The 115,343-nt window shown below is 36.5% G+C and carries 106 protein-coding genes (1 of these 106 running past the window's edge); 57 read left to right on the forward strand and 49 right to left on the reverse strand.

The genetic code is table 11. The features are described from left to right. A partial coding sequence (locus tag BXY82_RS15445) for a T9SS type A sorting domain-containing protein (protein ID WP_166643286.1) occupies nt 1-1,641 on the forward strand: 1,641 nt, incomplete at its 5' end. A 54-nt stretch (nt 1,642-1,695) separates the two neighbouring features. Here BXY82_RS15445 and BXY82_RS09390 read toward each other — a convergent pair. Then, complete coding sequence (locus tag BXY82_RS09390) at nt 1,696-2,340, reverse strand: alpha/beta hydrolase (protein WP_133757937.1); 645 nt, start codon at nt 2,338-2,340, stop codon at nt 1,696-1,698. 153 nt (nt 2,341-2,493) lie between these two features. Here BXY82_RS09390 and BXY82_RS09395 point away from each other — a divergent pair, with 153 nt between their 5' ends. The 8 genes from BXY82_RS09395 to BXY82_RS09430 all read left to right on the forward strand — a co-directional run bounded on the left by BXY82_RS09395 (nt 2,494) and on the right by BXY82_RS09430 (nt 9,934). Continuing rightward, nucleotides 2,494-2,919, forward strand: coding sequence for a PaaI family thioesterase (locus BXY82_RS09395; protein ID WP_133757938.1), 426 nt, complete (start codon nt 2,494-2,496; stop codon nt 2,917-2,919). A 1-nt stretch (nt 2,920) separates the two neighbouring features. Continuing rightward, nucleotides 2,921-4,060, forward strand: a complete 1,140-nt coding sequence (locus tag BXY82_RS09400; RefSeq protein WP_133757939.1) for a chorismate-binding protein — start codon at nt 2,921-2,923, stop codon at nt 4,058-4,060. A gap of 167 nt (nt 4,061-4,227) precedes the next feature. After that, on the forward strand, nt 4,228-5,985 hold the full coding sequence (gene menD / locus BXY82_RS09405) for a 2-succinyl-5-enolpyruvyl-6-hydroxy-3-cyclohexene-1-carboxylate synthase (protein WP_133757940.1): 1,758 nt from the start codon (nt 4,228-4,230) through the stop codon (nt 5,983-5,985). Between the two features lie 88 nt (nt 5,986-6,073). Then, on the forward strand, nt 6,074-6,415 hold the full coding sequence (locus BXY82_RS09410; protein WP_133757941.1) for a DUF2853 family protein: 342 nt from the start codon (nt 6,074-6,076) through the stop codon (nt 6,413-6,415). A gap of 100 nt (nt 6,416-6,515) precedes the next feature. Continuing rightward, nucleotides 6,516-7,346, forward strand: coding sequence for a CvfB family protein (locus BXY82_RS09415; protein ID WP_133757942.1), 831 nt, complete (start codon nt 6,516-6,518; stop codon nt 7,344-7,346). A 21-nt stretch (nt 7,347-7,367) separates the two neighbouring features. Continuing rightward, nucleotides 7,368-8,207, forward strand: a complete 840-nt coding sequence (locus BXY82_RS09420) for a 1,4-dihydroxy-2-naphthoyl-CoA synthase (RefSeq protein WP_133757943.1) — start codon at nt 7,368-7,370, stop codon at nt 8,205-8,207. An 18-nt stretch (nt 8,208-8,225) separates the two neighbouring features. Beyond that, nucleotides 8,226-9,128: a 1,4-dihydroxy-2-naphthoate octaprenyltransferase gene (menA, locus tag BXY82_RS09425; protein ID WP_133757944.1), complete on the forward strand. Its 903-nt coding sequence runs from the start codon at nt 8,226-8,228 to the stop codon at nt 9,126-9,128. Nucleotides 9,129-9,256: 128 nt separating this feature from the next. Beyond that, a complete protein-coding gene (locus tag BXY82_RS09430; RefSeq protein WP_133757945.1) occupies nt 9,257-9,934 on the forward strand; it encodes a metal-dependent hydrolase in 678 nt (225 codons plus the stop codon). A gap of 46 nt (nt 9,935-9,980) precedes the next feature. Here BXY82_RS09430 and BXY82_RS09435 read toward each other — a convergent pair whose 3' ends face one another. Further along, nucleotides 9,981-10,772 carry an SDR family oxidoreductase gene (locus BXY82_RS09435; RefSeq protein WP_133757946.1) on the reverse strand — a complete coding sequence of 264 codons (792 nt, stop codon included), beginning with the start codon at nt 10,770-10,772 and terminating at the stop codon, nt 9,981-9,983. Between the two features lie 65 nt (nt 10,773-10,837). Continuing rightward, nucleotides 10,838-11,779 carry a sterol desaturase family protein gene (locus BXY82_RS09440; RefSeq protein ID WP_133757947.1) on the reverse strand — a complete coding sequence of 314 codons (942 nt, stop codon included), beginning with the start codon at nt 11,777-11,779 and terminating at the stop codon, nt 10,838-10,840. A gap of 145 nt (nt 11,780-11,924) precedes the next feature. On the opposite strand from BXY82_RS09440, the gene BXY82_RS09445 reads away from it, so the two are divergent. The 3 genes from BXY82_RS09445 (at nt 11,925) to BXY82_RS09455 (ending at nt 15,124) form a co-directional block, all read left to right on the forward strand. Next, the gene (locus tag BXY82_RS09445) at nt 11,925-12,959 is read left to right on the forward strand and encodes an o-succinylbenzoate synthase (protein WP_133757948.1); all 1,035 of its coding nucleotides are present in this window, start codon (nt 11,925-11,927) and stop codon (nt 12,957-12,959) included. Nucleotides 12,960-12,965: 6 nt separating this feature from the next. Continuing rightward, entirely contained in the window at nt 12,966-13,952 is a 987-nt protein-coding gene (locus BXY82_RS09450) for a CPBP family intramembrane glutamic endopeptidase (RefSeq protein WP_133757949.1), read from the forward strand. 101 nt (nt 13,953-14,053) lie between these two features. Continuing rightward, nucleotides 14,054-15,124: an AMP-binding protein gene (locus BXY82_RS09455; protein WP_133757950.1), complete on the forward strand. Its 1,071-nt coding sequence runs from the start codon at nt 14,054-14,056 to the stop codon at nt 15,122-15,124. A gap of 113 nt (nt 15,125-15,237) precedes the next feature. Here BXY82_RS09455 and BXY82_RS09460 read toward each other — a convergent pair whose 3' ends face one another. From BXY82_RS09460 to BXY82_RS09470, 3 genes are read right to left on the reverse strand one after another with little or no spacing between them, the layout of a single operon-like run. Beyond that, nucleotides 15,238-16,128, reverse strand: coding sequence for a hypothetical protein (locus BXY82_RS09460; RefSeq protein WP_133757951.1), 891 nt, complete (start codon nt 16,126-16,128; stop codon nt 15,238-15,240). Between the two features lie 41 nt (nt 16,129-16,169). Then, nucleotides 16,170-17,459 carry an MFS transporter gene (locus tag BXY82_RS09465; protein WP_133757952.1) on the reverse strand — a complete coding sequence of 430 codons (1,290 nt, stop codon included), beginning with the start codon at nt 17,457-17,459 and terminating at the stop codon, nt 16,170-16,172. Beyond that, complete coding sequence (locus BXY82_RS09470; RefSeq protein WP_133757953.1) at nt 17,459-19,087, reverse strand: acyl-CoA carboxylase subunit beta; 1,629 nt, start codon at nt 19,085-19,087, stop codon at nt 17,459-17,461. The genes BXY82_RS09465 and BXY82_RS09470 overlap by 1 nt, the downstream gene beginning before the upstream one ends. 167 nt (nt 19,088-19,254) lie before the next feature. Between BXY82_RS09470 and BXY82_RS09475 the strand changes: the two genes are divergently transcribed. The 3 genes from BXY82_RS09475 to BXY82_RS09485 are packed head-to-tail and all read left to right on the forward strand — an operon-like array spanning nt 19,255 to nt 20,655. Further along, nucleotides 19,255-19,611 carry a DoxX family protein gene (locus BXY82_RS09475; protein ID WP_133757954.1) on the forward strand — a complete coding sequence of 119 codons (357 nt, stop codon included), beginning with the start codon at nt 19,255-19,257 and terminating at the stop codon, nt 19,609-19,611. A 1-nt stretch (nt 19,612) separates the two neighbouring features. Continuing rightward, nucleotides 19,613-20,176 (forward strand): NADPH-dependent FMN reductase, encoded by a 564-nt coding sequence (locus tag BXY82_RS09480; RefSeq protein WP_133757955.1) that lies wholly within the window; start codon nt 19,613-19,615, stop codon nt 20,174-20,176. A 41-nt stretch (nt 20,177-20,217) separates the two neighbouring features. Further along, nucleotides 20,218-20,655, forward strand: a complete 438-nt coding sequence (locus BXY82_RS09485; RefSeq protein ID WP_133757956.1) for a MarR family winged helix-turn-helix transcriptional regulator — start codon at nt 20,218-20,220, stop codon at nt 20,653-20,655. 66 nt (nt 20,656-20,721) lie between these two features. Here the strand turns inward: BXY82_RS09485 and BXY82_RS09490 are convergent, their stop codons facing one another. Continuing rightward, nucleotides 20,722-21,906, reverse strand: a complete 1,185-nt coding sequence (locus BXY82_RS09490) for an MFS transporter (RefSeq protein WP_133757957.1) — start codon at nt 21,904-21,906, stop codon at nt 20,722-20,724. 307 nt (nt 21,907-22,213) lie between these two features. Between BXY82_RS09490 and BXY82_RS09495 the strand changes: the two genes are divergently transcribed. Beyond that, on the forward strand, nt 22,214-22,396 hold the full coding sequence (locus tag BXY82_RS09495; protein WP_066435655.1) for a CAL67264 family membrane protein: 183 nt from the start codon (nt 22,214-22,216) through the stop codon (nt 22,394-22,396). 96 nt (nt 22,397-22,492) lie between these two features. Further along, nucleotides 22,493-24,184, forward strand: a complete 1,692-nt coding sequence (gene ettA, locus BXY82_RS09500; RefSeq protein ID WP_133757958.1) for an energy-dependent translational throttle protein EttA — start codon at nt 22,493-22,495, stop codon at nt 24,182-24,184. Nucleotides 24,185-24,261: 77 nt separating this feature from the next. Here the strand turns inward: ettA and BXY82_RS09505 are convergent, their stop codons facing one another. Further along, complete coding sequence (locus BXY82_RS09505) at nt 24,262-24,495, reverse strand: hypothetical protein (RefSeq protein ID WP_133757959.1); 234 nt, start codon at nt 24,493-24,495, stop codon at nt 24,262-24,264. A gap of 127 nt (nt 24,496-24,622) precedes the next feature. Next, the gene (locus tag BXY82_RS09510; RefSeq protein WP_133757960.1) at nt 24,623-25,408 is read right to left on the reverse strand and encodes an MBL fold metallo-hydrolase; all 786 of its coding nucleotides are present in this window, start codon (nt 25,406-25,408) and stop codon (nt 24,623-24,625) included. 175 nt (nt 25,409-25,583) lie between these two features. Between BXY82_RS09510 and BXY82_RS09515 the strand changes: the two genes are divergently transcribed. The 8 genes from BXY82_RS09515 to BXY82_RS09555 all read left to right on the forward strand — a co-directional run bounded on the left by BXY82_RS09515 (nt 25,584) and on the right by BXY82_RS09555 (nt 35,317). Next, nucleotides 25,584-26,927, forward strand: coding sequence for a coiled-coil domain-containing protein (locus BXY82_RS09515; protein ID WP_133757961.1), 1,344 nt, complete (start codon nt 25,584-25,586; stop codon nt 26,925-26,927). Nucleotides 26,928-27,119: 192 nt separating this feature from the next. Further along, entirely contained in the window at nt 27,120-28,172 is a 1,053-nt protein-coding gene (locus BXY82_RS09520; protein WP_133757962.1) for a hypothetical protein, read from the forward strand. Between the two features lie 248 nt (nt 28,173-28,420). Further along, entirely contained in the window at nt 28,421-28,786 is a 366-nt protein-coding gene (locus tag BXY82_RS09530; RefSeq protein ID WP_133757964.1) for a four helix bundle protein, read from the forward strand. Nucleotides 28,787-28,843: 57 nt separating this feature from the next. Then, the gene (locus BXY82_RS09535) at nt 28,844-30,802 is read left to right on the forward strand and encodes an AAA family ATPase (protein ID WP_133757965.1); all 1,959 of its coding nucleotides are present in this window, start codon (nt 28,844-28,846) and stop codon (nt 30,800-30,802) included. Between the two features lie 32 nt (nt 30,803-30,834). Beyond that, nucleotides 30,835-31,434 carry an NUDIX domain-containing protein gene (locus BXY82_RS09540; protein WP_133757966.1) on the forward strand — a complete coding sequence of 200 codons (600 nt, stop codon included), beginning with the start codon at nt 30,835-30,837 and terminating at the stop codon, nt 31,432-31,434. A 72-nt stretch (nt 31,435-31,506) separates the two neighbouring features. Then, nucleotides 31,507-32,742 carry a DUF6638 family protein gene (locus BXY82_RS09545; RefSeq protein ID WP_133757967.1) on the forward strand — a complete coding sequence of 412 codons (1,236 nt, stop codon included), beginning with the start codon at nt 31,507-31,509 and terminating at the stop codon, nt 32,740-32,742. Nucleotides 32,743-33,134: 392 nt separating this feature from the next. Beyond that, complete coding sequence (locus BXY82_RS09550) at nt 33,135-33,533, forward strand: hypothetical protein (protein WP_243835772.1); 399 nt, start codon at nt 33,135-33,137, stop codon at nt 33,531-33,533. A gap of 86 nt (nt 33,534-33,619) precedes the next feature. Continuing rightward, the gene (locus tag BXY82_RS09555; protein ID WP_133757969.1) at nt 33,620-35,317 is read left to right on the forward strand and encodes a hypothetical protein; all 1,698 of its coding nucleotides are present in this window, start codon (nt 33,620-33,622) and stop codon (nt 35,315-35,317) included. Nucleotides 35,318-35,492: 175 nt separating this feature from the next. On the opposite strand, the gene BXY82_RS09560 is transcribed toward BXY82_RS09555, so the two are convergent. Continuing rightward, complete coding sequence (locus BXY82_RS09560) at nt 35,493-36,968, reverse strand: helix-turn-helix domain-containing protein (RefSeq protein WP_133757970.1); 1,476 nt, start codon at nt 36,966-36,968, stop codon at nt 35,493-35,495. 120 nt (nt 36,969-37,088) lie between these two features. On the opposite strand from BXY82_RS09560, the gene aceB reads away from it, so the two are divergent. After that, a complete protein-coding gene (gene aceB, locus BXY82_RS09565) occupies nt 37,089-38,687 on the forward strand; it encodes a malate synthase A (protein WP_133757971.1) in 1,599 nt (532 codons plus the stop codon). Between the two features lie 83 nt (nt 38,688-38,770). Continuing rightward, on the forward strand, nt 38,771-40,402 hold the full coding sequence (locus BXY82_RS09570; protein WP_133757972.1) for an isocitrate lyase: 1,632 nt from the start codon (nt 38,771-38,773) through the stop codon (nt 40,400-40,402). 90 nt (nt 40,403-40,492) lie between these two features. Here BXY82_RS09570 and BXY82_RS09575 read toward each other — a convergent pair whose 3' ends face one another. Genes BXY82_RS09575 through BXY82_RS09585 form a run of 3 tightly spaced genes read right to left on the reverse strand, consistent with a single transcriptional unit; the run spans nt 40,493 to nt 42,274 of the window. After that, nucleotides 40,493-40,963 carry a GNAT family N-acetyltransferase gene (locus BXY82_RS09575; RefSeq protein WP_133757973.1) on the reverse strand — a complete coding sequence of 157 codons (471 nt, stop codon included), beginning with the start codon at nt 40,961-40,963 and terminating at the stop codon, nt 40,493-40,495. Further along, entirely contained in the window at nt 40,963-41,256 is a 294-nt protein-coding gene (locus BXY82_RS09580; RefSeq protein WP_133757974.1) for a hypothetical protein, read from the reverse strand. The genes BXY82_RS09575 and BXY82_RS09580 overlap by 1 nt, the downstream gene beginning before the upstream one ends. Beyond that, nucleotides 41,243-42,274, reverse strand: a complete 1,032-nt coding sequence (locus tag BXY82_RS09585; RefSeq protein WP_133757975.1) for a formimidoylglutamase — start codon at nt 42,272-42,274, stop codon at nt 41,243-41,245. Before BXY82_RS09585 ends, BXY82_RS09580 begins: the two co-directional genes overlap by 14 nt. A gap of 115 nt (nt 42,275-42,389) precedes the next feature. On the opposite strand from BXY82_RS09585, the gene BXY82_RS09590 reads away from it, so the two are divergent. Continuing rightward, nucleotides 42,390-43,283, forward strand: a complete 894-nt coding sequence (locus BXY82_RS09590) for a chromosome partitioning protein ParA (protein ID WP_133757976.1) — start codon at nt 42,390-42,392, stop codon at nt 43,281-43,283. 93 nt (nt 43,284-43,376) lie between these two features. Here the strand turns inward: BXY82_RS09590 and hutI are convergent, their stop codons facing one another. Continuing rightward, nucleotides 43,377-44,621: an imidazolonepropionase gene (hutI, locus tag BXY82_RS09595; RefSeq protein WP_133757977.1), complete on the reverse strand. Its 1,245-nt coding sequence runs from the start codon at nt 44,619-44,621 to the stop codon at nt 43,377-43,379. A 124-nt stretch (nt 44,622-44,745) separates the two neighbouring features. Further along, entirely contained in the window at nt 44,746-46,143 is a 1,398-nt protein-coding gene (fumC, locus tag BXY82_RS09600) for a class II fumarate hydratase (RefSeq protein ID WP_133757978.1), read from the reverse strand. Between the two features lie 271 nt (nt 46,144-46,414). Here fumC and BXY82_RS09605 point away from each other — a divergent pair, with 271 nt between their 5' ends. The 3 genes from BXY82_RS09605 (at nt 46,415) to BXY82_RS09615 (ending at nt 48,016) form a co-directional block, all read left to right on the forward strand. Then, nucleotides 46,415-46,810, forward strand: a complete 396-nt coding sequence (locus tag BXY82_RS09605) for a VOC family protein (protein ID WP_133757979.1) — start codon at nt 46,415-46,417, stop codon at nt 46,808-46,810. A gap of 281 nt (nt 46,811-47,091) precedes the next feature. Further along, nucleotides 47,092-47,733 (forward strand): peroxiredoxin, encoded by a 642-nt coding sequence (locus BXY82_RS09610; RefSeq protein WP_133757980.1) that lies wholly within the window; start codon nt 47,092-47,094, stop codon nt 47,731-47,733. Between the two features lie 94 nt (nt 47,734-47,827). Continuing rightward, nucleotides 47,828-48,016 carry a hypothetical protein gene (locus tag BXY82_RS09615; protein ID WP_133757981.1) on the forward strand — a complete coding sequence of 63 codons (189 nt, stop codon included), beginning with the start codon at nt 47,828-47,830 and terminating at the stop codon, nt 48,014-48,016. Between the two features lie 71 nt (nt 48,017-48,087). Here BXY82_RS09615 and BXY82_RS09620 read toward each other — a convergent pair whose 3' ends face one another. The 6 genes from BXY82_RS09620 to prfB all read right to left on the reverse strand — a co-directional run bounded on the left by BXY82_RS09620 (nt 48,088) and on the right by prfB (nt 53,614). Further along, nucleotides 48,088-50,544 (reverse strand): TonB-dependent receptor domain-containing protein, encoded by a 2,457-nt coding sequence (locus BXY82_RS09620; RefSeq protein ID WP_133757982.1) that lies wholly within the window; start codon nt 50,542-50,544, stop codon nt 48,088-48,090. A 6-nt stretch (nt 50,545-50,550) separates the two neighbouring features. Continuing rightward, nucleotides 50,551-50,970: a hypothetical protein gene (locus tag BXY82_RS09625; RefSeq protein WP_133757983.1), complete on the reverse strand. Its 420-nt coding sequence runs from the start codon at nt 50,968-50,970 to the stop codon at nt 50,551-50,553. 82 nt (nt 50,971-51,052) lie between these two features. Beyond that, nucleotides 51,053-51,394, reverse strand: coding sequence for an arsenate reductase (glutaredoxin) (arsC, locus tag BXY82_RS09630; RefSeq protein WP_133757984.1), 342 nt, complete (start codon nt 51,392-51,394; stop codon nt 51,053-51,055). A gap of 75 nt (nt 51,395-51,469) precedes the next feature. After that, complete coding sequence (locus BXY82_RS09635; RefSeq protein WP_133757985.1) at nt 51,470-52,087, reverse strand: HAD family hydrolase; 618 nt, start codon at nt 52,085-52,087, stop codon at nt 51,470-51,472. After that, on the reverse strand, nt 52,088-52,474 hold the full coding sequence (locus tag BXY82_RS09640; protein ID WP_208293692.1) for a hypothetical protein: 387 nt from the start codon (nt 52,472-52,474) through the stop codon (nt 52,088-52,090). Nucleotides 52,475-52,503: 29 nt separating this feature from the next. Next, nucleotides 52,504-53,614, reverse strand: a protein-coding gene (gene prfB / locus BXY82_RS09645; protein WP_133757986.1) for a peptide chain release factor 2 whose coding sequence is annotated in 2 segments (ribosomal slippage) — nt 52,504-53,550 and nt 53,552-53,614 — 1,110 coding nt in all. Because the reading frame shifts where the segments join, the coding sequence is not laid out codon by codon here. A 109-nt stretch (nt 53,615-53,723) separates the two neighbouring features. Here prfB and BXY82_RS09650 point away from each other — a divergent pair. The 3 genes from BXY82_RS09650 to BXY82_RS09660 all read left to right on the forward strand — a co-directional run bounded on the left by BXY82_RS09650 (nt 53,724) and on the right by BXY82_RS09660 (nt 58,379). Further along, entirely contained in the window at nt 53,724-56,138 is a 2,415-nt protein-coding gene (locus BXY82_RS09650) for a zinc-dependent metalloprotease (protein WP_133757987.1), read from the forward strand. A 5-nt stretch (nt 56,139-56,143) separates the two neighbouring features. Further along, on the forward strand, nt 56,144-57,163 hold the full coding sequence (locus BXY82_RS09655; RefSeq protein ID WP_133757988.1) for a threonine aldolase family protein: 1,020 nt from the start codon (nt 56,144-56,146) through the stop codon (nt 57,161-57,163). Between the two features lie 157 nt (nt 57,164-57,320). Continuing rightward, nucleotides 57,321-58,379, forward strand: coding sequence for a glycosyltransferase (locus BXY82_RS09660; RefSeq protein WP_133757989.1), 1,059 nt, complete (start codon nt 57,321-57,323; stop codon nt 58,377-58,379). A gap of 63 nt (nt 58,380-58,442) precedes the next feature. Here BXY82_RS09660 and BXY82_RS09665 read toward each other — a convergent pair whose 3' ends face one another. Further along, nucleotides 58,443-58,766 carry a YbaB/EbfC family nucleoid-associated protein gene (locus tag BXY82_RS09665; protein ID WP_133757990.1) on the reverse strand — a complete coding sequence of 108 codons (324 nt, stop codon included), beginning with the start codon at nt 58,764-58,766 and terminating at the stop codon, nt 58,443-58,445. 208 nt (nt 58,767-58,974) lie between these two features. On the opposite strand from BXY82_RS09665, the gene BXY82_RS09670 reads away from it, so the two are divergent. The 3 genes from BXY82_RS09670 (at nt 58,975) to BXY82_RS09680 (ending at nt 63,726) form a co-directional block, all read left to right on the forward strand. Then, a complete protein-coding gene (locus tag BXY82_RS09670; protein WP_133757991.1) occupies nt 58,975-61,035 on the forward strand; it encodes a S9 family peptidase in 2,061 nt (686 codons plus the stop codon). Between the two features lie 165 nt (nt 61,036-61,200). Next, nucleotides 61,201-62,241, forward strand: a complete 1,041-nt coding sequence (locus BXY82_RS09675; RefSeq protein ID WP_133757992.1) for a PLP-dependent cysteine synthase family protein — start codon at nt 61,201-61,203, stop codon at nt 62,239-62,241. A 225-nt stretch (nt 62,242-62,466) separates the two neighbouring features. Next, nucleotides 62,467-63,726 carry an aminotransferase class I/II-fold pyridoxal phosphate-dependent enzyme gene (locus tag BXY82_RS09680; RefSeq protein ID WP_133757993.1) on the forward strand — a complete coding sequence of 420 codons (1,260 nt, stop codon included), beginning with the start codon at nt 62,467-62,469 and terminating at the stop codon, nt 63,724-63,726. A gap of 119 nt (nt 63,727-63,845) precedes the next feature. Here BXY82_RS09680 and BXY82_RS09685 read toward each other — a convergent pair whose 3' ends face one another. Both BXY82_RS09685 and BXY82_RS09690 read right to left on the reverse strand, forming a co-directional pair. Continuing rightward, entirely contained in the window at nt 63,846-64,967 is a 1,122-nt protein-coding gene (locus BXY82_RS09685) for a GNAT family N-acetyltransferase (protein ID WP_133757994.1), read from the reverse strand. 6 nt (nt 64,968-64,973) lie between these two features. Further along, a complete protein-coding gene (locus tag BXY82_RS09690) occupies nt 64,974-65,945 on the reverse strand; it encodes a transporter (protein WP_133757995.1) in 972 nt (323 codons plus the stop codon). Nucleotides 65,946-66,152: 207 nt separating this feature from the next. Between BXY82_RS09690 and BXY82_RS09695 the strand changes: the two genes are divergently transcribed. From BXY82_RS09695 to BXY82_RS09710, 4 genes are all read left to right on the forward strand, one after another. Continuing rightward, on the forward strand, nt 66,153-66,428 hold the full coding sequence (locus BXY82_RS09695; protein WP_133757996.1) for a DUF4834 family protein: 276 nt from the start codon (nt 66,153-66,155) through the stop codon (nt 66,426-66,428). A 30-nt stretch (nt 66,429-66,458) separates the two neighbouring features. Continuing rightward, nucleotides 66,459-68,891, forward strand: coding sequence for a YfhO family protein (locus tag BXY82_RS09700; protein ID WP_133757997.1), 2,433 nt, complete (start codon nt 66,459-66,461; stop codon nt 68,889-68,891). 68 nt (nt 68,892-68,959) lie between these two features. Next, on the forward strand, nt 68,960-70,237 hold the full coding sequence (locus BXY82_RS09705; RefSeq protein ID WP_133757998.1) for a glycosyltransferase: 1,278 nt from the start codon (nt 68,960-68,962) through the stop codon (nt 70,235-70,237). 47 nt (nt 70,238-70,284) lie between these two features. After that, nucleotides 70,285-71,742 (forward strand): oligosaccharide flippase family protein, encoded by a 1,458-nt coding sequence (locus BXY82_RS09710; RefSeq protein WP_133757999.1) that lies wholly within the window; start codon nt 70,285-70,287, stop codon nt 71,740-71,742. A gap of 168 nt (nt 71,743-71,910) precedes the next feature. Here BXY82_RS09710 and BXY82_RS09715 read toward each other — a convergent pair whose 3' ends face one another. Both BXY82_RS09715 and BXY82_RS09720 read right to left on the reverse strand, forming a co-directional pair. Continuing rightward, a complete protein-coding gene (locus tag BXY82_RS09715; protein ID WP_133758000.1) occupies nt 71,911-73,185 on the reverse strand; it encodes a hypothetical protein in 1,275 nt (424 codons plus the stop codon). Between the two features lie 246 nt (nt 73,186-73,431). Next, complete coding sequence (locus tag BXY82_RS09720; protein WP_133758001.1) at nt 73,432-74,355, reverse strand: helix-turn-helix domain-containing protein; 924 nt, start codon at nt 74,353-74,355, stop codon at nt 73,432-73,434. A gap of 591 nt (nt 74,356-74,946) precedes the next feature. Between BXY82_RS09720 and BXY82_RS09725 the strand changes: the two genes are divergently transcribed. Then, complete coding sequence (locus BXY82_RS09725; protein ID WP_133758002.1) at nt 74,947-75,942, forward strand: sterol desaturase family protein; 996 nt, start codon at nt 74,947-74,949, stop codon at nt 75,940-75,942. A 138-nt stretch (nt 75,943-76,080) separates the two neighbouring features. Then, nucleotides 76,081-77,130, forward strand: a complete 1,050-nt coding sequence (locus tag BXY82_RS09730) for a DUF3667 domain-containing protein (protein WP_133758003.1) — start codon at nt 76,081-76,083, stop codon at nt 77,128-77,130. Here the strand turns inward: BXY82_RS09730 and uvrA are convergent, their stop codons facing one another. Next, nucleotides 77,131-79,914, reverse strand: coding sequence for an excinuclease ABC subunit UvrA (gene uvrA, locus BXY82_RS09735; RefSeq protein WP_133758004.1), 2,784 nt, complete (start codon nt 79,912-79,914; stop codon nt 77,131-77,133). Between the two features lie 226 nt (nt 79,915-80,140). Between uvrA and BXY82_RS09740 the strand changes: the two genes are divergently transcribed. Continuing rightward, nucleotides 80,141-80,725: an RNA polymerase sigma factor gene (locus BXY82_RS09740; RefSeq protein WP_133758005.1), complete on the forward strand. Its 585-nt coding sequence runs from the start codon at nt 80,141-80,143 to the stop codon at nt 80,723-80,725. A gap of 280 nt (nt 80,726-81,005) precedes the next feature. Here BXY82_RS09740 and BXY82_RS09745 read toward each other — a convergent pair whose 3' ends face one another. Continuing rightward, complete coding sequence (locus tag BXY82_RS09745) at nt 81,006-81,677, reverse strand: endonuclease III domain-containing protein (RefSeq protein ID WP_133758006.1); 672 nt, start codon at nt 81,675-81,677, stop codon at nt 81,006-81,008. Between the two features lie 37 nt (nt 81,678-81,714). On the opposite strand from BXY82_RS09745, the gene bcp reads away from it, so the two are divergent. Then, nucleotides 81,715-82,167, forward strand: coding sequence for a thioredoxin-dependent thiol peroxidase (bcp, locus tag BXY82_RS09750; RefSeq protein WP_133758007.1), 453 nt, complete (start codon nt 81,715-81,717; stop codon nt 82,165-82,167). A gap of 58 nt (nt 82,168-82,225) precedes the next feature. On the opposite strand, the gene BXY82_RS09755 is transcribed toward bcp, so the two are convergent. Beyond that, on the reverse strand, nt 82,226-83,677 hold the full coding sequence (locus BXY82_RS09755) for a TonB-dependent receptor (protein ID WP_133758008.1): 1,452 nt from the start codon (nt 83,675-83,677) through the stop codon (nt 82,226-82,228). Nucleotides 83,678-83,766: 89 nt separating this feature from the next. Here BXY82_RS09755 and BXY82_RS09760 point away from each other — a divergent pair, with 89 nt between their 5' ends. Further along, complete coding sequence (locus BXY82_RS09760) at nt 83,767-84,528, forward strand: MBL fold metallo-hydrolase (protein WP_133758009.1); 762 nt, start codon at nt 83,767-83,769, stop codon at nt 84,526-84,528. Between the two features lie 5 nt (nt 84,529-84,533). Then, entirely contained in the window at nt 84,534-84,728 is a 195-nt protein-coding gene (locus BXY82_RS09765; protein WP_133758010.1) for a hypothetical protein, read from the forward strand. A 14-nt stretch (nt 84,729-84,742) separates the two neighbouring features. Here BXY82_RS09765 and BXY82_RS09770 read toward each other — a convergent pair whose 3' ends face one another. The 8 genes from BXY82_RS09770 to BXY82_RS09805 all read right to left on the reverse strand — a co-directional run bounded on the left by BXY82_RS09770 (nt 84,743) and on the right by BXY82_RS09805 (nt 93,775). After that, nucleotides 84,743-85,399 carry an alpha/beta hydrolase gene (locus BXY82_RS09770; RefSeq protein WP_133758011.1) on the reverse strand — a complete coding sequence of 219 codons (657 nt, stop codon included), beginning with the start codon at nt 85,397-85,399 and terminating at the stop codon, nt 84,743-84,745. Between the two features lie 2 nt (nt 85,400-85,401). Continuing rightward, the gene (locus BXY82_RS09775; RefSeq protein ID WP_133758012.1) at nt 85,402-85,728 is read right to left on the reverse strand and encodes a DUF4870 domain-containing protein; all 327 of its coding nucleotides are present in this window, start codon (nt 85,726-85,728) and stop codon (nt 85,402-85,404) included. Between the two features lies 1 nt (nt 85,729). Next, on the reverse strand, nt 85,730-86,983 hold the full coding sequence (locus BXY82_RS09780; RefSeq protein WP_133758013.1) for a dihydroorotase: 1,254 nt from the start codon (nt 86,981-86,983) through the stop codon (nt 85,730-85,732). Next, the gene (locus tag BXY82_RS09785) at nt 86,980-88,905 is read right to left on the reverse strand and encodes a BatA domain-containing protein (protein WP_133758014.1); all 1,926 of its coding nucleotides are present in this window, start codon (nt 88,903-88,905) and stop codon (nt 86,980-86,982) included. The genes BXY82_RS09780 and BXY82_RS09785 overlap by 4 nt, the downstream gene beginning before the upstream one ends. 107 nt (nt 88,906-89,012) lie before the next feature. Further along, on the reverse strand, nt 89,013-90,020 hold the full coding sequence (locus BXY82_RS09790; RefSeq protein ID WP_133758015.1) for a glycosyltransferase family 2 protein: 1,008 nt from the start codon (nt 90,018-90,020) through the stop codon (nt 89,013-89,015). A gap of 67 nt (nt 90,021-90,087) precedes the next feature. Next, nucleotides 90,088-91,569, reverse strand: a complete 1,482-nt coding sequence (locus tag BXY82_RS09795) for a S10 family peptidase (RefSeq protein ID WP_133758016.1) — start codon at nt 91,567-91,569, stop codon at nt 90,088-90,090. A gap of 193 nt (nt 91,570-91,762) precedes the next feature. Next, nucleotides 91,763-92,956 carry a sensor histidine kinase gene (locus tag BXY82_RS09800; protein ID WP_133758017.1) on the reverse strand — a complete coding sequence of 398 codons (1,194 nt, stop codon included), beginning with the start codon at nt 92,954-92,956 and terminating at the stop codon, nt 91,763-91,765. 45 nt (nt 92,957-93,001) lie between these two features. Beyond that, complete coding sequence (locus tag BXY82_RS09805) at nt 93,002-93,775, reverse strand: TIGR02757 family protein (protein WP_133758018.1); 774 nt, start codon at nt 93,773-93,775, stop codon at nt 93,002-93,004. Nucleotides 93,776-93,977: 202 nt separating this feature from the next. Here BXY82_RS09805 and BXY82_RS15450 point away from each other — a divergent pair, with 202 nt between their 5' ends. After that, nucleotides 93,978-94,124 carry a hypothetical protein gene (locus BXY82_RS15450; protein ID WP_166643287.1) on the forward strand — a complete coding sequence of 49 codons (147 nt, stop codon included), beginning with the start codon at nt 93,978-93,980 and terminating at the stop codon, nt 94,122-94,124. Next, entirely contained in the window at nt 94,108-94,290 is a 183-nt protein-coding gene (locus BXY82_RS09810) for a hypothetical protein (protein WP_133758019.1), read from the forward strand. Before BXY82_RS15450 ends, BXY82_RS09810 begins: the two co-directional genes overlap by 17 nt. Here the strand turns inward: BXY82_RS09810 and BXY82_RS09815 are convergent. Further along, nucleotides 94,287-94,946 carry an ABC transporter ATP-binding protein gene (locus tag BXY82_RS09815; protein ID WP_133758020.1) on the reverse strand — a complete coding sequence of 220 codons (660 nt, stop codon included), beginning with the start codon at nt 94,944-94,946 and terminating at the stop codon, nt 94,287-94,289. The two genes, BXY82_RS09810 and BXY82_RS09815, sit on opposite strands and share 4 nt — an antisense overlap. A 224-nt stretch (nt 94,947-95,170) precedes the next feature. Here BXY82_RS09815 and folE point away from each other — a divergent pair, with 224 nt between their 5' ends. Together folE and BXY82_RS09825 are read left to right on the forward strand one after the other, a co-directional pair. After that, on the forward strand, nt 95,171-95,767 hold the full coding sequence (gene folE, locus BXY82_RS09820) for a GTP cyclohydrolase I FolE (protein ID WP_133758021.1): 597 nt from the start codon (nt 95,171-95,173) through the stop codon (nt 95,765-95,767). A 52-nt stretch (nt 95,768-95,819) separates the two neighbouring features. Then, nucleotides 95,820-96,092 (forward strand): hypothetical protein, encoded by a 273-nt coding sequence (locus BXY82_RS09825; RefSeq protein ID WP_133758022.1) that lies wholly within the window; start codon nt 95,820-95,822, stop codon nt 96,090-96,092. Between the two features lie 36 nt (nt 96,093-96,128). Here the strand turns inward: BXY82_RS09825 and BXY82_RS09830 are convergent, their stop codons facing one another. From BXY82_RS09830 to BXY82_RS09865, 8 genes are all read right to left on the reverse strand, one after another. Then, nucleotides 96,129-98,381, reverse strand: a complete 2,253-nt coding sequence (locus tag BXY82_RS09830; protein ID WP_133758023.1) for a TonB-dependent receptor — start codon at nt 98,379-98,381, stop codon at nt 96,129-96,131. A 56-nt stretch (nt 98,382-98,437) separates the two neighbouring features. After that, nucleotides 98,438-98,776 carry a hypothetical protein gene (locus BXY82_RS09835; protein WP_243835773.1) on the reverse strand — a complete coding sequence of 113 codons (339 nt, stop codon included), beginning with the start codon at nt 98,774-98,776 and terminating at the stop codon, nt 98,438-98,440. After that, complete coding sequence (locus BXY82_RS09840; RefSeq protein WP_133758024.1) at nt 98,776-99,270, reverse strand: DUF6787 family protein; 495 nt, start codon at nt 99,268-99,270, stop codon at nt 98,776-98,778. Before BXY82_RS09840 ends, BXY82_RS09835 begins: the two co-directional genes overlap by 1 nt. Before the next feature lie 36 nt (nt 99,271-99,306). Further along, a complete protein-coding gene (locus tag BXY82_RS09845) occupies nt 99,307-99,795 on the reverse strand; it encodes a DUF6146 family protein (RefSeq protein WP_243835774.1) in 489 nt (162 codons plus the stop codon). Between the two features lie 60 nt (nt 99,796-99,855). After that, nucleotides 99,856-100,503 (reverse strand): DUF937 domain-containing protein, encoded by a 648-nt coding sequence (locus BXY82_RS09850; protein ID WP_133758025.1) that lies wholly within the window; start codon nt 100,501-100,503, stop codon nt 99,856-99,858. A 94-nt stretch (nt 100,504-100,597) separates the two neighbouring features. Continuing rightward, a complete protein-coding gene (locus BXY82_RS09855) occupies nt 100,598-101,560 on the reverse strand; it encodes a D-2-hydroxyacid dehydrogenase (RefSeq protein WP_133758026.1) in 963 nt (320 codons plus the stop codon). Nucleotides 101,561-101,646: 86 nt separating this feature from the next. Next, nucleotides 101,647-102,711 carry a 3-phosphoserine/phosphohydroxythreonine transaminase gene (serC, locus tag BXY82_RS09860; protein WP_133758027.1) on the reverse strand — a complete coding sequence of 355 codons (1,065 nt, stop codon included), beginning with the start codon at nt 102,709-102,711 and terminating at the stop codon, nt 101,647-101,649. A gap of 76 nt (nt 102,712-102,787) precedes the next feature. Continuing rightward, nucleotides 102,788-103,846 (reverse strand): acyl-CoA reductase, encoded by a 1,059-nt coding sequence (locus BXY82_RS09865; protein WP_133758028.1) that lies wholly within the window; start codon nt 103,844-103,846, stop codon nt 102,788-102,790. Between the two features lie 162 nt (nt 103,847-104,008). Between BXY82_RS09865 and BXY82_RS09870 the strand changes: the two genes are divergently transcribed. Continuing rightward, complete coding sequence (locus BXY82_RS09870; protein ID WP_133758029.1) at nt 104,009-104,362, forward strand: 4Fe-4S dicluster domain-containing protein; 354 nt, start codon at nt 104,009-104,011, stop codon at nt 104,360-104,362. Nucleotides 104,363-104,436: 74 nt separating this feature from the next. On the opposite strand, the gene BXY82_RS09875 is transcribed toward BXY82_RS09870, so the two are convergent. Beyond that, nucleotides 104,437-107,163, reverse strand: coding sequence for a TonB-dependent receptor (locus BXY82_RS09875; protein WP_133758030.1), 2,727 nt, complete (start codon nt 107,161-107,163; stop codon nt 104,437-104,439). A gap of 236 nt (nt 107,164-107,399) precedes the next feature. On the opposite strand from BXY82_RS09875, the gene ychF reads away from it, so the two are divergent. From ychF to BXY82_RS09895, 4 genes are all read left to right on the forward strand, one after another. Next, a complete protein-coding gene (ychF, locus tag BXY82_RS09880; RefSeq protein ID WP_133758031.1) occupies nt 107,400-108,494 on the forward strand; it encodes a redox-regulated ATPase YchF in 1,095 nt (364 codons plus the stop codon). A gap of 395 nt (nt 108,495-108,889) precedes the next feature. Next, nucleotides 108,890-110,755: a DNA topoisomerase IV subunit B gene (locus tag BXY82_RS09885; RefSeq protein ID WP_133758032.1), complete on the forward strand. Its 1,866-nt coding sequence runs from the start codon at nt 108,890-108,892 to the stop codon at nt 110,753-110,755. Then, nucleotides 110,745-111,227 carry a hypothetical protein gene (locus BXY82_RS09890; protein ID WP_133758033.1) on the forward strand — a complete coding sequence of 161 codons (483 nt, stop codon included), beginning with the start codon at nt 110,745-110,747 and terminating at the stop codon, nt 111,225-111,227. The genes BXY82_RS09885 and BXY82_RS09890 overlap by 11 nt, the downstream gene beginning before the upstream one ends. A gap of 11 nt (nt 111,228-111,238) precedes the next feature. After that, nucleotides 111,239-113,887: a DNA gyrase/topoisomerase IV subunit A gene (locus tag BXY82_RS09895; RefSeq protein WP_133758034.1), complete on the forward strand. Its 2,649-nt coding sequence runs from the start codon at nt 111,239-111,241 to the stop codon at nt 113,885-113,887. A gap of 158 nt (nt 113,888-114,045) precedes the next feature. Here BXY82_RS09895 and BXY82_RS09900 read toward each other — a convergent pair whose 3' ends face one another. Together BXY82_RS09900 and BXY82_RS09905 are read right to left on the reverse strand one after the other, a co-directional pair. Beyond that, nucleotides 114,046-114,435, reverse strand: coding sequence for a hypothetical protein (locus tag BXY82_RS09900; protein WP_133758035.1), 390 nt, complete (start codon nt 114,433-114,435; stop codon nt 114,046-114,048). A gap of 82 nt (nt 114,436-114,517) precedes the next feature. After that, nucleotides 114,518-114,895, reverse strand: coding sequence for a helix-turn-helix domain-containing protein (locus BXY82_RS09905; protein ID WP_133758036.1), 378 nt, complete (start codon nt 114,893-114,895; stop codon nt 114,518-114,520). 309 nt (nt 114,896-115,204) lie between these two features. Between BXY82_RS09905 and BXY82_RS09910 the strand changes: the two genes are divergently transcribed. After that, on the forward strand, nt 115,205-115,343 hold the 5' portion of the coding sequence (locus tag BXY82_RS09910; protein ID WP_243835775.1) for a M14 family metallopeptidase. It continues 1,022 nt past the right edge of the window; only the first 139 of its 1,161 coding nucleotides appear in the window; it begins with the start codon at nt 115,205-115,207; the stop codon falls past the right edge of the window.

Consider the following 115,343-nt stretch of genomic DNA (forward strand, 5'->3'; position numbering starts at 1 on the left):
ACCCTGCGTGTGACCGATAACGACAACGGTTGTTATATGGAGGACACCGTTACAGTGGGTCAGAATTCAGATAAGCCTACAGCAGACGCTGGGGCGGATGTGGAGCTCACCTGTACCACAACGAGTGTCATGCTTACGGGCGTTGGGGATTCCACCAATCCTGATGCCGACCTGGTATATTCATGGAGTGGTCCTAGCGGCTACAGTGCGAGTACGGCCCAGATCACGGTCTCTGTTGCCGGTGATTATACCTTGCGTGTAACCGATAACGACAATGGTTGCTATATGGAGGATACCGTCACGGTTGGAGAGGATAAAACGGTGCCTACAGCAGATGCTGGGGCAGATATGGAGTTGACATGTGCAACAACAACTGTTACCTTAACAGGTAATGGCTCATCCATTAAACCTGGCGCTATATTAGTTTACTCATGGACTGGTCCGGATGGATTTACTGCAGACATGGCAGAGATCATGGTATCTAAGATTGGTTTGTATAAACTAAGAGTGACAGATAGTCAAAATGGTTGTTATGATGAAGATAGCGTAGAAGTAACTGAAGATGTTACGCCTCCTACTGTAACTATGACCCCATTGGAACCAGTATGTATAGAGAATGGACCAGTTCAAATTATGGCAAGTCCATCAGGCGGAACATTTAGTGGCTCTGCTGCAATTAACGCTGACACAGGTTTATTTGATCCGATGATTGCTGGTAACGGTTTACATACAGTTACTTATACTTATATTGGTTTAAATGGCTGTGAAGGAAAGGCAACAATTGAATTATCAGTAATTACTTGTCAGGCTGAACCTGAATGCGACACTGTGTTTGCCTATAATAGTGAAACCTCCACTTGTTTCTCTGAAGTTTCAGAACTTAAAAACAACAATCGTTGGGGCTGGACAAATGAGATTACCGCACCCGGCACTTATAATTTCACCTTATATGGTGGTGCAGCACACTGCAATACCGAAAACGGTTATGAGTATGGTAATGCAAGAGTGGTTTATGCTGACAACGGCGATGTAACAGTTTATTATGAAATGACTGGAGGCAGCGTGTTAAATGAAGCTCATGTGTATATTGGATGTACACCTGTACCAATGGTTACGAAAGGTAAGAAAACCGAGGCTACTGTAGCACCAGGACAATACAACTTCAATCCTGACTTAGGTGGTGGTGTTCAAAACTATCAAGTAGGACCTGTAAATGTTTCTGGAGGTTCTTTCTATATTATTGTTCATGGAGTTGCTTGTACCTCAGGAGTTTTGGATGGTAATAATAATGGAATTGCATTTGATAATGAGGTTTCCGTTAGATGTGCAACGCCTAGTGCGGCATTTACAAAACCTGAGAGTTTGGAAAAATCGGGAGACATTGTCGTAGCGCCAAATCCATTTGTTGATAAAGTGGGCATTTCATATCGATACGATTATGATACAGATGTTTCAATTGAAATAAGAGACATTAGAGGTAGATTGATTGATTCGTACGAAAACAAATCTTATGTAACAGGCGAGAAAATGAAAATCGACTTCGATTTATCAAATGCCATTAAACATATGTTATTTGTAAAATTCACTACAAATAGAGGCGTTGAGATCAAGAAAGTAATTTCATCTGATGCCAAACGATAATAAGTTTAATCTTTAAAAATAAAAGCGACCATCTAAAAATGGTCGCTTTTTTATTTATACCAATGTATTTAAGAGTGTTTTGTTGACCATATGGCCACCTTCAAACGGAACAATCTGTAAATTACAATGTCCAAACAATTCAAAAGCTCTATTTTTTTCAGAAACTAAACGATCTTCATCTAAATACTCATCAGAAGTTCCATAGATTAAAGAGACTTTGGTGTCCGTTTTTAAAAATTGAAAATCTTTTGCAACAACTTCTTTAGGAATTCCCCCTGACATCATCACAATTTGAGCACAATTTAAGTGTCTTTTTGCTATGTAGCGTAAGGCTACTGATACGCCTTGAGAGTAGCCTAAAACAATTAAATTTGTCTCCTTGGGAATCGTTTCTGCGGCAAATATCGCATCAAAATAACGAAGAACATTTGCTGTTTCTTTAACGGTATTTTCCTTAGTTAGCCAACTCGCTCCAACATGTTTAAATTTCGGTGGCATATAATATTTACTTTGTGCTTGTGGGGCAATAAAGAAGTTTTTCTCAGCATCTAAATCTGTAAAATATTTTAAAAAATACCGACTCAAATAACCCATTCCATGGCAAACAAACCAAACATTCTGGGTTTTTTCTGAAAGGTTATTTAAGGTAGAATAAGTATTAGTGGTGTGGTAGGTGATGTCTTTTTCGTTGGAATTCATAGGACTTAAGGATCTATATGGTAAAGGTAAGAAGATCTACAAGATATTAGTACGATTCTAACTTCCTAAAAGTTTTAGAGATCTTGAAATAATATCTTCATCACATATTGTTTTGTACCTTTACGTTTTGTTATAAAAAATCTTAATTGACCTATGCAAATAACTAAAGAAGATGTATTGGCTAAAGCAAATGCGGCCAGTAAAAACACCCTAATGGAAACGCTTCAAATTGAAATGGTTGACTATGGCCCTGATTTTTTAGTCGCTAAAATGCCAGTCAATTCGCGGGTCTATCAGCCAGATGGTGTGCTTCATGGCGGTGCCACTGCAGCGTTGGCCGAAAGCGTTGGAAGTTTCGCTTCCCATATTTTTTTGGATACGGAACATTTATTTGTCCGCGGACTTGAAATTACCGCAAACCATCTAAAGTCTGTTAAAGACGGTTATGTTTGGGCTAAAGCTACTTTTATCCATAAAGGACGGACCACCCAGCTTTTAGATATCAGAATTACGGACGACCATGATAATTTAGTATCTATCTGTAGGTTGTCTACCATTAGTTTGCCTAAAAAAAAATAGCATGATTTTGAATCATTTTTTTGAGCAACTAAAGACACAATTCCATCAAAAACTGCCGTTTGTGGCTTATAAAAAACCTGAGACTTCCATCATTAAAGGGTGGCTTCAAAAAGATGATGCTATACATTACTGTACTGATTTTACTGAAAGTGGTTTTGTATTTGCCCCTTTTGATTCAAACCACAGCAGCTTTTTGATACCTTTTGGTAATGCTACACATATAACGCACAGTTTTGTTAAGTTAGACAATATGAAACTTTCCGACTACATTAGTAATTCAGATAGTAGTCAGAAAGATTTTCATATTAATCTTGTAAAAAAAGGAATTGATGCCATACAGCAAAACGCCTTTAAAAAAGTTGTACTGTCGCGGTGTGAGGTTGTAGAAACTAATGAACAAGATCCAATTTCTATTTTTGAAAAATTGCTCAACACCTATGCGACGGCTTTCGTGTATTGTTGGTATCATCCTGAGGTGGGACTGTGGTTGGGCGCTACCCCAGAAACTTTTTTGAACATCCGTGGCAATCGGCTGAAAACTATGGCGCTTGCCGGGACACAAGCTTATAAAGGATCAACGGATGTATTTTGGAAAGATAAAGAGCGTGAAGAACAGCAAATTGTTACTGATTTTATCGTAGATCAATTGCAGGAGGCAGTAGGAAATGGTAGTTCTCATTTACAGATGGAAGTGTCAGCACAACATACTATTAAAGCTGGTAATTTGTTACATTTAAAAACTGACATTATGCTGCAATTGGCACAAGCCGGAACTGGCCTAAAGCCTATTATAACTGCATTACACCCAACACCCGCGGTTTGCGGACTCCCCAAGGAAAAGGCCAAAACATTTATTATTGCACATGAAGGTTATTCGCGAGAATTTTATGCTGGATTTTTAGGCGAATTAAATCTAAAAGAAACCAAATCCAGAAACACAAATAGACGCAATGTTGAAAATAACGCCTACCGCGTGTCAAAAACCACTTCTGATTTATATGTGAATTTGAGGTGTATGCAATTCAAGAATAATAAGGTATATATGTATGTTGGTGGCGGTATCACTAAAGATTCCGACGCTGTATCTGAATGGGAAGAGACCGTGCAAAAATCTCAAATAATTAAGCGGGTTCTATTGTAATTTGATGCAGTATTTAAAATAAACCAGGTTCTTTTAGTACGGACCAATATTATACCCTAAAAAAGAGTTCTTCAGACTTTTATTAAATTTAATGCTTAATTTTTTCAACTCAAATAGGCGTATATAGCGGACCTATTTTTGTATTTTTGTGATAAGATTAGCTATGAATGAAATATCCTAAAATACCCCTTGCACAAACTGTAATCCAGCTTTGTAAAGCAAAAAACATCAAACATATTGTAATTTCTCCAGGAAGTAGAAACGCACCGCTGACTATTGGTTTTTCAAATGATCCTTTTTTTAAATGCTACAGTATTGTAGATGAGCGTTGCGCTGCTTTTTTTGCTTTGGGAATTGCGCAACAAATTAAATTACCGGTAGCGGTGGTTTGTACATCAGGTAGTGCTGTGCTCAATTATTATCCGGCGGTATCTGAAGCGTTTTATAGTGAAATACCATTAGTGGTCCTATCCGCAGATCGGCCTAAACACCTTCAAAACATAGGCGACGGACAAACCATCAACCAAAAAAACGTTTTTGAAAATCACATTCTTCATTCTGCAAATTTAAAGTTGGATTTAAAGGATGAACTCAATATTCCTGTTACTGAAGACATTCCAATTTTTAAGAATATTGAAGACAAGCTAGAACGTTTGTTGGGACTGCAAAAAGATATTCAAAAGCATAATGAGCAAGAGTTAAATGACGCACTAAATAAGGCTGTATTTAAAAAAGGTCCAGTACATATAAATGTGCCTTTTGATGAGCCATTATACGAGATGGTTGATGCTTTAAAAGTAGCGCCAAAAAACATTCCCATCGAGAAAGAGGAGCCTAAGATGGATACCTATATTTTGGATCAATGTTTAAATGATTGGCGGAAAGCAAAGCGTAAAATGGTGTTGGTAGGTGAGTTTGAGCCCAATCTAATAGAGCAAAAATGGCTGAATTTATTAGCCAAGGATGAGAGTGTGATTGTCCTTACGGAAACCACCTCCAATCTCGATCATGGAACGTTTATCACAAATATCGATAAGTTGATAGCGCCACTAAAGAAAGACGATTTCAAAAAATTACAACCCGAAATTCTCATCACTTTTGGTGGGATGATAGTTTCTAAGAAAATAAAAGCCTTTTTAAGGGAATATCAGCCTAAAGAACATTGGCATATCAGCGAAACCAGAGCCTACGATACCTTCTTCTGTTTGACACAACATATAAAAGAAACTCCAAATTATTTTTTAAGTGAGTTTTTGCCCAAAATAAAGGAAGTCAAGACCTCTTATAAAAACTATTGGACAGGGATTAAATTAGACCGGGGTAAAAAGCATCTGAGCTATGTGGAAAACCTTCCGTTTTCTGATTTCAAAGCCTTTGATATTCTTTTTAAGAATTTACCAAATGATACTATATTACAGGTTGGTAACAGTTCAGCCATTAGATATGCACAATTATTTGACATCCATAAATCTATAGAGGTCTTTTGCAATAGAGGAACAAGTGGTATTGACGGAAGCACATCTACCGCAATAGGTTGTGCCGTTGCCCATAAACGACAGACAAATTTTATCACTGGCGATTTAAGTTTTTTCTATGATAGCAATGCACTTTGGAACAATTATATTCCTGCATCTTTCAGAATTATTATTATAAACAATGGTGGTGGGGGTATTTTTAGGATTCTTCCCGGGCATAAGGATACAGAAAATTTTGATACTTTCTTTGAAACCAAACACACATTAACCGCCCAACATTTGGCTGAAATGTTTAATTTTAAATATAAGCGCGTGTCAACTGAGAGTGACTTAACCAATGCGCTCAATTCGTTTTTTAAAGAGAGTAATCAGCCAAAAATTCTAGAAATCAATACGGCTGGTCAACCTAATGATGAGATTCTACTTAATTATTTTAAACACTTATCTTAAGTTGTAATTATTTTACACATTGCATTGCAAGTATGCCAAATTTTGCTATATTGAAACTTGATAAATAATTAACTATAAAATTTTAAAAATGAGCAAAAGAGATGAATTAATTACAAAATACGCGGCAGATTTAAAAGAAAAATGCGGTGTAAATGCTGATATGGATTTATTGACTAAAGTTGTTATTGGTTGTGGTCCTTCTATTTACAATGCGGATGCTGCAACTGTTTCTGGTTCTGATCCTGCTGAATTAGCAACTGTAAAAAACAACTTTTTGATCAAAAAATTAGGATTAAAAGATGGACCTGAGTTGGATAAAGGTATTGATGCTGTTATGGAGACTTACGGTAAATCGAACAGAAACAAATATAGAGCTGTAGTCTATTATTTATTGACAACTCACTTTAAGAAAGAATCAGTTTATAAATAAGATATTAAGACATTACTTTATTTAAAGCGATACCTCTGAAACCTCAGAACTGTATCGCTTTTTTTTATTGGATAAACACTAATATTCTTACCTTTGCAGCATGATACATATTGGAGAATTTAACACCTTAGAAATACTACGCGAAGCCGAGCAAGGCCTATATATTGCCGACAGCGAAGGCAATGAAGTCCTACTGCCAAATAGATATGTTCCTGAAACCTATCAAATATGGGAAAAGATTGAAGTATTTGTGTATTTAGACAATGATGAACGTCTTGTTGCAGTTACTGATAGACCTTATATTACTCGCGGCGAGTTTGCCATGTTACGCTGCAATCAAGTTACCCCACATGGTGCCTTTTTAGATTGGGGCTTGGTTAAGGAGTTGTTCTGTCCGTTTAAGGAGCAGGCCTTCAAAATGAAAGCTGGTGGTTGGTATTTAGTGCATTGTTATTTAGATGAAAAAACCGGGCGTTTGGCGGCCTCTAGCAAAACAAATCATTTTTTAGATAATAAAGAACTGACGGTCAGTCAATTTGAAGAGGTTGATGTAATTATTTCCCATCCTTCTGAAATCGGGATGAATGTTATTGTCAATAATAGACATGCGGGCTTAATTTTTCAGGATGATATATATAAAGAATTGAGCATTGGTGACCGATTGAAAGGTATCGTTAAGAAAATTAGACCTGACAATAAATTGGATATTACCTTAGAGCAAATTGGCTATAGAAAGATTGAACCCAATGCTGATGCCATTATGTATGAGTTGGAAGATAATGGAGGTTATCTTAATTTAACAGATAAATCTGATCCAGAAGATATTAAAGCAATGTTACAAATGAGTAAGAAAACCTTTAAAAAAGCCGTCGGAACTTTATATAAACAACGATTAATAGAAATTAAGGATGATGGTATCTACCTTATTTAATTCGTAAAAAAAACATACTACATGAGTCAAATTAAGTGGGAAACTGTAAAGGAATACCAAGATATCACCTATAAAAAATCTAACGGGGTTGCCCGAATAGCGTTTAACAGACCTGACGTTAGAAATGCATTCAGGCCAAAAACGACCAGCGAATTATATGATGCGTTTTATAACGCCAATGAAGATGTAAATATCGGCGTGGTATTGTTATCAGCAGAAGGGCCATCATCTAAAGATGGTGTGTATTCATTTTGTAGTGGTGGCGATCAAAAAGCCAGAGGGCATCAAGGCTATGTTGGAGAAGATGGCTATCACCGTTTAAATATTTTGGAAGTACAACGTCTGATCAGATTCATGCCTAAGGCAGTTATCGCGGTAGTACCGGGATGGGCCGTTGGTGGCGGACACAGTTTGCATGTGGTGTGCGATTTAACTTTGGCGAGCAAGGAGCATGCTATTTTTAAGCAAACCGATGCTGATGTTACCAGTTTTGACGGCGGCTATGGGTCTGCATATTTAGCAAAAATGGTAGGGCAAAAGAAAGCTCGGGAGATCTTTTTCTTGGGTAGAAACTATTCTGCACAAGAAGCTTTTGAAATGGGAATGGTCAATGCCGTCATTCCGCACGCTGATTTAGAAGATACGGCTTACGAATGGGCGCAAGAAATATTGGCAAAATCGCCAACCTCAATAAAAATGCTAAAATTTGCCATGAATATGACTGATGATGGTATGGTAGGGCAGCAGGTGTTTGCAGGAGAAGCAACGCGTTTGGCCTATATGACTGATGAAGCCACTGAAGGTCGAAACGCCTTTTTAGAAAAACGGAAACCAAACTTCGAGAAAAAATGGATTCCTTAATCCCTTCAGAATTATAGCATGAACAATATTAAGCCTTGGTTATCGGCGTTCAGATTGCGAACGTTACCATTGTCTATTTCAGGAATTATCATTGGTGGATGTTTTGCAGCTTACAATGGCGTTTTTGATCAGCTTGTTTTTGCGCTAGCCATTTTGGTGACGGTTGCGTTACAAATCCTTTCAAACTTGGCCAATGATTATGGCGATGGCGTTAAGGGTACAGATAATGAAAATAGATTAGGCCCCATGCGGGCTATTCAGAGTGGTCAAATTACCCCGGACCAAATGTTGGAAGGTTTAAAAATTAATGTACTTATTGTTATATTTTTAACCATAATGCTCATTTACTTCGCATTTGGACATGGTTATTTTTTATATACCCTATTCTTTTTTGTGTTGGGTGGATTTTCGGTATATGCTGCTCTTAAATATACAATGGGCGAATCTGCTTATGGCTACCGCGGTTTAGGCGATTTATTTGTTTTTGTGTTTTTCGGACTGGTTAGTGTGGTGGGAAGCTATTTTCTTTTCGCTAAACAATTGGATCATATTGTAATGCTGCCAGCAATAGTAGTAGGTTTACTGAGTGTTGGAGTGCTTAACCTTAATAACATTAGAGATATCGAATCAGATACCCTTTCTAATAAAATTACGATGGCAGTAAAGCTAGGCAAGTCCAAAGCGAAGACATACCATTTGTTCCTAATAATTGCGGCCATGATGTTGGGACTCCTTTTTTCAATTCTATATTATACCTCACTATGGAATTTTATATTTCTAATATCTTATATCCCTTTAAGCATTCATATATATAGAATTATCAAGGCAGAACTCGCTTCGGACTTCGATGCTCAATTAAAAATATTGGCGCTATCCACCTTCCTTTTCTCTTTGTTATTAGGGATTGGTTATATAGTATAAGACTCCAAAGTTTTTTTTATTTTTTTGCTTAAAACTTTGCCATTTTTGAGTGGTTCAGATAGGGAGGTGCCATAAATTTTGAATATATTTAAGTCGTAAAAATAATTAGACATCAAATTTACAATCACATGAAAATCACATATTACGGTCACGCAAGTTTAGGAATTGAGGTTAATGAAGTGCATATATTAGTAGATCCGTTTATCTCAGCCAATGAAAAGGCATCTGAAATAGATATTAACACCTTAAAGGCCGATTATATATTGCTAACGCATGCCCATCAAGATCATATTTTGGATGTAGAAGCCATAGCCAAGCGTACGAATGCGATGATTGTCTCTAATTTTGAAATCGCGAGTCATTTTGAAGCGATGGGCTTTGAAGTTCATCCGATGAACCATGGAGGATCTTGGGATTTTGAATTTGGCAATGTAAAATATGTCAATGCAATCCACACGTCTTCTTTTCCTGATGGATCCTATGGCGGACAACCAGGCGGTTTTGTAATTGAAGGCGAACGCAAAAACATCTATATTGCAGGTGATACTGCCTTGACAATGGACATGAAACTCATTCCTATGTTTGTAAAGCTTGATTTGGCTATATTACCTATTGGTGACAATTTTACCATGGGGATTGATGATGCCATTATTGCCAGCGATTTTATTCAATGCGATAAAATTATGGGCTACCATTACGACACTTTTGGTTATATTGAAATTGACCACGAAGAAGCGAAACGTAAATTTTTCGACAAGAATAAAGATTTGATGTTGCTGGAGATCGGGGAGAATATAGAATTATAATGTTTTGGTGGGACTGAATTTGTGATAATGTGCCGTGTATGAAGACTTATCTCACCGTACTCCTTAGCACATACCAATGCAAAACTTTAGGGAAAAATCGTTTTAAATACACTCCTAATATTTCTTTCCTGCCAATATATGCTTCAAATTTTTCTCGTTGAATTGCTCTTATCATGCGCTTTGCAAAATCATCTACATGCAAACCTTCCTCAGTAGCTTCATCTTGATATCTTTGTTGTGTTCCATCTCCGGTCAATGCATTTTTTGCGACATCTGTATTCACAAATCCTGGACAAATCATGGTCACTTTGATGTTGTCTTTATCATGCTCTAAGCGTAAGGCATCAAAAAAGCCGTGTAAAGCATGTTTGGCACCACAATACCCTGAACGGTAGGGACTGCTAAATTTCCCCATAACACTACTAACCGTCACAAAATGGCCACTTTTTCGCTCTACAAAATGAGGTAATAATGCTTTGGAAAGGGCAACAGGACCTAAATAATCTACTGCCATCAATTTCTCATCCACACTAATATCCGTATCGATAACTAACGACCGTTGACTTATGCCACCATTATTGATAACAATATCAATTTTACCATAACAGTTGATTGCATCAATAACTACAGGTCTCATCTGCTCGTAGTCTGCTAAATCGAATGGTAAAATGGCAACGTTTTCTGGATGATGACATTGATTTCTGACGTCTTCAAGCGCTTCTTTGCGTCGCGAAGATAATATCAAATTGCAATCCTGCTGAGATAAAGCTAGAGCCAAAGCTTTGCCAATCCCGCTTGAAGCGCCCGTAATCCAAATAACTTTAGTGTTGAAATTCATTTATGAAGTTGAAATTGAAGTTGAAATAGAGGTTGAAATTGAATAAGGCGAACCAAATTATACCCTCACACCTCATTCCTCATTACAGACTGACTACCGCCTACTGCTGACTGCCCACTGCCCTCTGAAGCCTGCCATTCCTTCCGTAAATCGTCACTTAATTTTCCCGTGCCATCATGTTTCCATCCTGGTGGTTTAAAAATATATTTTACGCGATCTTGGATAGATTTTTTACCATAAAATACATCCTTTCCCATGGCCAGCCATTCATGGAATGCTACTTTTAGTGGGTTGTGTGTTTCAATATTCGTAACTAACCCGTATAATACTTTCTCTTCTTTAAGTTCCGGTTGAAAAGTCCCAAACATTTTGTCCCAAATTATAAAAATTCCCGCATGATTTCTATCTAAATACAGCGGATTACTCCCATGGTGCACGCGGTGGTGGGATGGTGTATTCATAACGGCCTCAAACCATTTGGGCATTTTGTCAATCGCTTCCGTATGAATCCAAAATTGACATAATAAACTCACCGACATCTGTAAAAGGATCATTCCGGGATGAAACCCAATCAAGGGCAGCCATAACCAAAATATAAAAGTATAAAATCCGCCAGACCAAGTTTGACGCAAGGCGGTACTTAAATTATAATGTTCTGAAGAATGGTGCACTACATGAGACGCCCAAAATAATCGGTTTTCATGAGATATACGATGGAACCAATAATAAGCAAAATCATCAGCAAATAATAGTAAAACAAAACTCCACCAAGCAAGCGGGATGGAGAAAATTCGGAAGTTTTCATAAATCAGCATAAATGCAAACAACACCAAGCCTTTACTTATAAATCCCAACATGACATTTCCCAATCCCATGGTAATTGAGGTAACTGCATCTTTAGTATTGTATGATTTCTTGTTTTCTTTGATGCTGCCGTAAATTTCCAACCCGATAGAAATAACGAAAAATGGGATGGCATAAAGAATGATATTTGGAAATTCAGGCATGATGACTTACGTGTTCTAAACAGTGAGCAATTATATAGGGTGTCGTTAAATTATAGTGTTTCTTTCTAAAGAATGAAATTCATGGAAATACCCGCTTTTCATTTCTTAAAAATACAACATTTTTTGACTATTTTTGACGGGAATTATGATAGCGACCTACCAAAAATACACCCTCAACTTTAAACAACCTAGTGGCACTTCCCGTGGCGTTCTGAAAACCAAGGATACGTGGTTCATTATTATTGAGTCAGACGGTAAAAAAGGGATTGGGGAATGTGGAATGTTTAGAGGTTTGTCTGTTGACGATCGGCCAGATTTTGAATCTGTCTTGCGTTGGACCTGTAAGAATGTTTTTTTAGGAAAAGAAGTGCTTTTGTCGAAGTTGAAAGAGTTTCCGAGCATCCAATTTGGTTTGGAAATGGCTTTTTTAGATCTTGACGCTTCAGTGTCATTTGAACTATTTCCATCTGAATTTACCAAAGGAAAAACTGCTATTCCCATAAATGGTTTGATTTGGATGGGTACGGAAACGTTTATGAGAGCGCAGATCAAATCCAAAATTGACGCTGGATTCGATTGCATTAAACTTAAGATTGGAGCTATCGATTTCCAAACTGAACTAGCGCTCCTCAAATCCATCAGAACTCATTTTTCGGCGACTGATATTGAATTGCGAGTGGATGCCAATGGTGCATTTAAGCCAGAAGAGGCTCTAGAAAAATTAAAACGTTTATCAGACTATCAATTGCATTCCATTGAACAACCTATAAAACAAGGGCAGGTAGAGGAGATGGCTAAACTTTGCGAAAGTACACCGTTGGATATTGCTTTGGATGAAGAATTAATCGGTGTTTTTGACCTTACAGATAAACACCAGTTGTTAGAAACCGTGAGGCCTCAATATATCATCTTAAAACCAACATTAGTGGGTGGATATAAAGGTAGTAACGAGTGGATTGAAGCTGCAAATTCAAACACTATTGGCCATTGGATAACCAGCGCGTTGGAGAGTAATGTTGGGTTGAATGCGATTGCCCAATGGACCTATACTTTAGAAAATAATCGACCTCAAGGTCTTGGTACCGGAAGTTTGTTTACCAATAACTTTACCAGCCCTCTAGTGGTTGAACAGGGTCATTTGAAATACGATCATAACATTAATTGGAATTTTAATTTATAATTACATATGTACATAGCTCAGGCGTTTAAAGGATTACATGATTGGTGGCGTTATATAGTGGGAATCATTATTGCACTCGTAGGATTGACACTATTTTCAATTCCGCATGCATTAGGAGTACTCTTAAAAACCATGGAAGGTGGAACTGTTGACCAATCTAAGATGGGCGATACAGCTTACCTTATGGGCTTGTTTGATCCTAATCTCAATCTGATATTCATATTATTACCGTTTGCAGGAGGCTTGTTATTCCTACTCGGAGCCGTTAAATGGTTGCATAAACAATCGTTTACATCGCTAACAACGGCACGGCCAAAAATTGATTGGAAACGTTTTTGGGTCATATTTTTTGCTTGGGGAATTTTATCGTCTGGACTAGTACTTGTAGATTATCTGATGTCTCCTGAAGATTATGTATTCAATTTTAAATTACAGCCATTCTTAATTCTTTGTCTGATTGCCATTATTTTGGTGCCGTTACAGACAAGTTTTGAAGAGTATTTGTTTAGAGGCTATATCATGCAAGGGCTTGGCGTGATAACAAAGTATAAAGTGATCCCGTTAATTTTCACTTCGGTAGTTTTTGGATTGTTGCATATTGCAAATCCTGAAGTAGATAAACTCGGGCCAATAATAATGGTGTACTATATAGGCACAGGATTATTCTTAGGTATTATGACCTTGATGGATGATGGGTTAGAGTTGGCTTTAGGGTTTCACGCTGCCAACAATTTATTTACCGCTTTGCTAGTAACGGCCGATTGGACTGCTTTTCAAACCCACTCCATTTTAAAAGATTTATCAGATCCTGAAACAGCAGGATTTACGGATGTGCTTGTACCTGTTTTTGTGATGTTTCCTATCATACTCATTATCCTCTCTAAAATGTACAATTGGACAGATTGGAAAGGTAAGTTATTTGGTAAAGTAGTGGAGCTGCCAAAAGAGAATTACAAAGTATTAGAAGAGATTGATACCATTGGTACGGAATAAGAGCTTATTTTACGCAATAGCGGCTCTAAATGCATATGAAATATTTACCTTAGCCTACATACAGATAATAGATTGATTATCACATTATAAAATCATGTAAGATGACGCCAACATTTGACAAAATACATTTCAAATTTAAGTTAAACGGAAATACATACGATGCCGAAGAGCTTAAAGAAGTAGCCTATAGTTTAGTTAAGGAAGGTGCCTATTATGAACAGGTTATGGGCGATTTTTTGATGGATTGGCTAGACACAAAAGATTATATCAAAGTAAGAACGTCTGGTTCTACAGGCAAACCAAAATTGATGATGGTGAGTAAACAAGCCATGGTTAATTCAGCAATTGCGACCGGTAATTATTTTAATATGGAACCGGGACAACGGGCTTTACTATGCTTGCCTACACACTATATTGCGGGTAAAATGATGTTGGTAAGAGCAATGATTTTAGGATTGGAACTCGATTTTGTTGATCCTACGTCGCAGCCTATTTTTGACTATGGCCAGACTTATGATTTTTCTGCGATGATTCCACTACAATTAAAAAACACCATCGATTATATCTACAATATCAAGACGTTGATCATTGGAGGTGCTTCCATCTCAAAACCATTGGAAGACGCTATTCAAGGGTTAGAAACTAAAATTTATGCCACTTACGGCATGACAGAAACGGTGAGTCATGTGGCTGTAAAAGCAATGAATGGTAAAGACAAGATGAACTACTTTACAGTGTTCCCTGATGTTACCATTTCCCAAGATGACCGAGGTTGCCTGATCATTGATGCGCCAAAAGTGGCTTCAGAACCATTAATCACCAATGATGTGGTGACGATACACTCAGACACTGAGTTTGAACTGATAGGGCGTGTTGATAATATAATCAATTCTGGCGGTGTAAAATTGTTTCCAGAACAGATAGAGGCCAAGCTCGCCAATAAAATTAAGGAACGTTTTATAATCGCATCTAAACCAGATCAAGACTTGGGTGAAAAACTGATTCTTGTTTTGGAAAGCGATAAAAATACAGTCGACACTAAAATATTTAATGGTTTGGATAAGTTTGAAGTTCCTAAAAAAATTTATGTTATACCTCAATTTAAAGAAACTGCCACAGGAAAGATTCAGCGTAAAGGCACTCTTAAATTATTAGGAAACGATTTGCTCTAAAACGTAAATCCTAGAGATAGACTATAGAAAAGGAGCGAAGGCAATAAGATTTTCGCTCCCTTTATTTTACACATTAATTGACAATCTTAGGTCAAATTAAGTGATACTGTTGATTATTCACTCGTTTCATTTTCGGTAAGATGAATAAAATACATACGTTGTCCTGTTTTCTGTAATACCTCTTGCGCTCTGGCATGTTGTTCGTCAAAAGTTTTCAGGTCGGTCCCTTTACATATGCCATAAGAATAATGATATTTTAAAAGTTCCAGGTCCATCAGGGTCAACTTTTTATTTGGTGAGTAACAATTTGAAAAATAGCTATCACAGTCAAAGTCATCAATAAATTTAAAATACCCAAGAGATTTTATGAAGAATTCTCGCATTTTAAATTGCAACATCTCCTCAATTGAAAGTTCGTTCTTAACTAATCGGATTGCACCCCTATAAATCTTATTGTGATTCCATGAAATGTAATAATTGGAAGTCTTAGAATTATACAGTCGCGGTTCGTATTCATAATCACCAGCATAATAAATAGCGTAATTGGAATCTTCCAATCTTCTTGCTTCATTAATCCGTAAGGAATCCACGGCATTGTCAATCTGTTTTAAAAAGGACATAAACTCCTTTTTCGATTTTTTGGAGATACTCTTTGAAAAGAAGATACTGATGTCATTTTTCCAATATTTCATTGAGGTTTTGTTACTGTAAATGTCATTTTTATGTTGGAAAGCCACTTTTCTGTAATAGGATAAAAATGTAGAATCTTTTGGTTCATAAGGCACTTTAACGCCCTTTGGTAGTGTTTGGTCTTCTAACAATATCAAAGTGTCATTATCTATAACTCTGATATTCAATGAATCTTTTTTAGTCAGTTGCTTATTGAACTTAGATTTGTACATTTTGATAGGCATGTAACGTCTCACGATAGACTCAGTAGGAGTTTGGGCAAGACCAACGGAAGTAAATAATAATATGGTGATTAAGATTATAGACTGTTTCATTAATAGGTATTAGTTAGTTAGTTAGTTAGTTAGTTAGTTCACTAAATTGAATTAGCGCTTTTAGTTTTTTTTCTGGTCAACAACGAGAATGCAAGCGCTGCTGCAAAACCGATAACTGAAAAGGCGGCCATTCCTAAAAACACATGCTGATGCCCTAATTCTCCTGGCGAATTATCTAACAACAAGCCAATCAACGGGCCTGCAAAAATATCTGGAGTGTAACCCACTACTGAAATAAATCCGACAGCAGTTCCCGTAATAACCAGCGGTAAATTGGCTTCTTCCATTATGGCAAAATAAAGAACTCTGGTGGCATAAACTCCAATCGCCATTAAAATAATGGAAACGGTAAAAAGTCCAATAGTATGATCTGAAATAATTCCGGAAGCAAAAAGTAAACTGCTGAGCAGCATAATGACAAAGCCAATAACAATCCATAAGGAAGCCCGTGTTCTATCTGCCAGAAAACCAATGGCAACACCAGTCACAGGTCGTATGTAAAGTAGATAAGTGCCAATCTCAGCTGATTTTATGGCATCAAACCCTAACACATCTTTAGCGTACAAACTAAAAATATCTGTGATTTTATAGCCTACGTAAGCACATAAAATAATAAGCATCATCAGCCAAACAGTAGGATATTTTAGTACTGCTTTAAAGTTTTCAAGCGTATAAACCTTACGTTTTGTAATGCTGGTTTCGGCATTGTCAGATAATGGTTTAAGAAAATAAAAAACAAGAATTCCAATCAGCGTAACTATTCCAGAAGACATCCAAATCACATATTTAAAAGCATCTTGCCGTTCAGGTAGCGAGGCTTCTGAAACATCTACTGTAAGCATATATGAAAATACTAAAACGCCAAGAGAACCAAAACTCGCCGCAACAAGGCCCCTGCCACCATCTAGAAACCCGAAGGCCAACCCTTGCTTGTCCTGTCCGCCCCAAACTCTTGTGGCTTTAATCATAGGCGCCCAAAACAAAAAAATGGTGGTAAAGCCATAATAGCCAAAAAGTATTTTTAATGCAGTATAAGATGGAAATGTCGCCATATAGAACCCGCCCAGTGCAGTCATCAATAGTGCAACAGCCATTAAGGTTCTTGGCGCATATTTATCGGCTAATGAACCCCCGAAAAAGTAAGAAAGTAACGCTACGATTCCATAAATTGAAAAGCAACTGCCCAATTCAAAGTTATTAATATTAAAAACCTCGAGAAATGTAGGTCTAAATATTCGTGCCAAAACAAAGGGAAGCACAAATATGGCTTCCCCTGCTAATATTAATAATAGGATAATAAATAGTGATTGTTTTGGATTCTTAGCCTCCATTACACCTGTAGTACCCCCATATTGAATTTCTTCTCAATAGGAGCGTGGTTGGCTGCTTCAATTCCCATACTGATCCAAGTTTGAGTATCTAAAGGGTCAATAATGCCGTCGGTCCAAATTCGCGCCGCTGCGTAATAAGGCGAAACCTGATCGTCATAACGGTCTTTGATTTTCTTGAAAAGTTCGTCTTCTTTTTCTTTGGTTATGGTTTCGCCTTTCTTTTTAAGAGAAGCGGTCTCAATTTGTAACAATACTTTTGCGGCACTATTACCGCTCATCACGGCTAACTCAGCACTTGGCCATGCCACTATCAATCGAGGGTCATAAGCTTTTCCACACATCGCATAATTTCCGGCACCGTAACTGTTACCAATTACAATGGTAAATTTAGGAACTACCGAGTTACTCACCGCATTTACCATTTTGGCGCCATCTTTAATAATACCACCGTGTTCACTTTTACTGCCCACCATAAATCCAGTCACATCTTGTAAAAATACTAACGGAATTTTTTTCTGGTTACAATTCGCTATAAAACGCGTGGCTTTATCTGCAGAGTCGTTATAAATGACACCGCCAAATTGCATTTCGCCTTTGGCAGTTTTTACTAATTGACGTTGATTAGCAACAATCCCAACAGCCCAACCATCAATTCTTGCATAGGCTGTAATGATGGTTTGTCCGTAGCCTGCTTTATATTCATCATACTCTGAATTATCAACCAAACGTTTAATAATCTCATACATATCGTACTGTTCAGCGCGGCTTTTAGGAAGAATTCCGTAAATATCTTCAGGGTTTTCTTTAGGTTTTACTGCTTTTGCGCGGTTAAATCCAGCTTTATCATAATCGCCAATCTTATCTATTATATTTTTGATCGTGTCTAAGGCATCCTTATCATCTTTGGCTTTATAATCAGTAACACCAGAAATTTCACAATGTGTCGTTGCACCACCTAGCGTTTCGTTGTCTATGGTTTCACCAATCGCCGCCTTCACTAAATAACTACCCGCAAGAAAGATACTTCCAGTTTTGTCCACAATAAGGGCTTCGTCGCTCATGATTGGCAAATACGCACCACCGGCAACGCAACTGCCCATAACTGCAGCAATTTGAGTAATGCCCATGCTGCTCATAATGGCGTTATTTCTAAAAATGCGTCCGAAATGTTCCTTATCAGGGAAAATTTCATCCTGCATTGGTAGATAAACCCCAGCAGAATCCACTAAATAAATGATTGGGAGCTTATTCTCTATGGCAATTTCTTGGGCGCGTAAATTCTTTTTGGCGGTTATTGGAAACCATGCTCCCGCCTTAACAGTAGCGTCATTAGCCACTACTAAACACTGTACGCCTCTTACATAACCCATTTTAACGACCACACCGCCAGAAGGGCAACCACCATGCTCTTTATACATGTCTTCACCTGCAAAAGCGCCAATTTCAATAGATTTTGCCTTCGGATCTAAAAGATAATTGATACGCTCGCGAGCTGTCATTTTACCTTTAGCATGATGTTTATCAATCCCTTTTTGTCCGCCACCTAATTTTACTTTGGCTAGGCGTTGACGTAAAGCAGAAAGCAAAAGTTTATTGTGATCTTCGTTTTTATTGAAGTTAAGGTCCATTATGAATGTTTTAGTTGACGCTAAAATACAAACTTTAAAAGTTATACAAAAGAATGGCGATAGGGTTAGAGAGATTTATTTTTATAATAATACACCTTGGAATTATATTCCTAGGAAACTAAATATTTTTAGCCTACATTTGCCGCTTTAATTAAATGATATCAGTTATGAAAATGAACAAAATTATCTATTATGTAGCAACCGGGTTATTGACACTCTTACTCCTTTTTTCTGCGGGTATGTATTTTTTTAATTATGAAGAAGTATCCATAATGTTTACAAGCTTTGGTTACCCTACCTACCTTATTTATCCGTACGCTATTCTTAAACTTATTGGTTTAATTGGACTTTGGAAATTAAACTTCAAAGTAGTTAAGGAATGGGCCTACGCAGGCTACTTTTTTGCTTTTATATTAGCATTTTTTGCGCATTACATGATTGGCGATGGTGAACAAATGGCAGCCCTTATTGCACTAGTTTTATTAGTTGTTTCTTATATTTACAACAAAAAATTAACACAATAGCATGAATAATATTATAGCATTTGCAGGAAGTAACAGTTCAAAATCCATCAATAAACAACTGGCAACCTATGCTGCCAGCTTGGTAAAGGATGTGAAAATCACCATTCTTGATCTTAATGATTTTGAATTGCCAATTTTTGGTGTCGATTTGGAAAAGGAGATCGGAATTCCTGAAAATGCTAAGAAGTTTCTAGACTATATTAATAATTCTGACGGTATTATTTTATCCTTAGCTGAACATAACGGGGCATACGCAACGGTGTTCAAAAATATATTTGATTGGATGTCTCGGGAAGAACAAAAAATATTTATGGGTAAGCCAATGTTGTTAATGGCTGCTTCACCTGGAGGTAGAGGCGGAGCGTCAGTTTTGGCAATTGCAAAGGATCGATTTCCAAGGCACAATGCAGATATTGTGGCAACGTTTTCTTTACCAAATTTTAAAGAAAATTTTAATGAAGGCAAAGTGATCAATGCAAGTTTAAATTCCGAATTGGAAGAAGCCGTAGGCACATTCCAACAGGCAGTCCTTAAAAATGAATTGAAAACTACTGAAGATCAATAATAAGAGCTGGTAAACCATAAAGTTTCAGTATCAATTAAATTATGGGCGATTTATCAAAAGAAATTAAGTCTCGATTTTCCAATGTAAAAATTAAGGCATTAATAAATATTTTGTACACAGCCAATTGGATTACAAGTTTTCAAAACGAATTTTTTAGATTTTATGGAATATCTCCGCAACAGTATAACATTCTTAAAATTTTAAATGGCGCAGGCCAACCCTTAAAAGTGCAAACTATTAAGGATAGGATGATTGATAGGTCTCCTAATGCAACACGTTTAATGGATAAGTTAACAGAGAAGGACTTCATTAAACGCTCCGCGTCACCAACGGATAGGCGTGTGGTATATATTGACATTACTGAAAAAGGAAAAGCACTGTTAGCGTCTATCTCTGAAGATTTTAACGATGACTTAGTTAAAAATATTACTGATGATGAAGCGCAACTGATTAGCGATTTACTCGATAAAATGCGATAGTTTATACTATAAATACAGGAGGTATGTCAATTTAAAGCGCAGTACATTTCTTTGTATAAACTCACCTCATAAGCTTTCATTGATGGTATATGTGGTACTTTGAACGGTTCTCTTTTTTAGCACCATAATACCGATAGCTATTAGAACACCAGTTCCTGCCATGGCCGCACCAACCCAATCTGCAGATGTGTAACCGTACCCCATGGCTATAGGCAATCCTGCAAAATAGGCGCCGGAGGCATTTCCAATATTAAAAGCACTTTGATTGAGTGAAGACCCCAAGGTTTCTGAGCCTTTAGATGCTTTTATGATCAGCATCTGTATAGGTGTAGAAATTGAAAAGGTGACAATTCCAATTATAAAGGTCATTACCAATACCATGCTTTTGTCGGATGCCAAATAAGCATTCAACGATAAGCAAATTGCCATACAAACCAGAACAAGTGTAACGGTATGTAATGGTGAAAACTTTTCAGTAAGTTTCGCGCCTAAAAAATTACCAATTACCATTCCCAGTCCAGCTAATACCATGGCGTAAGCCACCACGTTTTCAGCATGGCCCGCAACTTCAGTAATTAATGGTGAGATATAGCTATACCATGCGAAAAATCCACCAGTTCCAATGGTTGTTAACAAAATAATGAGCCAGAGCTCTAAGCGTTTAAATATTTTTAATTCGCTTATAAATTTAGTTTCTGACGGTTTCTCTAATAAAGGCATCCAAAATTTAACGCCTAAAACGGCCGCGACACCTACGGCACCAACTAATAGGAATGATATGCTCCAATCCATGTTTTTTCCCAAATAGGTTCCTAACGGTACGCCTAGAAGGTTCGCAAAGGTCAGTCCACTAAACATAATGGCAATACCTTGTGCTTCTTTACCTTTTTTAGATAATTTACCAGCGACTACTGCGCCAATTCCAAAAAACGCACCATGAGGTAGACCAGATAAAAATCGTAATATCATAAAAGAGTTATATCCTGTAGCAAAAGCAGAAAGCGCATTGAATACTGTAAACCACAACATGAGTACCAATAAAGCGTTGTTGGCAGGCCATTTGCTCCCAAATCCGGTAAGTATTGGTGCGCCAACCACGACGCCTAAAGCATAGGCTGATATGAAATGTCCAGCTTCGGGAATGCTTATGTTGAACGCATTGGCTACATCTGGTAAAATTCCCATGATCACAAATTCGGTCAATCCAATTCCAAACCCTCCAATGGCCAATGATAATAAGGCTTTGTTCATTTGTTTTTAATTATAAGCTCTAAAAAATAATCGGCAAAATTAAGGTCTAACTTACCATTTGGAGCAGAATTCCTTATAATAATAAGTTAAATTGAGAGTTGATAAATTTTCGGTGTCCTGACTATAGATAATCTGATATATCTTGACATAATTTGAGATATTCTCAATTTTTGTGGTACAGAAAACTATTAATTAAGGAAATATCCCATAAGACCAATTTTTATAAAAATCCTTGTAAAATCCCTCTTTAAGAGTGTTTTTATGTTAAAATAATCGATATTTGTAATTCCCTTAAAAATGAAGATTTATGTCAATGAATAAAAATACGGTGTTGGCTTGGGCCACAACAATCATGATTATAGTTGGAGTTGCATTAATTGCACTCGGTGCATTTAGATATGATGATGTAGCTGGGTATGGATTTGCATCGGTGGGTATTGGTTTCTTCGCCATTGCCTGGGTTTTCAACGCACTTAAAGGAAGGGTATAACTAATTTACAGTTAACATTTGCAGTCCATACCAAGCATTCAAGCTAGTGTTATGCTTGAATTATAATTGTATAATAACAACTAACTTATTTTCGAAATGAGCGACGACAAAAAAATAATTTTCTCGATGCGAGGTCTTACCAAGACCTTTAAAGGCGCTGATACGCCAGTCCTGAAAAATATTCACTTGAGCTTCTTCTACGGAGCAAAAATTGGAATTTTAGGACTTAATGGTTCAGGAAAATCCACACTTTTAAAAATCATTGCCGGTCAGGATAAAAACTATCAAGGAGACGTCACGTTTCTTCAGGATTATTCGGTAGGATTCTTAGAGCAAGAGCCGCAATTGGATGATGACAAAACGGTAATGGAAGTGGTGCGTGAAGGTGCCGCTGAAACCGTTGCTATTCTTGATGAGTACAATAAAATCAACGATATGTTTGGTTTGGAAGAAGTGTATTCTGACCCGGACAAGATGGAGAAATTGATGAACCGTCAGGCCGAATTGCAAGATAAAATTGATGCTTCTGATGCGTGGGAATTGGATACTAAATTAGAAATTGCCATGGATGCCTTGAGAACTCCAGATGGCGATAAGAAAATTGGTGTGCTTTCCGGTGGAGAGCGTCGCCGTGTGGCTTTATGTAGATTACTATTGCAAGAGCCAGATGTGCTACTTTTAGATGAGCCTACTAACCACTTGGACGCAGAGTCTGTGCATTGGTTAGAGCAACATTTATCACAATATAAAGGTACTATAATTGCTGTTACTCACGATAGGTATTTCTTAGATAACGTTGCCGGTTGGATTTTAGAATTGGATAGAGGTGAAGGAATTCCGTGGAAAGGAAACTATTCTTCTTGGTTAGATCAAAAGTCTACCCGTATGGCGCAAGAAAGCAAAACCGCTTCCAAACGTCAAAAAACACTTGAGCGTGAATTGGAGTGGGTGCGTCAAGGTGCTAAAGGGCGTCAAACCAAACAAAAAGCACGTTTGAACAACTATGACAAACTAATGAGCCAGGATCAAAAACAACTGGACGAAAAATTAGAGATCTACATCCCTAATGGACCACGTTTGGGAACAAATGTTATTGAAGCTGTTGGTGTCAGCAAAGGTTTTGAAGATAAATTGCTTTATGAAGATTTGAATTTCAACTTACCTCAGGCAGGAATTGTTGGTGTTATTGGTCCTAATGGTGCAGGTAAAACCACCATTTTCAAAATGATCATGGGTGAGGAAACTCCAGATAAAGGCGAATTTATTGTAGGTGAAACTGCAAAATTGGCTTATGTAGATCAAAAACACTCTAATATTGATCCTGAAAAATCAATCTGGCAAAACTTTAGTGACGAGCAAGAATTGATTTTAATGGGAGGTAAGCAAGTCAACTCAAGAGCGTATTTAAGCCGATTCAATTTCTCGGGAAGTGAGCAAAACAAAAAAGTCAAACTCCTTTCTGGTGGTGAACGTAACCGTTTACATTTAGCCATGACGCTCAGGGAAGAGGGCAACGTATTGCTTCTAGATGAGCCTACTAACGACTTGGATGTTAATACATTAAGAGCGTTAGAAGAAGGGCTTGAAAACTTTGCTGGTTGTGCGGTAGTAATTAGTCACGACAGATGGTTTTTAGATAGAATTTGTACGCATATTCTAGCATTTGAAGGCGATTCGCAAGTGTATTTCTTTGAAGGTAGTTTCAGTGAATACGAAGAAAATAAGAAAAAACGATTGGGAGGAGATTTAACTCCGAAACGTATTAAGTATAAAAAATTAGTTCGCTAATTAAAAATGCCGCTCATTGAGCGGCATTTTTTATGTTTTAAATTGTTGTTAGTTTATGTTGTGAAGCTTTTTGATATTTACTTGTTGTCATACAAATGTCCCTCAGTAAAATCTTTGTAGCCTTCATCAACTTCAGCTTTAAAGGCGTCACTCTCCGTCAGGCGCTTGTTTTCAGCCTTAAGTTTATACATTTTAATGACAGCCAAAGCAATGAATATTAAAAAAACAGCTGCCGTAATAAGTAAAACTATGGTAAGTTGTTCTGTGCTTACGAGCAAGAACAAATTAGTATGTTGTAGATTAGCAAGCATAAAGGTCTCGGTCTTATATATGATTTGGTAATCAAATATACACTTTTAATTTATTTCATAACTCTTTCATACTAAAAAAGTTATGAGCATTATATGTTTTTAATCGGTAGTATTTCCGTTTAAGCGGCTATTTATACCACTCTAGTTGCACAACTTCAATGTCGGAATTTTCCTTATTTATAATGGTTTTAAATTGATTGACATCGCTCATCCCTTCGGTTCCTCTAAAATGATACGGATATACTTTCTTCGGCTTAAAGTCAAGTACGGCACTCGCTGCACTCTCAACAGTCATCGTGTAGGGTAGATTCATACACACAAAAGCCATATCTATATTTTTAAGTTGTCGCATCTCCGTAATGTCTTCAGTATCGCCAGATATGTAGATTCTTTGTCCGCCTAGAGTTAGTACATAACCATTTCCTCTGCCTTTTTCATGAAATTTTAAAGCTTCGGGTCTTAAATTATACATTGGAATCGCTTCAATTGAATAGTTCTGAAAATCCCTCGTATCACCATTATTCATCACGACCAAATCTTTCAATTTCAGCTCAGGTAGTTTGTCTTTTACAGCTTGAGGGACTACAAGTACGGTCGAATCTAAAGTCATGCCTTGCAAGGTCTTAACATCTAAATGATCGCCGTGAATATCCGTAATCAGGATGTAATTTGGTTTTTCCTGTTCTGCAAAGGCTTCCGTTCCTCCAACAGGATCAATGTAAATAACCACATCCTTGTGAGCTAAGATGAATGTTGCGTGCTCTATGGGAATGATGTTAATAGAGTCTGGCGTTGTTGTTTTATGGAGATCATCAGCCGTTTCAGCAGCCATTTCTACAACTTTTTCAGTGCTGTTTTTACAGCTACAAAAGAGTAAGATACTAAGTGTTACAATTGAGAGTGCGCGTTTCATATGTTCAGTTTTTGTTAGCTTAAAGATACAGACTTTCCAACATATTTATAGTGAGTGTAACAATTTTGTAATAATGACTACAAATAATTTAAGGAGTAATAATTTTGAAACCGATATTTTTTAACGAAATTGCTACTTACTAAAATATGTCCAACGCACTAAAATAACTTACCGTATGTCTGATGATTTTGATTTATTAGAAACCAATTCCAACGAAAAAACAGGAAAAGTTGATGTCAATTGGGGAAAAGCAATTGATACCATGAAATCTAAATTGGCTCAAGAAGAAGATCCGCAATCGCGTCAAAAAATTCTGAATGCCACCTTGGATGATGTGGTGCATATGGCCGAAAAAGATAGAACAACCTTATTGGATGCCATCAAAGATTTAACCGATTATCAGGATGAAGTTGGTATCATATTCGAAAAATTCTCGTCTCTAAATGCCGATGAACAGCGCGTTATTGACGAAGCTCAGAAAGCTTTAGAACGTGCCCGTATTGAATTGGAAGATGCACGAAACAAACCGGATACTTGGTGGAATAACCTGTGGGGACGTAAAAGTAGAATTAAAAAAGAGGAGCAAGAATTTAAAGAAGCCGAAAAAGTACGCGCAGGAGCTGATAATAAAGCCAAGGCAATGTTTCAGGAGCGTATTGAAAGCGCCGATGTACAAACATTGTTAAGCGAATTATCATTTAAGAGTCAAGCTGCAGTGTCTCGCTTAAAAAATAGGGAAGTTGAAATTAAAGAGGTTGAAGATAAACTTCAAGAGGCGATTGTGGAAGCCACTAAAAATCATACCAGAGCTTTAGAAAAGAAAAAGGAAGTAGAAGGAAAGCTCGATGAAAACTATGCGTTGTTGAGACAGGCACGTCAGGAATTGGAAGAAATTGTAGATAAACAATCAGCGGATTATGCCCAAGCCGTAGGTAAAGTCACCACTCTAGAGCAAAAAATTGAGGAGTTGGAAGGTCTTAAAAACGCCTACACTACGCTTGCAGCCAGTAAAGACAGTTTTGTGCACAAACATAATCTGACCATTAAAGTGTTGACTTCTTTACGCAGCAATTTACAAACCCACCGTGCCAAACTAAAAAGTGATACAGAAGAGCGTCTGAAATATTATGACGGCTATGTGGTGGCGCTAAAAGCGCGTACCGATCAGGAATTTGCCGCTATTTTAGAACATTTGGGAGTTAAGACCGATGAGCATATTGGCGAAACTTTAGCCTCCATGCATACCGCAAGTGCTAAAGCACGTCAGGAAATGATGGAAAACATTCCGGTGCACGAAAAAGTGATGCAAGGTGTATACAGTAGTTATGCTGAGGCTTTACAGGAAATTCGCGCTAAAGACAGCGACATCCAAAAGAATTTTGCGGAGCGTTATGGCATTGACATGAAAGAGATTTTCGAAGATTACTATAAGGCAGATGCTACCAAACCTTCAGGAACTCCGGAGCCTAGCAAACCAACGCCTAAACCTGAAAATTCAGGCGACGAGCTGTTATCTTAAAAGTGTAGCTTAAAAGGTTGGATGTTTAATTTGGGCGTTCCCACGCAAAAAAGCGTGGTCAGGTTTTCCGCTGTATCTTTTTTCTGAAATAGAAAAAAGGATGCCGCTGCAACCCTTAACGCAACTCCAGATTGAAAATGCAATTTAGGCTTACAATACTAAACCTCCAATACTCATTTTAACAATACTAAAGTGTCCATAAATCACATTATAACACCATTAGATTCTGCCTACCTCGATTCTAAGTCGCAGTATGTATTCTATCATAAAATGGTCGATTTTGCTTTAAAGGAATTAATTGTAACGGCGCAACACAACCAGTTGTGTACCACACAAGAGATAATTTTCTTTAAACAATATGCTGATTTGCTATTGTATTCTATTGAAGCCATGCGTGTCAAGTACATGTATGATGAAGAGGAACATATGAAAGTGGATTTAACGGAGTCTGGTTTTCCTAATTATTTGGAGTTCCGTTATCTCTTTAACGATTTGTCTTTAAAGGAGAATTACGTCAATAAACTCAAAGATGTTAGTGAACTTCAGGAAGAGTTTTTGGATACCTTATTGAGGAAAAAGGAACCCGTTAGCAGAACCAAATTGTTCCAAGCGGCTTCAATTGTGTATTACACATCTGTAGAACAAAAATTTATTTTCAATCGGTTTGTTCAGGGTAAGATCATAAAGGCACCTGAAGGTTCAAAAGGCGCATTTATGACCAGTTGGAGTTTCTTTGACGTGGGTTGCAACCGTCCTTTTGTGTGCTATATGTATTTCGATTTTGAAGGCAGTAATATAGATTCCGTTAAAGAACTGGTATATGAAGTGCTAAAAACCACTGCAGATAGAGAAATGCATTTGGATGTGATGGCCTATGGTATTGATAGAAAATTAAAAGATGTTAAACCTAAACACATCAAACGTATCGATTTAGGGCCTTTCCATAACGTGTTTGCTAAAGATGAAAACCTGATTACTCATACCATATTAGAAAGTATTGCAGCAAAAGATGTGCCTTTAGAATCGTATGCCTTATCATTAAAAATTGATGAAGTGTCGTCTGGAGGCGAATTCTCAGAAGGTGGTTATTTTTCAAAGCAAACCTTACAACGATGGAACCAACCCGTTAATAAAAGTTACGTATTGGCCCCGCATCGCATCATTCAATTGTTATATAGTAAAAGACCAGAAATTATGAATGGATTGGCAAAACCGCCTATTCAGATTGCGGATATGAAAAATTGAGTAGGCAGCAAGCAGTCTTCAGTAGGCAGTAGGCAGTAGGCAGTAGGCAGTATACAGTAGGCAGTATGCAGTATACAGTAGGGAGTAGGCAGTTGGCAAAAGGAAGAAGGTTAAACTTAAGATGAACACTGTAGATTGAAAACTGAGGACTGAACACTTCGGACTGAAGACTGAGGGCTGAACACTGCTAACTGAAGACTGAAGACTGAAGACTGAAGACTGCTAACTGAACCGAAATACTAAATAAAATGAGTTTTAAAAAGCTAATGGCATATCAAAAAGGATTTGATTTAGCGATGGAAATTTTTCATCTGACCAAAGGCTTTCCCAATTCAGAGCAGTTCATGTTGACATCGCAAATGGTGCGATCGAGTAGAGCGGTATGTTCGGCGATTGCTGAAGCCTACCGGAAGAGACCATATGAAAAGCATTTCAAAAGCAAATTGACTGATGCTGACAGTGAGAATTCCGAAACACAGTTATGGTTGGATTTTGCATTTGCTTGTCATTATATAGATGCGCAAAAGAGAGCAGCGTTACAATTGAAAAGTGAAGAAATTGGAAAACTCTTGAATTATATGATAAATCATCCAGAAAAGTTTCGATCTAATTAATAACGGCAATCTAAAAACTGAAGACTGAAGACTGCCAACTGAGGACTTATAAAAACTATGCAACAAAACTCCACATTTCCCATAAAACAAAACGAACTCGATATGCTTCGCGATGAAGCAGCATCGTATCTAAAAAGCATTCAATGGGAGCAAGGGCAGCGCGCCAAAAACAAAGATAAGGATGCGAAAGACGAATCGATTCTCCTGTATCTTTCGCGTGCTAACAACGGCTCTAATGTTGCCGAAACAACATCTGTTTCTAAGACCATTTTAGAGCTTAAGAAACGGTTGTTGCCAGATTCTATTGCAATCCCAGTATTGCTCAATCAAACCTTATATGCGGTTCAGGAAGGGTTGACGCTTGGCGTGTGGATAAAAGATAGTTATTATGATGCCTCCGGTTTGTCCAGCTTAAATGAGCGGAAAGCGTCCTTAGATAGTATGGGGAAACGGGAATACGAAAGCAAAATGCACACGGCAACGGCGTTCATGTTGTTTTCAGCCGCTTACCATATTCTGCATCATCTAAAACCGTATGCTTCTGACGATTTAAGCGTCATGAAACAAAAGTTTGTGGGTATTCCTGAGATTTCCTTATTGTCGCCCTTAAAAGGTGTGGCGTGCATCTTATTTTATTACGACAAGTATTTAGGACATCCTGATATTATTAAAAGTGATAAGGATGTAGCCGATTTTACAGTCGTGTTTTTTGAAGCGCTGATTGACGAAATCCAAATGCGGAAATCAACTTTGGAACATCAGGAAACCATTTTGGACAGAACCTATAAATTGGAGCATTCAGATTTCGCAATTTCCGGATGGAATAATGTCTTTGCTGGAGCCGCCAAAAGTGTCGAGTTTAATAAAATTCAATTTGAACAGATTGTTGGTAATAAAGATGCAAAGCATTTCGCACGCCGATTGACCGAGCGTATGTTGAGTTATGATTTTACGGCAAAGAAAAATCCGTTTCAAGAATTGGGAGGCTTTATGCCCGTATTTATGGGGTATGGAATTCCAGGAACAGGAAAAAGTATGCTCATCGCAGCCATTGCGACACGGTTAAAAGAACATTGTGACCATTTGGAACTACCGTTTTTATTTCATCCTATGCCAGACACCTTAATTTCAACTTTTCAAGGAGGTTCTGCAGAAAAGATGGTAGAATGGATGAAACCCATGCAAGATCCTACAAAACTTATTTTCGCACCTATAGATGACGCTGAAAACAATTTACAGGAGCGTACTGCGCAAGGCGTGTCGGCTGGTGTAAAGGAAGTCATCGGTGTGTTTTTAAGATATACGGAAGGTGCTTATGCGGTAAATTACGGAAATAGTGCTATCGGTTTGTTTACTAATTTACCTGAAATGTTGGATAAGGCGGTAATTTCGCGTGTGCAGGGCCGATTTAAAATTGATGGTGCACAGACGGAACACGACTTTTTAGACCAGGATCATTTATGGTGGCGTAAGTTGCAACATACGATGCCAGATTTTATCAATATGAAAAATCCGGACCAATACCAATATCTTCAAGATCAAGGTTTGGCTAAAAATATGGGAGAGATTCTCAAATCGGTCGGTAAACCTTCAGAAGAGCGCGTTCATGCGGTTTATGACCAAGTAGAAAGTCAATTTCAAACCAACGAGCATCAATTTTATGCCAATCTGTATAAGGAAATGCAGCGCGTGTTTCCATTCTTTTCGTCTAGGGACGTTCGAAATATCCAATCGGCCATTTCATTGCGACTTACTGATTTTGACTTGGAGAGTTCGTGGTTTGATAATCCTGAAGTATATTTTAAGCAAGATTATGACACCAAGTTTAATATGCTTCAAGAATTGATGCGCGCCAATATGAAGGGCCTCGATTTTTCTGAAATACGGCGTCAGGAAGTGGTGCGATATCTAGATAACGTGGCCACAATTGCGGATACCGATTTCAAACGCCAGGTGGATTCTAGGGTTAACGACCTTAATATCGAATTGGCAGCACGTCGTCAATTTGATAGTTAAAAACAAAATCTAAATCAGACAAAATTTATAGAATGTCAGAAAACATCAAAAATATTACTATTAAAACGCTTTCTAAAGCTTGGGCAACCTTGTCAGAAATCAATTATGATTACCAATTTAAAAATGGCTCTTGGAAGCGCGTCTCTCGCGAAAGTTATGATCGTGGGCATGGCACCGGAATTTTATTATACAATGTAGAAAAAGGAACAATTATTTTAACCCGGCAATTTCGGATGCCAATTTATCAAACCAATAAGCACGAAGGCATGTCTATTGAAGTCTGTGCTGGCGCCATTGATGATAACGACTCACCGGAAGCTACAATTATAAGAGAAGTGGAAGAGGAAGTCGGCTATAGAATCACCGAAGTTAAAAAAGTGATGGAAGCCTATACTTCACCAGGTGCCTTGACCGAAAAAATGCACTTATTCATCGCACCGTATTCTGACACTATGAAAGTAAATGATGGCGGAGGAGTTGCAGGGGAACTTGAAGAAATTGAAGTGATGGAGCTACCGTTCTCAAAAGCTTTACAAATGATTGCAGCGACTGAAATTCGTGATGCGAAAACGATTATGTTGTTGCAGTATGCGCAGATACATGGATTGCTGGGAGTAGAGAAGAGGGGATAGAAAATAGAAAATAGAAAAGAGAATAGAGAGAAGTGACAGAATTCATTGGGATAAAAACATTGATATTTTTTAATGGAAAAATTAAAAGCAGCACAATTATATAGAAATGAACTCATTCCCATCAGTGGGAAATTGGTTGAGCGTTACAATCAGTGCCTTAAAATGTTAGGATTTAGGGAAACGAAACTTACTAATTTTTCTATTGATGGCATTGGTTGGAGCCCTGAAATTGCTGAAGAGAAGCAGAAAATCCATTATCTGAATAACGGTGAGGCCAATCCGAATGCCATCATCATTACGCCATTGCAAAAAGGAAAACCAGTCTATGTGCCTTTCCATACGTTCGATCGGGAAATGATGCAGCATGTGTTTAGAACTCATGGCGATAAAATCAACGATATTACCAGAGATTGCGCCATTTGCGTGCACTTTGATCAACATATTGATGCGTTTTATGAGCCTTTGGATGTCTTGAAATATGGCGATATTTCCATAACGTTTAAGCTGATCAATAATCTGGATAAAGTCCAAAAGCAGCAATTTGAATTAATTGATAAGTTTAAACAAGGCCATAATTTTATTGACGAAGATTTGCACCAACAGCTGTTGGAATCGGCTCAAACGTATGGCGATTTAAGACATCGGAACCTTGAGCTCCCAGAATTGTATTACACCACAGACTCGTTTTATACCAAAGCCTTTGGAGGTGTGTTTGTATTGCGCGATTTTATTTCACCAATCGTTGTTTTTCAAGACGAAAAGTGGCATAAGGAAGCTATTAAGGATACCACTTATGATGTGTTGATCTATCATATTTCTCAGCCAGAATTGATGGATAAATTGCGCGATCATCTAATCGTCGGATACGATTTAGATGCTGCTATAAAAACACCAAGGTATAACCGAATCAAAAAATTTATGTTCGCTCAGTATTTAAAGGATACACCACATCCTATTCAAGATATTTTGGACGACAATGTATTATTTAAAGGGTATTTGAACAAACTAAATATTGAAGACCGGAAAAAAGTAATGAGTGTTGAGCTTTATCTGGAAAAAATAGAAATCAGCAATCAGCATAAATTGGCGGATATTGTGGATGTTGAATTGTTTGAAGCATTAAATGAACCACATTCGTCATTGAATGTCAAACATCAGGATTTAATCTGGAAATTGTTGGTCAATATCGCTCCCTTGGATGTTTTATTTCTGTATTGGTATGATAAAGAGCTGTTTTATAAAAACTACGAAACTTGGAATGATTCCTTGAAAGATTGGGTAATTATGACAATACGTAACAATATTTAAGTATTATAGACTAATTTTAAGGGAGGCGGAATGTTTGTGTTATGGAAAGGCCGAATTAACCACCTCGTCTTCAGTTTCTTTACTGAAACTGAATCCACTCCTCCTTAAAAAGGAGGAGAAGTTTAAGCTTTTTAAAAAACGCAATTAATAACTATCACAAAAGTTCCTTCCCTTTATAAGGGAAGGTGGATTTAGGCTCCAAAAAGAGCCTAAAGACGGAAGGGTTATAGAATTATTAAACTTTTAAGCATTTAAAACTCGACATCATGACACTAGAAATTATCGTTTTCATCGGCTCCATTTTATTCGGAATCTTGCTGTATTGGCGGGAATCAACCGGCAACGGACTCTATCGCTTTCTAAATAAGTTAATGTATTCCAAAAAGCTCCAAATGTCACCGGACAATCCAACTGGTTTTGTATACCAACAAAAATTTCTATTACGTCTGGTATTCATCACGATGATTTTGTTGGTTGGAATCCTCATCGCTCGATTTTTAATTCCGATAGATATAGCAACAATTTCAGTATTCGCTTCAAGTATTGTTGGGACGCTTATCGGAACTTACATTGGCGGTTTTGTGCTGAAATCTGAAAAAATAATCGATGCCCATAGTGATTCCATTGAAGAAAAATTTGATAATGCTATAGATCAAGGACGCGATTTTATTCAGGATATCACCTCTAGAGAACCAAAAGTAGTGGAAGAAGCTAAAAAGGAAATCGAAGAAAATCATATTGAACCTAAGAAGAGTGCCCGAGAGCGATTGAAGGACAAAGGGCTGATGTAGATAGGTGTGAGGTTTGAGGACTGAGGTGTGAGGACTGAGGTTTGAGTTTGATGTTTTAAAAAGTTTAATAATAGAACAGCGTAATTATGATAAAAAATTATTGGAATAGAGGCAGTAGACAAAAAACAATCACCATCGTTGTCACCTTGGTTTTGGTGTTGTTATTGTTTTTTCTTCGAGATGATTACCAACCATTTTTACTATGGATAAGGAAATATATTTTCCTCATTCTTGTGATTGGTTTGGTGTTGTTTTTCGGATTGCGAAGCTTTAGAGACTCGGCAAGCGTAGGACGTCGCATCATGATTCTTGTCTTGCTATTACTCTTTTTCGGGTTGCTGTATGTCATTGGCGGACATTTTAAAATGTACGATTATGTGAAAACCTACAATGTGTTCAATAACTTGAATAAGGTTCAAATTAACGAATTGCCGCTTACCCAAAATGAACGCATTCAGCCATTGCGTAATATCTTTTCAATGGCGAATGAATCGGTTGGGGAGACCAAAGATGTGTCTCTACCACACTTGGTAAGGGTTGATGGTGAAAACAAATGGACTATGGCCATTCAGCCATCAGAGAAATACACCATGCAGCAAATCAGTGAAAATACGGAGGAGGTATTTGCTGTATCAAGTACATCGCCGTTTCCTAGGTTTTCTAATGAAAACCGTATTCCAGTAACCTTTTCAATTGGCGAATCACTTAAATTCAGCAGAAATACTTATAACGCCGTTGTGCAACGCTTCAATATTTGGCAATTGTTTACCATGGAACCTGGCGATACGTTTTATATGAAAAATGATTCCGGTAAATGGGTGGAAGTGGTGAGCCTAATCAAATGGAAAGGCTTCTTTTTTCCTTATCCAACCTTTGGTGGGGTAATGATAATCGATAGCGGCGAACACGATTTTAACGACTATATAGAGCGGGTTTTAATTGGAAAAGGCACATATGTCAGCCCTGAGAATATGAAAAATTACCCATTTTTAACCAAACAGAACACGTTATCTGAAAAAGTATCTCGATTACAAGCCGAGTCTTTAAAATTTTTAGGCGGATTTACCGATCCGTTACCATGGAAAATGGAAACTGCTGTAAAAATTCCAGATTTACCAGAAGACCAAAATCAGCAGCCTTTTGTTACCGATTTTGATTTTTCATCGGTTGATGCTAAAGCCTATAATGGGTTATACCATTGGTTTGGATTGGAGCCTATTGGAGAAGAACGTACCAGTTTGACCTATAGTGTTTTTGTGCCTGCAGATGGTACCGAAAAGTTGTTTTATTATGATCATGCTGCCAAGAAACAAGGCTATGCGGGAGTTTCAGCAATGCCGTTAAAAATAATTGAGTCTCGTAAGGAATATGATTGGTCGGTTAATAAGCCAGTAGAGTTCAGACCTTATATAAAAGATATCGCAGGCCGCAGACGTATGTTTTTCTTAGGAACGGTCTCTGCCGTAAAAGATGGTTCTGCAAAATTTGACGGATCAGCAACTCCTGATTTGGCGTTGGTGGATAGCGAGTATCGCGATGTGATTTGGATTGATGTCAAACGACCAAGCACATGGGATAAAACCGTATACGATCAGCTCAATGAAGCTTGGAGAGCAAGTGAAGGGATAGGGTATTTTTATGAAGATGAAAATCGAACCTCCGATTTGGACTTGATGCAACGGGAAATGGATTCAATACGATCTATTCCAAAGGTTAATGCTAATGCCCAAGAAATTGAGAAATTACAACGTAAAATAGACTCGTTGAATTCGGCTGGGAATTAATAAGGAATTTATCATTCCGGTTGAGCTTTGTCATTGCGACTTACTTTTTGTCATTCCAATTTCACTTTTGTCATTCTGACGATAGGAGAAATCCCATAACAGTGAAACCGTTGATTATGATTATGAGATGTCTCATTACATGACAAAGCAGACCCATCACAAAACAAAAAACACACTACCCAAACCGCTTCTGTAAATCCGCAACGACTGTCTCAATCTGCGCATTTTTGTTTTTCCGTTCCAGTAAAATTGGTGGCGCTTGCCTCACTTCACAATCAGAAATCGCACACCGTTCACATGTCACGCCAACCTTTGTCGTCTTGATTTTTGGATCATCTAAAAAGGCTATTTTGCGTTGTAATTGTTTATTAATCAATAATCCGATGCTTATACTTCTATACTGGTTGTCTCTAAAAGGGTCTTTTGTAGCGGATGATAACAGTAAATATTTCATATCATCATCGGGATAATCCGATATCTGAAGATCAAAAACATGATCTTCTTTGGTACTGCTTATGGTTTTTAAAACTCTTAAAGATACCCAACGGCGACAATAATGTTCATTAGTTTCATTGGCGCGTGGGGAATGTTGGTGCGATAAATGCAATTCTTTTTTAAGGTGAAAGCGTTCACTTCCTGCACGGTGTGTAAAGCGTAAGAAGAATAAATCTTGAATATTAAATTCTTTAGGAAGCACATTGGTCAAGCGTTGGTAAAACGATTCTGGTGATGCATTGTACGAATTTAAAATTTCTAAAAACAAGTGCTCATCAAACGTGTCTTTTTCAAATAAGGTGGTGAGTTTTTCGGTTATGCTGGCTTTAGGTAAAATTAAAGCGCCAGCAAAATACGAGGCATAAAAATTATTCAATACCTGATCAAAGTTTTCAAATTTAATCCACGAAAAGGTGTAAAGTCGTTCTTTATATTGCAGAAAATTATAAGCCAATTCTTTGGCGTAAATGAACGTCCGCTGAGCATCATCCATTTGATTAGCGAGCAAAAGCGTCTTTGTTTTTGGTACAAATACAGAACGTAACGAATCTAATGCCTGATGTTTGTCTAATTCTGTTTCGTTAAATACATAACCGTATTCCTCAATTAGTATTTCCTTTAATTCATCAGAATCAATCGGTTTAGTTAAATCAATTTGATAAGCCTTGGCGAATTTTAATACAGCCTGTTCAATTTCTTCAAAGTAATTATGGTTCGCCTGTTGGAAAGACCGTACAGAAGCTAAATAAAAACTCTCACGGCTGAAATTGTAATTTTGTGCAATTTCAATAATGGTACTTATAAACGCATTCACTTTTGCTGGCGCATTGGAAACGATATCAATGAGGGTGCTTTCTTGTATTCCAAAAAGGTCTAATGGAATTTCTTTCAGAATTTTAGATTTTAAAATGTCGCCAATAGGGGCCAAGTTCTTGTCTAATTTCAAAGACACCATTTGGTCATATGGCACTTCCAATTTGTCTGAAAGCATCGAAATTTTATCAGGTTTCGGATATTTTTTGCCCTTTTCAATTTCGTTCAAATAGGACTTCGATAAGCCCGATAATTTAGACAAGCCAAACAGCGACAAATTCTTTTCTGTCCTGATCTGCTTGAGTTTCAACCCGAATATAAGTTTGATGTATTCCTCTTCCATAGTCACAAATATAATCTTTTTTGCGAATAATTATTTTTAGCGAATATATTAATTTAGCGAACGTTCGCTTGTTTTTTAAAAAAGTTATTTCTATCATTGTACTATCAAAACGACAACATCATGGAAAACAACATTTTAAGCGCACCGAAAATTCAATATTCAAAGGATGTAAAAAACTACTATCCTGAGATCTTAACCGATAAAGCACTAGAATTTTTGTCCGCTTTGCACGAAGCGTTTAATCATCGTCGCTTAGAATTACTAAAATCGAGAGAAGCACAGCAACACGTATTTGATACAGGTGCCTTTCCTGATTTCCCTGCAGAAACTAAAGCTAGCAGAGAAGGCGATTGGACAGCGGGTTCTATTCCGCAAGATTTATTGGATAGACGGGTGGAGATTACAGGACCTGTAGACAGAAAAATGGTGATCAATGCACTTAATTCTGGAGCGAAAACCTTTATGGCCGATTTAGAAGATAGCAATGCACCAACTTGGAAAAATGCTATTGAAGGGCAGCAAAACCTGATTGATGCCAATAAAAGAACCATCACGCTTCACGATGCTAAACGCAACAAATCGTATCAATTGAATGACAACCCGGCGGTGCTTATAGTACGCCCTCGAGGTTTGCATCTTAACGAACGCCACATTTTAATCAATAAGGAAGTAGCTTCGGGAAGTTTAGTTGATTTTGGATTGTATGTATTCCATAATACGAGAACATTATTGGATAATAATACAGCGCCCTATTTTTACCTACCAAAATTGGAACATTATACGGAAGCCAGATGGTGGAACGATGTATTTGAATTTGCTCAAGATTATTTGGGAGTTCCAAAGGGAACCTTTAAAGCGACAGTTTTGATCGAAACTATCACTGCAAGTTTTCAGTTGGATGAAATCATCTACGAACTAAAGGATCATATTGTTGGCCTAAACTGTGGTCGTTGGGATTATATCTTTTCCTATATCAAGAAATTTAGAAATCACGACAATTTCATCGTGCCCAATCGCGATCAGGTAACCATGGCAACGCCTTTTATGGCGGCGTATTCAAAATTGGTGATTCAGCGTTGCCATAAACGTGGTATCCATGCCATCGGCGGAATGGCGGCTCAAATCCCGATAAAGAACAACCCTGAAGCTAATAAAGCAGCCTTGGAAAAGGTGCGAGTAGATAAGGAACGCGAAGTGAAAAACGGTCATGATGGCACTTGGGTGGCACATCCAGCATTGGTAGAGGTGGCGATGAAAGAATTTGATAAACACATGCCAACGCCAAATCAATATCACGTGACTAGAGACGATGTTTCTATTGCCAAGGAGGACCTTGTAGAGCTTCCAAAAGGAACCGTTACCGAAGAAGGGGTGAGAAAAAACATCAATGTGGGACTTTTATATACAGAGGCTTGGCTGCGAGGTCATGGTGCCGTAGCGCTCTATAATTTAATGGAAGATGCAGCTACCGCTGAAATTTCTAGAACACAAGTTTGGCAATGGCTGAAGAATGAAGTGGTATTGGAAGATGGGCGCAACTTTACTAAGGCACTCTACACTTCCATTTTTGATGATGAAGTTGAAAAAATCATCAGAGAATATGGAGAGGAGAATATTAAAAACACCAAATTCAATTTAGCGATTGAACTGTTTGATAAGTTGGTGACCAATGAAGAATTTGAAGAGTTTTTAACCTTGCCAGCATATCAATACATCTAAAAAAAATGTCTCGCAACTACGGGAATAGTGTACGAGACCTAATTATCAAAATCAAGAAAACCTTAATAATCAAACACAAAATTATGAAAAATTTAGCACAAAGTAATTATAGTTCGGCTTTAGAAACTGTAAGAAACCTAAAAGCAAAGTATGGATCGACTTGGAACGCCATAAACCCTGAAAACGCTGCGAGAATGGTTACTCAAAACCGTTTTAAAACCGGTTTGGATATCGCTAAATATACCGCCGCAATTATGAGACAGGATATGGCTGATTATGATGCAGATGCTTCAAATTATACCCAGTCTTTAGGTTGCTGGCATGGGTTTGTGGCGCAGCAAAATATGATTGCGGTTAAGAAGCATCATAAAACAACCAATAAACGCTATTTATATCTTTCAGGTTGGATGGTGGCCGCGCTTCGGTCAGAATTCGGACCCTTGCCAGATCAATCCATGCATGAAAAAACTGCTGTTCCATCTTTGATTGCTGAGATTTACGATTTCTTGAGACAGGCAGATGCCATTGAATTGAATGATTTATTCCGTAGACTTGAAAATGGTGAGGATGTTCAGGATCAAATCGATAATTTTGAAACACATATTGTTCCGATCATAGCAGATATTGATGCCGGATTTGGTAATGAAGAGGCTACTTATTTGTTGACCAAGAAAATGATTGAAGCTGGCGCTTGTGCCATTCAGATTGAAAACCAAGTGTCTGATGCTAAACAATGTGGCCATCAGGATGGGAAAGTGACAGTGCCTCATGAAGATTTTATAGCCAAATTAAATGCTATCAGATATGCCTTTTTAGAATTAGGTGTTGATGACGGCATTATCGTAGCACGTACAGATTCAGAAGGAGCAAGTCTGACCCAAAAATTACCGGTTAGTACGGAACCTGGCGATTTGGCGTCACAATACTTAGCGTTTGTTGAAGCTGAAGAAATTGATATTAATGATGCGAAAGAAGACGATGTGCTTTTAAAAAGAGACGGGAAATTGGTACGCCCTGTGAGATTGCCAAATGGTTTATACCAATTTAAGGACGGTTCTAATATTGATCGTGTGGTGTTAGACTGTGTAACAAGTCTTCAAAATGGAGCCGATTTATTATGGATTGAAACACCAACGCCAAACGTAAAACAAATTGCGCATATGGTGAACAGAATAAAAGCCGTGGTACCAAATGCCAAACTGGTATATAACAATTCGCCTTCATTTAACTGGACCTTAAATTTCCGTAACCAAGCTTATGATGAAATGCTTGCCGAAGGCGAAAATATGACGGGTTATGATAGAAACAACTTAATGGATGTAGCCTATGATGGATCTGAATTGTGCTATCGTGCAGATCAGAAAATTAAAACCTTTCAGATGGATAGTGCTAAAGAAGCCGGCATCTTCCATCATTTGATTACGTTACCCACCTATCATACAACGGCATTGCACATGAATGATTTAACCGAGGGATACTTTGGAAAAGAAGGCATGTTGGCTTATGTAAGAGGTGTTCAGCGGCAAGAAATCCGTAAAGGTGTTGCTTGTGTAAAGCACCAACGTATGGCAGGATCCAACCTTGGGGATGATCACAAAACATTTTTTGCGGGTGAAAAAGCTTTAAAAGCAGATGGCGAAAAGAATACATCAAATCAGTTTGAAGCTGTTGCGGAAACTTCTGCTGTTGAGCCACCTTTGGGTGTTGTGGCTTAATCTCTAATTTGTACTATATACTATCAAAAAAACTCCTGAATGACTTCAGGAGTTTTTTTATTAAAGTAAAAGTCTGAAATTTTATAATTCCTATTGCGCATTCAATTTTAGTATCATTTTAATATCACTACGTTTATAAACGCAATTAGGCTCCAATGGCACTTCTAGAAAACCGAATTTTTTATAAATGTAAATCGCATTTTCTAGCTTGGTGCTAGAATAGAGAACGAGTGAGGTCAAAGCGTTGGATGTTGCGAAATCAATACAATGTTGCATCAATTGTTGCCCTATTTTATAGCCTCTATGTTCAGCTGACACTGCCATTTTTGTGAGTTCAAAAATCTTATTATCAGAAGTCGGCATTAAGGCAACAGTACCTACAATTGTGCCATTGAGCTTTGCGAAAAAAATAAATCCTCCTTTATTAACAATATAAACTTCAGGTTTACTTAAGACCTCTTCATCAAAAGGCTCAACAACAAAAAATTTCTTTAGCCATTCTGTATTGATTGCATAGAAATCCTTAGCATATCTTTTTTTGAATGAAACGATCTCAACCATTACAATAGCGTGGAATAACCAATTATAATTCCGGTCAACAAAGAAAAGAGCATGGTTAAAATGGCCAAACTTCTACTTTCGGTTCTTTTTGTAATGCCTCTAAAAATAACAATTAATGGAATAAATGCACCAATAGTAAAAATAGGAATAGTTATCAATTCCATTATAGCCCTTAGTACTGTAGAGTTATACTCATTATCAAACATAATATTCATAATAATGAGATACAGAAGCACAATGACACTCCCTATAAATATCCATAAATCAATACGATATTGTTTATCTGTTTTCATAAATGGATTGATTAGCTCTTATAAAATCAGTGATCAAATAAGTGATCAGTTTCCCAACAATGACTTCGGTATCAGCTGTAGGGGCTGCTTCACAAATGTGTAAGTAGGCAGCATTTTTCTGATTACCGAAGAACGTTACAAATGCACGTGCCTTCTTAACGCTAAAACCACTTGGTGTTATCGCACTGCTAGGGATGTATTTAATGGCATCACAATCTACCTCTACACCAAAAGGTTTCTCGGCAACGTGCTTTTCAGCGCGCGTTAATTCCGCTTTAAATTTTTTATCTTTTCTTATGGTTAAAGCCTCAAAGGTATTATATTTTAAGGCTTTAAATTTATCTAAGGTTTTGAAAATCAAATTTGAGGTATAGTTTTCATGCAGTCCGAAGATGAAATAGTTTTTTAAGAAACCTTCAGCGTAAGCATAACTAAAACCATTACCACTGTGTCGGCCTTCTTCCTTTCTAAAATCAGAATGCGCGTCAAAATTGACCACGTTAATGGGTTTTTTAAATGCTAAAGCGCTGCCTTTTATATTACCGTACGCATTGTTATGCCCGCCGCCTATTATAATTGGTTTTTTTCCTGCACTTACTATAGTGTGAACCAATTCAGTGACGTGTCGATCAATTTTTTCTGTCAATTTTCTAGCTTTCGCTATATTTTTATCAGAGTTATCAAGATGGTTAATTTTATCCATTTCCTTTGAGAAGTCTAAGTGCCCCAATACAAGTACCTTGTTAGCTTTAGTGTGCACATTGCTCTGAATATTCAACAGTACTTTTAACGTCGCCTCCCAAGCTTTAGCTGTGCCACGATTACCGTAATTGGCAAATACTCCTATATCCTCTGGAATTCCAAATATCACGTAGTTAACGTCTAAAGTTGTTAAAGATTCGTATATATTGGTAGTATTGGAAATTAATTTAATGTGTTCTCCAAATTTGGATTCATGCGGTCTCTTTTTTAAGAACCTGTTTAAATCATCTATATTAAATAGAACAAGTTTGTTCATTGTAAAGTTTAATTTTAAATTTGAAGTATTAAAAATACATTAATATTTATTTCTATATTTAAAAACATAGTAAAACCAGTGTTAATTTAAGTATCAATAACTAAAAACAAAACTTATGGAAAGTTCAAGTAGTACTAATAGTAACAAAAATACCGGATTAAAAATAGCTTTAGGCATCTTATTAGCTTTGTTTATCGGGACAGGTTTTTATACCTCGAAACTATATAATGAGAAAAAAGAGAACGAGGCAACATTGACTAAGGAAAAACAATTGGTCATGACCGATCTCAATAACATGGCAAAGCAATATGATATTGCAATCAGTGAAAATAAAGTGGCTAATGAAGATTTGATAGACGCCAGAAATAGAATTCAAAATTTAATGGATTCATTGAAAATTTCTCAAAATAGTGTGAACAGTTTATGGAATTATAAAAAGAAGTACTTGTCATTACAGGAAGAGATGAATGTGCTTTTAGCTGAAAACGATAAATTGAAAGTAGAAAACTCTTTATTGGCTTCATCATTAGACAGTACCAATGTAAAGTTGGCAGAGCGTAATATGTTTACTGATTCATTATTGGTTCAAAACACTGAATTGGCAACTGTAGTTGAAAATGCTGCGGTATTACAAACTGTGGGCTTAAAGGCTTTTGGTGTAATTGAAAGAAGTTCTGGAAAATTAATTCCTACTGAGAGAGCTCGTCGTAGTGATAAAATCAGAATTTGCTACACTGTTGCAAAAAACACGTTGGTAGGTGCTGGGGATAAAGAATTGTATGTTCAAGTTTTAGATCCTAAGGACAATGTTCTAGGTGCCAATGAACAAATTCAATTTGGTGAAACAGTTTTAAATTACAGTATTGTAAGTAAATTTAACTATGAAAACAGAAATTTAAATATTTGTGAGTTTGTGTCTCCTAGAGGTGAGTTTGCTGAAGGACGATACACCGTAAATGTATATAACAAAAAAGAATTAGTTTCTTCTACTGAATTCACTTTAGAATAGTAAAATTTTATTATTATATAAAACCCGAAAGTCATTTGATTTTCGGGTTTTTTTATTAAAAATACTTATGCCAGATCTTTGAAGTCACCGTTTTTACACGTCCGTTAAAATTTTCCCTCTGATAATTACTTTGTCAATCAGGTTATCGCCAAAATTATAAGGTAAGTTGTAATAACTTGGAATGTCTTTGGTAATGATGATGTTTGCTTTTTTACCTCTGCAGATGCTACCGTACTGATTGGATATGCCCATAGCATAGGCTCCATTAATCGTAGCCGCATTAATGGCCTCTTCAGGGGTCATTTTTAATTTGATACACGCTGTACTCACTACGAAATTCATATTACCGCTTGGCGTTGACCCTGGGTTATAATCAGTTGCTAATGCCAATGGTAATCCAGATTCAATTATTTGACGGGCCGGCGTGTAGGGAATGCTTAAAAAATAAGAACAGGAGGGAAGGGAGACCGGCATTGTACTACTATCTTTTAATGCATCAATATCTTCCGGTCTCATTTCTTCTAGATGATCTACAGAACGTGCGTTGTGTTTAACGGCTAGAGCAACGCCTCCAAACGCGTTAAATTGGTTGACATGTATTTTCGGAATCAAACCATGTGCCGTTCCGGCTGTTAAAATGCGATCAGTATCATCTAAGTCAAAATATCCTTTTTCACAAAACACATCTACATAATCTGCCAATTTTGCTTTACCTACCTCAGGGATCATTTCAGAAACAATAAGATCAACGTAGGCGGTTTTATTTTCCTTATACGCTTTAGGTACAGCGTGGGCCGCAAGTAGGGTTGTTTTAACAGCTGCCAACGACTCTTTTTTCAATCGTTTTATGACGCGAAGCATTTTTAACTCGGCTTCAACCGTCAATCCATATCCAGATTTTATTTCAATGGCACCAGTACCCAATTTCATGACGCTGTTTAATCGTTTTAAGGATTGTTGATACAATTCTTCTTCAGAGGTGTTTTGTAATACTTCGGCAGAATTTAAAATGCCTCCGCCCCGTTGCGCAATTTGCTCATAAGTTAAACCATTAATTCGGTCTACAAATTCCTGAGAGCGGTCTCCCGCATATACAATATGTGTATGCGAATCACACCAAGCAGGTAACACGATTTTACCAGTCGCATCAATTACTTCGTCAGCTTCATATTCTGCAAACTCAGACATTGGTCCAAACTCCACAATGGTGTCGTTTTCAATTATAAGGTAGGCGTTTTTAAGAATGGGCAAGGTTTTCATGTCTTCGCCTTTAACTATCGTAATATTAGTATCCCTTACTTGAAGCAGCTCTTTTATATTTTTAATAAGAATAGACATAGTATAACTCTAATTTTGAATTTTAAAAAAAAATGAAATAAAAAAAGCAAGTTATTAAATTTAACTTGCTTTTTTGGTAAATATCTAAGGCTTTATAATTTTTGAATCTTCAGTATAGTGTAAATTAATTGAGGCTACCAACCATTGCTTCAGGTTTTACCCATTCATCATATTCTTCTGCAGTAACATATCCTAAATTGACCGCCTCCTCTTTTAAGGTAGTACCATTTTTATGTGCAGTGTTTGCAATTTCTGCAGCTTTATAATAACCAATTTTGGTATTTAAGGCCGTCACTAACATTAATGAGTTATTTAGAAGATGTTTGATAACATCATGGTTAGGCTCAATACCTTGGGCACAATGCTCGTCAAAACTTCTACACGCGTCACCTAAGAGTTGAGCAGATTGTAAAACGTTAGCAGCCATCATCGGTTTAAAAACATTTAATTCATAATGTCCTTGTGTACCACCTACAGTTACGGCAACATCATTACCCATAACTTGTGCACAAACCATGGTTAAAGCTTCACATTGAGTAGGGTTTACTTTCCCGGGCATAATGGAACTGCCAGGTTCATTGGCAGGAATAATAATTTCGCCAATTCCACTTCTTGGGCCAGAAGCCATCATCCGAATGTCATTTGCTATTTTATTTAAGCTCACTGCCAATTGTTTCAAAGCGCCATGTGTTTCAACCAAAGCGTCATGAGCAGCTAGTGCCTCAAATTTATTTGGAGCCGTTACAAACGGTAACTCTGTAAATTTTGCAATATAGTCAGCTACCAATTTGCTGTAACCTTTTGGAGTATTCAACCCTGTACCCACTGCCGTTCCGCCTAAAGCGACTTCACTCAAGTGTGGTAAAGAATTTTGAAGTGCTTTTAATCCGTAATCCAACTGTGCTACATAACCTGAAATTTCTTGACCCAATGTAATAGGGGTTGCATCCATTAAATGAGTACGTCCTATTTTGACAACATCCTTAAATTCACCAGCTTTATTATGTAATGTATTTCTTAACTGTATGACACCATGAATGGTGTTTTCAACAACCTTCTTGTAAATAGCAATGTGCATTCCTGTTGGGAAGGTGTCATTTGAAGATTGAGATTTGTTAACATCATCATTGGCTTTTATAACAGGTTCATCTTCACCAATCATTTTGCCAGCGAGTTGTTGGGCTCTATTGGCAATTACTTCGTTAACATTCATGTTGCTCTGTGTACCAGAACCTGTTTGCCAAATCACTAACGGAAACTGGTCATCATGTTTACCTTCTAAAATTTCATCACAAACTTGAGCAATCAAATCGCGCTTTTCTTCAGCTAAAACGCCTAATTCGCAGTTTGTGTAAGCTGCTGCTTTTTTAAGATATGCAAATCCATGTATGATTTCTAAAGGCATGGATGCAGGAGCACCAATTTTGAAATTGTTTCGGGAACGTTCAGTTTGTGCACCCCAAAGTTTATCTGCAGGGACCTTAACATCGCCCATTGTATCTTTTTCAATTCTGTATTCCATAATTTATTGCTGATTAATTACCACACAAAGTTAAGATTTTGAGGAAGATTAAAGAATAGTTTTTGAGGTTTAATTTTTATGTTCCTCTCTGAACTTATAATGAATATAAAAAGCGACATCTTTTCATAAGAATGACTTCTTTAATTTGGTCTAATTGATGCATATTCAATTCACTAGTAGTAAGTTGAAAAAAATTATTGCTTTATGGTAATGAGCTTTTTAAATTATTGATTAATTTTAATAGAATTAATAATTTAAAAATCAATGCGTTATGGAGGTTAGAAATCCAATAGTGTGGTTCGAAATCTATATTGAAGACTTAGACAGAGCCAAGAAATTTTATGAATTAGTGTTACATACCAAATTAGAAAGGCTTCTCACTCCTGAAACGACAAATGAGACAGGCGGTGTTGAGATGATCACATTTCCTATGGACAGGAATTGTCCTGGAGCGTCGGGGGCATTGGTGAAAATGGAAGGAGTTAATGCAGGTGGTAATTCGACATTAGTTTATTTTGCAAGCAATGATTGTAGTATTGACGAGGCGCGTGTTGATAAGGCCGAAGGAAAAATATTTAGGCCAAAGATGTCTATAGGTAACTACGGATATATTTCCTTGTTTTACGATACGGAAGGGAATATGGTCGGACTCCATTCAATGAAATAACATAAGTTTTTATAGTAACACAAATCCTTACAAATCTTCCAGTAAATAATGGTAGTAAATCTATGCCTTTTTTTAAATATGAGTATTCACTTTCAATATGTAATTTCCAAATGACAACGTTTAAGTTGGAGGTACCAGCACAGTTTTGAAGATTTATATTGTTAACAATGGGAGGTGAGATACTGGAACATGAATAAATAGAAAAAGGATTGATGTGTATAATGCATCCAGAATAGTTTTATTATCTTAGTATGATTAATTAATTCAAAATAATTTTTGTTATGAAAACGATTCGATTGGGAGATGAAGCTCCAAATTTTGAAGCACAAACCACAGAAGGAGAAATTAATTTTCATGAATGGTTAGGGGATAGTTGGGGAATTTTATTTTCACATCCCGCCGATTATACACCTGTTTGTACTACTGAGTTAGGAACGGTAGCGAAATATAAAAAAGAATTTGAAAAACGCAATACAAAGGTTATTGCTTTAAGTGTTGATGGACTCGAATCTCATAAAGATTGGGTTAAAGATATTAATGAAACTCAAAATACCACAGTCAATTTTCCTATCATTGCCGATGAGGATCATAAAGTGTCAAAATTATATGATATGATTCATCCCAATGCTGATAGCAAACATACTGTAAGATCGGTTTTTGTGATAGCACCTGACAAAACTATTAAATTAATTATTACCTACCCAGCCTCTACAGGTAGAAATTTTGATGAGCTATTACGTGTCATTGATTCCTTGCAATTGACTGCCTATCATAAAGTTGCAACTCCAGCCAATTGGAATGATGGCGATGATTGTGTAATTGTACCTGCAGTGACAAATGAAGATGCCAAAACGTTGTTTCCTAAAGGATTTGATGAAGTACGACCTTACTTAAGAATGACACCTCAGCCCAATAAAAATTAGTCTTAACAACCTTGTTAATAAAAGTTAATTTTGGTATTGTATAACACAATGCTTTCTTATATCTTTGCTCTAATTATTAAAAATAACTCTCAGCATGTTTGAATTTGACCAATATTTAGGATTTTTAGCGTTTTTGACCATTTTAACCATTGGTTTTTGGTTAATGATATTTTTGATGACTTTCGTAATCCCTTATTGGATTTTTGGTTCTTCAATAGAACGTTTTAAAGAAATTAAAGCCGAGCGTAAAGCTAAAAGAGAAGGTACTACCTTAAATCAATAATTATTTTATTACATATAAAAAAAAGCGGTTTCAATTTGAAACCGCTTTTTTTGTGACTAGACTTTAAATTTTTATCCTTCAAAATCCATGTCATCGCCACCATTGCCTCGCTCCATATCACGTTGCTGTTTCTTTTGTTGATTGAAACGGTAAGTAAATGATACATTAAAGCTACGTTGTCTCCATTGAAATTCAGCATTACTGTTGAATGTAGGCGTTGTAGATTCCATACTACGTTTTCTGGTATTGAACAGATCACTTACGTTAAAGGCGAGTGAAGCGCGGTCATCAAATAAATCCTTACTAAATGCCATGTCTGTAGAGAACATGCCTTTTCTTTTGTTTTGGGCATCTTCACTTGGCCCCATATAGAATACACGTGTTTGCCAATCAATACTTCCAGGTAATGTATATTTATTATTAAGCCTTGCAAACCAGCTTAAGTTTTCTGCCCCGTAATCAAATCCGTTATAGAAGCCTTCTGTATTCGATTGAAATAAATTAAAGTTACCATTAATGTTCCAAACTTTTGATGGTCTGTATGACACAGTAAACTCAAAGCCGTAACGGTCATTTGTGGCTAGGTTTATTGGCGTACGACGAATAATCGGGAATTCGGTTCCGTTGATAATTGCGACATCTCCAGTATCTTCAGATATAAATGTGAAAACATCAGTGGCGCGCTCATAATAAATAGAGCTATTTAAAGTGAATTTTCCAAATCTGTTTAAATAACCTAAATCCACTTTATTAGAGTAACTTGGGTTAATGTCAGGGTTCCCTTGAAATAGATTAGTAGCACTACTTCTTGATGGAAATGGATTGATAAACCTTGATCTCGGACGACGAATTCTTCGGTTATATCCTAATTGTAAACTTTGCTTCTCATTAATTTCATATCCTAAATTTACAGTAGGAAATAAGTCAGTATAATTCTTTTTTTGAAAATCATTACTTGTTAGTTGATCAATGGTTAATCTTGCAGATTCCATTCTAAGACCTAATAAGTAAGAGAATTTACTTTTTATTTTACTACCAAATTGTGAGTATACCGCATTGATATATTCTCTGTAAATTAAGTTATTGCTTACATCTGTATCTAAAACAAACTCTCCGTTATCATTAAATTCTAGACTATAATCTGTATCTAATTCATTAAAATTACCACGGTATCCAAATTCAAATTGGCTGTTTTCTCCCAGAGGTAAAACATAATCTGATTGTAATAAAATTTCATTTTGAGATTGAAGGGTCTCTACACGCTCGGTGGCATCACCATCTTGCGAAATGATTGAACGCTCATTTTCATCGCTCGTTTCATATTGAAAATCAAATGTAAGTTTGTGTTGGCTGTTACCACCAAACTGTTTGTCATAATTTACGGAGTATTGAATGGTCTTGTCATCCTCTAATTCGGGATCAAATCTTGTAGATTCATTTAATATGTCGCCGACAGCATTAAATTCTTTAATAAAATTTGAAGTGGAGTTTTCTTCATCGCTACCTCTGTATACTACAGAAGTGGTTAAGGACGCTGAATCCGTAATATACCATTCTAGTCCAATATTTGTAGTAAAGTTCTTATTTTGTCTGTCCGTTTCACGATCCTCATTTAAGAAAGTGTCAGGGTTATCTGCAATCAGATTGCCATCTTCGTCAAACTGTCTATTAAAATATTGAGTTTCAGTAAAAGATTTGCCTGGAGACTCTCTATAGCTATAGCCAGTAGTATTAAAAAAGTTGAAATCGCCAGTTCTATAATTAATATTTCCAGATATTCCAGCAGTAGTTGGGTGACCAGCGTTTGCTGTTATAGCACCATTTAAACCTTGAAGCTTACTTCTTCTTAAGATGATGTTTAAGATACCTGCAGTACCTTCAGCATCGTAGCGGGCAGACGGCGAAGTAATGACTTCAACACGTTCAATAGATTCCGCCGGTAATTGACGTAGGGCATCTGTTGAATTAAGACCGACCAAACCAGAAGGTTTACCGTTAATTAAAATGGTAACATTCTCATTTCCTCTTAATGAAACATTACCTTCTACATCTACCGAAACAGAAGGAACGTTATCCAAAACGTCGCTCACAGTACCACCTCTTACAGTGAGGTCTTGACCAACATTATAAATCTTTTTGTCTAATTTGATTTCAACTGTGGTTCGTTCCGCAATAATGGAAACTTCTCCCAACGACTGTGCATCAATAGCAATGCCCATTACCCCCAAGTTAGTGTCTCGATTAATGGTTTTATTAGGAATGGTTTTAGTGCTGTATGAAATATATTCTACAGAAATATCATAAGTGCCTTTAGGGACTTTAATGTCAAACTTACCATCAAGGTCAGTAATACCACCAGTAACGATTCGGTTTTCTGACTTGCTAAAAAATGCGATGGTAGCGTATTCAAGTGGTTGATTGACATCTTGGTCCATGACAACGCCAGTAACACTTACTTCTTGCTGTGCTGAAATGACATGTGTGGTCAATAAAAAAAGTAGGGTGAATGCGTAGGAAAGTAGTTTCATTATAATTTAGTTGTTTTTTTTGGTTTGTGATTTTTGCAATTTTTTTATTTCGGCTTTATTATCTTCTATAAATCTTAGGACTGATGCAATTGTTTCTTCGGTGTATAACTCTTTTACATCTAAAAAATGTGATGTTTTAAGTTGTTCTACAAAGGCGTCCTTTTCAAATTGTTGATGACGCTCTGAAAACACTATTTGATTTCGCTTTTGGTAAAAATCATCTATTTTTTGTTTAATGATTTCGCCTTTAAACTCATCTATTTTTAACAGGGTAACAAATGTGTCCACACGATCGCGGTACTGGTCCATCTGTTTTTCCATGTATTGTTCCCGTTCTCTTTCCATAGCTTCTTTCCGTTGGGCATACGTTGGCATTACGCCCAAAACAAGCATAAAAAGAGTAACCTTTATCAATTTTGCAATCATAATAAAGTGGATTTATTATTGAGAGTGCAAAAATAGAACTTGGTTTAATGGACTTTGGTTAAAGTTGTGTTAAAGGTATCCCTTACAGTATGTCGAGGATTTTTTGTGGAGGTCGGCCAATAGTAGCTTTATTGCCATTAATGACAATTGGACGTTCAATGAGTTTAGGGTGCTTTGCCATAGCGGCAATAATTTCTTTATCGGTTAAGTTTAAACCTTTATACTCATCCTTCCAAATGGATTCATTTTTTCTAACAAGTTCAATAGGTTTGATTTTTAGTAAGGTGATGATATTTTCCAAGGCCTTTTCATCAGGTGTGTCTTCCAAATATCTTACAACTGAGAATTCATTCGTATTATCTTCAAGTATTTGTAACGCTTCTCTAGATTTACTGCAACGTGGATTGTGATAAATTGAAATCATTTGTCTTGGTGTTTGAATTCCGCCAAAGCTACGAATTTTGATTGCAGTAAGCAATAGCCTTAGAGGACCAAGCGATTAAAGTTTGACGTTAAAAGATTTCAAATCTTCCTCCAATTTTTCAGGGGTTTTAAAAAGGATGGTATTGATACCCATGTCTTTTGCTGCTATAATATTTCGAAGATTGTCATCTATAAAAATAGCACGGTTAGCTTCAATATTAAACCGGTTTAATGTAAGTTCGTAGATGTCTTTAAATGGTTTTCTTGTTTTTTCTTCACCAGATACTACAATACCTTCAAACCAATGTAAAAAATCGAATCGCTCAAGTGCAATAGGAAAGGTTTCGTGGCTCCAATTGGTTAGCGCCACCACTTTATAGTCTTCGTGGTTTATTAGTTTTTTTAAAATGGCCACAGTGCCTTCAATAGCTTCTCCCAACATCTCTTCCCAACGCCCGTAAAACATCCTGATCAATTGTTCATGTTCAGGAAAAAGCGCCACACGTTCTTCCGTTGCTTTTCTTAATGGATAGCCCGCATCTTGATTCTCGTTCCAATCGTGTGTACACACATTGTCGAAAAACCATTGCATTTTTTCGCGATCGCCATTAAAAACGTCTGTATATACATACTCAGGATTCCAGTCAATAAGAACGCCACCGAGGTCAAAAATAATCGTGTCAATTGTTTTCATTTATATAATGCTGTAAATTAATAGTGCTCCAAAGAGCATTGAAAATGGCGAAATTATTTGAAAATATATGGGTTTTAATCGCTTTGTCCATGCTTGTGAGTATTTATAGTGCCATTGTCTCGGTATTAAAAATAACACAACCGAGGTTAGTGCCATAAACCATCCTATAATGGATAATACCATTGGATATTTGGAATATTCTGCATAAATAATGAGCGCTATTGCAGGAACCATCCTTAAACCGATTTCTGTGTAATTGATAATGGTAGTGCTTGCCGCTTTATTCAATATGCCTCTGGCTTTTTCGGGTTTTAATAACATGAGAATGCCCACGCCAATCAAAAATAGTCCGAATAAAATGAGGATGGATTTAGCAATAAGAACCATAATCTTGATTAAATTTTAATCAAGATACGCTATAATTCATTCGGATTGTCATCCTTTTGACCCATCATCATCAAATAAGCTTTCAGGAATTCGTCAATCTCGCCATTCATGACGTTATCTACATTTCCTGTTTCATGCCCGGTTCTCACATCCTTCACTAATTTATAAGGATGCATGACATAGTTTCGAATCTGGCTTCCCCATTCAATTTTCATTTTCCCCGCCTCAATATCTTCGCGCTGTGCCAACTGTTTTTGCAGTTCAATCTCATACAACTGAGATCTTAGCATTTGCATAGCTCTAGATCTGTTATCGTGTTGCGAGCGCGTTTCTGAACATGAAATTTGAATTCCCGTCGGTTTATGGGTCAACTGCACCTTAGTTTCAACCTTGTTGACATTCTGTCCGCCAGCCCCACTAGAACGTGCGGTGGTAATTTCTATGTCTGCAGGATTGATGTCAATTTCTATGGTATCATCTACCAATGGATACACATACACAGAAGCGAAACTGGTATGGCGTTTGGCATTACTATCAAACGGAGAAATTCGGACCAATCTATGGACACCATTTTCTCCCTTTAACCAACCAAAGGCAAAAGCGCCTTCAATCTCAAAGGTTACCGTTTTGATACCGGCGACATCACCTTCCTGAAAGTTCAATTCTTTAACTTTAAATCCGCTGTTTTCAGCATACATCAGGTACATGCGCATGAGCATACTTGCCCAATCACAGGATTCCGTACCACCAGCGCCGGCAGTAATTTGAAGGACTGCACTTAAACTATCACCTTCTTCAGAAAGCATGTTTTTAAACTCTAACTTTTCAACGTGTGCTAAAGTTTTGTTGTAATGCTCTTCTAATTCTTGTGCTGAAAGTTCTTCGGCTTTGTAGAATTCATAAAACACCTCCAAATCCTCAATTAGAGTTTTGGCAGTATTATAATCTTGAACCCAACTTTTTTTCTCTCTAATGGAGCGCATCACCAACTCTGCAGCTTTAGAATCGTTCCAAAAATTAGGATCAAAAGTTTGTTCTTCTTCGTTTGTTATCTCAATAGTTTTGGCATCTATGTCAAAGATACCTCCTCAACGCTCCAAGGCGTTCTACAAGACCCTTAATTTGATCAGATGTAGTCATAATAGTGTGAATTTTTCACAAATATATCATTAAAACGGAGGACAGTTAAAGAATTTATCAGATAAATTTTTCAGTTTATTTGTGTAGTTTTATAAGCTAATTAACAATTATGAAAAATTACAGCCTGCTTCTCATTTTAGTTTTATTTGCAACCAGTTCATACTCACAAGGATTAAAAAATAAAAAGCTCGAAAATTATAAAGGTTTTTTTAATTTCTATTACGAAGTTAAACAAGATAAAATTTATCTTGAGGTAGCTGAGTTGGATAAGGAGTTTCTTTACGTAAATAGTTTGGCCAGCGGCATTGGCTCAAATGATATCGGGCTTGATAGAGGTCAGTTGGGTTCTGATCGACTTGTTAAATTTATTAAGGCCGGGAATAAAATATTATTGGTGCAACCTAATCAGAATTTTAGAGCCATTACAGATAATTCTTTAGAGAAAAAAAGTATTGAGCAGGCATTTGCAACCTCTGTATTATATGGGTTTAAAATTGAAGATACGATTGCAGGAAACTATGTGATAGACCTCACGCCTTTTTTACTTCAGGATACGCATGGTGTGGCGGTACGGTTAAAATCTCAAAACGAAGGCACTTATAAATTAGATCTTTCAAAAAGTGCGCTAGCTTTAGAACGCACCAAAGCATTTCCAAAAAATGTTGAGTTTGAAGCCTTATTAACTTTTGAAGGTGAAGCTAAAGGTAGAAACATAAGAAGCGTTGCACCTACAGCATCATTGATTAGTGTGATTCAGCACCATTCGTTTGTAGAGCTTCCAGACAATAATTATAAGCCTCGTGTTTTTGATCCGCGAAGTGGGGCCATATCAATATCCTATATGGATTATGCCACGCCTATTGAAGCGCCAATTGTAAAACGGTTTGCCATCAGACATCGGTTACAAAAAAAACACCCAGAATTAGCAATGAGTGAGGCTGTTGAACCAATTATTTACTATTTGGATCCTGGAACACCTGAACCAGTGCGTTCAGCGCTATTGGATGGTGCTCGATGGTGGAATGAGGCTTTTGAAACCATAGGTTACAAGGATGCGTTCCAGGTAAAAATGCTGCCAGATGATGCTGATCCTATGGACTGTCGGTATAATGTCATCCAATGGGTCCACCGTTCTACACGAGGATGGAGTTATGGCGCTTCGGTTGTCGATCCTCGTACAGGCGAAATCATAAAAGGTCATGTAAGTTTGGGGAGTTTGCGCATTCGGCAGGATTTTATGATCGCTCAGGCTTTGTTAAACCGGCCTTTTGCAAACTATGACACCAATAATGATCCGATGCTAAAAATGGCGCTCTCCAGAATCCGACAACTAAGTGCACATGAAATTGGTCATACGCTTGGATTCGCTCATAATTTCGCGGCAAGTAGCACGTCAGATGCTTCCGTTATGGATTATCCACACCCTAAAATCACCTTAAAAGACGGCGAAATTAGTTTAGAAAACGCCTATACTGACGGCATTGGGGAGTGGGATAAAGTCACGGTGGCTTACAGTTATTCTGAGTTTGATGAAAACATTAGTGAGCAGGAAGCCTTACGTGATATTTTGAAACAGGCCCAAGACAAAGGATTGCGTTTTATATCAGATTACGATGCGCGCGCTTCAGGCGGAGCCCACGCTTATGCGCATTTATGGGACAGTGGTAACAGTGCTTCTGAAGAATTGGAGCGTGTATTGGAAGTTCGCGCTCAAGCCATTTCAAACTTTTCTAAAGACAACATTAGAACTTACGAAACATACTCAGTTTTGGAAGATGTTTTTGTTCCTTTGTATTTTTTCCACAGATATCAAGCTGAAGCTACTTCAAAATTAATTGGTGGTTTGGACTATAATTATGCCGTTAAAGGCGACGGACAATTAGTTTCAAAAACTATAGATGTAGCACTTCAAAATGATGCATTAAACGCTTTACTAAAATCTATAGCTGCGGAAACATTAGCAATACCAAGAGATAAATTAGCCCTGTTTCCTCCAAGGGCGTTCGGTTATGGTAAATCGCGCGAATCGTTTTCAGGAAAAACCGGCGTTTCTTTTGATGCCTTAAGCGCCCCTGAAACAGCTAGTGATATGGTGCTGGAACTGTTATTGAATCCGCAGCGTGCAAATCGACTTGTACAGCAAAAGAGTCTGAATAAAAATCAATTGGGTCTCCAAGATGTGCTTCATCAACTAGTGGAAAGCACATTAGGCAAATCCCATAAAGATGATTATTTAGCAGAGGTGCAACATTCAATTAACGTGAATATCCTTAAGTATATTATGAATCTCGCTGTGGCTGATGCGTCTTCATTTCAGGTTAAGGCTATTGCTAATAATGCCATAGACAATATATTAAAACGCATATATGACAAGAACTATGACTCAAAAATTTATGGGGCACAATACGGGCGACTCATAGCTGAGATGCGTAAACACCCTGATAAATATAAAATGCAAGCTGCTCCGCGAATCCCTGATGGATCTCCAATAGGCACCGATATGTGTAATTATGCTACAAAATAAAAACAATGATAATAGATTTAAGAAGTGATACCGTTACCAAACCTACGCCGGGTATGTTGGATGCCATGATGAGTGCAGAAGTGGGTGATGATGTTTATAAGGAGGATCCTACGGTAAATGCATTAGAAGAACGATTGGCCAATATGTTTGGGAAGCCAAAGGCTTTGTTTTTTCCAACCGGAACCATGGCTAATCAAACGGCTCTAAAACTGCACACCAATCCTGGCGATCAGGTCATTTGTGATTCCAACGCCCACATTTATCATTATGAAGGAGGCGGTGCTTCGTTTAATAGCGGTATTTCCTGCAAGTTATTAGATGGCCATCGTGGGATGTTTACGGCTGAGCAGGTTATTGAAGCTATAAATCCGCCAGACTTTTATCATAGTCCTCTTACTGCATTGGTAGAAGTTGAAAACACTGCCAATAGAGGCGGAGGTTCTTGCTGGGATTTTGAAGAATTAAAACGGATCAGAACCATTTGTAATGACCACAGTTTGGGTTACCATTTGGATGGTGCCCGCATTTGGAATGCTTTGGTGGCAAAACCTGAAACAGCGCGCGATTACGGACAGATTTTTGATACAGTATCGGTTTGTTTAAGTAAAGGTTTGGGGTGTCCGATCGGTTCGGTATTGATTGGAGATGAGGACATCATGCAAAATGCGATGCGTGTTCGTAAAATACTCGGTGGTGGGATGCGTCAAGTAGGCTATGTTGCAGCTGCCGGTTTATATGCCTTAGATCATCATTTATTACGACTAAAAGAAGATCATCAAAAAGCAAAAGATATTGAGCAAATGTTATCCGGTTTAGACAGTGTTAAAACTGTTGAACCTGTTGAAACAAACATTGTTATTTTTGAGTTGTTAGATAAAAAAAACGATGGCAAATTTATAAACCTCCTTGCCGATAAGGGAATTCGTTTAAGTAGTATGGGGAGCGGTAAACTTCGCATTGTAACACATATGGATTATTCGGATGCCATGCACGACAAATTTCTCACCATCTTAAAATCGATGTGATTTTCGCAAAGAAGATTAGTGAATCAAGACGTTAAATATTTATAAAGCTGTTTGTACCATACATATTAATTAGAAGAATTGATATGAGTTAAAATAGCTTGCTATTGTTTATAAAGTTTTGAATATCTTAGTCTATAATTAGCCCTTAAATTTTGTAATGAAATTAAGTATCATCATACCTGTATACAATGTTGAAAAATACATTGCCCAATGTATAGACAGCGTTCTTGACCAAGATTTGGTGCCTGAAGATTATGAAATTATATTGGTTAATGATGGTTCAACGGATAAAAGTGCTGAAATAGCGCATAATTATGCTACCAACCATTCAAATATAATTGTGATAGACAAGGCTAATGGTGGAGTAGGTAGTGCCCGAAATTGTGGACTGGACAATGCGCATGGCAAATACGTATATTTTATTGATTCTGACGATTATCTTGTCTCTAATAGTTTAAAGAAGCTTATAGATACGTGTGAGGAGAATACTCTGGATATTGTAACTTTCCTATCTTCTTCCTTCTCCACCTCTATGTCAAAGTTTGAAGCTTTAATAAAAACTAGAGAATTTAAAGTTGCCTATGGAAATGATGAACTTTCACCAATAGTTTCAGGCGAAGAGTATTTAGCCAACGTCAATTACAGAGGTGAAATTTGGTGGTTTGTTACCAACCGAGAGTTTTTATTAAGTACAAAAATTAGATTCATAGAAACCGGGTGGATGGAAGATGCCATCTTTACACTTCAATTGTTTTTAGAAGCTCGCCGTATGGCTCATCTAAAATTCGATATTCACAGACATCGGTTTGCTCCAGGTACTGCAATGTCAAGTAAAGAACCCAAGCATTATCTGAAAGTTATTAGAGATCTTCATAATGCGGCCATTGTACACGTGCCTATTATAAATAAATTGGAAAAGAATAATGCTCATCAAGATACGATTATACGTATCAAAGCTAGGCAACAGTCCTTTGTGTTTTTTTCTATGTTAAGGATGATTGGTTCTACCATGAGCTTGAGTGAAGTTAAGGAGCGTATAGACGAAATGATTCTAATAAAAGCTTACCCGTTAACATCATTTATCGGGAAAGATTATCATGGCATTCCCTACCAAACCTTAAGCAAGCTATTAAACTCTAGAAGCAGGTTTTATTTTATATTTAAAATTCTCAACCCTATTTATAAGCTTAGATATCGCATATCTAAACCTGTATGAAATGAAATAGCGTTTACCATATGAAATGATAAACGCCTATTGATAAACAGGCAAATATTTGCGTTATTTAAACATGTCCAAGCCTGGGATGTTTGGCATACCATCTTTGGCCACAGCGGCCAATTCTGCTTCGTTCACTTGAGTGGCTTTTTCAATAGCCTTATTTAAGGTTAAAATCAAGTAGTCTTCAAGCATTTCTTTATCCTGCAATAACTCCTCATCAATAGCAATTGATTTTATAGTTCTATTAGCTGTTAAGGATACTTTTAATTTGCCGTCCGTACTCTGTTCGTCCACCAACACATGGTTTAGACGCGCCTTGGTATCTTCTACTTTTTGTTGGGTTTCCTTGAGTTTATTCATCATGCCCATCATATCTCCAAACATATTCGTCTATTTTAAAATTTAGTTTTACAAAATTAAGAAAAGATTCATAGACTAAAGAAATCTCTTATGTTAGAATTCTCACAAAACCTTTTAAAATCAACTTAATTATTGATAAAATATTTAAATTTCATCAATTGAATATCTTTTCAGTTTAAGCTATCTTCTTTTAAAAGAGTACTTTTGCATTCCGTTGAAAAAAAACAAACTAATGAAACATACTGTTCAACCCCCAAAAGCGAAAAAAGTGCTTAAAACCTTAAGCATGCATGACGATGTAAGACATGATGACTATTTTTGGTTAAATGATCGTGAAAATCAGGAGGTAATTGAATACTTAAATGCCGAAAATGAGTATTATGAGGTAATGACTTCAAAGTATAAAGATTTTGAGCACTCTCTCTTTAATGAAATGAAGGCAAGAATAAAAGAAGATGATGAGTCTGTACCCTACAAATACAATGGCTATTGGTACATTGTTAAATATGAGACAGGTAAAGATTACCCAATTTATGTACGTAAAAAAGATACCTTAGACCATCCAGAGGAATTACTTTTTGATTGTAATGTAATGGCCCAGGGTCACGATTATTTTAAATTGGTAGGGTTAAGTGTTAGTCCAGACAATACAATGATTGCATTTGGCATAGATACTGTTGGTAGGCGCAATTACACTTTACAAATCAAGAGTTTACTAACAGATGAAATGTATTTGGACGCCATTCCCAATACCACTGGATCTGCAACTTGGGCCAATGATAACAAAACTTTGTTTTACACAGTTAAGGATGAAAAAACTTTGCGTTCAGATAAGGTTTTTAAGCATAAATTAGGTAGTGCCTCAACTAATGATTTGCTCGTTTTTGTAGAAGATGATGATACTTTTGGGGTGGCAGTCTACAAATCAAAATCAAAAAAATATTTAATTATAGCCTGTTATAGTACGTTGACAAATGAATATCACATTCTGAATGCCAATACTCCTGACGGAGAATTCTCAGTATTTCAAGAACGAATTAGAGGGCTGGAGTACAGCATTTCTCATTATGACGACCATTTTTATATCGTTACAAATGCTGATGGTGCTGTAAATTTTAAACTGATGAAAACTCAGGAAAACCTCACCCAATTTAATCATTGGACAGAGGTACTTCCTCATAGAGATGATGTTCTGCTTGAAGATATTGATATTTTTAAAGAGTTCTTAGTGATAAGTGAACGAGCCAATGGATTAAATCAAATTCGGATCAAGCGTTGGGATGGCTCTGACGATTATTATTTACCTTTTGATAATGAAACCTATACTGCTTTTACTACGACAAATGTTGAGTTTGATACCAATATTTTGCGGTATGGTTACAACGCTATGACAACACCTTCATCGAGTATTGATTTTAATATGGTAACCAAGGAGAAAACCATTTTAAAGGAACAGGAAGTTTTAGATCCTAATTTCCATAAAGATAATTATGAGTCGGAAAGAATCTGGGCGACCTCTACAGATGGGGTCAAGGTGCCAATTTCCATGGTTTATAAAAAGGGTATGATAAAAGATGGGACCAATCCTGTATTATTATATGCTTATGGTTCTTATGGACATACTATAGACCCTTATTTTTCTAGCATTCGTTTGAGTTTGTTAGATAGAGGTTTTATTTATGCCATTGCTCACGTCAGAGGTGGGGAGTATTTAGGTCGCAGGTGGTACGAAGGCGGAAAATTGTTGCAAAAGAAAAACACCTTCACTGATTTTATTGAATGTTCTAAGTATTTAATCGCTGAGAAGTACACCTCTTCTAAACATTTATATGCCTTAGGAGGGAGCGCTGGCGGACTACTAATTGGTGCTGTGATCAATGAAGCACCTGAACTTTATAACGGGGTCATTGCTGCTGTGCCTTTTGTAGATGTAGTCACGACCATGTTAGATAATACCATCCCTTTAACTACAGGGGAGTATGATGAATGGGGCAACCCCAATGACCCTGCTTATTATGCCTATATGAAATCGTATTCGCCTTATGATAATGTGAAAAAACAAGCATACCCCCACATTTTAATCACAACAGGTTTACATGACTCTCAAGTACAATATTGGGAACCGGCAAAATGGGCAGCAAAGTTGCGAATGAACAAAACAGATGATAATGTATTGCTTCTCAAAACGAATATGAACGCTGGTCACGGGGGTGCTTCAGGGCGCTTTGAAGCATTAAGGGAAGATGCAGAAGAGTACGCATTTTTATTAGACTTAGAGAACATTACTGTCTAATCGAAAAAAATATCGTACTTTTGCAACGTTTTAGGTTACATTTTTCTAAATTGTAACCTGCGAATAGCATTTATACAATCGCGATGTTTTATAGTTTTTAAATATCCATTCACAGGTAAACATGCGCGATACTATACGTACTATTGTAAAGATTAAGAAACACGTATGAAAAAAGACATTCAGGTATTTGATAATGTATTACAACTCATTGGTACTACACCACTTATCAAATTAAACAAAATGACTGCTCACTTTAATGGTGAATTTTACGCTAAAGTAGAAGCATTCAACCCAGGGCACTCCTCTAAAGACCGCATCGCATTACATATTATTGAAGAAGCCGAAAAACAAGGAATTTTAAATCCGGGAGATACGATTATTGAAACCACTTCTGGTAATACTGGTTTCAGTATTGCAATGGTCAGTATTGTTAAGGGGTACAACTGTATTCTTGCGGTCAGCTCGAAATCATCACCAGATAAAATTGACATGCTAAAGTCTATGGGAGCACAAGTGTATGTGTGTCCTGCACATGTTAGCGCCGATGATCCGAGGTCATACTACGAGGTCGCAAAACGCTTGCACCAAGAAACTAAAGGCTCTATTTATATCAATCAGTATTTCAATCAACTAAATATCGACGCCCATTACAGCAGCACTGGTCCTGAAATTTGGGAACAGACTGAAGGTCAAATTACGCATTTAGTTGCATGTAGTGGCACTGGAGGAACAATTTCAGGTACAGCAAAATACTTAAAAGAGCAAAATCCTAATATAAAAGTTATTGGGGTTGATGCCTATGGTTCAGTTTTAAAAAAATATCACGAAACGCGTGAGTTTGATCGTGACGAAATTTATCCCTACAGAATTGAAGGATTAGGTAAAAACTTGATTCCTACAGCTACAGATTTTGATATGATTGATGAATTTGTAAAAGTTACTGATGAAGAAAGTGCCCATACCGCACGTGAGATTTCTCGTACTGAAGGATTATTTGTGGGGTATACGAGCGGCGCTGCAATGCAAGCTGTAAAACAACTTAAAGATGAAGGCGCTTTTAAGGCAGGCGATAAGGTAGTTGTTATCTTTCCTGACCATGGGTCGCGCTATATGAGCAAGGTATACAGTGATAAGTGGATGGAAGAACAGGGCTTTTTTGACAGTAAAAAGGTGGCAAGTATGGAAACCATACAATATGTTAAATAGCTGTATATCAAAATCATAATACTGTGAAATGGATGGTCAACACAGATTTTCTACTCTTCAAAATGTTATAAACAGCAGTTTATAACTAAATTATGCTAAGAAAAGTAATTTAGTTAATTTTGCCCAAACTAATTAGACTAACTGAAGATGATGACGTCATAAAAATTTAACCTTAATAATGGTTGAATACAATGACTGCCTATGTCGGAATAACACTAATATTACATGAAAGACTTATTTGATAAAATTTACAGAGACAAAGGACCTCTTGGTAAATGGGCTTCACAAGCTGAAGGCTATTTTGTATTCCCAAAATTAGAAGGTCAGATCTCTAACCGAATGAAATTCCGTGGTAAAGATGTAATTACATGGAGTATCAATGATTATTTAGGTTTGGCAAACCATCCTGAAGTTAGAAAAACGGATGCTCAAGCTGGAACTGATTATGGTTCAGCGTACCCAATGGGTGCACGAATGATGTCTGGCCATACAGATCTTCATGAAGTGTTACAGAATGAACTTGCAGAGTTTGTAGATAAAGAAGCAGCATATCTCTTAAATTTTGGTTACCAAGGAATGGTGTCAACAATTGATGCCTTGGTGTCTAAGGACGATATCATTGTATATGATGTGGATGCTCATGCTTGTATCATTGACGGTGTTAGATTACATATGGGGAAACGATTTACCTATAAACATAACGACGTTGAAAGTTTAGAAAAAAACCTAGAGCGTGCTACCAAAATGGCAGAACAAACAGGCGGCGGAATACTTGTGATTTCTGAAGGCGTTTTTGGGATGCGTGGTGAGCAAGGCCGGTTAAAAGAAATTGTAGCGCTTAAAGAAAAATATAATTTTAGATTTTTAGTAGATGATGCTCATGGTTTTGGTACACTTGGTAAAACAGGTGCTGGAGCAGGTGAGGAACAAGGGGTTCAAAAAGATATTGACGTGTACTTTGCAACCTTTGCAAAATCATTGGCAAGTACTGGTGCATTTATTGCAGCAGACCAAGAAATCATTGATTACTTAAAATACAATTTGCGTTCTCAAATGTTTGCCAAATCACTACAAATGCAATTGGTTGTTGGGGCTCGTAAACGTTTGGAAATGTTAAAAACAATGCCAGAATTGAAAGATAAGCTTTGGGAAAACACCAATGCGTTACAATCTGGACTTAAATCTCGTGGATTTGATATAGGAACTACCCAAAGTTGCGTAACTCCAGTGTATCTTAAAGGAAGTATTCCAGAGGCTATGGCTTTAGTGAAAGATTTACGTGAAAACCACGGAATTTTTTGTTCTATTGTGGTGTACCCTGTTATTCCAAAAGGACTTATTTTGCTAAGAATGATTCCTACAGCAACACACACATTAGATGATATCAATGAAACTTTAGAAGCTTTTGAGGAAATCAGAACGCGCCTTGAAAATGGCACTTATAAAAGGCTGTCAGCTTCTGTTGCAGCAGCAATGGGAGAATAGGTCTCAACAAAATAAATACATAAAAAAATCCCAATTCGACATTGGGATTTTTTTTATATTATATTTAATTGTAGACTGGCAATTGGTGTTATAACGGAAAAGATTGTAATTCTATCAACCTATTCAATTTGTTTTCGTACGGTCTTTCTACGTTTAAAAACTTCTGGGTTAAAGTGCTTCCAAATTTGATGGATAGCGATATTATCTTCCAATTCTGGGGTTCTTACACAGCGTTCTATGCCTTTCTCAGTAAAAACTTTATAATATTCATTAAATATTAAAGCCGTAACACCCTTATTTTGATATTCTGGATGAATACCTATCAAATAGAACACCACTTCTTTACTGTGTTTTTTAGCATGCAAAATATGCGTAAATCCAAATGGAAATAATTTACCCTTTGTTTTTTGTAATGCTCTTGCAAAGGAGGGCATTACAATAGCAAAAGCAACCAACTCATCATCTTTATCAATTACAAATTTGATGTATTCTGGGTTTACAAAACTGATAAATTTTTTCTTGAAGTACTCTTTTTGAATGTCTGTAATCGCGACAAAGGATGATAAGGATGCGTATGACTTGTTGAAGAGATCGAACATTTTGTCTACATAAGGCATTACTTCTTCAGTCCTGGTGAACCCTAAGGCTCTCAACTCGTAGCGTCTCTTAATAAGTTCTTGTGCTTTGGAAAACTGCTCAATTTTAACATTGGAAAAGGGAAATCTACTTTCAGAATACAATTTCTCATCTGTATACCCCAACTCCTGAAAATGGTTTACGTAATACGGATAGTTGTACCAGGTGATCATATTTCCCAAATGCTCGTACCCTTCAGTCATCACCCCAACTTTATCCAAATTTGAAAATCCTACAGGACCTTCAACATAATCTAAGCTATTGGCTTTGCCAATTTCATGAACCTTTTCTAAAAGAGCTTTGGTCACTTCAATGTCGTCAATAACATCAAACCAACCAAATCGCATTTTTTTCTCCTTTTGGTGGTTCACTTCTAACCAATTTATTATAGCTGCAACTCTACCAACAATTTGATTATTCTTATAGGCTAAAAAGAAAGTCGCCTCTGCATCATTAAAAATAGGGTTCTTTTTTTTGTTAAAAGTCTCCAATTCTTGTTTAATAATTGGTGGCACCCACTTTGTGGAGTCTTTATAAAGCTCAAAAGGAAATTTTACGAATGCTTTTAATTCTTTTGGGGTGCTAACTTGTTTAATTGTAATCATAAGGTCTTATTTGCCGTCATCATTGAAATCCGTTTGTTTTTTCTTTTGAATTTTTCGCTCCTGAAGTCTCAATTCATCTTTTGCAGGATTACCATTATCTATTTCTTTGTCCTTATGGAAATCAAAGCGATAGGACATTCCAAAATTAACACCTAATACTGATGGCGTATCTTTGGTGTTAAACGTTAGGGCGGTATCTAATTGAAAGTTTTTATTCCAAAGATAGGCGCCTCCAAAACGGAATAAATTATCAGCATAAAAATCACTTTTAATACCTTGTGCTTCAGTGAAAATTGCCCATTGCGGATTGAAAGAATGGGTTAAGGTAAAAATATATTGAAAGTCAGATTGATCAGTTCCTATCCTATCTTTTACTAAGTTGATCACAAAAACCCAACCACCAGAGAAATTATTTTGAGATATGATGGCTACCTTGGGGCTAAACCCTTCAATCCCTGGAGCAGTATATGGATTGTCTTTAGTGTCATAATTAGCACCTGCATAAATGGCAACTGCAGGAATTAAGGATTTCCATTTAAACTTTCTATTGGCTTTCCAGCTGTACAAATTAGGTTTTTCCTCACCGGCCTTACGATAAGGATCATAAATCATGTATTTCGCACCAATGGCTAATGTTTTAAAATTGCCTCGGTCAAACTCTTGAGGAATACTTGAAGAATTATAAGTTTGGGTGTCATTTTGATAGGTGCCCTGAATATTCAATTCCAACTCTTCAAAAAGCAATCCGAAACGGGCAGCAAAATCAGCTCCAAACCCTGAAACCTCATATTTCAACGGGGTATGCTCTTCTTTTATTAAATAAGGGCCTGCTTCAAATTGAAGTACATTAGTGCCTACAGAAAAAGCACTCTGAGAAACCCCCGGACGGTTGGAGTTTATGACTTCAGTATATTGGGCAAATGCAAAATGGGTAAAGGTGAAGATTAAAAAAACAAAGGAAATTTTGATGGATTTCATTTTCTAAAATGATTAGGCTCAAAACTACATATTTTTTTTGATTTTGAATTGCTTTTAATCGATTGAAAAACGAATTCTGTATTATAGTAAGGTGTCGTCCAAAGTGTGTAAACTGTGCCAAAACGCCTGATTTTATATTTTTTTTAAGTATTTAAAACAGTTTGTAAAGACTAAGAATCGTACTTTTGGTGAAAATATATTTTAACTATGCAAGTGGCGTCCTTTACAGGTTTTTTAAGAACCATTTTAATAATTATGTTGGTTTGGTACGGCGTTAAGATTCTAATGAGGTTTTTCGCACCCTATGTTGTCCGCTATATGTCCAAAAAAATGCAAGAACGTTTTAGTGGACAATTCCAACAGGAGCAAGAGGCCAAAAATCGACCTAAAGAGGGAGAAACTATTATTGACAAAATACCAGAGAGGCGTCAAACTTCTGATAAAAAAGTAGGGGAGTACGTGGATTACGAAGAAATTGATTAATTTGCCGCAATCAAACAATTGCACTGATTCATGACTTTTTCACTTAAAAGATTCCTACCACATTTTTTAATTATTCTTGGCTTTATTGCGCTTTCATTGGCTTATTTTAGTCCGGTTTTGAGTGGAAAGCAAATTTTTCAGAGTGACATTATGCAGTACATTGGAATGTCTAAGCAGCAAACCGATTTTAGAGCTGCCACTGGCGAAGAAACCTATTGGACCAATAGTGCATTTGGAGGTATGCCTACATATCAGTTAGGAGCCAAATACCCTCACAATTATATTAAAAAATTAGATTCGGTTTTGCGATTTCTCCCAAGACCAGCTGATTATCTTTTTCTTTATTTTATAGGGTTTTACATATTTATGCTGACTTTAAAGGTCAATTATAAATTAGCGGCCCTAGGCGCACTGGCCTTGGGGTTTTCTACTTATCTTATTATCATTCTAGGCGTTGGACACAACAGTAAAGCGCATGCTATTGCCTATATGCCTTTAGTCTTAAGCGGAATTTTACTTGTCTTTCAAAAGAAATACATTTTCGGGTTTTTATTGACTACTGTAGCGATGGCGCTGGAGTTAAGCGCAAACCATTACCAAATGACCTATTACTTGTTGTTATTGGTATTGATTTTGGGTGCAGTTTATCTTTATGATGCTTATAAAAAGAACTTATTGCCTCACTTTTTTAAATCGGTGGGTATTATGTTTATAGCGGTTGTACTAGCCATAGGTATGAATGCCACAAATATTATGGCAACTCAGGAGTATGTGAAAGAAAGCACCCGTGGCAAAAGCGAATTGACTATTAACCCGGATGGTACTCCTAAAGAAGTGACCTCTGGGTTGGATAAAGAGTACATTACAGAGTATAGTTATGGCTTTTTAGAAACTTTCAATCTTTTTATTCCGAGACTTTTGGGTGGTGGTAACGGAGAAGATGTTGGCAAGGATTCTGAAATGTATAAGTTTTATACGGGAATTGGTGCAAGTCCGGTAGAGGCTATGCGCGAAGTGAAACATACACCAACGTATTGGGGAGACCAACCAATTGTAGAAGCACCTGCCTATGTTGGCGCCGTGGTATTGTTCCTTTTTGTATTTGCACTTTTAGTTGTTAAAGGGCGCTTAAAATGGTGGCTCGTTGGTGGTACTATTATGTCTTTATTATTGTCTTATGGGAAGAACCTGGGCTTTTTAACAGACTTCTTTATTGATTATGTGCCGATGTACGATAAGTTCAGGGCTGTTAGTTCTATTCAGGTCATTTTGGAGCTTTGTATTCCTGTGTTGGCAATATTTGGATTGGTGCATCTGTTCAATGATTTTGAAAAGAATGAGGACAAGTTGAAGGCGTTAAAGATTGCTGCAGGAATTTCTGGAGGACTTGCTATATTGTTCTTGCTGTTTAAGGGCTCCTTCGACTTTGTAGGTGCTAATGATGGGTATTACAGACAGGCTTATGGCGAATATGGACAAAGTTTTGTTGATGCCTTAAAAGCGGATAGAAAGTCAATGTATACTGCAGATACATTGCGGACCTTAATTTTGGTATTGCTTTCTGCTGGTGGTATTTGGTTGTATTTACAAAAGAAGTTATCTCAAAATGTATTAGTCGTTGTATTTGCAGTACTCATACTTTTTGATTTGGTCAATGTGGACAGGCGCTATGTTAATAATGAGAATTTTGTATCGGCACTTCAGGTGAGCAAACCTTATCAGGCCAATGCTGCAGATTTGGAAATCCTAAAGGATGATGGCCATTTTAGGGTATTTGATGTGGCTTCAAGTGGGGCTCGAGCATCTTATTTCCACAATTCGCTTAGTGGTTATCATGCCGCAAAATTAGGGCGCTATAATGAGCTATTTAATTTTTATATCGCTAAAAATAATATCAATGTATTGAACATGCTCAATACGAAATACATTATTGCTGATGACGAGCAAGGCGGAATTTTTCCTTATGAAAATGAGGACGCCAATGGCAATGCTTGGTTTATTTCTGAGATAGAAAAAGTGAATTCTGCGAATGCCGAAATGACTGCTCTAGAAAATTTAGACACTAAAAATAAGGCTGTAACTACGCAAGATTTGGCTGCTGTAAAATTCAAGACAGATTCCATTGCAACACTATTATTATCAGAATATAAACCGAATTACTTAAAGTATAGCTCTAACAATAATAATGATGGATTTGCAGTGTTTTCTGAGATCTATTATGGCGATGGTTGGAATGCGTATGTAGATGGAAAATTGCAACCACATTACCGGGTCAACTACGTGTTACGCGGCATGCCAATTCCGAAAGGACAGCACACCATCGAATTTAAATTTGAACCGCAGGTTGTTAAAACTGGAAGTACAATTGCCTTAGCGAGTAGTGCATTGGTTGGACTGTTAATTTTGGTTGGGATTGTATATATGCGAAAGCAGGTTCGTGAGAAAGGTGACACCATCTCATAAATAGGCACTCTAGAATTTATAAACGATAATTATATCTAAAGATTCCCGCCTTTTGTGAATAGAAGATTATGCCAAAAAAAGCACTTATCATTACGTATTATTGGCCCCCAGCAGGTGGACCTGGAGTGCAGCGTTGGTTGAAATTCGTAAAATATCTTCCTGATTTCGGCATTCATCCTGTGGTGTATATTCCGGAAAACCCGAGTTATCCTCTATTGGATCAAACATTGTTGGATGACATTCCTGAAGATGTCACTATTCTAAAACAGCCGATAACCGAGCCCTATAAATTAGCTGAGATTTTTTCGAAACAAGCTTCGAAAACCATTAGTTCTGGTGTCATTCCCAAAGTGAAGAAACAAACGGCTATTCAGAAATTGATGCTCTATGTGCGTGGTAATTTTTTTATTCCAGATGCCAGAAAAGCATGGGTAAAACCTTCCGTGAGCTATTTATCTGAATACATTAACGAACATCAAATTGAAACAGTAATTACGACCGGTCCGCCGCATAGTTTGCATTTAATTGGCTTACACCTTAAAGCGCGGTTGGGGATAAAATGGATTGCTGATTTTAGAGATCCGTGGACCACCATTGGTTATCATAAAAAATTAAAACTCAGTGCTAGTGCCGCTCAAAAGCATGAGCATATGGAAAAGCAGGTGCTCACTACCGCTGATCATATAATTGTTACTAGTGGGAATACCAAAACGGAATTTGCCGCAAAATCAAACCAGCCCGTTACCGTAATTACCAATGGTTATGATTATCAACAACTTCCTAAGACAGTAAAAGACCAAAGGTTTTCTGTAGCGCACATTGGCTCTTTATTGTCTGAACGCAATCCAAAAGCATTGTGGAAAGTTTTAGGCGAACTCATACAGGAATACGACGATTTTAAAGAAGTCTTTGTTCTAAAATTAATTGGTGTGGTAAGTGACGATGTGCTCAATAAAATTCGACAATTTATACCGGAAAACAATATTGATATTGTTGGCTATGTCACCCATAAGGAAGCTTTAGTGCATCAAAGACAATCTCAATTGTTATTATTGATTGAAATAGATTCCGAAGACACTAAAGCCATTATTCCTGGAAAATTATTTGAATATATGGTGGCTGAAACTCCTATAGTTGCGGTAGGACCACCAGATTCTGATGTTGAAGGTATTATAAAGTCTACAAATACAGGGCGATATTTTGGTTATCACTCAGAGCCGGAATTAAAAGCCCATCTATTCTCTAGTTACGAAGCTTATAAAAAATCAACCTTAGCGACGCACCCAATAGGGTTGCAGCAATACAGTAGAAAAGCTTTGACCCAAAAATTGGCAGGTCTCATCTGACACTTGTCTTGCAACTCAAAATTCTTATCTTCGGGTTTTAATATTCTATGGGAATAGTCACCAACCAATCTTTTAAGAATACCATCACCACGTATTTAGGGTTTGCCATTGGCGCTCTGAACACTTTGTACTTATATGCGTTCTTTATTTCTGATGTGCACTATGGTCTGATTTCCTTTATGTTATCTACCGCGACCATTATGATGCCATTAATGGCATTTGGTGTGCACAATACCATGGTTAAATTCTACTCGACGTTCAAGACGAAGAACTCGCTGAATAGCTTTTTGACACTCATGCTATTTTTGCCCTTGGCATTTATTATTCCGACTGGCTTAATAGGTATTTTTGCTTATAATAATATTGCCAATTTTCTTTCACAAGAAAATCCTATTATAGGTAATTACATCTGGTATATCTATGCAGCGGCCATTGTAATGGCGTATTTTGAGGTGTTTTTTGCCTGGACAAAAACTCAAATGCAAACAGTATTTGGAAACTTCCTTAAAGAGGTTTTTCATCGCCTTGGCATTATGGTATTATTGTTTTGTGTCTATTTTAAATGGATATCAGTAGATACATTTATTGCGGGCGTAATCGGGGTGTATACCTTACGTATGCTTATTATGATGTTTTACGCATTTAGCGTAAGATTACCGGTATTTAAATTTAACAGACTTGACAGATTAAATCCAATTTTAAAATATACTTTTTTAATCATTATTGCTGGTTCAATAGCAACTGTGATTTTGGATATTGACAGTTTTATGTTAGGTATGTATATCCCTATAGAAAAAGTGGCTTACTATGGTGTAGCTATTTATATTGCTACGGTTATTGTAGTGCCTTCACGATCTATGCAACAAATCCTTCAACCTTTAACGGCCAAGTATTTGAATGAAAAAAATAAAGTGGCGCTAGAGGATTTGTATGTCCGCAGTTCTCAGACCTTATTTATTATAGGAGGACTCATATTTTTACTCATCATCTTAAATATTAATTCACTTTATGAAACCATTCCGGAACAATTTAGTGGTGGCTTACTGGTAGTGTTTTTAGTAAGTATGGCTAAATTGTATGATTGTTTAATGGGGTGTAACAATGTCATTTTATTTAATAGTGATTATTACAGAGTTGTATTGTTGTTTGGCGTTATTTTGACCATTCTTACGGTATTGCTCAACATGTTATTTATTCCAAGATTTGGCATAAATGGAGCCGCTTTTGCCACTTTCCTAGCGGTTACAGTTTATAATACAATAAAGATATATTTTGTGAAACTTAAATTCAATATGATGCCATTTACCATAGATACAGGAAAAGTTCTACTGTTGCTCATAGTAATGGCTGCCTTGTTTTACTTTTGGGAATTCCAATTTTACCCTCTTGTAAATATTGGCTTAAAATCGGCTTTAATTATTTTAATCTATGGGGTAGTTATATATAAATTAAAAGTTTCAGATGACATCAATATTTTAATCAAAAAACATTTGAGAATCAGCTAGGCGAGTTGATAAGCTAGTTTAAAATAGAAAATTTATTTATTAAGATTTAAGGCGGTTTTTTTTTTTTTTGCAAAAATCGCATCACTGTAAAAAGGAAAATCCCGCAAGGTGCTTTGAGGCATACTACTTGCAGGACATTCCAACTAACCAACCAAAAATTTTATAGAGTTATAAGTTACCTCTACCTTGAGAAGATCTTGACCTTGAGTTAGATGCTTGTCTATCCATTTTAGGATTTGATCTACTAGATTTTTGCGTAGCACGTGTATTTCTACTAGCGCTTTCTGTTCTATTATATGTACGGGATGGGGCAGCATTAGGTTTTCTCTGCACTGATTTATTCTGATTCGATCTTGACTGTACAGTTCTAGTTTGGGTTGGTTTTGCAGACTGGCTTCTTCTATCCCTATTAACCACATTGGTATTTTTAGTCGGTTGCTGAGAGGCGCCTCGTGATACTGTTCTACTTTGCGTATTTCTATTTACAGATCTCGTTCCTTGAGTCTGTATATCGCGTTTATTACCTCTTGTTGCTTGCGGTGAACGCCTGTCTAAGGTTCTGCCTGTGGCCTCCCTTGTATTGGTTCTCGATATACCTTTTTCCGCCCTAGAATTGTCATAGCTTCTGGTTTCTTGCTGTGTACGGGAAATAGGTCTTTGAGAATTTACCTGACGCCCTCTTGTAGAACTTGATGTGCTTCTGCGTGCTGTAGCTTCCTGACGGTATCTATCACTACTGCGAGAGCTGGTTGCCACTGAATTTCTTCTACCAGAACTTTTAGAATAATGGCGTGGTTGTGGTGTGTATCTGACTGGTGCTCTATAATTGTTTGCATAAGGTCTATAATAATGGTGTCTTATTGGCTTGTAATGTTGTCTGTAAGGTTTCACGTATACTACACGATATTCATATGCGGGAACTGAATAATAACGGTGCCAAGGTCTGTGAACATAAACTCTGTTATACACATTAATATAACCTGAGTAGTGTGTGAATCTGTGATGACGGTCATAATATACATGTAATCCGCCAACCCGACTCACATAACCATAATTGTTATAATGGATGTTGACATTTCCGGCCTGGATTATACGTCCGTAGTAATCATAATAAATTGGAATGTTTTCAATTTGAATGATCGCACCATAATCGTCATATTGTATATACGGGCTGTAATCATAACCTGTATTAAAACTGAATGATACATTAGGTGTATTGATGGAAACATGAGCATCAGGGCCATAATTTGGCGCATAGAAGTCAAATTGCCCATCAGGGAACACAGAAAATTCAATACCACCTTCGGTAAAAATAAAGGAATTACCATAACCTTTTTTAAAACCTTTCTTGTATGAATTATCTTTAGCTAGGTTGGTGGTTGTTGCGTTTACTGATATCCCAATGAGGAACATTACAGTAAAAAGTAAAGCTAACTTTTTCATGAATGTTTGTTTTTTTGATTTATACGATTAGTGCAACACAAACAATGTGCCAAAAACTTTAAGAATTTATTATGATTTTGATTTTTAGCGAGTTATGAAATGTTAAGATGATTGATTGCAATGTGCTATATAGGGTTAAGGGCATACTATTACCATTATGATGGATGTGATTATAGAAACAGAACACTCAGAATTATAAAAATATTATCAAAAATAACCCCCAAGATTTCCTGGGGCTTATTCATGTTATATTATTTGATATTTAAACTTTTTTAAATAATCATTTGGCGATAATTCATATTTTTCTCTAAAGATTTTAGAAAAATAACTTCTGCTGGTAAGCCCAATAGTATAAACTATTTGCGAAACATTTAATTCGGTGGTCCTCATTAGTTCTTCAGCTTTTTCAAGTCTGAAGTTTTTAATAAAAGAAGTGACGGTGTTGCCATAGAGTTCTCTAAATCCAGTTTGCAGCTTTTGTGGCGATAACGCTGATTTAAGACACAACATATCAATATCAATTTGTTTAGCATAGTTTTCTTTGACGTATTGAATGCACTCATGAATTCTGTCAATTTCATCAGTCCTCAAATCTACTTGTCTATGAGCTCCATTAATAAATTGATTAAACTCCTCCAATTTTAAGCCTATTATAAGATTTGCATATCCACATAACATAAGTTGGTTGCCATTACATGTAGCTTTAAGGTTAATAAGATCGGTAATATAATTTGATAGCTTAATATTTGGTATGCCGGTGTACCAATACGCATTGTCCTCCTGAACTTTAAAATTAATACTGAAGAAATCCTCATTAAAATCGCCTAGGGTTTCTATGTCTTCTACTCTAATAACACAAAAATGATAATGTTGGTCATTTTTAAGTGCCAATTCAATTTCTTGATCTTTTGTAATCATTATGCTTTGGAACGTGCCAAGACTAATGTCTACAGTTTTCGATGCTGACACACAGTTTATATCAGATTTAAGGTTGTAAATGAATAGGATTCCGTTTTGGGGAGATTTGAATCGGGTGTGTCGTGGAGAATCTGTATGTAATTTATATTCTGTAACAACAAATGGATCATTTATATCCTGTGCCAGATGTTTTAATTTAGGGCTAGTATTCTGTAACGTTTGACTATTATAGTCCCTTGCTGATTGATTCATAATTAAAATATTTGATAAGATTTCACTTAAGTTGATTACTATATGTACGTGTCATCTAAGTAAAGTAGCCTCATATGCTCACGAAACCCCATGTTAAAAATTGTACAATTGATTCTTAAATTATGTTAAGAACCAATTTAAAACTAGTCTATTGTTTTGATATTCAAATTTTTGCTTATTTTTAGTATTGTTTCTTTAATATGTAAGTAACGCGCTTATTCTTGTTATTTACTTTTAAAATAGGATAGTGGGGATGGACAGCATTCAAACTACATAATTGACACTATTAAAACTCCAAAATGCGATAATGATATATTTGCCTCATTACATAACATAATTGTATTTTTATTGCGTGACAATAATTGCGATTTATGAGTAAACGTTGCCTAACAAGCACTTAATTATGTGACTATTATAGAAATATAATTTATAAAGGAATTAAATTATATTCCCAAGTTTGAAGCAATTGGATATAAAACTGTGTGTATTCTCATAAATAAACTAAAACCCTCAACGAAAGCCAAAAATTATTACCTATCTTATCCGACTTAACATTTTGAGCAAATTTCTAGCTCTATTTTATACAATTATATGGATTTCACAAATCCCCTGGTATACGGGGTTCCTTTCTTTTTAGGTTTGATATTATTAGAACTTACTTACAGTAAAACACATGATCACAAAGATTTATATCATTGGCGCGATTTGTTTTCTAGCGTTGGTATGGGCGTTGGCTCTGCAATTATAGCGCCATTAGTGAAAACTATTACGGTCATTTTATTGTTTAGTTTTGTTTATGATCTTTTTAACCCTTTGATAAATGGCGTACGCACTAACATTATGGGCTATGAGTCTTTTGGATATGCGTGGTATGTATGGGTTTTTTGCATGCTTTGTGATGACTTTTCGTATTATTGGTTCCACAGGCAAAACCATATGGTTCGGTTTTTTTGGGCCGCCCATATTGTGCATCACTCCTCCGATAATTTTAATTTAGGTACGGCAGTACGAAATGGTTGGTTTACCATATTCTATAAACCATTATTTTATGTATGGATTGTGGCTATAGGCTTTCCGCCTGAAATGCTTGTGGTCTGTTTAGGAATTGAGGCGCTTTGGCAATTTCAATTGCATACTGTATTTATCCCAAAGTTAGGTTTCTTAGATAGATTTTTAAATACACATACCATGCATCAGGTGCACCATGCGTGTAATATTGAATATATGGACAAAAATCACGGAGGAATTTTAAATGTTTTTGACCGCATTTTTGGTACTTGGAAACCTCTTGATGAACGTATTGACATATCCTACGGTGTAACCCAGCCACCAGATTCTTATAATATATGGGTCATACTAACACATGAATATGCTGATATTTGGAAGGATATGAAAAAGTCGAAAAATCTTAAGCATAAATTCATGTATGTTTTTGGACCTCCCGGTTGGAGCCATGATGGAAGCACTAAAACTGTAAAGCAAATCAGGAACGAAATGGCGATAGAAAAAGCACAATTGGAGAAAGCTCAAAAAGACAAGAAACAAACTAAAAAAAATGCTGCTAAAGTGATGGCTGCAAGCGCTTAATAGTTTCTATATCCATCCTATGGCCATTTATTGAACATTAATTAGGCTTGTTAAATTTGTAATTTTTAGATTTTTGTGTAATTAAACCATACATAATTTTTACTACATTTAAAGTACCAATAATCCAACAACTAGTGTATGTCAAGATCATTGACGGATTGTAATAATTGTCTACAACGTTTTAAAAGTCATTATCCGTTTTGTCCTTACTGCGGGCAAAAAGCAAACGATCAGTTAACTTTAGGGGTGCTTTTCAATAATACGCTAAGCAATTACTTTTCAGTAGATGCTCGATTTTTTAAAAGTTTTATACCCTTACTTCTAAAACCTGGATATCTAGCGAAACAATTTGTAAAGGGAAGAAGGCTGTTGTACTTGCATCCGGCCCAGATGTATTTGTTTATCTCCATTGTATTTTTCTTTTTATTTTCATTTATCAGCCGAGATCAGGCAGAGTTTATAGATACACAGATTAAAAAGGATATTGAACGGAGTGAACGTTATAAAGACTCTGTTGGAAGTAGCATGAACCCTAAAACGAACGTGCTTTTAAGTAACCCTGACTCAATTGAAGTTAAAGAATTAGTGGCTAACACTGAAAATGATATTTTAAAGCCGAAGGAAAAGAATAACGGGTTCCTTGATTTCAATCTCACTGAAATGGAAATAGACTCCATGATTGCTGCAGGGGCTTCAGATCAACAAATTTATAAGGCAATGGGAATGACGTCGGAGGATGGTTTTTTCAAAAAACGCGTTTATAAGCAAGCTATCAAATTCATGAGAAGTAAAAGTGGAGGCTCAATTTTTAATGCCTTTACTGATAGCATACCTTTGGCAATGTTTATTTTATTGCCAATTTTCGCGTTGATCTTAAAAGTCTTTTATTATAAAAAAGGCTGGTTTGCCCACCATTTGGTCTTTAGTTTTTACTTTTTTGCTTTTATTTTTGCCATGTTAACGCTTATTGTGATAGGCAATTTAATATGGAATGAATTTCCTGGATGGCTCGTCACATTAATGGTGCTTTCAATTTTTCTTTATTTATATGTGGGTTTAAAACGTTTTTACGAACAAGGTTGGGCCTTAAGCTTAATAAAAACTAACGTCATCAGCTTTTTGTTTTTATTGTTCGTGTTGCCATTTGCAATCATTATAATGGGTGTCATGGCATTTTTATTTTATTGATCAGATTTTATCTTTCAGGTATTTACCAGTTACGGATTGTTTATTTTGAACTAATTCTTCGGGAGTACCTTCTGCTACAACGTGACCACCTCGTTCACCACCCTCTGGTCCTAAATCGACAATGTAATCTGCACATTTAATTAATTCAAGATTATGTTCAATCACAATAATGGAATGACCTTGAGCAATCAATGCTTGAAAAGATTTCAATAGCTTTTTGATGTCATGAAAATGGAGTCCTGTGGTTGGTTCATCAAAAATAAATAAGGCATTATCACTCTTACTTCCTTTACCAAGAAAAGTTGCTAGTTTAATACGTTGCGCCTCTCCACCTGAAAGAGTTGATGAACTTTGGCCTAATGTCACATAGCCCAATCCCACATCTTGCAAAGGCTGTAATTTACTTTGTATTTTAGTTTGCTGATGCTTTTCAAAAAAGGCTATGGCATCATCAATGGTCATACTTAGAACGTCATCAATATTTTTATCTTCAAAAGTAACTTCTAAAACTTCTTTTTTAAACCGCTTTCCATTACAGGTTTCACACGTCAGATGCACATCAGCCATAAATTGCATTTCTATAGTCACTTCACCGTCGCCTTTACAAGTTTCACAACGGCCACCATCTACATTAAAACTGAAGTGTTTGGCCTGGTAATTTCTAATTTTACTTAATTTCTGATTCGCATAAAGTGCTCTAATATCGTCATAGGCCTTCACATAAGTTACCGGATTTGAACGCGAAGAACGACCAATAGGGTTTTGATCCACAAACTCAATGTGTTTGATGTTTTTGTAATTGCCTTTAAGCTCAGAGAATTGCCCTGGCTTATCCCCAAAACCTGTCAACTCTTTCTGGATGGCTGGGAATAGTATTTTCTTTACCAAGGTACTCTTTCCGCTTCCAGAAACCCCTGTAATTACCGTTAGCATATCTAAAGGCAGGGTCACATCTACATTTTGTAAATTATGTTCTCTGGCACCAATAATATCAATATGATATTTTGACGTGCGTCGTTTTTTAGGGACTTCAATTTTTAAGTTGCCATTGAGGTACTGTGCAGTTAACGATTCAGATTTCAAGATATCCTCATAAGTGCCAGCGGCAACCACTTCGCCACCAATAGTGCCAGCTTCAGGGCCAATGTCAATGATTTCGTCTGCTGCCTGCATGATGTCTTCATCATGTTCTACCACAATCACTGTATTGCCTAAATCGCGTAATGCTTTTAAAACTACAATGAGTTTTTCTGTATCTTTTGGGTGTAGCCCAATACTGGGTTCATCCAGAATATACATTGAACCCACCAAGCTGCTACCCAAGGAAGTTGCGAGATTGATACGCTGACTTTCGCCACCTGATAAGGTATTGGATTTTCGATTAAGGGTTAAATAATCGAGTCCCACATTGGATAAAAATGCCAGTCTCTTTGAAATTTCCTTTAATAAGCGTTTTGCGATAGTAGCGTCATAATCATTCAGTTTAAGCTGATTAAAAAACACTATAAGTTTATTTAGAGGCATTGTCACTAAATCAGTGATGGGTACACCTCCAACTTTTACATAATTCGCCTCTGGTCTTAAACGCTTGCCATGACATTTGCTGCACTTTGTCTTTCCTCTGTAGCGCGACAACATCACTCGATTCTGAATTTTATAAGCTTTCGATTCCAATTCGGCAAAAAAACCATTAAGGCCATCAAAATATCTATTGCCTTCCCAAATTAATTCTTTTTGGGCTTCGGTTAATTGATAATAAGGTTTATGAATAGGAAAGTCAAACTTATGGGAATTGTTGACCAATTGATCTCTATAGTAGCTCATACTCTCGCCACGCCAAGGGAAAATCGCATTTTCATACACAGATAGTGCGGTATTAGGAATAACTAAATCTTCATCAATACCAATAACATCACCATAACCTTCGCATTTTGGGCAGGCCCCATAAGGGTTGTTAAAGCTGAACAAATGCACGTTTGGTTCTAAAAACGTCATGTTATCCAATTCAAACTTATTATTGAAGGTTATTTGTTTAGTGCTCGAGAGCGATTCTATAATAGTCGTGCCTTTACCTTCAAAAAAGGACGTCTCAATGGCATCCGCTAAACGGTTGTAAAAATCTTCCTCATGTTTTACAACAATTCTATCTACTACTAAAGACAGCTCATTTTTAAGGTTTTTTTCAAGAGCTTCTTCAATTCGCAACACTTCGTTTTTGTGTTTTACACGAGCGTATCCCTGTTGTTGAAGCACTTTCAACTTATCAGTCATGGTTCTTCCTTCTTCTAAGCTTATAGGGGCTAGGAGCAAAAGCTTATCGCCATCATCAAAAGATTTCACCAAATTCAGAACGTCGGCAGTGGTGTGTTTTTTAACCAATTCTCCGGAAATAGGGGAGTATGTTTTGCCAATTCTGGCATACAACAATTTTAAATAATCATATATTTCAGTTGTAGTACCTACGGTAGAGCGGGGATTGGTAGAATTAACCTTTTGCTCAATGGCAATGGCTGGCGCGATACCTTTTATATATTCTACTTTTGGTTTGTTAAGTCGCCCCAAGAATTGACGGGCATAACTAGACAAGCTTTCCACATAACGCCTTTGGCCTTCAGCATACAAAGTGTCAAATGCTAAACTAGACTTACCGGAGCCAGACAGACCAGTAATGACCACTAACTTATTGCGCGGAATCACCACATCTAAATTTTTTAGATTATGAAGATTCGCACCTTTAATAATGATATTTTGCTTGGGATCTACTTCGGAAAGATTAACGTTCATGGTCATTTTGCATATAAGAATGCAAAGATACTACATCTAGGGCAGTCCCAAAATAAAGTTATTGTGCAATAAAATGTTAAAGTTTCAGTTGATTTTTTGCTTATTAGACCCGATTATTGTTATATTTGACCCAAACATCCAAAAAAACAGTCGCCTATACCATATAATTACTTTAAATAGATTAACCCCAAGCAAGGATTCTTTCCTAGCACCTAAAGTAATTATTATGGAACACGAACTTATCACAGACGCTGTTTTAGTGAGCAATTATATTAAAGGAGAAGAGCATGCACTCTCTGTATTGATCACACGACACAAGCAAAAAATTTATAGTTTTATTTACTCTAAGGTTTACGATAGAGATATTACTGAAGACATCTTTCAAGATACCTTTATAAAGGTGATCAGAACCCTTAAATTAGGCAAGTATAACGAAGAAGGTAAGTTTTTACCTTGGGTAATGCGTATTGCTCACAACCTAGTTATTGATCATTTTAGAAAGAGCAACCGTATGCCTAAATTTGATAATACAGGCGAATTCAGTATCTTCTCAGTGTTGAGTGATGCCTCTTTGGATGCGGAAAAAGGTATGATTAAAGAACAGATCGAATCTGACTTGAGACGGTTAATACAAGAATTGCCAGAAGATCAAAAGGATGTATTGGTGATGCGTATGTATAATGATATGAGTTTTAAGGAAATTTCAGAGAAAACAGGTGTCAGTATTAATACTGCCTTAGGTAGAATGCGTTATGCATTAATCAATTTAAGGAAAGTAATTGAACAGAAAAACATCGTATTGACAAATTAGACATACTAAAGTTAATTTTATTGCGTTAATAGGGATATAATCAAATAATAATTCCCATAATGGCAAAACTTTACTCTGAGTGTCCCCAAAAAAACAACAACCTAAACCCAAAGGAAGAAACCATTGATTTTCTTCTGAATTATTCTAAGGCTTTAACTGTTATTCATTGTAATAAATGGAAGTTTGAAGCACTTCTAAACTAAGATTGAAAAAAGTCCCGAGAATTAGCTTACCGGGACTTTTTTGTGCCTAAATGTTTCATTTGAATGGGGGTACAGCGTTATGATGAGCTAATTGGTGGGTGTTTTTTGTAATAGTCTTTTAAGACACTGGCTCTGCCAATGGTTTTGGTAATTATATCCTTTTCCAAATCCCAACCGCGTGCGGGCGAATATTGTCTGCCGTACCATATTATTTGCAAGTGCAAATCATTCCAAACTTCTTTCGGAAACAGTCGTTTCGCATCACGTTCCGTTTGTACTACATTTTTGCCATTGGTAAAATTCCATCGGTACATCAATCTATGGATATGTGTATCTACCGGAAACGCTGGAATCCCAAATGCCTGAGACAATACTACAGCAGCCGTTTTATGGCCCACCGCAGGTAATTCTTCTAGAGCCTCGTACGTTTGTGGTACTTGCCCGTCATGTTTATCAATCAAAATATGCGATAGTCCGTGAATGCCTTTACTTTTCATAGGTGATAATCCAACGGGCTTTATAATCTCTCTAATTTCATCAACAGTCAGCTTGATCATATCATATGGATTATCAGCTTTAGCAAAAAGTAAAGGGGTGATTTGATTGACCCGTACATCTGTGCTTTGAGCAGATAGCAACACCGCTATTAATAAGGTATATGGGTCTTTATGGTCTAATGGTAGTGGAATTGTTGGATATAGCTGGTTTAACGTATTAATAACAAAATCTACCTTTTCTTGTTTGGTCATTAGTCGTATTTTTACAAATATCAAATTTAAAACAGTTATGACCAAATTAAAAGCAGGAGACAATGCTCCAAATTTTTCAGCAAAAGATGATCAAGGGAATACAATAACGCTATCAGATTACAAAGGAAAGAAATTGGTGGTTTTTTTCTATCCTAAAGCCAATACGCCAACGTGTACAACAGAGGCCTGTAATTTAAGAGATCATTATAAGGATTTAAAAGATCAAGGCTATGAAATATTGGGTGTAAGTGCCGATAGCCAGAAAAAACAATCTAATTTTAAAGAAAAGTATAATTTCCCGTACCCGTTATTAGCTGATGAAGATAAAGAAGTTATCAAGGCGTTTGACGTGTGGGGCGAGAAAAAATTTATGGGTCGGACGTTTGACGGCATTCATCGGGTTACGTTTGTAATTGATGAAAATGGTGTTATAGAAAAGGTTATAGACAAGGTAAAAGCCAAAATCCATACTGAGCAAATTTTAGAATAATCCTATTATAATTTGAGGTAAAAAAAAGACCTTAGTGTTAATGCTAAGGTCTCTTAATTTAATGATCTCTAAAAACTTCTTCGGCTTCAAACCCAAAGAGGCTCTTTTCTTTTATAATTTTCGCAACCCCTGGTGGCAACATGGATTCCCAACCTTTATTGCCTTGCGCAATAGCTTTAAGGACTGATCTAGAGAAGATGGTAAGGATTTCAGGATCGTAATCTGTAATATCCACCACTTTTCCATTGTACTTGAAGAACTTATATAACTCCTTCATTCGTGGGTGGACTTTTAAATTTTCACTATCTGTTAACGTACCGTCCTCATTAACCATTGGATAGAGATAAACGCGCAAATCTTTAAAGAATAATTTCCCAAAGGCTTCCAAAATACCCCCGCTCAAATGACGGTAATATTTTTCATCAAAAATATCTACCAAATTGTTGACCCCCATGGCCAATCCCATTCTGTTTTTAGAATATTGAGAAAAATATTCTACGAGTTTATAATATTCTTGGAAATTGGAAATCAATACGGTATGGCCCAAGGAGCACAATAATTTTGCACGGTCCATAAAATCCTGTTCGTCAATTTCACCTTCAGCTCTAAGATTTGAAAGGGTAATTTCAAAGACCACTTGAGTATTGTTTGGATCAACTTTATTTTCCTTGACAAACATTTCATAAGACTTCTGAAACATGTCAATATTCACCTTGGTTACAGGTCTGAAACTTCCGCGTAAGGCCAAGATGTTTTTCTTATATAAAATTTTTGCGGGTAGGACGTTGTTCCCATCCGGAGCAAACATCACGGCGTCGGTCATGTTGTTTTTAACCAACTGCAAACTCATCAATCGATTGTCTACATTTTCAAATACGGGACCTGAAAAATTAATGGTGTCAATTTCTATTTGGTCTTTATCCAAATGATCATATAAATAGCGCAGTAATTTTTTGGGTTCGTTGTATTTATAGTATGCCCCATAGATTAGATTGGTACCCAAAATGCCAAGCGTTTCTTGTTGCAGTCTAGCATCATTTTCTTTAAAACGCAAATGAAGAATGATTTCATTATAGGGTTTGTCTTGTTCAATTTGATATCTAATTCCTACCCAACCATGTCCTTTATACTGCTTTGCAAAATCAATTGTCGCTACGGTATTGGCGTAGGAAAAGAACATTTTATTTGGGTGCTTGTCTCTTGATAATCGTTCTTCAATTAATTTAATCTCATGATTCAACATTTTGCGCAAACGCGCTTCCGTTACGTACCGACCATCATTCTCTACACCATATATTGCGTCACTAAAATCTTTATCATAAGCTGACATAGCCTTGGCAATGGTACCCGAACCTCCTCCAGCTCTAAAAAACTGACGGACAGTCTCTTGTCCTGCGCCAATTTCAGCAAAAGTTCCGTAAATATTCTCGTTGAGATTAATACGAAGTGCTTTAGTTTTAAGCGATGGAATATCTTCAAATTCCTTGTCGCCCTTTAAGGTTATCTCCATGTGATAGCTTGAGTTTATATGCCACAAAGGTATCGAATTGCTATCTTAAAAGAAAAAATAAACTTACTTTTGTTCCAAACTAAACACCTTTGAAAGTAACATTTTTAGGAACAGGTACATCTCAAGGAATTCCAGTTATAGGAAGCACTCACCCTGTGTGTTTGAGTACTGATCCAAAGGATAAAAGGTTGCGTGTTTCGGTATTGATAGAGTGGGACCGTTATACGTATGTTATAGATTGCGGTCCAGATTTTAGACAGCAAATGTTGAATGCCCAATGTACACGTCTGGACGGTGTGATTTTTACCCACGAGCATGCAGACCATACCGCAGGATTGGACGACATCCGGCCTTTCTATTTTAAACAAGGTGATATTCCTATATATGCACACAGTCGGGTTTTAAAGGCCCTTAAGGACCGTTTTGATTATATTTTTGAAACTGAAAACAAATATGCAGGTGCGCCTGGAGTGACGCCTATTAAAATTGAGAATAAGCCATTTGAAGTCGGAAATTTAACAGTAGTGCCCATCAGCGGTATGCATTATAAACTTCAGGTATTCGGGTTCAGATTTCTTCAGTTTGCCTATTTAACTGACATGAAAACTATAAGAGAGGAGGAGATTGACAAATTAAAGGGCGTCAAAGTATTAGTAGTCAATGCTCTTAGGGAAACGGAACATATTTCTCATTTCAATTTAGAAGAAGCTTTAGAATTAATTGACAAGGTGAAACCAGAACGCGCCTATCTAACCCACATTAGTCACATGTTGGGCTTTCATGATGAAGTGGAAAAGAAACTGCCAAAAAATGTGTTTTTGGCTTACGACAACCTACAAATTAAGATATAAAACTTATGAAGGGTAAACTTTTTATGTATGCATTTATCTTCGCGTTACTGCTTATGGTATTTCAGTATGTAAACTCAAAAAACATCTTTGAATCCTACCAAGATAAAATGAACAAGCATATAGAGAAAGAGCGGGTTCTTAAAGATTCTATCAAAAAGTTAAACATTCAACTAGACAAGTTTAGGATGCAATCTCAATAGGTTTAATTATTGCGTTAGTGCTCTAATCTCTGATTTAGCCAGCTTCTGAACTCATAAAAATTTTGCGGAGCAACACCATGGCCCGTAGGAAACTCATTATAAGTGTGCCTAATATTAAGTGTATTTAAGAATTGAGGAATCTTTCTTGCCCATTCAACCGGAATTACTTGATCTTGACTACCGTGCGAACAATAGAAATCTAAATGGGAATAATCGTTTGTTTCTATGCCATCTGGAAGCATTTCTGCGCTGATATACCCGCTTAGGGCAATTACATTTTTAACTTTTTCAGGGTAAGATAGGGCCACAGCATAGCTTAAGATAGTGCCTTGACTGAATCCAAGTAATGATACCTTATCATTGCTTATTGGATATGCCGCTTTGACCTCGTCTATAAATTTTGAAATTAAATCTCTAGATTGTGTGGCTTGTTCGTTATCGTTCCATTTGTTCATTTCAGCATCAAAATTAATGGCGTACCAAGCGTTACCATAAGGTTGAATTGGATAGGGTGCTCGGGCAGAAATTATAAAAAGTTCTTCAGGCATTTCAGAGGCAAAACCAAATAGATCGTTCTCATCGCTTCCATAACCGTGCAGCATAATAAGTACCGGCGCGTTTGTTTTTAAAGTGGAAGGTCGTGTAACGTGATGTAATGAAAATTCAGACATAATCAATTTATATTTTTAAACCATTCCTGAAATTTATCGCCTAAAACAGGAATGGGTTTATATTCTTCTTTAATGGCATGAACAAGTCCAAATAGCCAAGCTACAAAAGTAATGATCCAAAATGCCGTTCCAAGTAAGCTGTTGACATATTCTTCAACAAGATTAGAAAATATAAGCATAATGATCAGGCCAAGCATTTGGCGTATATGAAATGAGGTAAATGAATTTCGTTTCTCCAAATTCATGATGATGGCAATTATGAGGCCTATAAAAGTGAAATAGCTAACTATAGCCAATGTTTTTCCTTCTTTAATAGTAGAATTTTGCATCTTAATTTATAACTAGTTGTTGATTATTGTATATACCATACACCTTACCCTTGAACTCATGGTCTTCAAAAATGCTGTTCTTTGAAGTGGAGAAGAGCATGTCCTTTGTGAGGGTATAGGGTTCTGAGGGGTTAAATAAGGTGAGTTTTGCTTTCTGGCCTATTGCCACAGGGATAGAGGTAAGGCCATAGCGCTCTTTACCTTTCGTTAGTAAATCGACAGTTTTCTTTAATGTGAAGATGGTATTTAAGGCTCCAAAAGCAGTTTCCAATCCAATGGTACCGTACTTAGCATAATCAAATTCTATTTTTTTATGCTCAATATCCAACGGATTGTGGTCAGAAGTCACCATGTCAATGGTCCCATCTTTTAAGCCTTCAATAAGCGCGTTACAATCTGACTGTGTGCGTAATGGAGGTAACACCTTAAAGCGTGTATTAAAGGTTTTTAATGCGTCATCGGTCAGCACTAAATTATGAATGGCTACGCTGCAACTTACATCAAGTTTTCGTTTTTTGGCATTTCTAATCAATTCTACAGATTTTGCTGTTGATATGGTAGGAATGTGGAGTTTGCCGCCAGTATACTCGAGCAAAAACAAATCACGTACAATTTGCAATTCTTCAGCAAGGGCGGGATTCCCTTTTAATCCTAAGGAGGTGCTCATCACATTCTCATTCATTACTCCCAAGCCTGATATTTGAGATTCTTGGGGAAACGAACAGATTAAACCATCAAAGTTACTTGCGTACTGCAAGGCCAACTTCATTAGATTAGGGTTCCGGATTGGTTTCTGGTAGTCATAAAATGCAACTGATCCAGCATTGCTCATATCATAGAGTTCTGCAAGATCTTCGCCTTCACTATTCTTGGTTAACGCACCTATAGGAAATAAATTAACAGCATTGCCTTGAGATTTTCCTTTAAGGAATGCTATATCCGCATAACTATCAATTACTGGGTTTGTGTTGGAATTTACTGCAACATCTGTAAAGCCTGATAATGCAGCTGTTTTAAGACCGTTGGCTATAGTTTCACGCTCTTCATAGCCTGGCTCACCAAAACTTACACTGCTGTCAAACCAACCTTGGGAAACATGAAGGTTGTTATGGGAAATTTCTTTAGTTTTTTGCGGCGTTTCAATGTTGTCCTTAATTTGGGTAATAATGCCGTTTTCAATCAGTATATCGCAAGTATCATTGTGAAAATCGCTTTTGGAGTCTACTATCGTAGCCGATTTTATGAGTACGTTCATTTAAGGGATTTTAAGATGAGCATTTCAATAATTAAAAAAGCTATTGCAAAAATAACAAACCATTTCCATAGGGCATCAACATTTGTCATACTTTTTATATCAGCTATAGCTGACGCGACAGAAGAACTTTTGGCACTGTTTTTAATAGTTGATAAGTCCATATAATCTAAAAAACTTTCGGAGCGGTTATAATTAAAGCTGAGACGTTTAATGACCTCCCTTTTGTTGGTTACGTTATAAAACCCGGCATTTCTAGGGTATTCGTCAGTGGTTATCCGTACCTTACCATTGTATGTCTTTTGTTGTGGAATGAGTGTAGATTCATCTTGTTTCAATTTTAAAATAGCATCCTGATTTAAGCTGGTATTAATGTCAATTGTGTTGGTTTTTCCAATGGTATAATACAGACGTGGTAATTTTAGGCTTTGTTTCCCAATATTATATAGTACAGGTACGATGAGAGGTGAATTCTTGAAATTTGAATTTGTTTCATCCAAAGCTGCTGAAAACGTGTAGCTAGCGTTAGATTGAATTAAAAAAGGCGTATTGTCTTCATAACTCAATATTGCGGTGCCTCCAGCACTTCCAAATTTGTAGTTGGCATTAACCTTTGGGTATTGAAAATTATCCACCTTTTTATCAAATACGTTGTTAAGGAGTGGATGCGAAAAATTGATATTGGTAATGCGTTTCTCCACTGAATTTAAAGAGTTAAATGTTGACAATGAAAGATTGCTAAACAGGTGATTATAAGTGTTTAGATTTGTATCATCTGAAGGAATAATTAATATGCTGCCGCCATTATCACTAAATGAAGTTAGTGAGGTTGTCAAGCTATTAGGAACACTTTTTAATTGGTTAAGAATAATTAAATTTTGATCAGTAATTGAGCTGTAATTCAGTTGTTCGAAATCTATTAGTGTTAAGTCGAACTCGTCAGGACTATATAGTCTTTCCAAAAACGTCGCATCTGCCTCATTGATGGCCAAAACCTTAATGCGATCAGAATTGTTTAAGCTGAAATAGAAACTATTGTCATAATTTAAATGTGGATCATCAATTGTAATTTTTCCATTAAATGCTTTATTGTTGGGAATTGTAAAAATTGTTTCCGTTGATTTATTAATAGAAATAGCAGTTTTGGCTATTAATTGGCCATTATCTAAGAGTGCGACAGGCATGTTTTCGATCGGAAGGCCCTGATTGCTCAAAAGCACGGTTAATTCAAGAGTCTCTGCATTAGATTTTGAAATATATAAAGAGTCAATACTTGTATTTGATGGTTTGACAGGTTTCAATTGTACTAAACGATAGTTTAGTTGGCTATCATTTACGAGGTTTAGAGCGGAATTATTTTGTTGAAAATCGGAGATAATCAAAAAATTTTTAGTGCTGCCCTTCTCATGAGAAAATGCCTTTGTGCCTTTTAAAATGACTGCATCATAATCTAATTGATTGGATGAATAAGTTAATTCGATCAGGTCATTTCTAATTGCTTTAATGCTTGTATTCTTAAAATCGGAATTATTAGTAAAAAGGCTAATATTTTCGTTTTCTCCAACATTTTCCAATAACTCTTGGATGGCAGTGTTTAAAAGCGTTCCATTGACGCCTTTAGCCTGCATGCTAAATGAATTGTCCAAATAAATAACGGTTTCGCTTTTTGTATTTAAAGAGTTTAGATTGGATAGAAATGGCTGGGCAAAGGCTATGATTATACACGCCAAAAGCAGCATGCGCGTCAGTAAAGTGAGCCATTTTTTAAGTTGTGAACTCTTACGCGTTTGAATGCTAATGTTTTTTAATAGTTGAACGTTAGTAAATGCTACCTTTTTAAAGCGTCGGAGTTGAAATAAATGGATAAGGATAGGGATGAGTAGCAGTAGAAGCGCGTAAAGAATTTCTGGATTTTTAAACTGCATTCCTTGTCCTTTTTTTTAACTTGTTGAAGACCTCTGTCAAATATAGAAAATACGTAAGTATTAATGGCTTTTGGGGTAAAGAAAATTAAGCTTTAAAATTGGGGCTACTAACAAAAGAAGAAATAATCTTTGGCTTTAATCAACGTTAAATTTTCCAATACCGAAGTAATTCTTTTTTGGGAGATTTTATTGGCAACAGTAACAATTACTTGTGGTCGTATTAAGGTATCAAGCACTGATAGGTCCTGCAGCTCCATGTTATAGATGTGCTTTCCTATTTTCTTAGGATTATTACAAATCCATATAAACGGGATGTGGCGTTTTTTTAAATATTTGGCACAGAACTTTCCTTTAAATCCTGCTCCCCAAAGAACCAAAGTTTGGTGTGGGCTTTTATCGAGTTCTAGAAAGTAGTTCAGCTTTAAATTCAAGAAATGGTTGTCAGCATAGTTATCATCCGTTCTGGAAGTTCTGGTGCTATAATCCCTCCAGTAATGAAGAATAGTGCTGCTCGGAATACACTTTAAACCTTGTTTGTAAAACTGAAACGCTAAATCGTAATCCTCAGGGTATATATTGTTTTGAAATGCGCCACTAGTCATTAAATCATCTCTATGCACCATCCAGCACGGTGACGGAATAACACATTCTTTATAAATTTCAGTATAGTTAGCTCCAATTGAGGTTAGCTCATTAAGCCACTTTTCGTACTTATAATAACCTTCCCCAAGGGTGTCATCAGAAAAATAACGGACCAACCCTAAGGCAATATGCCCTTTTTTGTGGGCCACCAAATCAGCAACCATAGTGGCCAATTTTAGTGGTGCCATCACATCATCGCTATCCATTCGTGTAATATACTGGCCTGAACTTTCTTTTAAGGCTAAGTTTAAGGCATCAATAATTCCAGAGCCAGTATTTTTAAAGAGTTTTATCCGTTGCTCGTTTTCGGCATACGCTGCAACAATATTATAGCTGTCATCAGTTGAGTGGTCATCTACAATAATTAATTCCCAATTGGTGTAGGATTGGTTGATTATTGAAGTGAGGCAATCTTTTAAAAAAAGAGCACTGTTTTTAAAAGGAGTAAGAATACTGACTAAGGAATTTGGCATCTTGCTAAAATATAAAAAAGCCTAACGATTGGTGTCATCAGGCTTCTTAAATACTTGTTATTTGAATTTAGTATTTGGCAGGTTTTCCTTTAGAATCAGAATCTTTAATAAACTGTCTTATATCATCTGTTGCTGATTTTAAGTCTTCTTTTCTCAAATACATCATATGTCCGCTGCGATAGCCTTTAAAAGAGACGCGATCTTTCATGCGTCCACTTGGATCCATCTGTCCAACAGTATATTTTGCTGCAAAATAAGTCGTTGCTCCGTCATAATAACCAGATTGAACCAACACTTTTAAGTAAGGGTTTTGAGCCATGGCCTGGCGTAAGCCATCTCTAGTACGGTCATTCTGTCTGTCCCAAGGGTGCACATCACCAAACATGTTGTACTTGATATCGGTTTTAAACTTTAACTTTTCTCTGATATAATAATTGATAGCAGGCGTAAAAGAATGTAACCAAGATGTGAGTTCTGCATTATAATCTGGTCTGTCTCCAGCCGTCATTTTATCAATTCCTAAATAACGTGAGTCCAACCGGCCTATCGTATATCCATCTTTACGGCGCAATTCTTTCCAAAAGAAGCTGGTAGGTATATTTAAATTATGATCAATAATGGACGATTTATCCAACCCTGAGTACAAACTCATTTTTTCAGCGATCTCATTTCGTTCAGATTCAGAAATAAAACCACCTTTTGCAATGGCGGGCATCACTTTGTTGATTGTGTAGTCTTCAACCTCAGGTAGGATTTCCAACAAATCTTTTTGTTGTAATGCAGGAGATAAAGCATTTTGATACCAAGCAGCAGCTGTAAAATACGGTAAGTTTAAAGCTGAGTAAATTGGTTGGTCTGTAGAATATATTTTATAATCAGCTGGAGAAACCAAGATAACGCCATTTAAATACATCCATTGGTTGTTTTGCAATTCGCGCGACAAACCCATTACTCTAGGTCCGCCATAGCTCTCGCCAATCAAATATTTTGGCGATTCCCAACGGTTATGTCGAGTGACAAATGTATTCATCCATTCTGCTAAATAGCTTATATCTGCATTGATTCCGAAGAACGATTTACGGTCTGGCAATTTGCCATCTTTATCTTCAACCATTCTTGAGAATCCGGTGTTTACCGGGTCTACAAAGACAATATCTGCTACATCTAAAATTGAATGTGGATTGTCCTTTACGCCATATGGTTGTACAGGGTAACCTTCTTCATCCATATTTAGAATTACAGGACCTGTGTAGGCAATATGCATCCAGACTGAAGCTGAACCAGGGCCACCATTAAATGAGAACACTATAGGTCGTTTTTCTTTTTCGCTGTTACTTTTCTTGTAATATGTATAAAACAAAGTCGCTGTTGGTTCGCCTTTGTCGTTCCATACCGGCTGTGTTCCCGCTATAGCTTGATAGGCTAAGTTTTGGCCGTTTATATTGATAGCGTGGTTAGTCACCACCATTGTATCTAAGGGGATTTTCTTGGTCTGCGCGAATAGCAAACTTGTCATAATTGTAGCAATAAATAAACAAAAGTTTTTCATATAGTTAGGATTTTAACCTTTAAATATAAAACGTTTTATTGGAAGCCCTTTTAAAATTTATTAAAAAAATACCAGAGGTAATACCTGCAACGAATTAAACCGATTGAAATACAGAAATATACAGTTTAGTAGACTAAATATGAAACTTCTATAACTCACCTGTTGTTGATTGGTAGGCACATAAGAATTGCAATTATTTTGCAATTGTAAAGGTAAATGCGCTTCCTTCTCCCAACACTGAGCTTACTTGGATGTCTCCGCCTAATTTGATGACTAGATTCTTGATGGTGCTTAACCCAATTCCTGTACTTGGCTTTACTTCATTTTTATAAGGAATGGAGGTGAACAATTGAAAGATTAATTCTTGCTGATCTTTTGCAATGCCAACCCCGTTGTCAGTTACAGTAAATTCGTGATAGTCAATTATAGAGTTGTAACTGATATGTAGAACCCGTTCTTTTTTATCGTTGTATTTTAATCCATTATCCACTAAATTAATCAGAATTTGGGTCAATGCTGGCTTGTTGATCTCTTTAATGGTTTCAGAGGCATGGCAATGCATGACATCCGTTTTGGATAGTAATAATTGTTTGATATCTTCACAAAGGGCTGAAAGCTCTACATCTTGTTTTTTTGCTTTTAATAATTTGTCAGCTTTATAATGCAATAAAATGCCGTCAATATAATCTTTAAGAATTAATGCGGAATCATTAATAAAATTTAAATATTCTAACGATGTGGGCGATACTTTATCAGATACATCGTCTTTAAGCAGTTGTGTTAAGGCTATAATGTTGGCAAGGGGCGATTTTAAATCATGGGAAACATGGCTAGCAAATTTTTTCAGTTCTTGATTATGTAATATGAGCTGTTTTTTAGCCGATTCTAACTTATGATTCTGACGCCTCAACTCCATCGAGTTTACAACTTGCTTTGCCAAAATTATTAATGCGTCTTTTTGGGTGTCGCTCAAAGTTCTTGGTTGGTGGTCAAATATACATAAGGTTCCCAAAGCATAACCTTCTGGGTTAATTAACGGTACACCGGCATAAAATACGGCACTACCACTGTTTACGAGTGGATTATCAATAAACCGTTCATCCATTCTAGCATCTTTTATTATAAAAATGGGGTCATCAGTAAGTATGGCGTGACCACAAAACGATATATCCCTGGGCGATTCTTGAAATGAAATTCCGTAATGTGCTTTAAAAAAATTACGTTCTTTATCTAAAATGGTAATTAAGGAAATAGGAGCCTCACAGATGGTAGAGATCAGTTTTGTGATATTATCATAATCAACTTCTGGATCAGTATCTAAAAGGTGATATTCCTTTAAGATCTCCAATCGTTGTTGTTCGTTAGCCGGTAATTTAGGAATATTCATACTATAATATTGAATCAATTAAACAAAAGAACTACTTTTTTTATTCTAAGCCTTAGAAAAGTCTTCAAAAACACCTAAACCAAATAAAGCAAAGTCATACTTAACCGGATCTTTTTTGTCTAGTGCCCTTAATGCTATGTCAAGCTCATGCAATGCTTTTGCATCATTTTGAGGTCTCTGTAATAGTCCTAAAGCCCGTGCAACATTGCCGGAGTGCACATCTAATGGACAGGACAATTGGGCCGGTGACAATGATTTCCATAACCCAAAATCTACACCGCTGTTGTCATTTCTAACCATCCACCTTAAAAACATATTAATGCGTTTGGCTGCAGAATTTTTTAATGGATCACTCACATGTTTTTGGGAGCGTGGCAAATGCGCAATTTCAAAGAAGTGTTTTTTAAATTGGTGAATGGCAATTTGAGTTGAAAAAGGCTCAGAATGTTTCGAAAATACAGCTTCCAATCCACCATGAATGCTATAGATGTGCTTCATGCCTTTTATAAACTGTATAAAATCCTCATCATTAAAAGTTCTATGAACAAATCCGCGTAATCTTTCTAAATCTGAAGATTTATGATGCATCACAAAATCATATGGTGCATGTTCCAACATGTTCATCATTTTATTGGCATTAGTAATAATACTCTTACGGTTGCCCCAAGAGATGGTAGCGGTGAGAAAACCAGCAATTTCAATGTCTTCCTTTTTTGAAAATTGATGTGGAATTTGGATTGGGTCACTCTCAATAAAACGCGGGTGGTTATAGGTGATGACTTTCAGGTCTAAAAATTCTTTGAGTTCTTGTGTGTTCAATGGTCAGTGTTATTTTTATTAGAGTAACATACGCTAAAGAAGGGGTGCAATTTCCTTGCCACTATCGTTTAAGTACAGGTTAACCTTATAATTGTAATTCCATGATTAACGCAATCAGTATAATTTTAAACTCAATACATTTTTATGTTTTTTGAGTACTTTAAATTCATTAATTTAGAATAAATATTCAAATTAAATGGAAATGAGATCACTTTTAAAATTTGGATTTAAATCAGTCGTTGCGCTATTTGCAATTGGTGTTGGCACCAAATTGGGCAAAGATGCCATAAATGATTTAAAACAATTTCAAGATAACCGTAAACATGTAGATAATGGAAGAAACAGATGATATTGTAGACTCAACGTTAAATGTTGTAAGCAACTCAATAACCAATTTTGATAACGTTTTGGGTAACGTGCCACTATACAAGAGTGGGCATGAAGTGGGTGGAGCAATCAGTAAATTGATAGATCGGATTGTTGATGCAATTCCAGTTATAAATCAAGAACGTTAGACTATTTTACCATCCACCATTACCAATTTTCTGTCGGCCATATCGGCCAATTCTTCATTATGGGTAACTATAACGAAGGTTTGGCCAAATTGGTCACGGAGCTTGAAAAATAAATTGTGAAGGTTTTCAGCACTTTCACTATCCAAATTCCCAGAGGGCTCATCAGCAAATATCAATTCAGGATTATTAATAAGTGCCCTTGCAACAGCCACACGTTGCTGTTCACCTCCAGATAATTCACCAGGTTTATGATGATGCCGGTGACTTAATCCTAAAAAATCCAATAACTCTTTGGCGCGTTTTTCTGCTTTATCCTTAGGTGTTTTCTTTATGAATGCAGGCAGACATACATTTTCCAATGCCGTAAATTCAGGTAGCAATTGATGAAATTGAAAAATAAAGCCAATATGTTCATTTCTAAATTTAGCCAGATTCTTATCCGATAGTGCCATAATGTCCACATCATTGATAAGTAAAGCGCTTTGATCTTTCGAGGACGCTCTATCCAATGTACCTAAAATGTGTAATAATGTGGTTTTCCCAGCTCCAGAGGCTCCGACTATAGATACGATTTCGCCTTGTTGTATATTGAGATTTACACCATTTAAAACATGCAAATCTGTATAATATTTATGAATATTGGTTGCTTTTATCATAGAATTTAAAATGAAAGGCAAGTTAACATATTGTTTACTGTTGCACAATGATGAAACCTGCTTATTTTATGTCCATACTATATTAAAACCTAGGTAACTGCTTTAATCTCTTACCGTAAGTTGTTATTAATATTAACCCAAACAATAGAGAAATTAAGATTTCTGATGGTGTGTAAATGTTCAGGATAAACTAGTATTTTTATCAAAACAAAAATTTTTGAGCAATGGCATATAAACATTTTGAAGAATATGACCCTAGGATTACGGAAGATATTAGGGAGCGTTATGAGCAAATTATTACTGATTTAGGTGAAGACGTGACCAGAAATGGATTATTGAAAACGCCTGAACGCGCCTCTAAAGCTATACAGTTTTTAACCCAGGGTTACCATCAGGATGCGGCTAAAATTTTAAAAAGTGCCATGTTTGATGAATCTTATAATGAAATGGTTATTGTTAAGGATATTGAAGTGTATTCGCTTTGTGAACACCATATGCTGCCCTTTTTTGGAAAAGCGCATATTGCATACATTCCTAACGGACAAATTGTGGGACTAAGTAAGTTGCCACGTATTGTAGATGTATTTGCAAGACGTTTACAAGTACAAGAACGATTAACCGAACAAATCTTGGACTGTATTAACGACACACTTAAACCACAAGGGGTTGCCGTTGTTATTGAAGCAGCTCATATGTGTAAGATGATGCGAGGCGTTCAGAAGCAGAACTCAATGACTACAACCTCCGGATTTAGAGGGCAATTTGAAAAAATAGAAACTCGTAATGAGTTTTTAAAGTTGATCAGTACCAAATTTACTTAGGATTTTTTTTGGTATATTTTTTGTTATACTAAACCGAATTAAAAATTATACCATGAATTTAGATAATTTAAGTAAAAATCAGAAGTTTATTTTGGGTATCGTGTTTGATGCTATCGGAATGATCACTTTTATAGATATTATATGGGCTCCTGTTTCAGGATTTCTAATGACTAAAATGTATGCTGGAAGAAAAGGTAGGGTAGCAGGAATGTTTTCGTTTATTGAGGAGATTCTACCAGGCTTTGACATTATTCCCTCGTTTACGATCATGTGGTTCTACACTTATGTGTTTGCCAAAAAACCGAGTACGATACAGGTAAAATAAAAAAAATCCCTTTCACAGCTGAAAGGGATTTTTTGATTAAAGTGTGTAGGTCAGACCTAGATTAACATTCCGGCCCATATTAAATATGCCGTCAGATTTTAATCGCGATAAATGGTTGACATATCTTTTGTTAGTAAGATTGCTTCCTGAAATTTTTATGCTCAAATCATTATTGAGTAATTTTATAATTCCTCCAAACCCGGCACTCAACAGATTATAGCCTTCCGATGGAGATTCAAAAATGCTAATTTTGTTCTGTTTAAAAGTTGATTTAAGCTTAACAAATCCATAGAACTTTTTAATTGCCTTGGTGTCAAATTCTATCCTTATTGTGTTAGTCAGACTATTGGCTGGTATCAGTGGTAAATAGTTGTCATTGTTTTGTTTTCCTGTTACCACCTCAAAGCTACTTTCGTAATGTAGCCAATCTAGGGGGTGAGGGTGGAAGTGAAGGCCTACTTCGCCACCATATAATTTTGCGTCCGACTGTAAATAGTTGTAAACAGGTGTATTTTGAATCAACTCACCATTTGGTGAAAGGAAAATATAGTTATTTATTTTATTAAAAAAACTGTTTACAAATAGCTCAATATGCTGATTCTTATACTCCAATGCTAAATCTACTTGATAATTTTGTTCATTCTTTAGATTATCATCTCCAATTTCATATCTATTGGTGCCTTCGTGTGTGCCGTTAGAGGTGAGTTCCGCTAAATTGGGAGCTCTATAACCAGAAGCCAAATTTAATCTGGTCGTAATATTTTTTGCCAAATTGGTTTTTAAGCCAATAGCACCATTAAAGCTTGAATAATTCTTATTGATTCCAGAGATGACATCGATATGACGACGGTCATAACGAGCCCCTAATTGAATATCAGACTTGTCAAAATGGATATGTGATGTTGCCAACACACCAAAATCGTTGGTGATGGCATCAGGAATTAATTGTTCTTCACCGTAATTGGTATTACTTTGACTCATGCCTTGTATGCCTATGATGGTCTCAAACTTACCAAGTGTTGGTAAATTATATTTCACATCATAATTGAGTGTTTTTAGCTTCATATAAAGTGCGGGCTCTACATGACTCTCCTCACTGTTTTCCTCTTCATGTTCATCTTCATGTTCATCGTGCCCTTCATGCGCTTCATCTTCTTCTTCATCATGATGATGTGACTCAAATTCTTTTCGGTCATTATATAGCAAACCTATATTAATATCTAAACTTGAGCTATTAAAAAATATGGTCGATTTAGAACTTAAAATATGGTTGGTTACCTCTTGAAATGGAAGTAAAGGAGTTTTTGATGTGGTTTGTTCTCCTATCGCTTCAGGAATTCCAAGTTTTGAATTATTAAGATTGTAACGTAGTTCTGATTTAAATTTACTTATTTGGTAGCCCAACCCGACTTTTAGATCCTGTTCTCTAAACCGCGTATTGGTTGCCCTGTAATCTGCGGTGTTATAATCGGCATGTTCAGCAATGCTACCTCTAAAAAGAAATTTGAATTGATCTCCTGAAGCTTTATAGCCTGCATTTGTATTGAAACCTTTGGTGTTACTAAAGTAATTATAGCTTGCATCGGCCTGATCAGAGTTGGCCTGTGCAAATCTTTCAGGATTTAAATACAATACACCACCTAATGCATCACTACCATAAAGTAATGAAGCGGGCCCCTTTATAACTTCAATGCTTTCTATTCCGGAGTCGCTTAAACCCAACCCGTGCTCATCTCCAAATTGTTGATTTTCCAATCGGACACCTTGGGCGTATACCAGTACTCGATTGGAGCTCAAACCTCTAATTACGGGTTTTCCAATACTAAGTCCTGTAGTGACACTTTCAACACCTGCTATAGTTGTGATCCCATCGGAGAGTGTTATAGCACCTTTTGCTTTTAATGTGGCCATAGTTTCTCGTTCAACTTTCATGACATTTTCACTTTGTAATTTGTGAAATGGTGTGGAGATTATTATTTCTTCCATTTCTATTGCAGAAGGCATAAGTTGTATTATAAGACTTTCTGAATATGGAAAAGTTATACTCTGGGAGAACGTCTCATAACCTATTATGGACACAATAATTTTATAGGTTCCATTTGGAATGTTAGACAATAGGAAATGCCCTTTGTCATTAGTGGTGACTCCTTTTTCTAAAAGTGGCGCATAAATATTTGCAAAAATTAGCGGCTCATTTGTGTTTTTGTCAACAACACTACCTTGTAGTGTGTTTTGCGCATAAACGGATGGTATTGCTAGAAATAGCAACACATATAATATGTATTTCATAGATGTATATTAATTAATTTAATGTGAGAGAAATTCTGAATTGATTTCAGAAAATTTTATATTAAACTAATTGCAGGTGGTCCTCGTAGTGAAAAATGGAGATATTGAAACTCACTTAAAAACGCATAATTGGTAGGGATTATGCCTTCTATTTGAGGGGAAACTAAGGTTGCAATATGATTCTCAGGAATAGTAAACGGTGTATTTAATTTAAATTTGTAAAACTCACATTCAACATCCTTTGTATGGATGTGAGTGTCAGCTTCACCTAAACACACTTCATGTTTGTGTTGTTCAAAAACATGTAAAATTTTAACAGCAGCAGGCAACAGGAACGTTAACATTAAAGTCAGCGTCAAAATTTTAAAAAATATATGTTGTCTGAATATATCCATTAATTTAAAAAGCGTTCTAATCCAAATCGGCGTAGCATTTTCTTTTCAAATTCCCAAAAGAATTTAAACTGTCCAAAGAGCCATCCAAAAGTAACCAATAATATTTGATAAAAAATGATGCCTACAATAAAATATAGTATCCAATATAAGACATCGTTGAGATTTTCTTTTGTAATTCCAATTAATGCTATAATTGGCTTTCCTATTAACATTGATGAAGAGCCGGTAACTGCAAATACAATAAATACGCGAATCATCTCCCAGCGATGTTCAACAGGCCACTTATGTTCTAATTTTTTAAATAAAAATAAGGTCAATTTTAATAGTGTAAAGAATAGTGCTATACTGAATATAACAACCAAAAACATGTTGGTGTTACCCACAAGGACATCAGCCAACCTGTATGAGGAATACCCTAGAATTAAAAGACCTAAAACTGGAAAAAGCAATTGCCAGTTATGTTGTATTTGCCAATTTTTTTTAAAATTCTCCATTGCAACTTTTTGCGCTGCAAAGATACTGTAATTCCACTAAATTCGAGGCTCAAAAGGTCCTAATCTTTGTTTATATGTTAATTGAAAGTAAATAAAGTAATTGTATAATTTATAATTAACGTCGTATCCATAATTGATAGTGGGTTGATAATCAATTTGAAGTTCATAAAGATTACTATTATAACGTTGAGGCTGCATTACACGATTGTTCCATTCGGAAACATATATTCTATTTCTACTTTCCAGATATTCCTGAGAGTAAAAGCCTTCTGGTTTTGCTCTTGAAGCAAGCCAAGTGTTAAATCCTGGTTCTATAATTAAGATTTCATACTCTAACGAGTCATTTGCAATTCTAACGGTATCTTGTGCAATACCATTGCCAGACTTACTTTTTCTAACTGACTTTGTACTGTTGCAGGATACTGCAAATAGGCTGAGAAGCGCTATGATGAGCAACGATTTCATAACCATAAATTTATTATTTAATTTACGAAATTTAAATGCAACGGTTAGTCCGTTAGCCATTTTTAACAAAAAAAAACCGCATTAGAACAATGCGGCTAATTAGTAATATTTATGGGCAGTTTAGCTTTTTCCTCCAAATAAACCGCCAAGCAATCCGCCTAGCCCACCTTTCTTCTTATTTCCGCCCATGGCCATTCCTGCAATATCGTCCATAATACTACCATCACCGTCAGCATCTAGAATTGATTCTAAAAAACTCTGGTCGCCACGGCCTTGTTGGGAATTACTTTGTAATAAACCTCCTAACATTCCTTCTAACCCGCTTGGGCTGTTCACATTTTGTTGTTTAGCTTGATTGCCTAACATGCCCATTAAAATAGGAGCAGCCAATTTTAAAATTTGCGCCACAGACCCTGCATCTACTCCAGATTTTGCACTGATTGCATGTTCTACATTGTGTTGTTTGTTGCCAAGTACATGCCCTAAAATTTTGCTTCCATCATTCATGACATTGTCATCAACACCCCCACCAAATAGGCTATCAAAATTATTCAAAATGCTACCATCATGCTTATTGTTTAATGCACTTAGTAAACCTTGAGCTCCTTCAGGCGATGATGCGTTGCGTTTCATTGCAGCCATTAAAACTGGCATGGCCATCATTAGCACATCTTGAGTTTTATGCTGAGGTTGATGGGTTTGATTGGCTACTCCATTTACTATGGATTTGCCCATTTCACTATTTAAAAGATCTATAATTCCAGTCATATTTTTTAATTTTTGATTCACACGATCTTAAAAATACAAAAAGTGCTCTCAACTAATTAGCTTAAAGCACTATTTTAATAATATATTTTTAACTTCAAACTTCTTCTGTATGCAGAAGACTGATGATTTGAGATGCGAGTTCAGTACCAATTCTGTCTTGTGCTTCATTGGTGGCAGCACCAATATGTGGTGTTAATGATATGCTGCCATTCATTAAAACTTGAACAGCAGGTGTTGGTTCACTTTCAAATGTATCTAATCCTGCAAAAGCAACTTTCCCGCTTTCTATAGCCTTAATCAGTGCTACCTCATCAATTACACCACCACGTGCAGCATTGACAATGCCTACGCCATCCTTCATTAAGTCAAATTGCTTCGCTCCAATAACATAACTGTCTTGTGCTGGAACATGAAGTGTGATGAAATCTGACTGTTTCAAAATTTCTTTCATAGGTTCTGTCTCAATCTCAACGTTGATGAATTGACCGTTATAAAAATCAACTTTTATGGTTGCCTTCCCGACAAATTTATCACTGGCAATAACCTTCATACCCACACCAAGCGCAATTTTAGCTACTTCACGGCCAATACGTCCAAATCCAATAATACCTAATGTTTTGCCTCTTAATTCTGAACCTTTGGCATAGTTCTTCTTGAGGTTGTTAAATCTTGAATCGCCATCTAAAGGCATGTTTCTATTGGCATCATGTAAAAACCGAACACCTCCAAATAAATGCGCAAATACTAATTCAGCAACAGACTGTGATGATGCCGCTGGCGTGTTTATGACGTGCATGCCTTTACTACGGGCGTAATCAACATCAATATTGTCCATCCCGACGCCACCACGACCAATAATTTTAAGGTTAGGGCAACCATCTATGAGATCCTTTCTTACCGTTGTTGAACTTCTTACCAATAATACATCAATAGCTTTCTCATTGATATAATTTATAAGTTGCTCCTGGGCTACCGTTGTTGTGAACACCTCAAAACCAGCATTTTGCAAGGCATAAATGCCGCTTTGGGATACTCCGTCGTTTGCTAATACTTTCATGACTATTTAGTTTTTATTCCCATGATTGATTATATCGAATGGAAATCATAATTTATTTTTAACTTATTATATTGTAATATATTTGTTTATGCTTTTGTTTCCAGCTCGCTCATAACCTCTACAAGGGCTTTCACACTGTCTAACGATAGGGCATTATACATTGATGCTCTATAGCCGCCAACACTTCTATGACCATTTAAGCCACTTATACCGGCCTCTTTCAACATCGTCTCAAAAGTGTCTTTCAAATCGTCATTAATTAAATTAAATGTGGCGTTCATCATAGAGCGATCTTCCTTAACCGCATATCCTTTGAAGAGTGGATTGAGGTCAATTTCAGAATAAATAACACGTGCTTTCATTTCGTTTGCTTTTTCCAAAGCTTTAATGCCGCCTAAGTTTTTAATCCATTCTAAAGTTAACATTGAGGTATATACCGCAAAAACAGGGGGAGTGTTGAACATACTGCTTTTTGCAATGTGGACTTGATAATCTAAGATGGATGGGATTTTACGAGATACTTTCCCTAAAATATCTTCTTTAACCACAACAAGCGTGGTTCCTGCAGGGCCCATGTTCTTCTGAGCTCCAGCATATATGAGGTCAAACTTAGAATAATCAAGTTCGCGTGAAAATATGTCACTACTCATATCACAAACCATTGGGATAGGGGAGTTTGGAAATTGTTTAATCTGGGTGCCAAATATGGTATTGTTGGAAGTACAATGAAAATAATCATAGTCTTCCGGAATTGAATAGCCTTTAGGGATATAGTTGTAACCAGCATCTTTTGAAGAGGCTACTTCATAAATATCATCAAAAATTCGAGCCTCTTTAATAGCATTGTTACTCCATGTACCAGTATTTAGATATCCTGCGCGCTTTTCTAATAAATTTTGGGCAACCATGACAAACTGCATACTTGCACCTCCTTGTAAAAACAATGCCTTGTAGCCTTTTCCTTCCAGACCCAAAAGCTCTAAAGCTAAAGCTCTGGCGTTTTCCATCACATCTACAAAATGTTTGCTTCTATGCGAAATTTCTAATAAGGACAATCCTATATTATTGAAATCCATTACAGCTTCAGAAGCTTTTAATAGAACTTCTTGAGGTAAAATTGAAGGGCCTGCGCTAAAATTATGTATTTTCATTGGTTTTGGTTTTTGGAATGTTACAAAGGTGGTAAATTCGTGAAGAAAAGCGATTAATAATTTGATAATTTATCAACTAGATTTTTGTCAAAAATGCAATAGTGTCCACATTGTCAGCGTAGTCAGATAACTGCGGACGTTGCGTTTGGCCAAAGGCAATTGAATCTGTGGTGACACCCTTAGATACTACACATTGAATGTTTTCTTCATTCTCAGCTAACAGTGTTTTTAAAGTTTCTAAACTGTCATAGTATTCATAGAAAATGGTTGCAATGGGCGAACCGTAGCTTTTATCTTCCTTAATCATAAAAAAACCGTTTTCTAAAAGCTCATATTCACTCATCAGATAAACCGCCTTGTTATAATCATAGTTATTGGCGTATTTATGTTGATTTATTATTGGGTGCCATTCATAAAGCCCTTTAAAAAAGCCATCAAAGTTGTAATTTTTAGGGACAAAAAGTTTAGATACGCTTCTGCAGCCCAATCCATAATATCTAAAGATATCTTCTGAGAGTGCTTTTAAGTCGACTTCGCTTTCTTTGCCGGTTAAAATTGCCACGGAATTTCTATTCTTCCTGATGATTGATGGTTTTCCTTTAAAATAGTGTTCAAAGTAACGGGCAGTGTTATTGCTTCCGGTAGCGATTACGGCATCAAATTGACTGAGTTTATCTTCAATAAAAATAATTTTCCCTTTAAACTCAGGTTCAACATGTTCTAAATATTTAGCCAAATAGGGCAGTAGATGCTTGTCGTTAGAAGATTGCTTGACAATAACCTGATGACCCGAGATAAGAACAGATAAAAAGTCGTGAAAACCTACTAGAGGAATGTTGCCAGCCATTATTATGGCGACGTTTTTTGGGGAAACATCTTTTAAATTATAAGTTTCTAACCATTTCTTAAGATTGGCGTTTGTCAGTGAGTTAGACCACCCTTCTAATGCAAATGCAATATTTTCTTTCGTGAACCACGCGTTATGCTCATGGGCCAGTGAAATTTGATGTTTAAAGCCATCAAAAAACAATGCGTTGGTAGTAACGTTATCGTTTTTTCGAAAGCCTTCCCTTGAGAATTGTCCAATAAATTCACCTAATTTTACAAAAGCATTAATTCTTTGTTGTAAATCCATTCTGTATTTGGTTATGAAGAGTTTTGGCGTTATTTTTGCTCCGCAAAGTTAGAAAAATGAAATGAACGAGTTTTGTTTTAAGCCTTACTTTTTCTTAAAGGATCTAAAAACCTACTGCATTTCACAAATTTCTATTGTTAAACTTTTAATGTAAGAGATGCTATGGCAATTATAATAACAGATGAATGTATTAACTGCGGGGCTTGTGAACCAGAATGCCCAAACACCGCTATATATGAAGGTGCTGACGATTGGAGATATAAAGATGGAACTAGTTTAACTGGAACTGTGGTGCTACCTGATGGAAAAGAGGTGGATGCAGAAGAATCTCAAGAACCTATCAGTGATGAAATTTATTACATAGTACCAGATAAATGCACAGAATGTAAAGGGTTTCACGAAGAACCACAATGTGCGGCAGTGTGCCCTGTAGATTGTTGTGTTCCTGATGATGACCATATGGAAACTGAAGAGCAGTTGCTGGCTAAGCAGCGCTTTATGCATCCTGAAGGATAACAAATACAAAATACATCAGTACAAAAAAAACCGAGCAATTTGCTCGGTTTTTTTGTATTGGAACTATCGTATTCTTAAAACCTGTAATTCATTTTGGCATAGTAATAGGCGCCACCAAAGCCCATTTGTACAGCGTCCCAATAGCCTCCACCTTCCGTCCAATCATCCTGTTGATCAGGATAAATATTAAATAGGTTATTACTACCTATATTTAGTTTAAGATTTTCAGAGAGTTTAAATCCAAAATTGAGGTCTGTAACCATTTTTGCGCCATAAGTGTCTGTGGCAGCAATGATTTGTTGTGCAAAACCACCATAATCAGCTGGGTCTTCAAAGGTTTGGAAGTCTAATAGATGTACTTCGCTAAATCGTGTAAAAGTTAAACCTGCATCAAACCAATTTTTATCGTAAGTTAAGGTTAAACTCAATTTGCTGTCAGGAGCTGATGCTAATAAAAAGGCTTTATCACGTTCGCCAAAAAAAGTTTGTTCATCTAAGTCGCCGTTCAATACTTTATCAATTTCCATCTCATTAAAATTGCCTAAAAAAGTAGCGCCAAATGAACTATTTTCGCCAAGGTTTGTTTTATAGGACAGAATCACATCCAAACCTTTGGTTTTAGTATCTACACCATTAGCAAAAAACTGTGCCGTATCTACACCCTCAATATCTGGGGCATCAAAAGTACCAGTCAAAACAATTCTGTCTTTAACATTAATATAGTACCCATCAATAGTTGCTGAAAATTTACCAAAATTTGCAGTAAATCCTAATGCGGCATTAAAAGCTTTTTCCTCATGCAAAGGACCTATTCCGAATGACGCCGTTACGGGACTGTTGTTGGGTGATAGCAACTGATCGCTGGCAACACCACCAATAAAATTTGTAAATCTGAGATTGTAATATATCTGAGCCAATGATGGTGCTCTAAAACCAGTACTAAGAGAACCTCGAATATTGATGTTGTCAGTAGCTTTTAATCGGGCGGCTAACTTTCCATTAATGGTACTTCCAAAGTCACTGTAATCTTCAAATCGGGCAGCCAAACTGACTAAAAACTTGTCGGATATATCAAATTCGCCATCTGCATATAAACTAATGTTGCTTCTACTTCGGTCTACTTCATTGGCTGGTGCATATCCAGGGAATCCTTGTGAGCCTCCTGGACGTGGAATGGCATTGTCATCATCATCCAAAATAAGATTTCCGTTAGCATCTGTATAGTAAACAGTTAATGCGTCAGGGGTATTAGCATTAAATGGCACACCATTTATGTCGTAGGTCGCCCATGATCCATCTTCGCCAGCAAATATCATAAAGTTTTCAGTTCTATATTCAGCTCCAAAAGCTAAATTTATGCCACTAAGTACGTTATCATAATATTTAGATATATCAAAATTTATGGTGTTCTGGCTTAAGCTATGTCCACCCGCGTCAAAATCAGTAGGAGAAACATCTACCAAAGAAGCATTTAGTGTTCCTTTAATGTAGTAATGAAATTTGTTTATGCCGTAGGTGTTGCTAATATCAACTTTCCATCCGCTAGCAGTTTCTGTTCGAATACCCGCAACAACGGAATTGTCAACAATAATAGATGTGATCCTAGGCGTAAATCCGTTGGGATAAATGCTTTCAACAACACGTTCTCCTCCATTTCTAGTAAAGGCGTAGGCATTGGTATCTCTATAGTTGCGTCCGCCAAAGCCATAAATTTCGGTGTTATCTGATATGGGAACGGCAAAATTTCCGAAGAAATTAAAGCCATCAATTGCTGCTTCACCAAATCCTTTTCTAAAATCAAATGTAGGTCGCAAGGTGTGATTCTTACTCAAGTATTCCGTAGTAAAATTTGCAAATCCACCCTTATTGCCCACTTTAACACCGTAATTCGCGGAAATCTTGAGGGAGCCTCCATCGAAATTTTTATCTTTTCCAATGGCGTTGCCATCACGCTCGGTATCTAAGAAAAACCCGTCAGTGTTCCATAGACCGTAATTATCATCTTGAAAAGCACTGGTGTCCACATCAGCATTAGTGCTGTAAAAGCCGTAATTAACACTTCCTGTTGCAACATTCACATCGTCCTTTAAGACAATATTAATAACCCCTGCAATGGCATCTGATCCATATTGGGCAGAGGCGCCATCTCTTAAAATCTCAATGCGTTTTATAGAAGATGCCGGAATGGCATTTAAATCAGTTCCTGTGTTTCCGCGACCACGTGTGCCAAATAAATTGATCAACGAGGATTGATGACGTCTTTTACCATTAATTAAAACCAATGTTTGGTCAGGGCCTAATCCTCGCAATGAGGCAGGGTCAATATGGTCAGCACCATCACTTCCAGACTGTTTGTTCGCGTTAAATGAAGGTGCAGCATATTGCAGCAACTCATTAATCTCTACTTTTCCAAGCTGTGAAGTTACTTCAGAAACGTCTATAACGTCTATGGCCACAGCAGTGTCAAGGGAGGTGCGTTTAGGGCTTCTGGAACCTACTAAAACTACTTCTTCCAAGCTGACACCATCTCCCAGGATGACATCAATGGTTGTTCGGTTATTTACGGGAATTTCTTGTGTGTTGGAGCCTACGTAGCTAAAGACCAGCGTAGCTTTGCCGCTCACAGAAATACTGTAGCGACCTTCAAAATCAGTCTGTACACCATTTGTGGTTCCTTTCTCGATAACATTTACGCCAGCCATTAGGTTGCCATCAGAATCCTTTACGGTTCCTGAGACATTCTGAGCTAAACTTAAAGACATACTAAGCATTGTTAGTATTAAAGTAAAAATGTATTTCATATTTGACTTGTTATATGTTAATTGACATAAATATAAGAAAATATGTTAAAGCTTTGTGTATCGTTAATGAATTACATTAAATATTAAAGTTTCTTTATAAATACCATCAAATTTAAGTGAGATTGCTAATGGAATAGCTGTTTGTTTTTTACTGTGTTTTATTCAGATAATTCACTAAATTTGCAGCCTGAAAATCAAGATCAATTTTTATACTTGATACCTAATACCACCATAACATGAAAGCCGGAATTGTAGGATTACCAAACGTAGGAAAGTCAACTTTATTTAACTGTTTATCTAACGCAAAGGCGCAAAGTGCAAACTTTCCATTTTGTACCATTGAGCCCAATATAGGTATTGTAAATGTTCCTGATCTACGCTTAGAACGTTTGGAGGCACTGGTAAAACCGGTACGTGTGCAACCTGCAACAGTAGAGATTGTAGATATTGCAGGCTTGGTAAAGGGAGCTAGTAAAGGTGAAGGGTTAGGTAATCAATTTTTGGCCAACATTAGGGAGACAGATGCTATTTTGCACGTGCTTCGTTGTTTTGACAATGACAACATTGTCCATGTTGACGGAAATGTAAACCCTATTAGAGACAAGGAGACTATAGATATGGAACTTCAGTTGAAAGATCTCGAAACGGTTGATAAGAAGCTTGAGAAAGTAAAACGTGCAGCAAAAACTGGTAATAAAGAGGCACAAAAGGAAGAGGTGGTTCTACTCAAAATTAAATCAGCACTAGAAGCAGGGGTTTCAGTAAGAACACTAGAATTTGACAAAGAAGATTATGTGGAGTTTGTGAATCCTGTACAATTCATAACTGATAAACCGGTCATGTATGTGTGTAATGTGGATGAAGGTTCTGCCGCAACAGGCAATGCTTATGTAGAACAAGTAAGGGAAGCTGTAAAAGATGAAAATGCCGAAATATTAGTGTTGGCAGTCGGGACGGAAGCTGATATAAATGAATTGGACAGCTATGAAGAGCGTCAAATGTTTCTACAAGACATTGGATTGGAAGAGCCAGGATCTTCTAAGTTAATTAGATCAGCATATAAGTTATTAAAACAGCAAACCTATTTTACGGCCGGAGTTAAAGAGGTTAGAGCGTGGACCATTGATGTAGGCGCCACAGCACCTCAAGCGGCAGGGGTTATTCATACTGATTTTGAAAAAGGATTTATTAGAGCAGAAGTTATTGCCTATGAAGATTTTTCAGAGCTAGGAAGTGAAGCAAAAGCGAAGGAAGCAGGGAAGATGCGGGTAGAAGGCAAAAATTATGTGGTCAAAGATGGCGATGTGATGCATTTCTTGTTTAATGTATAAACAAACCTATAATACTTTTCATTTTTGAAGGCGTCTGCACGCCGCTTGCATACGGTGTAATTAATTTTAACTTACCAACAATTTTATCCCTATCTTTAAATCGGATAAAAATTGATTTTATATGAAAATTATATTATGGCTGGCTGGAGCAATCATCTTCTTTGTGGTGCTTTATTACGTTTTTAAATTTGTATTTATTACCTCATTAATTATTGCGCTTGCAATTTTAATCATTCCTATATTGTATTTTACTTTTAAAGGAAAAAGCTAATACTACACTAATAATTATTTATTCACCCTATTTTTAACTTTTGTTAATTACTTTAAACCATTGCGGTTTTGAGTTTTATTACGAAATGTTATATTAGCAACCTATCTAAATTTTTCACGCTTTTATGTCTCAAGAAACCAACTATACCGAAGATAATATACGTTCGCTCGATTGGAAAGAGCATATTCGTATGCGTCCCGGGATGTATATTGGTAAACTCGGTGATGGCTCTTCACCAGACGATGGGATTTATATACTCTTAAAGGAGGTTTTAGACAATTCCATTGATGAGTATGTCATGGGGTCAGGCAAAACTATTGAGGTTTCCATTCAAGGCAATAAAGTAATTGTCCGGGATTACGGCCGTGGAATTCCTTTAGGTAAAGTGGTCGATGTGGTTTCTAAGATGAATACGGGTGGAAAATATGACTCGCGTGCATTTAAGAAATCTGTTGGTTTGAATGGTGTTGGTACAAAGGCGGTGAATGCCCTGTCGCATTTTTTTCGAGTAGAGTCTACACGTGATGGTAAATCCGCTTCCGCAGAATTTTCACAAGGGAATCTCATTGATCAAGAATTATTAGAGGACACATCTAGGAGGAAAGGAACCAAAGTATCTTTTGTTCCAGATGAAACAATCTTTAAAAACTATAAGTATCGTAATGAATATGTTGAGAAGATGCTCAAAAACTATGTGTATCTCAACACAGGATTGACCATAATTTTTAATGGTGAGAAATATTATAGTGAGCACGGATTGAAAGATTTGTTGGAAGAGAACATCAATGAATCTGACATGGTGTATCCTATTATCCACTTGAAGGCCGAAGATATAGAAATAGCTTTAACGCATAGTAAAACGCAATATAGTGAAGAATATCATTCATTTGTAAATGGTCAAAATACAACGCAAGGCGGCACACATTTAGCTGCTTTTCGGGAAGCGCTGGTGAAAACGCTACGCGAGTTTTATGGTAAAAATTATGATGCATCTGATGTGCGTAAGTCTGTAGTCACCGCCGTGGCCATTAAGGTTATGGAGCCTGTTTTTGAGAGTCAAACCAAAACAAAGTTGGGCTCGACAGACATGGGAGGCGATTTACCAACCGTAAGAACTTTTGTAAACGATTTTGTAAAGACACATTTAGACAATTACCTGCATAAAAATCCTGAAACTGCTGAGAAGATTCAACGCAAAATTCTTCAGGCAGAACGTGAGCGTAAAGAATTGTCTGGCATTAGAAAGCTGGCTAAAGACAGGGCTAAGAAGGCGAGTTTGCATAATAAAAAGTTGCGTGATTGTCGCGTACATTTTGGTGATACTAAAAACGATAGGTATTTAGAGTCTACCTTATTTATTACTGAGGGTGATTCAGCATCGGGTAGTATTACAAAATCTCGTGATGTAAACACCCAAGCTGTATTTAGTTTACGCGGTAAACCATTGAATTCATACGGCATGAGTAAGAAAATTGTGTATGAAAATGAAGAGTTTAACTTGCTGCAAGCTGCATTGAATATTGAAGAATCCATTGAAGATTTACGTTACAATAATATTGTAATTGCTACTGATGCTGATGTAGATGGGATGCATATCAGATTATTGTTGATTACTTTCTTTTTACAGTTTTTTCCTGAATTAATTAAGGAAGGCCATTTGTATATTTTACAAACGCCATTGTTTAGAGTAAGAAATAAAAAGGAAACAATTTATTGTTATTCAGAACAGGAGCGTCGTGATGCCATTGAAAAATTGAAGCCTAAACCAGAAATTACCCGATTTAAAGGTCTTGGTGAAATATCTCCAGATGAATTTGTAAATTTCATTGGCGAAAGTATCCGTTTGGATCCAATTATGTTAGATAAAGACATGTCTATTGAAGCACTACTGGAGTTTTATATGGGCAAAAACACACCAGACCGACAGGAATTTATTATCGACAATCTTAAAGTAGAACTAGACATAGTGGAGGAAGTTCATGAGAACTAATAATGCGAAAGTAAAAAATATAATTGTTTCGGTTTACTTTGTACTAATCGTTCTTGCCATAGTGTTGGCAACAGTTTTTAGGGCATTCAGTCACCTCACTACCAATCCATTCTTAACATTTATTATTCTCTTACTCGGGTTTTTACTCTTGTTCTTTTCAGTGCATGCTATTTCGAAATATTTTGAATATGATAGTGACGGGATTAAAGTGGTAGTCATCAACAAAGGTTTGTTGCTATCAGACCATTTCAATTACAGAGAATATAAAGTAGAATTTCATAAAGACCAATTGGTAGCGTTTAAGTTCAGAAATTATGTCATTTATAAAAGTTTGACACTCTATATTAAAAATTCCAAAGGCCATGTTAAAAAGGAACGTTTTAACGTTACGCTTCTTACTAAAAGGAAGAGACGATATATTAGACAATCTTTAAGTAAAATGGTCAAAAACAATAGTAAACCAACTCAATAACACCTGCTAAATTGGAAGAAGATCACCTACATAATAATGAAGAAAATATTCAGGATAATACAAGTAATGAAACCATTACAAGGGTTACCGGGATGTTTAAGGATTGGTTTTTGGACTACGCTTCGTATGTTATCTTAGAACGTGCCGTACCTGCAATTGAAGATGGATTTAAACCAGTTCAGCGTCGTATTATGCAGTCTATGAAGGACCTTGATGATGGGCGTTATAATAAAGTAGCAAATATTGTGGGTCATACCATGCAGTACCATCCACATGGCGATGCTAGTATTGCCGATGCCATGGTGCAAATAGGGCAAAAAGATATTTTAATTGATACCCAAGGTAACTGGGGGAATGTTTTAACAGGTGATAGTGCGGCAGCCTCACGTTATATTGAAGCGCGCCTGTCAAAATTTGCACTGGATGTAGTATTTAATCCAAAAATTACATCTTGGCAAGCTTCGTATGATGGCAGACGAAAAGAGCCCGTAAACCTTCCGGTGATGTTTCCATTACTATTGGCCCAAGGAGGAGAGGGGATTGCTGTTGGATTATCAACAAAAATATTACCACACAATTTTGTGGAGTTGATAGATGCGTCTATCAAACATCTTAATGGAAAAAAGTTTAGCATTTATCCTGATTTCCCAACGGCTGGAATTATAGATGTTACAGACTATAAAGATGGCATGCGCGGCGGAAAAGTTCGTGTAAGAGCCAAGATTTCTCAGTTGGACAAAAGTACTTTGGTCATAACAGAAATTCCATTTAGTACAAATACCTCCTCGCTCATAGATTCAATTTTAAAGGCTAATGACAAAGGAAAGATCAGAATTAAAAAAATTGAAGATAATACTTCATCATCAGTAGAAATTTTAGTGCATCTGCCGTCTGGGATTTCACCGGATAAAACAATTGACGCCCTGTATGCTTTTACAAATTGCGAGGTGTCAATATCGCCGTTAGGATGTGTTATCGAAGACAATAAGCCACTTTTTATTGGTGTTACTGAAATGTTGAGACGCTCTACAGATAACACTGTACAACTGCTAAAGCAAAATTTGGAACTTAAACTTGACGAACTTGAAGAGCAATGGCATTTTGCATCATTGGAGCGTATTTTTATTGAGAACAGAATTTACCGAGATATAGAGGAAGAAGAGACCTGGGATGGTGTTATTACAGCTATAGACAAAGGACTACAGCCGCATATTAAGCATTTAAAACGATCCATTACCACAGAAGATATTGAACGGTTGACCGAAATTAGAATAAAGCGTATTTCTAAGTTTGATATAGATAAAGCGCAACAAAAAATTGATGCCCTAGAAGATCAAATTGCACAGGTGAAACATGACTTGGCACATTTGGTGGACTATGCTATTGCTTATTTTACGCGTTTGAAGAATGACTATGGAAAAGGTCGGGAACGTTTAACAGAGATTCGTCTGTTTGACGATGTAGATGCAACAAAAGTAATTATCAGAAACACCAAGCTATATGTTAATCGGGAAGAGGGATTTGTTGGTACATCATTGAAAAGAGACGAATATGTTTGTGATTGTAGTGATATTGATGACATCATCGTTTTTACCAAAGATGGTAAAATGGTAGTTACTAAGGTAGATGCCAAAACATTTATTGGTAAGGATATCATTCATGTTGAAGTCTTTATAAAGAAAGATAAGCGTACCATTTACAACATGGTTTATAGAGATGGTGCTAAGGGGCCGTCTTTTGTAAAACGTTTTTCTGTAACAGGGGTTACACGCGATAAAGAATATGATTTAACCAATGGCAACAAAGGTTCTACGGTATGGTATTTTTCTTCAAACCCTAATGGAGAAGCGGAAGTGATTACGATATACTTGAGACAAGTAGGTAGTGTTAAAAAACTAAAATGGGATTTGGATTTTGCCGACATCCTCATTAAGGGGAGAAATTCTAAAGGGAATCGCGTAACCAAATATGCTATTAAGAAAATTGAGCTCAAAGAAAAAGGTGTTTCTACTTTAAAACCTCGTAAAATATGGTTTGATGATACCATACAACGATTAAATGTTGACGGTAGAGGAGAGCTTATAGGCGAATTTAGAGGAGAAGATCGTTTGTTGATCATTTCGCAAGCGGGCGTTGTTAAAACCATTTTACCAGAATTGACCACAAGATTTGATAATGATATGATTGTTCTGGAAAAATGGATTCCTAAAAAGCCAATATCTGCAATCTATTTTGAAGGCGAAAAGGAGCGCTATTATGTAAAACGTTTTTTTATTGAACACGAAGGTCGAGAGGAATTATTTATCTCTGACCATCCTAAATCGCATTTAGAGATTGTTTCTACAGATTGGAAACCAATGGTTGAAGTTGAATTTACCAAGGAACGTGGTAAAGACAGAAAAGACAATTGGGAAGTTAATCTGGAAGATTTTATCAGTGTTAAAGGTATTACTGCATTAGGAAACCAACTGACTAAGGAGAAAGTTAATCAAATAAACCTACTGGAGCCATTACCATACGAAGCCCCAAAAGAAGTTCCTGCACAGGAAATAGAAGTGGTGGATGAAGATGATGTGTCAGAAGCTAGGACAACTGCTAAATCAAAATCTACTGAAGGTGACGATACGAATGAAGATAATGGGCAAGGAAAGTTGTTTTAGATTCTTTTTAATCATTCCAAGGTCAATTTTGTGTAAAATAGTCAGGCTTTCTTAGAGTACTTATACTCTGTTAAAGTTTGAAACGCAGGCAATGTACAATTGTCCTATGGTAGTTTTAAACCTTATCGCTATTAATCTCTCCACAGAGTATCTTGCGACTAATCTTCTACCTTAGTAGCAGTACCTTGTTCTACTCGCTTTTTTTGGCTGCCAGGTTGAACCGCTAAGCTATATTCAAAAGTATAGTGGTTTTCAGAGGTTGTCAAAATCTTCATGTGGATTGCCTTTTCTTCACTCATATTTTTCGGATTGATATGTTTCATAATAAACTCACAATCGTTAATCCATCTAATAGAAGCGGTATCTATCTTGTTTTCGTAATAATCAATATTGAGATCTTCTGTTCTTACAAAACGCCCTGTTTTTTCAATTCCGTCGGTAACATAGGTGAATTCAAACGTTCCTGTTCTAAAGTCTTTGCAATTACGCTCTCGGTTGTAACAGCTAGAAAATAAAAGTAAAAAGGCGAAGGGCACTATCAATTTCATAAGTAACATATTTAAGCGCAAAATTAGGTAAAAGAAAGCTATTTTGGTAACCCTATTTTGAAACTCAAGGTACAATTTCAAGTTAATCCTTCACAAAATCCTTAAAGGTTCCATCTTTATAAAAAATAACAATTTTTTCAATGCTTTTATCTTGTGCGTCAAACTTTGGAATGTCTGTACTATCGTTCCTCTTTTCTTGGCTTGCATCACCGTGCGGTAAAACAGGTGTAGTTCGAGAAGGAAAATCGCCCTTACCATTTAACAGCCAATAAAGTTCAACTTCGGGAAAAGCTGATAACACTTTTAAAACAAAATCTAAACTTGGCTTATTTCTGCCAGACAAGATGTGTGAGATGCTCGAACGTTGAACTCCTATTTTTTCAGAGAAAGACGAGGCGCTTTCTGCATAGTAATCCATGACATCTTGCAATCTTTTTGAAAATTCATCACTGTTTATCATTGTAAACTTCTAGTACGGTATAATTGTGCTACAAATGTAACAAATACAAATGTAAATTTAGAATAGCGTCACTAATATTGTTTATTGTTATTAAACTAATGTTTTAAGTGTAATAGTTAAACTATCTGAAATACAGTATTTTTAATGATAACTTATTGAAGTTATCAAGAAATTGGTTTTTAAATGTAATAATCGTGAAAGGAGAACATCGATTTGTATAAGACTGTAAACAAATAGACCGAAAATTAATGTTTACAAATGTAAATTATCAATTGTTTACATTTGTCATCACAATTTTTTAATATGAACATGGTGCACTTACTTCATTCTTACCAACACTATTATGAGTCTTCCATTTATGGCCGATATATAAATTCAGACCATATTAAAGGTCTGCTTAAAAGACATAGTAACCATTTTGATGTCTCTGTAATTGGGTCATCAGTTT

The sequence above is a fragment of the Gelidibacter sediminis genome (assembly GCF_004364975.1).
In the GTDB taxonomy this organism is placed as follows: Bacteria; Bacteroidota; Bacteroidia; order Flavobacteriales; family Flavobacteriaceae; genus Gelidibacter; species Gelidibacter sediminis.

Excerpts from the sequence above, each read along its gene's own strand:
- BXY82_RS09390 (WP_133757937.1), bottom strand. The coding sequence starts at position 2,340 with ATGAATTCCAACGAAAAAGACATCACCTACCACACCACTAATACTTAT.
- BXY82_RS09395 (WP_133757938.1), top strand. The coding sequence starts at position 2,494 with ATGCAAATAACTAAAGAAGATGTATTGGCTAAAGCAAATGCGGCCAGT.
- BXY82_RS09400 (WP_133757939.1), top strand. The coding sequence starts at position 2,921 with ATGATTTTGAATCATTTTTTTGAGCAACTAAAGACACAATTCCATCAA.
- menD (WP_133757940.1), top strand. The coding sequence starts at position 4,228 with ATGAAATATCCTAAAATACCCCTTGCACAAACTGTAATCCAGCTTTGT.
- BXY82_RS09410 (WP_133757941.1), top strand. The coding sequence starts at position 6,074 with ATGAGCAAAAGAGATGAATTAATTACAAAATACGCGGCAGATTTAAAA.
- BXY82_RS09415 (WP_133757942.1), top strand. The coding sequence starts at position 6,516 with ATGATACATATTGGAGAATTTAACACCTTAGAAATACTACGCGAAGCC.
- BXY82_RS09420 (WP_133757943.1), top strand. The coding sequence starts at position 7,368 with ATGAGTCAAATTAAGTGGGAAACTGTAAAGGAATACCAAGATATCACC.
- menA (WP_133757944.1), top strand. The coding sequence starts at position 8,226 with ATGAACAATATTAAGCCTTGGTTATCGGCGTTCAGATTGCGAACGTTA.
- BXY82_RS09430 (WP_133757945.1), top strand. The coding sequence starts at position 9,257 with ATGAAAATCACATATTACGGTCACGCAAGTTTAGGAATTGAGGTTAAT.
- BXY82_RS09435 (WP_133757946.1), bottom strand. The coding sequence starts at position 10,772 with ATGAATTTCAACACTAAAGTTATTTGGATTACGGGCGCTTCAAGCGGG.
- BXY82_RS09440 (WP_133757947.1), bottom strand. The coding sequence starts at position 11,779 with ATGCCTGAATTTCCAAATATCATTCTTTATGCCATCCCATTTTTCGTT.
- BXY82_RS09445 (WP_133757948.1), top strand. The coding sequence starts at position 11,925 with ATGATAGCGACCTACCAAAAATACACCCTCAACTTTAAACAACCTAGT.
- BXY82_RS09450 (WP_133757949.1), top strand. The coding sequence starts at position 12,966 with ATGTACATAGCTCAGGCGTTTAAAGGATTACATGATTGGTGGCGTTAT.
- BXY82_RS09455 (WP_133757950.1), top strand. The coding sequence starts at position 14,054 with ATGACGCCAACATTTGACAAAATACATTTCAAATTTAAGTTAAACGGA.
- BXY82_RS09460 (WP_133757951.1), bottom strand. The coding sequence starts at position 16,128 with ATGAAACAGTCTATAATCTTAATCACCATATTATTATTTACTTCCGTT.
- BXY82_RS09465 (WP_133757952.1), bottom strand. The coding sequence starts at position 17,459 with ATGGAGGCTAAGAATCCAAAACAATCACTATTTATTATCCTATTATTA.
- BXY82_RS09470 (WP_133757953.1), bottom strand. The coding sequence starts at position 19,087 with ATGGACCTTAACTTCAATAAAAACGAAGATCACAATAAACTTTTGCTT.
- BXY82_RS09475 (WP_133757954.1), top strand. The coding sequence starts at position 19,255 with ATGAAAATGAACAAAATTATCTATTATGTAGCAACCGGGTTATTGACA.
- BXY82_RS09480 (WP_133757955.1), top strand. The coding sequence starts at position 19,613 with ATGAATAATATTATAGCATTTGCAGGAAGTAACAGTTCAAAATCCATC.
- BXY82_RS09485 (WP_133757956.1), top strand. The coding sequence starts at position 20,218 with ATGGGCGATTTATCAAAAGAAATTAAGTCTCGATTTTCCAATGTAAAA.
- BXY82_RS09490 (WP_133757957.1), bottom strand. The coding sequence starts at position 21,906 with ATGAACAAAGCCTTATTATCATTGGCCATTGGAGGGTTTGGAATTGGA.
- BXY82_RS09495 (WP_066435655.1), top strand. The coding sequence starts at position 22,214 with ATGTCAATGAATAAAAATACGGTGTTGGCTTGGGCCACAACAATCATG.
- ettA (WP_133757958.1), top strand. The coding sequence starts at position 22,493 with ATGAGCGACGACAAAAAAATAATTTTCTCGATGCGAGGTCTTACCAAG.
- BXY82_RS09505 (WP_133757959.1), bottom strand. The coding sequence starts at position 24,495 with ATGCTTGCTAATCTACAACATACTAATTTGTTCTTGCTCGTAAGCACA.
- BXY82_RS09510 (WP_133757960.1), bottom strand. The coding sequence starts at position 25,408 with ATGAAACGCGCACTCTCAATTGTAACACTTAGTATCTTACTCTTTTGT.
- BXY82_RS09515 (WP_133757961.1), top strand. The coding sequence starts at position 25,584 with ATGTCTGATGATTTTGATTTATTAGAAACCAATTCCAACGAAAAAACA.
- BXY82_RS09530 (WP_133757964.1), top strand. The coding sequence starts at position 28,421 with ATGAGTTTTAAAAAGCTAATGGCATATCAAAAAGGATTTGATTTAGCG.
- BXY82_RS09535 (WP_133757965.1), top strand. The coding sequence starts at position 28,844 with ATGCAACAAAACTCCACATTTCCCATAAAACAAAACGAACTCGATATG.
- BXY82_RS09540 (WP_133757966.1), top strand. The coding sequence starts at position 30,835 with ATGTCAGAAAACATCAAAAATATTACTATTAAAACGCTTTCTAAAGCT.
- BXY82_RS09545 (WP_133757967.1), top strand. The coding sequence starts at position 31,507 with ATGGAAAAATTAAAAGCAGCACAATTATATAGAAATGAACTCATTCCC.
- BXY82_RS09550 (WP_243835772.1), top strand. The coding sequence starts at position 33,135 with ATGTCACCGGACAATCCAACTGGTTTTGTATACCAACAAAAATTTCTA.
- BXY82_RS09555 (WP_133757969.1), top strand. The coding sequence starts at position 33,620 with ATGATAAAAAATTATTGGAATAGAGGCAGTAGACAAAAAACAATCACC.
- BXY82_RS09560 (WP_133757970.1), bottom strand. The coding sequence starts at position 36,968 with ATGGAAGAGGAATACATCAAACTTATATTCGGGTTGAAACTCAAGCAG.
- aceB (WP_133757971.1), top strand. The coding sequence starts at position 37,089 with ATGGAAAACAACATTTTAAGCGCACCGAAAATTCAATATTCAAAGGAT.
- BXY82_RS09570 (WP_133757972.1), top strand. The coding sequence starts at position 38,771 with ATGAAAAATTTAGCACAAAGTAATTATAGTTCGGCTTTAGAAACTGTA.
- BXY82_RS09575 (WP_133757973.1), bottom strand. The coding sequence starts at position 40,963 with ATGGTTGAGATCGTTTCATTCAAAAAAAGATATGCTAAGGATTTCTAT.
- BXY82_RS09580 (WP_133757974.1), bottom strand. The coding sequence starts at position 41,256 with ATGAAAACAGATAAACAATATCGTATTGATTTATGGATATTTATAGGG.
- BXY82_RS09585 (WP_133757975.1), bottom strand. The coding sequence starts at position 42,274 with ATGAACAAACTTGTTCTATTTAATATAGATGATTTAAACAGGTTCTTA.
- BXY82_RS09590 (WP_133757976.1), top strand. The coding sequence starts at position 42,390 with ATGGAAAGTTCAAGTAGTACTAATAGTAACAAAAATACCGGATTAAAA.
- hutI (WP_133757977.1), bottom strand. The coding sequence starts at position 44,621 with ATGTCTATTCTTATTAAAAATATAAAAGAGCTGCTTCAAGTAAGGGAT.
- fumC (WP_133757978.1), bottom strand. The coding sequence starts at position 46,143 with ATGGAATACAGAATTGAAAAAGATACAATGGGCGATGTTAAGGTCCCT.
- BXY82_RS09605 (WP_133757979.1), top strand. The coding sequence starts at position 46,415 with ATGGAGGTTAGAAATCCAATAGTGTGGTTCGAAATCTATATTGAAGAC.
- BXY82_RS09610 (WP_133757980.1), top strand. The coding sequence starts at position 47,092 with ATGAAAACGATTCGATTGGGAGATGAAGCTCCAAATTTTGAAGCACAA.
- BXY82_RS09615 (WP_133757981.1), top strand. The coding sequence starts at position 47,828 with ATGTTTGAATTTGACCAATATTTAGGATTTTTAGCGTTTTTGACCATT.
- BXY82_RS09620 (WP_133757982.1), bottom strand. The coding sequence starts at position 50,544 with ATGAAACTACTTTCCTACGCATTCACCCTACTTTTTTTATTGACCACA.
- BXY82_RS09625 (WP_133757983.1), bottom strand. The coding sequence starts at position 50,970 with ATGATTGCAAAATTGATAAAGGTTACTCTTTTTATGCTTGTTTTGGGC.
- arsC (WP_133757984.1), bottom strand. The coding sequence starts at position 51,394 with ATGATTTCAATTTATCACAATCCACGTTGCAGTAAATCTAGAGAAGCG.
- BXY82_RS09635 (WP_133757985.1), bottom strand. The coding sequence starts at position 52,087 with ATGAAAACAATTGACACGATTATTTTTGACCTCGGTGGCGTTCTTATT.
- BXY82_RS09640 (WP_208293692.1), bottom strand. The coding sequence starts at position 52,474 with ATGGTTCTTATTGCTAAATCCATCCTCATTTTATTCGGACTATTTTTG.
- BXY82_RS09650 (WP_133757987.1), top strand. The coding sequence starts at position 53,724 with ATGAAAAATTACAGCCTGCTTCTCATTTTAGTTTTATTTGCAACCAGT.
- BXY82_RS09655 (WP_133757988.1), top strand. The coding sequence starts at position 56,144 with ATGATAATAGATTTAAGAAGTGATACCGTTACCAAACCTACGCCGGGT.
- BXY82_RS09660 (WP_133757989.1), top strand. The coding sequence starts at position 57,321 with ATGAAATTAAGTATCATCATACCTGTATACAATGTTGAAAAATACATT.
- BXY82_RS09665 (WP_133757990.1), bottom strand. The coding sequence starts at position 58,766 with ATGTTTGGAGATATGATGGGCATGATGAATAAACTCAAGGAAACCCAA.
- BXY82_RS09670 (WP_133757991.1), top strand. The coding sequence starts at position 58,975 with ATGAAACATACTGTTCAACCCCCAAAAGCGAAAAAAGTGCTTAAAACC.
- BXY82_RS09675 (WP_133757992.1), top strand. The coding sequence starts at position 61,201 with ATGAAAAAAGACATTCAGGTATTTGATAATGTATTACAACTCATTGGT.
- BXY82_RS09680 (WP_133757993.1), top strand. The coding sequence starts at position 62,467 with ATGAAAGACTTATTTGATAAAATTTACAGAGACAAAGGACCTCTTGGT.
- BXY82_RS09685 (WP_133757994.1), bottom strand. The coding sequence starts at position 64,967 with ATGATTACAATTAAACAAGTTAGCACCCCAAAAGAATTAAAAGCATTC.
- BXY82_RS09690 (WP_133757995.1), bottom strand. The coding sequence starts at position 65,945 with ATGAAATCCATCAAAATTTCCTTTGTTTTTTTAATCTTCACCTTTACC.
- BXY82_RS09695 (WP_133757996.1), top strand. The coding sequence starts at position 66,153 with ATGCAAGTGGCGTCCTTTACAGGTTTTTTAAGAACCATTTTAATAATT.
- BXY82_RS09700 (WP_133757997.1), top strand. The coding sequence starts at position 66,459 with ATGACTTTTTCACTTAAAAGATTCCTACCACATTTTTTAATTATTCTT.
- BXY82_RS09705 (WP_133757998.1), top strand. The coding sequence starts at position 68,960 with ATGCCAAAAAAAGCACTTATCATTACGTATTATTGGCCCCCAGCAGGT.
- BXY82_RS09710 (WP_133757999.1), top strand. The coding sequence starts at position 70,285 with ATGGGAATAGTCACCAACCAATCTTTTAAGAATACCATCACCACGTAT.
- BXY82_RS09715 (WP_133758000.1), bottom strand. The coding sequence starts at position 73,185 with ATGAAAAAGTTAGCTTTACTTTTTACTGTAATGTTCCTCATTGGGATA.
- BXY82_RS09720 (WP_133758001.1), bottom strand. The coding sequence starts at position 74,355 with ATGAATCAATCAGCAAGGGACTATAATAGTCAAACGTTACAGAATACT.
- BXY82_RS09725 (WP_133758002.1), top strand. The coding sequence starts at position 74,947 with ATGGATTTCACAAATCCCCTGGTATACGGGGTTCCTTTCTTTTTAGGT.
- BXY82_RS09730 (WP_133758003.1), top strand. The coding sequence starts at position 76,081 with ATGTCAAGATCATTGACGGATTGTAATAATTGTCTACAACGTTTTAAA.
- uvrA (WP_133758004.1), bottom strand. The coding sequence starts at position 79,914 with ATGAACGTTAATCTTTCCGAAGTAGATCCCAAGCAAAATATCATTATT.
- BXY82_RS09740 (WP_133758005.1), top strand. The coding sequence starts at position 80,141 with ATGGAACACGAACTTATCACAGACGCTGTTTTAGTGAGCAATTATATT.
- BXY82_RS09745 (WP_133758006.1), bottom strand. The coding sequence starts at position 81,677 with ATGACCAAACAAGAAAAGGTAGATTTTGTTATTAATACGTTAAACCAG.
- bcp (WP_133758007.1), top strand. The coding sequence starts at position 81,715 with ATGACCAAATTAAAAGCAGGAGACAATGCTCCAAATTTTTCAGCAAAA.
- BXY82_RS09755 (WP_133758008.1), bottom strand. The coding sequence starts at position 83,677 with ATGGAGATAACCTTAAAGGGCGACAAGGAATTTGAAGATATTCCATCG.
- BXY82_RS09765 (WP_133758010.1), top strand. The coding sequence starts at position 84,534 with ATGAAGGGTAAACTTTTTATGTATGCATTTATCTTCGCGTTACTGCTT.
- BXY82_RS09770 (WP_133758011.1), bottom strand. The coding sequence starts at position 85,399 with ATGTCTGAATTTTCATTACATCACGTTACACGACCTTCCACTTTAAAA.
- BXY82_RS09775 (WP_133758012.1), bottom strand. The coding sequence starts at position 85,728 with ATGCAAAATTCTACTATTAAAGAAGGAAAAACATTGGCTATAGTTAGC.
- BXY82_RS09780 (WP_133758013.1), bottom strand. The coding sequence starts at position 86,983 with ATGAACGTACTCATAAAATCGGCTACGATAGTAGACTCCAAAAGCGAT.
- BXY82_RS09785 (WP_133758014.1), bottom strand. The coding sequence starts at position 88,905 with ATGCAGTTTAAAAATCCAGAAATTCTTTACGCGCTTCTACTGCTACTC.
- BXY82_RS09790 (WP_133758015.1), bottom strand. The coding sequence starts at position 90,020 with ATGCCAAATTCCTTAGTCAGTATTCTTACTCCTTTTAAAAACAGTGCT.
- BXY82_RS09795 (WP_133758016.1), bottom strand. The coding sequence starts at position 91,569 with ATGAAAAACTTTTGTTTATTTATTGCTACAATTATGACAAGTTTGCTA.
- BXY82_RS09800 (WP_133758017.1), bottom strand. The coding sequence starts at position 92,956 with ATGAATATTCCTAAATTACCGGCTAACGAACAACAACGATTGGAGATC.
- BXY82_RS15450 (WP_166643287.1), top strand. The coding sequence starts at position 93,978 with ATGAGATCACTTTTAAAATTTGGATTTAAATCAGTCGTTGCGCTATTT.
- BXY82_RS09810 (WP_133758019.1), top strand. The coding sequence starts at position 94,108 with ATGGAAGAAACAGATGATATTGTAGACTCAACGTTAAATGTTGTAAGC.
- BXY82_RS09815 (WP_133758020.1), bottom strand. The coding sequence starts at position 94,946 with ATGATAAAAGCAACCAATATTCATAAATATTATACAGATTTGCATGTT.
- folE (WP_133758021.1), top strand. The coding sequence starts at position 95,171 with ATGGCATATAAACATTTTGAAGAATATGACCCTAGGATTACGGAAGAT.
- BXY82_RS09825 (WP_133758022.1), top strand. The coding sequence starts at position 95,820 with ATGAATTTAGATAATTTAAGTAAAAATCAGAAGTTTATTTTGGGTATC.
- BXY82_RS09830 (WP_133758023.1), bottom strand. The coding sequence starts at position 98,381 with ATGAAATACATATTATATGTGTTGCTATTTCTAGCAATACCATCCGTT.
- BXY82_RS09835 (WP_243835773.1), bottom strand. The coding sequence starts at position 98,776 with ATGGATATATTCAGACAACATATATTTTTTAAAATTTTGACGCTGACT.
- BXY82_RS09840 (WP_133758024.1), bottom strand. The coding sequence starts at position 99,270 with ATGGAGAATTTTAAAAAAAATTGGCAAATACAACATAACTGGCAATTG.
- BXY82_RS09845 (WP_243835774.1), bottom strand. The coding sequence starts at position 99,795 with ATGGCTAACGGACTAACCGTTGCATTTAAATTTCGTAAATTAAATAAT.
- BXY82_RS09850 (WP_133758025.1), bottom strand. The coding sequence starts at position 100,503 with ATGACTGGAATTATAGATCTTTTAAATAGTGAAATGGGCAAATCCATA.
- BXY82_RS09855 (WP_133758026.1), bottom strand. The coding sequence starts at position 101,560 with ATGAAAGTATTAGCAAACGACGGAGTATCCCAAAGCGGCATTTATGCC.
- serC (WP_133758027.1), bottom strand. The coding sequence starts at position 102,711 with ATGAAAATACATAATTTTAGCGCAGGCCCTTCAATTTTACCTCAAGAA.
- BXY82_RS09865 (WP_133758028.1), bottom strand. The coding sequence starts at position 103,846 with ATGGATTTACAACAAAGAATTAATGCTTTTGTAAAATTAGGTGAATTT.
- BXY82_RS09870 (WP_133758029.1), top strand. The coding sequence starts at position 104,009 with ATGGCAATTATAATAACAGATGAATGTATTAACTGCGGGGCTTGTGAA.
- BXY82_RS09875 (WP_133758030.1), bottom strand. The coding sequence starts at position 107,163 with ATGAAATACATTTTTACTTTAATACTAACAATGCTTAGTATGTCTTTA.
- ychF (WP_133758031.1), top strand. The coding sequence starts at position 107,400 with ATGAAAGCCGGAATTGTAGGATTACCAAACGTAGGAAAGTCAACTTTA.
- BXY82_RS09885 (WP_133758032.1), top strand. The coding sequence starts at position 108,890 with ATGTCTCAAGAAACCAACTATACCGAAGATAATATACGTTCGCTCGAT.
- BXY82_RS09890 (WP_133758033.1), top strand. The coding sequence starts at position 110,745 with ATGAGAACTAATAATGCGAAAGTAAAAAATATAATTGTTTCGGTTTAC.
- BXY82_RS09900 (WP_133758035.1), bottom strand. The coding sequence starts at position 114,435 with ATGAAATTGATAGTGCCCTTCGCCTTTTTACTTTTATTTTCTAGCTGT.
- BXY82_RS09905 (WP_133758036.1), bottom strand. The coding sequence starts at position 114,895 with ATGATAAACAGTGATGAATTTTCAAAAAGATTGCAAGATGTCATGGAT.